The following is a 115,343-nucleotide window of genomic DNA, read 5'->3' as shown; positions in this document are numbered from 1 at the left end:
AAAATTGAAAAAAGCTGTCACTACAGCTAACATTGCTACAGAAATTGAACAATTATCACAAGGATATAATACAGTAATGGGTGAAATGGGCAGAGGACTAAGCGGAGGCCAGAAACAACGGATACTCATTGCCAGAGCCTTATATAAAAATCCTGATTTCTTATTTTTTGACGAAGCGACAAATTCATTAGATACGATCAATGAACAGAAAATCGTAAATGCTTTAGATGATGTTTTCAATGAAAAAACGGTTATTGTAGTGGCACACCGATTAAGTACTATTCGTAAAGCCTTTCAAATTATTGTGGTTAAGGATGGCATGATTGCAGAAATAGGTAATCACGAATCTCTACTTGCAAAAAAGGGACATTACGCTCAACTTGTCCATAGTCAATTTGATAGTGCACCATCTGTGAAAATTGAAACGTCTCCAACCAAATCAGCGGAACGATTTGCTGATCTTTTATAATATGATACTATCACAAGAAAGAAGCGAAACTGAAAGAAGCGAACCCGTTCAGGATATAATCGACCGGATGCCTAATAAATTCGGATATTGGGTCACCGGAATTGTTTTGGTACTAGTCATTTTGCTGCTCTCTTTCGGGATGATTATCCAATACCCGGATACGGTCACGGGTACTATCATAATTAATGCGAAATATGCTCCGGTTAAATTAGTGGCAAATACATCAGGGAAATTAGTTGAATTAAACTATCAACTTAAGGAATTTGTAAAAGAAGGCGATTATATTGCTGTAATACAGAATCCGTCTAATACTCGGGATATGATTAAGGTAAGAGATTTAGTTGAAAGTTTTAATATTAAAGGATCATATCAACATGCATTCTCCAAGTTTCCCGGCAACCTTTCTTTAGGGGATGTAAATGTTAAATATTATGCTTTTCTAAATGCCTTGCATAAAATTTATGATTATAATGTGGGCAATGTATATCTCAAGCAACAAGAGGGACTTCAACAGCAAATTCAACAATCTACTTACCTCCTGGAAACGTACGGGAAATTGAAGGCGACCAGAGAGCGCAATATGATGCTTAGCAAAAAAATTGCTAATAGGGATTCTATCCTTTTTTCTCAAAAAGCAGCAACTGAGGAAGATTTTGATCGAAGCAATATTAGCTTTTTAAGCAGTAAAGAAAATTATCAGAGTATCGTTACAGATATAAATAGTACCGAAGAAACTATCTCAACTGATCAAAATAAACTTCAACAACTTTCAATTCAAAAAGATGATGAAGAAAGCCAAATGAACTTGGATGTATTAACCTCTTATGGTGATCTTAAAGACGCAATCAAGGCCTGGGAACAAAAATTTGTTTTTAAATCTCCTATGTCTGGAATACTTGAATTCTCTAAATTTTGGACTAAGAACCAATTTGTACAATCAGGAGAGGATGTCTTTACTGTCGTACCTGACAAAAATCATATTATCGGGCAAGTTGATCTACCTGCTAATGGTGCTGGTAAAGTTAAGATTGGCCAAAAAGTAATCATTAAACTTGACAATTATCCTTTTGAAGAATACGGTTCGGTATCGGGCTTGGTATCATCTATATCTTTAACAAAAAGCAAAATGAAAGTGAATCAAGATGATGTCGACATATACCTTGTTGAAGTAACGTTGCCGAACGGGCTTACTACTAACTATAAATCTAATTTAGAGTTTAAGTATGAAATTAAAGGGACTGCAGATATTGTTAGCAATGAAAGAAGCTTACTCTCACGATTCTTCGATAATTTAAAATACGTTACAAATAAAAATTAGCAATAGACAGTCCACTTACCATGTCTAAGCATTTAATAATCCATTGATCGACCTTGATAGAAGTCGATTATTTCAGATTTTAACAAGAGATCATATTTTGCATGAATTAAATCAAATTGAGCACTGTTCATTTCATTTTGCGCCTGGTTTACATCTATTGGATTGGAGAGACCGGTTAGATACCGTTTGTACATAGTGTTATACGTATCTAACGTTGCATTGTACTCTTCTTTACTGTATTCGTATGTCTTTTTCGCGGCGGTAAGATCTTCATTGGCTTGATTCACGACTTTGTAAATCTCATTTTTAGTTGTTTCCTCATCTAATCTTGCACTTTCAAGATCTAATTTGGCTTTTTTAACATTTATTCTCGTACTAAAATTATTAAATATTGGTATACTCAACGATACCTGGACGTATTCAGTTAAATTGATTTTAAACTGAGTTAAAAAGCGGCTTTGTGGAGTAAAGAACATGGAGTCCATCCCCAAAATATGTGAATAGTTACTTGCAATACCACTTGATAACACAATACTCGGATAATAGGCTCCCTTTTGGATCATCACTTGCTTTTCAGCATAAAGCCTGGCATACAATGCTTTATTAGTTTCCGGTAAAACATGCAGAGCTTTATTGTAGATATCTAAAGTAGCTTTTTCCTGAAATTGAACTTCATCGTTTTTAGGTTCACTTAAATTTATTTTAGTTTCTGGTGATAAATTTAAAAGCTGTTTAAAATTAACAACAGAGTTATTCAACTGATTTTGTATGGTGGTGATATTTAACTCAGCTTTAGCAACCTGAGATTTTGCTACTGAAACATCAGAAGCCATTTTTTTACCTGCATTGAAGATCTTTGTAGACACGTCTAATTGCTGTTTAGCTAAGTCTAATTGTTGTTGTGCCGCAGTAAGTTGATCTTGGCTACTCAAAATTGTTATATAATTATTGATTACTTCAAGCATCAAATCATTTTTAACTTTTTGTGTCGCACTTTTATCGGATTGAAATAATAATCTGTTAGCCGCGATCTGGTTTATCTTTTGAAGTCCCTGAAAAAGAGTAACACTTGTAGTAATAGACTCATTTGCCAGATTAGTTTTTTGGGTTACATAGGAATAAGTGGTATAATCTAAACTCCTACCAAAGTTTAAACTTTCATTAATATTAGCATTAAGGGTAGGTAAAATATTGAATTTCGATTGACGGAAATTTTGGTTTGCAATACTTTCTGTAACTTGAGATTGTTTAACCTGTAAATTGTCAGTTAATGCAATATTTATAGCTTGTTTTAAGGAAAGTTTAACTTGAGAGAAGGCAGACAAATTTTCTATTAATAATAAATAAATTGTTATAGAAAACAGCTTTATACAATAACTCATATGGTCAAATAGTAAGTCTTTGATAGAAAAATTATGCGACATTAATATCGTAGTATTTTTTCATATTGGCAAATACATCTTGCTAAAATTCTTTAATTTCAGGATATAAATAAGTACAATTGCCAGTTTGTTAAAAGGATGGAACGGCAAGGAAGGAAATTGACGACGAGGAACTAAGGCGGGCCATGAAAGATACCGGCTTAGACCTACACCCTCTACCTACACCCGCGAGTATCATTGAGCCCCTGATTAAACGGGACTATATCAGCAAGAGGGCAAATGTCCCTGCTTTTAAAGCAGAGATCAACGCTAATGCCCGGAGTATCACAGTGAATTGTTGAAAGATGGTAATCGCTGTTAACCATGACCCTGAAAGTGGTGGTGTATGCCCGGCCAGCCAAAATGGAATGTGCGTTTCACAGGTAAGGCGACAGGGTAAGCGTGCATTTGGCCTTTTCAATTTTTATGCAGGTTTGTTGCTGCCATATCCTTCATTGTTGGATTTAAGTAGGACAGATATCATTATGATCAATAAAGCCCAGACCTTTAATTAAATGATTATTGTGAATGTAGTCTAACTGGTGTGCCAAGCGTCTGAGCTTTATGTAGATGATTTATTTTAGGGATTGTTAATAACCCTGATCACTTTACCGGTTCTAAAAGAAGAATGACGATAGGATTGAATATAAATAATGTGTTAGGTTGTTTCTCCTGTTGTGCATGTAAATAGGCAAAAACGCTTGAAGTTGCCATTGCTGATGTAATGTGCTTTGGCGGCACGTCACAAGGATGTTCATCGTTTTCAATGGTAAGATAAAAAACCACAGGTCTTTTATGTATGGGGATATTCCTGTTAAATTGATATCCCTTCAAATGGGCAAGGCTATTAAAAAAATCCTTTGATACCTCATTAAGGGTAGTGTAGTTGGTAACCCTGTTATTGTCATCTACAGTAAGTTTAACTATCGCGTATTGCCAATCGCAGTTATTTCTAACTGAAGCCGGAACGTTATACTTTTCCTGTACAAAGCTGTGAAAATCATCAAAACCGGTTCTTTTCTGTTGGCCAAATGATACGAGAAACGATAGGAGAAACGTAAGTGAAATAAGTAATGTTTTCATATTAGAGGTTGCATGGTGTTCCGCTTGCCGCAGTTTTATAATTGTTGTTAACTATACCATAGGCTGACGTCATAGCTTGCTCTTCCGAGCTGAAGAATGCTACTGAATCCATAAGTCCGCCATAGGCTAATGCTTTAGCATCCGGTTCTGTTATATTGGGATACAAGCCTTGTAAGGCCGTTACAAACCAAGGTATATATGAGGTAACCATGACATCATGCTGAAAACTGGTATAACCAAGTGTTCTAAAATAAGCGTGTAATGCTTCGTGCAAGATTGTAACGGAAATATACTCTTTTGAGGCCCCCGGCAGCGTGTATGAATTTAATGCTATTGTTATGTCTATTCCGTCTATACGCAAACGAGAACCTCCATCTATTGCTGAGGTAGATGTTCGCGTAACAGTTGTTATACCGTCTGTATGAGGTTCTAACAAAGTGTCAATAAAACTTAAGTTGAATTTGGTACTATTTGCGAAAATACCGTTCATCGACTTTTTTAATTCATATTGGATGTTGTTTTTCAAGGCCTCCGAGACCATCTTTTTTAAGCAAGGGTTCTTGACATGATTGATGGTATCAAGAGCAGCATCATCCGGCGGCGTTGAATCATCATCCGTCAGGCTAACCCACCCCCCGTCAGCTGTAGTAGAACCATTACAATTGGATCGTGTGCTATAATTAAAATAACTTAAACCAATAGACCACATTTGAGGAGCGTACTCCTGTTGAACTTGTTGCATTGCATATTGAAGAGCATCTTGGATAAAATAACCTAATTGCCCATTCGTATCATCCATATTATAAATAAATAACGCATTGGTATTCCAAGTGCTTTGATCGGTTAAGTAAGGAATATAATTGGACATTAGATACTCGAAAAAGTATTTACTGAGCTCAAATTGAATTGTGGCTGGCTCCATTCCTTCAGGCAATTTTGAATATGTATCATAGGAATTTGAACTATTAACTTCAATCTGGTAGCTAATATAAAAATCAAAAATCAATTGAGTTTGGCAATAGCTGATGGGAGCCGGGTTATTAATATTGTTGTTTTGTTTCCCAACGGAAGGAGCCTTCAATACATTTTTTTTATTCAGGGTATATAACTGGGCTCTCTGATGCTCTGCTTCGATAATTGAATTACTCACACGTACCCCTCTTTGAGAAAAATGATACAAAATATGTTCAGTACGTTCTTGTTCTGTTATCATTTGTTTGTTCGAAGATGAGGTACTTAATACCGCCGTTTCTAATTTGCGGATTGCTGCCTTTACAAATTTTTTGTCTTTGGAAAAACCAAATTCGATGACCTGGTTACAAGGCTGATCGCCTTTGATAATAGGCAATATAAAATTAACAGGCATTTCACTACTGGAAGTGTGTCTGACGATGACATTATTCCAGTCTATTTTTCCTAATTGATTAATCGAATCAATGAAAGATTTATCATATGTTTTAAGATTTTCAGCTAAAGAGGCAATAAACGGGTCTTTTATCGAAGCAGATGATAATTGCGGTAGATCGTGATCCTTTTTACAGGCGCTGTAACAGATGAGGATTAAACTTACTAAAAGCAAAAGTGACCTGCTTTTAAATGGGGCTAAATTCGAAAGGAATTTATTTTTCATACGTATGATAGATAGAGGAATAGGATGTTGAGCGTAAATTTAGTGATGTTTTTTAATTGCTCAATGGTTAACTAAACTTTTTTTAAGGTTAAGTTCAGTCAGTGATACTGACGGATTTATTAAGTACCAATGATTGGATGTGGCGTTAATGATCCCTAAAGTGCTATCGACGCCGTACACCAAGAATGCGGATAGGATGCAAATTTCCTTTAGGTTTTAATATGCCCATCAGCTATGTGGCTTTCTCTATTCCATATTGTCCGAAGATTTTTACCTCTGCCAATACTCTTAATTTCCGCAGTTGTAAATTATTTTTTTTAACTTCGTTAGGGTTGCTAATATTTTTAGCACATCTTTTAAAGATTCCAAATTGCTGGTGTATGAAAAATGATTTGCGGATTGTACATGGCGAAAATCGCATTTTGTGCGCCCACCATGCGCCTTAATAAATATTGCCTGGGCAAGAGTAGAAATTTTTCAAAACCAACAGCGTATTTTTTGATTTTTTTAATAGGCAAGGACTATCAAAGCCGAATCACCTTTCAAGGGTCAAGCGAAACTACCTTGCCCAAATTTTGAAATCTGCTTTGCACGTTCCGGATAGTTTATCGATAATGTCCTAACGGCATCACGAAAGTTAGAAAAAAAGCTAAAATGCCGATGGTGATCAGGATATTACCGACAAGCCAGCCAAGATTTTCCAATAGGACTGTCAATCTCATTTTCTCATACGATTTAAATCCTTCTATCCCTGCTGCATTACGCCTGTAGAATTTTCTGCGGTTCATCCAATATTTTATCCCCTATCCCAGGATAATCAGGACTACTGACAAAATCTGTATGAGTGTTTTACCGGAAATGATTGAGGCAAGTACCATATCGAGTTTATTTTAGTCACCACTCAGCGGAGAACAAATCCGAAATTCTTTTAAAATAGTATATCCCGCATTTGCCGTGAATATTAATCTGCTAAATTAAGTCAATAACTAAGCCTCTCAAATGGCCTCCGGCAAGGATTCCGGCCTTTCTGTCCCGAAAATTCCAGGCACTGTTTGTTTATGACCTGAGAAAATGTTGGGCACCATCGGCAAAGGGTGAAGTATTTTGATGAACCGACGGGCCACTTTGTCACGAAATTTACCACTATATAATGATCAGAAATACCTGATTTGATTATTTACCGGCAATAGGCCTGCTTTTACTTTTGCTACTCCCTAATGTTCTGATAACGAGCTATCTCAAAAATTACCAATAGCTCATTTTTACGGGCTTTGGGGATTAAAGGGCTGCGGTCGCAGGCAGCCATCCCCTAAAGCCAATAAGTAAATATTTATAACCAAGGGCCGGTAATCCCTTTTAATGGTAATGTATATGAAAAAACAATTAGTAAAACTACCTTATCCGTTTGCCTGGCTGGATGAAGCCATCGAGCAGACCCTTAACCCGGTTAGAGGTAGCGTAACGCTGTTAGCAGCGGACGAAATCGAGCAGTTAAAGTTTAAATTCGGAGCCGAAATCCATCAGGTATTGGGTAGTCTGAAAGCACAGACCTTTTGGATTTTCTCACCCAGGAAAAAGAAAGCGGTACTGGAGGAATACGATCAGGCCATCCGGATGTTAAAAAAACAGGCGGTGTTTAATCAGGATAACTACCCCCAAGACAGCCTTTTAGGAATTGCGGGTGATGCGATCATAGCCTATTTAGATGAACTGTCTCATGCCATCGAAAAAAGGTATCCGGCCTATCTTCCCGTGAAACGTGCCGCAGATGAAATCGCACCACAACCGGCACCCGGTATCTTTAAGATCATTTGTGACCTCAGTATCGACCAGATGGGAATCATACTGAAAGCTGCGGACGATATCAAGCTGATCGTTTCCCGCTCTTTAAGTCAGGTCTTCAGATCCATCGTGCCTTATTTATCTACGACGAACAAGGCGGAGCTATCGTGGGACAGTATGCGGAGCAATTCGTACCATCCCGAAGAAAGGGACAAAGAGGTCGCGATAGCCGCGCTGGAAAAGCTGATTCGTAAGATCAGGGATTTGTAATGAACAGATTAACCTTCAGGCTCGTCCGGCAATAAGTTTTCAGCCCATTCCTGAAACATCGTGGGTAGCTTTTTGCCGTAGGTTTTTCTGAGAATATTGATCTTGGATTTGGGCAGGCGAAAATTAAGGATGCCCGTTTCTTCTTTTTTGGGTTGGCCCGAGCCGGGACGTTTACCGCCGTGTGTAGATTTCGTGGGTTCGCTCATTAAAGTATTTGCCTGATCAGTTGATAAATTTAAAGATAATCTATTCAACTGATCAGGCAAATTTTTTAATTTAAGACAAGCTTCGCGATAATCCTGCTTACCTATCCGCAACATTTTCAAACCACTCTGTTTTTTTGACCACCCCTTTGCAGGCCGGACAGAACTAAACGAGGTAAGGGACTTTTAAAACCTTGTCGGTGCATTGGCAGATCAGCGGATTGTGCACATAAAAGGCAAACGGCTGATAAGTCGTTTCGCCCAGGCTTTCTATGCAGATCATCGGTGAAATTTGGGCTTGCAGGCTTTTGGCGGTACGATGCCAGTGCCCGAACAGCTCAATCCCTCTATGGCGCGCATCGGGGTCGTTATTATTTTTAACGTCGAAAACAGCGGCAATGAATTTCCTTTGATTTTTAGTCATGACCTTAAAGGCTAAAAATGAATGATTAAAATCCTTTTGTCGGTTTGCCTGTCTGAAACCCATACATGGTTACCGCCTTTTCCGGTAATGAAACGGTCGGCATGAGGCTGTACAAAAGCGCGGCAATCCGCAGCAATGCAACGGAGAATAAAATCCTGGTAACTTTCCTGTCCCTCTTTGTTCATGTTAAAATTTTTAACGCCTTCCTGATTCCAAAACTGCAAACAGTGTACGATCTCGTTTAATTCGGCAGGTAAATGTTCCGCTTCTATTATGCCGATCAAAACCTGTCCATATTCGGCCTTGCCTACGCGGCCACGCAGATAATAAACCTGCGCGGCTTTAAAACCAGCGTTATAATTCAGTCCGTGTTTATCGCATAATCTTACGGCTTTGGAAATCGTTAAGCCGATCAGGTCATCTTCACTAACGAATACCCGCAGGCCGTTATAGGGAAACGAAGGATATTTTTTTGCCGGGTCTTTCGATATAAAATTCATAGCTTCAAATATTAGTTAGCAATCTTCTTCAACATCCTTAACAGGTGGATCATTTGCCAGTGACCGATTTCCTCATCCGACATAAAGCCGGACAGGTATTTCTCTTTCACATCATTGAATGAGGTATCAAATACCGGCTCATGGCGCTTGTCCAAACGTAATGTATCCACATAGTCTTTTACTTCCTCAATGAAGGGCATAAATTCCAGTTCCTTCATGTCCACCGTCCGGCCAATGCGTTTTAATTCATCTGCTATGCTTTTGGTTATACCTACTTCAAAACCGATCAGCATCATTCTAAATTCCTGCAAGTCATCAAGGGCGGTACTTGCTTGCGGTTCTTTCGGGCTTTCATCCCCAAGGATGGCCGCGGCCATGCGCAGCGCCTGCTGCCGTTCGTTTATGTCAAATTCCATGTAAGAAATAAAATCGTTCAGGCTCTCCGCATGAATCGCTATTTCCTTGGTTTCTTTCAACCCCTCGTTGCCAAGCCATTCAATGAACTGTCTCAATTGATCTTCCATCATCTATTATTTAAATGTTATCTATTTGAAAAGGGGTAAGCGGCTTTACTGCTTACCCCCTTCGTTGTTCATCACGCTATGTCCTTAAAATTTCTGACGATGCTCTCTGCGCTGTAAAGCGCATTAGGGCTGATATGCCGTTGCCATGCTCCCTCAGATGGCGACCAGTGAAAACCGCTTGACTTTAATTGCTTACGTATATCTTCGTACGGCTTGCCCTTAAAAATCAATTGCAGGCGGTTAGCGTCCTTATTTTCATAAATCCGCACCCCGTTGACCGTTTTGTCTACCGCCTGTTTCTTTTCCAGCTTCTTTAATCCGGCTATCCGGTCAGCAATACGCCTGATATTGGCGTTGTTATTGGTCAGCTTATAGGAAGGGAAGCCGGTGCGGTTTGCATAGTCGGGGGTTGTCAGTTTTTCCCACAGGGGTTCCGTGGCGCGGTTCAGCTTTAAGAAAGCCGTTTTATCATTCTTTTTAATGCACTTGTTGGCGGCTTTCATGAACTCCTGCAATTCCTGCAAGGTCTTTAGTTTTTCGGTCAGCTTTTCCAGGGCATCAGGATCGTCTGAAAAGATGGCATTGTTATGCTCAATACTTTCCGCTTTTTCGCCGTAATAAGCAGCTTTATCACGTTGCGCCACCGACTGGCCGAATACGTTACGCATTCTTTCGCGGTATCTGCGATCCCGCTTTTCCGAATGATGGCCGATCAAAATGGGTTGGCCGAGTGGGATAAAACTTGCCATATCGTTGGACACGTTGTAAAGGCGGTCTGCCTCTGCTTCACTTTTTGCCGCTCTCTGATGCGCATAGTTGATACGGTTGTTCCTGCGTTCTTCAAAATTGTGTTTCATCACTTTCTTGCGCCTTTTGCCCGGTTGCGCCTCCGTTTTAATTCCTTTTTCTGAATACTTAACGCTCACATTTTCATGGCCTACCTGCCATCAATTGCTACATAAATATACAAAAAATCTTGATACTTGTAAAATATTTATCAAGATTTTTATAGTTTTTTGCCCTTAAAAAACGAACACCCACAACCTTATGGATTATCAAACTATCGCCCATAAAGTACCGCCCTGCCCACGCCGGGTTGTTTTTCTTTTTCACCCGCTTAGCGACATTTCCATCCAATCCTTAACATGCCAAATCTGCTGTTGCTCACTTCGTAATATTCCAAAGTTGAAATTTTAGTCTCTGATTATCAGACGGATACAAGGATACAAAACGGATACAACCGCAAGTTGGACTTGTACGGCCTCACCATTCCCGGTTCCTTTGTATCAGCAAACCCGCTCTTATGGCGGTAATGAAGTTAGATCTGTGAGTAGAAAATTTTAAAAAAGAAATGTCATGTTAAATCACCTGTCCTGGGCCAGCTATTGGGAAGCCGTTATTGCGGTGCTGGTCATTTATTATGCCTTCGTAGGCATCCGGTTTTATTCACCGGATATTAAAAAATTAATCAGCCGCCCGGCATTGCAAAACAATTCCGGTAATGAACTCCCCGAACAACTGGTTTACCAGGAGCAGGCTGTTGCTGATCATGGCTTACCGGAGGAAGTAAGTTATGCCGACGACCATTATCCAGATGACGACATCCTCGAAGCGGATGAGCTGACTATTTCGGTAAAAGCTTTGGTTTCGGGGGCATCCGGCAAATCCTACGCGCCGGATCAGCTGATTCCGCTGATACGCGCGGAATTTCAAAAACATCAGGTATTAACAAACTCACCCTATCGCCCGGCCATCAATGAATTGGTCGTGAGCGAATGCGAAAGAACTGGCGTTGCCGAACTGACCGAAGATGAGGTAGATGAGTGGTGGAATAGTTAGCAGGCGCGCCGCAACCGGCCCCGGTCAGCATTCCGGCTGACCGGGATTACCGGAAGCTTTTAAAAACAAGCATCAATTTATTGCTGTACGCCCGATCCCGGTACTTAACAAGACGATGAGCTGAGTAAGTGGGGAACCCGGTGACAGCACCTTTCCTGCCCCTTTCGCACACCGGTGCGAAGAGGGTTAAGGAAAGCTATTGCCCGAATTTTTTAACAAAAAGATAAGTGAAGATGAAAAAGTGGAGTGGAAAATTCAAGGGGAAGACCCTGAAAGCAAGTGCCTTAGCTGCACTATTGTTAATCGCAAATCGGGCTGCGGAAGCCCAAAGTGGTAATTCCGGCATACAGGAAGCCAACACACAGGTCAGGAGTTATTTTACTGACGGTACTAACCTCATGTATGCTATCGGGGCGATTCTCGGCCTGATAAGTGCCATTAAAGTTTATTCCAAATGGAACGCTGGCGATCAGGATACTTCAAAGGTCGCTGCTGCCTGGTTTGGCTCGTGTATCTTCTTAGTTGTGGTAGCGACTATCATTAAATCCTTTTTTGGTGTTTAGCCTGCCCACAAGCAAAGAAAGCATTAAAACTATACGGTCATGAAAGAACAATTGATCAAAAAACTGCACGGTTATCTGGTTCAGAACCATTTAGACCTGCTCATATCGCTACAGGAAGAACACCGGCTTACCCATTACCTCGAACACAAGGTCGATTCGGTGAAAGATCTGTATGAAGGACTGGAAGTTGAAAAACGCCCTGTGTACGTGATAGAGGCGCTGTGCATGGAAGAACTGACCAGGGATTTACGGCCTTCGCGATTTGAATACGTGCGTACGCTGCTGGAAGATGAATTTGAGGAAGATGCGCTGCGCATGTCAGGCAGTGGTATCCTCACCTACGAGGTGATTAACCTGATCGGAGCCTGCGAACCCATTTTTGAGGTATTCGCCTTTGGGGAGGAAAACGAAGAAAGTAAAGAATTGAAATATGCGATCATGGGCATGATCGCGGAATACCTTGAAAATCAGGCGACCGCCTATTGAGAAGGATAAGTGCAAGGAGATGGCTTACAATCAGTTTCAAAAGTTAAGGGACAACATCGCAGCGATACGCATAGCGCTTGAATACCGGGAAGGTATGACCATAAGTGAAGCTGATGCGACCATCCTGCGAAAGTATTCGGGGTTTGGCGGCATTAAGGCGGTCTTGTTTCCGGCGGGTGAAAAATCGACATGGGAAGAACGGAATGCATCAGAAAACGATCTGCGGTTATATCCTTCAGTGATGGAACTGCATGAACTGTTGCGCCAGCACCTGGACGAGCCAACCTATAAAGCAGCGATCAATTCCATCCTGGAAAGTATTCTGACAGCTTACTATACACCGGCAATCGTCCCGCAGGTGCTTTACCAAACACTCAAAGATAGTGGTGTTAACCCGTCCCGCATCTACGAGCCGAGCAGTGGCGCTGGCATATTTATTACAGAAGCGGTTAAATCCTTCCCTGAAATCAAACAAGTCACGGCGGTCGAAAAAGACCTGCTGACCGGCAAGGTGCTGACTGCCTTAGCAAGTACGTTAGGCGTTCCCGCGCAGGTACAGATCATGGGCTTTGAGGAAACCGCCGCTACTGAAAAAGGCCAATACGACTTGATCGTCAGCAATATACCATTCGGCAATTTCCAGGTGTATGACCGTGATTTCACCGACAAAGCCATATCCGGCAAAATTCATAATTACTTTTTCGCTAAAGGACTGAGCAAGCTGGCTGACGGCGGTATTATGGCCTTTATTACTACCGATGCATTTTTAAATAATCCATCCAACCGCAAGGCACGGGAATACCTCTTTACCCACGCCAACTTTGTTAGTCTCTCGGTAATGCCGGATAACCTGATGAAAGATACAGGCAATACTGAAGCACCTAATCATTTGCTGGTCGTTCAAAAGAATGATAGCAAGCCAGGGCTCGAACTGAGCAAAGACGAAAAACTATTGCTGGAAACCGACTGGCGGGAAAATGAATTTGGGCGCTACGAAGTTAACCGGTACATACTCGCGCAGGCTGGCGGTATTGTTATGGCAGATACCATCCGCCCCGGAAAAACCCAATACGGACAGGCCACGATGGAGTTTTGGCAGCAAGGTGACATGGCTGCTATTGCCGACAAGTTAAAGGCAAACGTTAGCGAAGGAATTAAGACGCGCTTCGGCTTAGAGGCGTTTATTAAAGCCTGGAACCTGGTTAACCCCGACCCGGCCCAGAGCCGCGAACTTTTGCCTTTGCTTACTTACACGCCGATGCCGGAAAGCGGTGCTACGGGCGCTACGGTGCAACTCGGCTTGTTTGATAGCCAACCAGCTGAAAACAGTAACCGGGCAATGGATTACCTGCAAGAATATGACAACAGGGTCGTCCATAAGGAAACCGCAAGGGTTATAGGCATTGTTAAGACACAGGATAACCCGCAACATGAAAGCGTAGTGCTGGTTACAGCCAAACAGAGGGACAGCAAGCAATACCTTTATAAATTCTACTCCAATGCTAAAGAACTGATTTTTTCTGTCAACTGGATGAACGGCGGCCAATTGGCCCAGGAGTTAAACGGACTTTCGGCCAATCTGAAACATTATGGCCACGAATATTTTTTTGAGGGTGATAAAAGCCTTGAACAATCTTTTAACCTTTCAGCGCCTGCGGAACAATTTTTTACCGGCTTGTTACCGCATCATCAGGAAGGCAGTTTGGTTATTTTCAACGGTCATGCAGGAAAGATAACTAAACTCGATGCCGAACGTAACCGTGCAGTGTTTGAGCCGATAGCTGATCAGCAAAATAACAGTTTCTACCAGCGCTATACATTAATCAGGGATCAGTACTATCAGCTTTTTGAAAAAGAAGCAGCCAACCAGATAGCTTATCCGGTACTGCGGAAGCAATTACAAAATTCCTATGAGGCATTCGTACAGCAGTATGGTGAACTGAACCGTCCCCTGAACCGCAAACTTATCCTCGCTGATGAGAAAGATGGATTTAAGGTATTGTCCTCGGTGGAACGAAAGGACGGAACCAACTTTCAACCGGCAGATATACTGTCCGGGCCGGTTTTTCAGCAAAAGGAAGCTTTTAAAACTGATGATCCTGTATCCGCCCTGGCGCGGTGCCTGAATGAAAAGGGCCGCGTTGATATTTCTTTTATAAGTGGAGCAACAGGGCTGAATGCTGATGAAGTTACCATAAGCCTGCAACGCCACATTTGCCTTAACCCCAACAACTATGGTTGGGAGACGATAGACCAGTACTTGTCCGGTAATGTGGTTGAAAAGCTGGCCATCGCGCAAAATCAGGCTGGGCTTCACCCGAACGATCCGCAACTACAGCGAAGTTTACAGGAAATCACCCGTGTACAGCCGGAAAAGATACCATTCGACTGGCTGGACTTTAACCTCGGTGAACGCTGGTTCCCGCTGGATTATTATAACCGCTTTGCCACAGCGCTTTTTGAACAGGAAACCACTGTTACCTACATGCATGGCGGCGATAAATATAAAGTCAGCACAAAAGGTAAGAGCCTGAAAGTAACGCAAGAATATGCGGTAAGTTCAAAGGGTAACCGGACGGCTTACGGAAATATGCTGCTGGAACATGCGCTGGTAAATACCACGCCTTTTTTTACCTACGAGGTTAAGATCGGCGACCAGACCAGGAAAGTGCCGGATAACGAAGCGATTCAGTTAGCACACCAAAAGATTGAAAATATCCGTTCCGGCTTTGTGAACTGGCTGCAGGAGCTTCCTGATAGCGATAAGCGGTACATTGAAAAACTTTATAACGACACCTTTAACTGTTACGTCCTGCGGGAATATGACGGTAGTCACCTGACATTTCCGGGGTTGGACAAACAAGCGTTGGGCATTGACGATCTGTACAGCTCGCAGAAAAATGCGGCCTGGCGCATCATGCAAAACCGGGGTGCGCTGATTGATCACGAGGTTGGTTTGGGCAAGACGCTCACCATGATCGTCGCCGCACAGGAAATGAAACGTCTTGGAATTGTTCACAAGCCGATGATACTGGCGCTGAAAGCAAATGTAAAGCAGATTGCGGAAACCTATCGCAAAGCCTATCCTGCTGCGCGCATTCTGGCACCGGAAGAAGACGATTTTGTACCGGCTAAAAGACTGCGGCTGTTTCATGAGATCAAGAATAATAATTGGGATTGTATCATTTTGACCCACGACCAGTTCGGAAAGATACCGCAATCGCCTGAAATGCAGCAGGCTATATTCCAGGCGGAACTGGACAATACAGAACGTGACCTGGATACGATGAAAGCCGAGGGCGGCGATATTTCGCGCAGGATGCTTAAAGGGCTGGAGATCAAGAAAAAGAACCTGACAGCCAAGCTTAAAACATTGAAATATGAAATTGAGCATAAACAGGATAAAGGTATCAATTTCAAGGAAATGGATGTTGACCACCTGTTTGTGGACGAATCGCATAAATTCAAGAACCTGACATTTACAACCCGCCATGACCGGGTTGCCGGATTAGGCAATATGGAAGGCAGCCAAAAAGCTCTCAATATGCTGTTTGCCGTCCGCACCTTACAGGAACGCTTTGACAGCGATCTATGCGTTACGTTTCTCTCCGGTACGCCGATCTCCAACAGCCTTACGGAAATGTACCTCATCTTTAAATACCTGCGTCCCCGCGAAATGGAGCGCCAAAAGATTGAAAACTTCGACGGCTGGGCCGCGGTATTCGCCAAGAAAACAACCGATTTTGAGTTTTCCATCACCAACGAGATTGTTGCCAAAGAGCGCTTCCGCTATTTTATTAAGGTGCCGGAACTGGCCCTGTTTTACAATGAAATTACCGATTATAAAACGGCCAAGCATATCAACCTGGATAAACCTGAACTGGATGAACGGTTAATCAATATCCCGTTGACACCCGATCAGCAGGACTTTACTCAAAAACTCATTGAGTTTGCCCGTATTGGAGATGCCCGGCTGATCGGCAGGCCAAAACTCACCCCCGAAGAAGACAAGGGAAGAATGCTGATCGCCACCAATTATGCTAAAAAGATGGCTGCCGATATGCGGCTGATCAATAGCTATCAGTTCGAAGATCACCCCGGCAATAAGGTGAGCATTTGTGCCCAGCACGTGGCTGAAGAATATCATGCCAGCAGCGCCTTTAGGGGAACCCAAATCATTTTCAGCGACATTGGCACACCCAAACCGGGAACCTTCAACATTTATGATGCGATAAAAGAAAAACTGGTGCGCGATTTTAATATCCCTGCGCATGAGATCACCTTTATCCATGACTGGACAGATAAGCAAAAGCCAACGCTGTTCAAAAAAATGAACCGGGGTGAAATCCGGATACTGTTAGGCAGTACTGAAAAAGCGGGTACGGGTTTAAATGTACAGGAACTGATTGTTGCACTCCATGATTTTGATATTCCCTGGACGCCCAAAGATCTTGATCAGCGTGGCGGGCGTGGTGCCAGGCAGGGCAATAAGGCCGCCAAAAAGTACCGCGATAATAAGGTAAAACGGTATATCTACGGCAATGAAAAGTCACTGGATAATTATAAACTCAATTTGCTGAAAAACAAGCAACTCTTTATCAGCCAGATGAAGAATTGCGAACTGAGCAAGCGCACGATTGATGAGGGCGCGATGGATGATAAAAGCGGCATGAACCTATCGGAATACATAGCCATATTATCCGGCGATACCTCACTACTGGAAAAGTCCCGGCTGGAAAAAAAGATAGCGGTTATGGAAAGCATGAAAGCAGCGCATTTCCGTGGACTGACCCGTGCACGTTACTCACTGGAAAATCAGCAAACCGAAAGGGGAAAGATCACACAACTGATCGACCGGGTGGAAAGCGATGCGTTGATTTATAAAAACAACCTGAAGCTGGATAAGGATGGCACAAAGATCAACGCAATCAGCCTGGACAGCCTGCCGTCCGTAAAGCCCGATGAGATCGGCAAATACCTGATCAGGCTACAAAAGAACTGGAAGCCCGAAAAGGAGACGGACAGAGGTACAAAGATAGGCAGCCTGTATGGTTTTGACCTGATGATACGGCGGCAAATGGATTGGGTGGAAGATAAGAGCAGGCAGGTCCTTAAAGGTTTTAATACGCTGTATGCAACCCGCCCTGAAACCGGCATTCATTATACCTACACATCAGGTATACCAAACCCCGATAATCCAAAGTTGGCCGCCCGCTATTTCCTGAACGCCATCGATAAAGTAGAGGGATTGGTGGAAAAGTACAATAAGGAACTGACGGAGCTGAACGACAACATCCCTAAGCTGGAAGCCCTGCTGAACAAACCTTTTGAGCAAGACCGTGAAATTCAGCAACTCAAAAATGAACTAAGCAGTCTTGAACGACAGATTGCGGTAACGATACAGGAAAAGCAACTTAAACAGGTGACAGGGCAAAACGGCGCTGATCCTGAAAATACCACCGGACAATTGGTAGACCAGAAAGAGGCGGCGATCATTCCGCTGAAACCGACGGCAACGGAACAGCAACCAAGACTGGCCAGAGCAAACGGTGCTCCGGTAACGGCTGACGATCAGGCAACCGGAAAACGGATCAGGCAAAAACAAGGATTAAGGATTTAACCAAGGTTATGGGAAACAGCATTTATCATATCAACAAAGGCATTAACAAAAGTATAGAGTTTCAGGGCCTTCGCGCACAGTATATCTGGTACTTCGGCGGGATGGTCATCATCCTGATGATCGTATTTGCTGTGCTGTACATCGCCGGGGCCGGAACGGTTATCTGCATCTCGGTTATCGGCGCTGCCGGAACCTATATGAGCATTAAGATCTTCGCCATGAGTAAAAAGTATGGTGAACATGGGCTGATGAAAGCGATGGCGAAAAAGCAGGTACCCAAAGTGCTGAAATCGTACAGCCGGAAATTTTTTCAGGCGATGAATAAATGAAAACAATCTGGAAGATAAGGAGGAAAAGATGAAAAAGCTAAGGCCGCTGCCAACATTTACGATTGAAGGAACCACATTCCTGGTGGATATTCATAAACAGGTGTTACGACAGGCAAATGACCCTGACAATGAAATATCCTTTATCAATAACATGCAGGATAATGGCACTTTTTATGGCTTATTATATGACCTGGACGAAAAACGAGCAGCTGAAGATCTGTTTGACCAGAACCGGGTTAAGGGGATCGATGTGCCCACCCTGATCGAGCTTGACCCGCAAGGTATGTCCGCAAAATATGGTATTCCTGAAACAGAGCTAAAGGGCAAAACAGATTTTGAAGTTATCGTTGATCAGGATTGGCTGGCGGAAAGAAAAAAAGGTGTTCTGCCGCGCGTTAACATTGCCGGTGAAGAATTTATCATCGATCTGCCCTTACAGGAACTACGTCATGCCAAGTATTTTTTTCCTGTCATCAGCCTGAAAAGTTTTGATTTAACAAACGATGGGGAATATTACGAGGCCTTTTACCATCCGGTTATGAAGCAGGTGGTCAATATTGATCCCAAACTGACAGAGTTCCCTGATAACGTAGTTAAGATCAGATTACCCAATGAACTCGGCCTTGACCCTGTGTCGACCGCACGCCGCTACGGGATTGATGAAAACGAATTGCTGCGCCGCTTCCCGCCAAAAAAAGACCTTAAAGCAGTGATTATTCCATTGGCTGATACAGGGATACCAGCATTGATACGACAGAACCGGGAACAGTTGCAGAAAGAACACGCAGAAATCGCACGGCGCATTAAACCGCGTCACCGCCCGCGATTTTAAACGGGAACGGAGGTAATTCAATTAAATAACAAGAGAAAATACGGTGCAGATGGAAAAGGAGTTGAAGGATATTTTACCCATTATGGGTGTTGAGCATGATTGCATCCTGTCTAAGCAGGGCGATGTTACTATTGTATTTAAAGCAGAACTACCCGAAGTGTTTACCCTCTCGGATGAAGATTATGAGAACTTACATCAGGCCTGGGTTAAGGCTATCAGGGTATTGCCTAAAGATAGCGTATTGCATAAACAGGACTTGTTCACCCAACAGTATTACGGAACGGGCAAAAAGAAAAGCCAGGGTAGTTTTTTAAACGAAAGCAGTGAGCGTTATTTTTCAGGCAGGCCTTATATGCAGCATGATTGTTATATCATGCTCACGCAAAAAGGAAACGGCAGAAAACTTAGTAGCTCTATGTTTTCTAACCTGCTGCGTCCGACCCTGGTACCGGAAGAAACACTAAACCCCCAGGCCTTACGGGAATTTCTGGACATGGCCAGTCAGTTCAAACGTTTACTGGAGGACAGCCGACTGATCAGGCTTACCCGCCAGCCTGCGAATGCGCTGTTAAGCCAGCCAAATAAAAACGGTCTGATCGAGCGATACTGCTACCTCACAGAAAGAGAAGATCATTTTTTATATAAAGATATTGCCTTAGAGGATGGCATACAGATCGGCGATCAGCACGTGGCCTTGTATACCCTTGGCGATGTAGAAAACCTGCCGGGCATGTGCGGATCGCGAATTACTTATGACACCTATTCTACGGATAAGACGAAGTTCCCGGTCAGTTTTGCGGCTTCACTCGGCCTGCTGCTGCCCTGCAATCATGTTTACAATCAGTTTATTTTGGTTGGCGATGCGCAGGACACGCTTAAACAATTGGAAAAAAAGCGCCTTCGGTTACAATCACTATCGGCTTATTCCCGTGAAAATGCGATCTCCCTGGATGCGACGAACGATTTTTTGAATGAGGCGATCAGCCAGCAACGCCTGCCGGTAAAAGCACATTTCAATGTAATGATCTGGTCTGATAATCCTGAGCAACTAAAGGATATGAAAAATCAGGTTGCTTCGGCGCTGGCAGGAATGGATGCCGCTGCAAAACCCGAAACTACCGGTGCCGCTCAAATATGGTGGGCAGGCATTCCCGGCAATGCCGCCGACTTTCCCGTTAATGATACTTTCGATACGTTCGCGGAACAGGCCTGCTGCTTCCTTAATCTCGAAAGCAATTATAAAAGCGCTCCGCCGGAGCAAGGTATCCGCTTTTGCGACCGTTCCGGCAGGCCGGTTTTTGTTGATCTTTTCGACGCGCCACGCAAGGAAGGTATAGCCTCCAATATGGGTATGCTGGTCTGTGGAACATCAGGCGGGGGTAAATCCATGACCGTCAATCATATTTTACGTTCGCTTTTCGACCAGGGCGCGCATTGTGTTACCGTTGATATTGGCGGCAGCTACTTAGGTCTGTGTGAACTGGTAGGTGGTTATTATTTTACTTATACAGAAGAAAATCCTATCCGCTTTAATCCTTTCTACATCAAACAAGGCGAAATACTGGATACCGAAAAAAAGGAAAGCCTTAAAGCGTTGCTGATCGCTCTTTGGAAACAGGAAAACGAAAGTTTTAACCGTTCCGAATATGTGGCCTTATCCAATGCCATTCAGGGTTATTACCTGCACCTGGCAAATGATAAAAGCCTTTTCCCGTGCTTCAATACGTTTTACGAATACCTCGAAACACACTATGTTGAAGTACTGAAAGGACACCGGGTCAAAGATCGTGATTTTGATATTGATAATTTCCTGTACGTACTCAGGCCATATTATGAGGGGGGTGAATTTGATTATCTGCTCAATGGCCGGGAAAACCTTGACCTGCTCGATCAGCCCTTCATTGTTGTAGAGCTGGACAATATCAAAGATCATCCCATTCTTTTTGGGGTCGTTACGCTTATCCTGATGGAATTATTTATCAGCAAGATGCGCAAGCTGAAAGGCGTGCGTAAGGTGCTTACGATTGACGAGGCATGGAAAGCCATCGCCAAATCGGGCATGGCCGAGTTTCTGAAATACGCCTTTAAGACGATCAGGAAATTCAATGGTATACCAATCGTCATTACCCAGGAATTGGACGACCTCATCAGTTCCCCGATCATTAAAGACGCGATCATCAATAATGCCGACATCAAGGTATTGATGGATATGCGCAAGTTTCAGGGCAAGATCGAAAAATTACAGGACGTATTGGGCATGTCGGAAAAAGGCAAAACCATCCTGCTTTCTGTCAATAAAGATAACCGTGAGATCTATGTCGATATCGGCGGTCAGGTAATGAAAGTGTACAAAAATGAGCTATGCCCCGAGGAATATTATGCCTACACGACGGAAGGTACAGAAAGGGTCATAGTGCATGATTATGCCCAAAAATATGGCGATATGATGAAAGGTATTGCAGCATTAGTGAAAGATATAAGCAATAAAAAGAATTAATATGAACTGGACAAAATTACTCGAATCGCTATGCACGTACAGCAAAACGACGACTATCGGATTGACACCTGAAAAAATAAAAACGGCGCTATTGACTGGCCGGTATTGCAGGGAGGTAACAGAACATGGGTATCTGGTCCGCGAATCACTGACAGTCTTTCCTGGAGAGCCCAACTCGGATACTTATAAGATAATTAGGACGATCTGTCTTTTAAATCCCGACAATCAATCTCCGGTAAATTTCCGGGAAGAGGAATGGAAAACGGTCTACGACCCTTACACACAGGAATTAAGAGGCGTTGGTTATCCAAAGTTGTACTTCTTTTTGCCGGAAGAAGATTTACTAATTGCAGGCACCTGCCTTTATAAAAAGATTCCGGGCACACTTCCCGAGGATGAATTTGTGGAACGAATTAAAAGTTATCTGGCATGAAAAAACTGATATGTATGGCTGCGTTGCTGCTGGGCAGCATGGCAGCCAATGCACAGATCCCTATTGTAGGGTTAGTTTCCTCAGCAATAAAAAAAGTGATTACCGCGCTGGATATCAAAGTGCAGCAGCTTCAAAATCAGACCATCGCCCTTCAAAATGCAGAACAGTCCTTGGAAAACAATCTGCATCTCAACAGCCTGAACGATATATCGGGCTGGCTGAACAAGGAAAGGAATTTATACCAACAGTATTACCAGGAGCTGGCGCAGGTTAAAGCGATTATCTCGGATTATGATGAGGTTAAAAATATCATCAACCAGCAAAAACAATTACTTGGTGAATACCAAAACGCCAACGCGCTATTTCATAAAGATAAGCATTTTTCAGCGGAAGAGATCAGCTATATGGGCAACATCTATGATGGTATTTTACAGGAAAGCCTTCGTAATTTGAATGAAGTGCTGCTGGCCGTTAACTCTTTTAGTACACAAATGGATGATGCGGAACGAATGCAAAGGATACATAAAGCATCTGCCGGGATGCAAACCAACCTGGATCACTTGCGGCAATTTAATCAGCAAAATGTAACGCTGAGCCTTGCCAGGACAAAGGATGAACAGGACAGGCAGGCGGTGAAACAACTTTACGGACTTCAATAAATACGAACAGGAGAAAGATCAGGATGAAGAAGGCAATTTTATTTTTTGTTTTTACCGGTCTTGCACTATCGCAATGCAAGGCTCAATTCTTAGGTGGATTTTTCAATCAGCAATCGACCAAAAGAAAGATCATGGCTGAACAGATCGCTGACCTGGAAATTTACCAGCAGGCGCTAAAGAAAGGTTATCACATCGCGGAGAGCGGCCTGAATACCGCCCACGACCTAAAAAACGGCACTTTCGGTTTGCATACGGCATACTTTAACTCTTTAGAACAGGTAAATCGCGTGGTGGCGAACGACCCTAAAGGTAAGGCAATTCTTGATCTCCAAACAGAGCTGATCAGCTTGTTTGACAAGGAAATTGCCTGGCAGCAAAAGGAAAAGCTGTTACAGGTAAGTGAACTGGATTACATACAAGACGTATATAATAATCTTTTAAATGAGTGCAAAAAAAACATAGACGAACTAAACCTGGTGCTGACGCCCGGAAAAATGCAGCTAACCGATCAGCAAAGACTGGAAAGGTTGGATCACCTGTATAACAGCATGAAAGATAAATACACGTTCGCAGGCGACTTTATAGCGAAGTGCCGAAAAATAGCGCTCAACCGTCAACAAGCCATAAAGGAAAAAGAACAGTTAAAAGAACTATATGGCATTCAATAAATATGGAAAAGGAAAGGTAAAAGGATGAAAAAAGTAGTAAAAAGCGTGGTGGTAATGCTCGCACTTTGCATGCTCATTCCGGTGGGAAGCAGGGCGCAATCCGTTGCGGATTGCATAGAACAGTTAACGTTGGATTATAAAAAACTGGCGGGCTTGAAAAGTATCTTACAACAGATGTACCAGGGTTATGAGGTTTTAAGTAAGGGGTATAAATCCGTAAAAGAGGTATCGCAAGGAAATTTTAGCTTGCACGAGGCATTTCTCGACGGCTTGCTGGTTGTCAGCCCGACCGTTAGGAAATACCCGAGGGCTGCGGATATCATCAGCGACCAGGCATCTTTGGTCAGTGAATATAGGTCTGCATCTTCCACTTTCCGGCAGGACAAGCACTTTAACCCGGATGAGATCGGTTATATGATGGATGTCTATAATCATCTGATCGCCGCCAGCCTGAAAAATCTCGACGACCTTGCAATGGTAATGACCGACAATCAAATGCGAATGAGCGATGCCGAGCGGCTGGCCGCAATTGATCGCATCTACACGGACAGCCATAGCCAACTAAGTTTTTTGAGGCGCTTTAACGATCAGGCTTACCGGACAGCTTTGCAACGATCTAAAGAAACCAACGACCGGCAGACACTTAAAAATTTGTACGGCATAAACTGATTTAACTATGAAAAAGAACATTTCAAAGGCTGCGATTCTCGCAGTATTAGCCACGCTTTTGCCTTTATTTTCCCATGCACAGGACACGGGCATTGCTGACGACCTGCATAGCTTGCAGGGTATTTTGGAAAATCTGTATACCCAAATGATGCCGCTTTGCAGCGGGATGATCGGGGTAGCCAGGGGCATAGCCGGGTTCGCCGCATTGTGGTATATCGGTGCAAGAATATGGAAACATATTGCCGCGGCGGAGCCGGTCGATGTTTACCCGTTACTACGACCATTTGCAATCGGTTTCTGTATTGCATTCTTCCCGCTGGTGCTTGGATTGATCAACGGCATTTTACAGCCTGTGGTTACAGCCACCCAGGGAATGGTGACTAATTCTAATCAGGCCATTGCGCGCATGCTGGAAGACAAACCGCAGACTGCTACCGAAGGACAGGAGCCATCATCTACCAACTCTGACCCTGACAAATGGTATCAGTATAGTCATCCTGACAATTCGGGGGCGAATGCAACGAATACCAATCCCATATCGGATGCCTTTTCAGGCTGGAGCATTAAGAACTGGGCGCGGAAATTTATTGCGGAAGTCCTGAATGTGTTGTTTCAGGCGGCAGCTCTATGCCTGGATACTATACGAACATTTAAACTGATCGTGTTAGCCATTCTCGGCCCGTTGTGCTTTGGACTGAGCATCTTCGACGGATTTCAACACACGCTGAAGCAATGGCTGGCACGCTATGTCAATGTATTTATGTGGCTGCCCATCGCCAATATATTCGGGGCCATAATCGCCAAAATACAAGAGAACATGATCGCTGCAGCACAAAGCGGCAACTTACCAGGAAACGAGTTTGGGAACAGTAATACCGCTTACCTGATCTTTTTGCTGATTGGCATTGTCGGATATTTCACCGTGCCAAGCATCGCTAACTACATCATGAATGTGGGTGGCCATGCACTTTTCAGTAAAACAAGCGCCCTGGCTTCAATGGCTATGTCTTACGCCAGTGGTACCATCACGCAAAGCTTTTTCAGAGGCAATACCCAAAACCAGTCTTCACAGCAAAGTACTAACAGCAGCAACAACAGCGGTGGAAATACCGCCAATCAGGGAAAGCTATCGGGCACACCGCCCAAGTCCTGACGCGCAGTGAAGGTCATTAAATGAATAACAAATAATAGTGTTCCGCATAAGTGGAAGGGAAAAGGAGGGAATTATGTTTAAAAAGATGCGAAATATTGAAACCGCTTTTCAGCACGTGCGTGGTTTGGTCATCGTGCTGACGGTAGGTTATTTTATAGCGATATGTTATATAGAATATCAAAATAAGGCTTTAATAGCCACTATCCAAAGCAGGCTTTATGTGCTTTATAATGGCAAAGTGCTGGAGGCTTATGCAGCCGACCGAAAAGACAATGTTGCGGTGGAGGCAAGAGATCATGTTAAAACCTTTCATCAGCTTTTCTTCACGCTCGCACCGGATGATAAGTTCATCCAGGCGAATGTTACCAAAGCGCTTTACCTCGCAGACGGTTCGGCAAAGCGGGAATATGATAACCTGTCCGAAAATGGCTACTACAACAATATTATAGCCGGTAACATCAGTCAGCAGATCGAGGTGGACAGCGTTTCCGTTGATCTGCGGAGTTATCCTTACCATTTCCGCTGTTATGCCACGCAGAACATTGTACGAACAACCAGCACTGTCACCCGAAGTCTTGTCACAGAAGGTGACCTGCGAAATGTACCACGCAGTGATAACAATCCACATGGTTTTCTCATAGAACGCTGGAACACCCTTGAAAATAAAGATTTAAAAACAGTCAATCATTAAAATAATAATTATGGAAAAGCAAACATTATCTCCAAAAATGCTTCGCCAGCGCAAAGTGCTGCTGGTATTGCCCCTTATGGTGTTGCCCTTTTTAACGATGTTCTTTTGGGCATTAGGCGGTGGTAAGGCCAGTTCCGCTGAAATCAAAGCCAATACAACAAAGGGATTTAATATGAACCTACCGGATGCGGTTCTAAAAGGCAACAAAGACCTTAATAAACTAAGTTATTATGATAAAGCGGCTGCTGATTCGGTGAAACTAAAGGAACAAATGAAAAGTGATCCTTACTACCGTCAGGCGGCAGACAGCGCGGCAGCGATCACTATTCCCGGTAATGCACAACCAGCATGGCGCACTAATATTCAGCCATCGAAGCTGGCCGGGGGAAATAATCAAACTGCTAACGAAGCTCAGGTTTATCAAAAACTGGCGCAATTACAAACGGCTATTAACAAGCCGGTAACGCCTGTTAAGACCGCTTCAACTCCACCAATTAATGATAATAGTTTGAATAGCAATTTGCAGCAAGATTCCCAACAAAAAAGTGAAGACCCTGAACTCAAGCAAATGAATGGCCTGCTTGAAAAAATCATGGACATTCAACACCCCGACAGAGTAAAGGAAAAAGCAGATCCGCAGGCTAAAGAATTGGAAAGTAGGCGATTTAAAGCGATACCCGCTGTGATAGATGGGAAACAAAAAATCACCCAGGGTACAGTTGTAAGATTAAAATTGCTCGATACCGTAACGATCAGCGGGCAGTTGATTCCCAAAGGACAGCTTATCTATGGCAGCGGCCAATTGTACAATCAAAGGCTGACCATGAACATCAAGATCATCCGCATGGGCACCATGATCCTGCCGGTTGACCTGACCGTTTTTGACATGACGGATGGATTGGAAGGTATTAGCGTGCCGGAGGCCGTTACCGGCGATGCCGTTAAAGACGGCGCGGTCAATAGTGTAGAGGGAATGGAATTTATGAGCCTTGACCCCTCAATGGGAGCGCAACTCGCCGGAGCCGGGGTGAATGTTGCAAAGGGGCTTTTCTCCAAAAAGGTAAAACGCATCAAAGCAAAGTTAAAAGACGGGCATCCGCTTTTGCTGCGTGATAACAAAAAATTAAGGGAAAGTAAGTGATAAAACGCCACCGATCAGATGGAAGTCAAGGAAACAAATCTTCGGGAAGTGGGTAGCTTTCTGCGCAATGCCGAATTATCCGGGTGGAACTGGGTTGCTTTCAGTTCTTTGCCAAACGATATTCCGCCTGTCTTCGAAGGGTTTATATCGGCGGCTGAGGCACAAGCCTTTTGCTATGCCAATGATGTGTCCCGATCTTATCCTTATGAGGATGATCCCTATGCTGTCAGGGAAAAATACCTGGATTACCGCTTTATGCCGGTAGAAACCTTGCGGCAATCTTATCAAGGGAATGGAAGGACTATTGCGACTGCTATTTCTCAAAACACTTTCAGGGAGGCTATGGAAAGCCAATCTGTGCAGTTATTGCCCGGTCAGCCTATAGAGCAGGTGTTGGCCTTAGTACAAGATGGAAGGACGTTTCCGGTGCAATGGAATAACAATATTGATCCGGCAAAGGAAATTGACCGTTTTCACGTGTTTGCACACCGACATGCCGGACATCAGGTTTACGAGATCGGTCATAGCCTCCGCATGATTGGTTCTTTTCCTTCCCTTGACGAAGCTGAAAGATGTTTCAAAGAGCAATTAAAATCAGACCCGGAAATTAATGAAAAAAGCGATTACCTGCTGATCGGTCAGTATAAAGGGCGTCAGCTAATTCAGGATATGGAGGGCAGGCCGGAAGATTACAGCGGCCTTACGATTAAAACAGCTTTTTATCAATTTGATGCTGACCACCGGGCCAAAGTCTGGAACGAACTGGAAATTAATTCGCTGTATGAGCCGAAAAGCATCCGGCATTTTCTATATGCACGATTCGATCATGAAAATCAAATATTAAAGCTTTATGACGACCGACTGCAAGAGGTCAACCCTGATAACCTGAAAGTATCAACCTATCCCGATCACTTCAATTACGAAATATTAACCATTAAAAATTCAATTGCTATGGAAATTAACATGAAAAATTATGATTACCTGAAAAACCAGGCCATGTTCCTGGGTTTCGGGGAAGAACCCGCTAAGGCGATTCAGGAAAAAATGGCAACCGGCGCGAATGATTTTACAGTACCGCATCAGACCAAATTCGGTCAGGATGAGGTGAAAAGCACGCTGCACTTCGGTAAATCCAACGGCGGTGACCTTTATTTCTTTAAAAAGTTCGATCTGGAATTAAAGCAACCAGGCGCTGATGAACCCTTAAAGCAAACCTACTTCATTGGTAAAGAGAACAATTATACCCTGAAGGAAAGGTATAACATGCTGGACTCCCGTGCGGTATATAAAGAACTGAATAAACTGGTTCCGGTAGGTGAAGGTGAGAATAGGAAATTTAAGGCGACAGACGAGACTTATAAAGCCTGGCGCGCTCTTGATTTCAAGCAAACCGATGATCGCGGCAATTTCCTGCCTAAAATGATGTTTTGGGATCATGAAAAGGCTATTAAAAATTACCCGATCAAGGAGCTGGCTGAAGGCTATGACCGCAGCCGTTTATTGGCTTCGCTGGAAAAGGGAAACCCAACCAAAGTTACGATTATCAAAGATGGCCAGGAAATTAAGGGGACGATGGCTGCAAATCCGCGTCAGGCAGGCTTCGATTTTTATGACAGCAACAACCAGCGTATGGAGGTTAAACAGGTCGAAGTACAAAAGGCAGTTAAACAGGAACAAGGGATAAACAGTGATACCAACCTCGGGAAAACAAACGATGGTGCCAAAGTTGTTCCCCTTCAAAATAATCAGACCAATGATCAGCCAGGTCAATCAGCTGGAAAAAAAGCAGATCAAAAAGAATCGGAAAATACCGCGAAAAACAATAGGCAGTCAAGACGCCAGCGTATGCATGTGTCCTGAATGGGATAATTTTTAATGCTATTCGGGAATGAAACCACTAACGGATTTTTTCACGGCGATTGAAAAGGATGCGCGCATAGGAACCACTCATATCGGTATCTATGCCGCATTACTTCAATACTGGCAGGAGCATGAATGTGCAAATCCTTTGTGTGCCTTTAGTTACGAGATTATGCGCATCGCAAAAATATCTGCGCAGGCCACGTATCACAGATGCATCAAGGATTTGCACTCTTTCGGCTATATCCGTTATGAGCCATCCTTTAAACGCAACAGCCGGAGCAAGGTGTACTTGCTGATTTAGCAATTACTTTTTTTAATATTAAGTGCAGAGAGATGAGTGTAGAGGTGATAACAAAAGAAGACTTGCAGGCATTCCGCAATGATTTGCTGAATGATATCAAATCCCTGTTAGGAAAGAAAATAGAAGCGCCTAAAGAATGGTTAAAAGCCGCTGAGGTCAGAAAACTGCTCAAAATTTCAGCCGGTACCTTACTGACCTTAAGGGCAACAGGCAGGCTGCAATATTCCAAGATCGGCGGTACTTACTATTACCGCTACCAAGATATTCAAAGCATGTTGGTTAACGGGAATAACGGCCATGAATAATGATGTTGTTTTTAGCAGCCTTTTTGGGGTCATGGCTTCTGATCAGCGTATCAATGTGTGGCACTTCAGTATCTATATGAGCCTTTTCCATAGATGGCTGGCGAATGGCCGGGTAAATCCTGTGTCAATCTCCCGGAGCGAAATTATGCGGCAAACACATATCAGAAGTATCGTAACCTATCATAAGTGTATTCGTCAGCTGCGGGATTTTGGTTATATTGTTTATGAACCGTCTTATAACCCCTTTATTGGGAGTTATATAAGATTATTGGTGCCTGATAGGACATAATTTAAGGCTTAAACAGTTCTATAAACAAACACAAAAATGGAGGTCGCATTTTGCGATCTCCATTTTTATTCATCATCAGGCTTATAGCCGATCCTTTTTCGTGGCCCCGGTTCGGGTATTAACGGTAATAGAACAAAACCAATGCTTCCTTGCGGGCATGGTTAAAGTTTAGTTATTAGAAACCATCAAGTTTTGACAACTAATCGCTTTCGTTTTTCTATCCGCTTTAGGTTTTCAAAAAACAATGGTATACATGCATTAACAGCGTTTAGAAAATGGATGCCATAATTTCAGTAATCATAATTGTATTTTAATTTTTTTAATAACTATTAGACTACGGTCTTTTGTCATGTTATCTTTTCCAAGTTACCACGATAATTTTCGCCTACCGGAATAATCTCGGCATTTACCCGAATACTATTTCTTTCCACTTGGTCGATTGCTTCGCGTTTGACCAAATAAGAACGGTGTACCCGCAGAAAAGGCGGTGACGGTAACAGTTCGGCAAGATATTTCATCGTCATGTGCGTTAGGTGATTGCCGCTTTTTGTACAGATCAAAATATAATCCTTTACTGATTGTGCATAAAGCAGATCAGCATGAAAGATCTTGATCAACCGCCCTGACACCCTGAAATAAGTATAATCTTTAACGTCCGCCGGTTCAGGCGGGCGCATCTTCAGCAGTTTGCGAATGCTCTTCTCAAACCTTTCGAAAGTGATCGGTTTGAGAAGGTAGTCAATAGCTTCCAGTTCAAAACCCCTTACCGCATGTTCGGCAAAAGCAGTAGTGAAGATAATGGATGGTGGATTTTTTAATGAACTCACAAAATCAAGGCCGCTAATGCCGGGCATTTTGATATCGAGGAACATCAGGTCAACCTGCTGATCGTGCAGTACCTTAAAAGCATCAACCGCATTGCAGCAATTGGCAACTAATTCCAATTGGGGTGTACGGCTGATGAAATGCTCCAGTACCTCCAGCGCTAAAGGTTCGTCATCGACAATGATACACCGGATCATGGATTAGTCAGAATTAAATTCACTTCATATAATTTTGGTGTCTCGTTAATATCCAGCTGATACTTGTCAGGGTATAAAATATCGAGCCTTTTACGCACATTCTGAATACCGATCCCGGATACACCTGTTTTTTTTACGGGCTGCGGAACACTGTTACTCACCTGTAAGGTGAGATCCTGATCGGTCTGACAGATCACGATATGGACAAACCCGTTTTTTGTTTCTTCTTCCAATCCGTGTTTGAAAGCGTTTTCGATAAAAGGCAGCAACAACAGCGGCTCCATGCGGTAATCCGACCGGATGCCCTGAACGTCGAATTGGATATCAATGTGTGCCTGGTGACGTATTTTTTCAACTGCAATATAATCGGATAAAAAAGTAAGTTCCCGGGATAAAGGAACGGTTGGCTGGTCGGCTTCATAAAGGATGTAACGCATCATTTCGCCAAGTCGCGCTATCATAGGTGCAGTTTGTACGGATTGCTTGAGCGCCAGCGCATAAATATTATTGATCGTGTTGAAAAAGAAATGTGGGTGGAGTTGTGCTTTCAGGTAATTGAGTTCAGAAACCAGCTGTTGTTCTTTCAGTTCCTTCATTTCCCGTTCCTGGGTGAGCGACCTGATCAGAAAAGCCAAGCCAATTAACGGAATTATAGAACGGATAACTCTGTAATTGAACATAAAAATAATATGTGGCCTTAAAAGGTCTACAACCGCCCGCTTTTTCAAACTGTTTGAAACCAAGTCAGTATGAATAATCACCCAGTTAGTCGGGAACTTATATATTAACTGATCTATAATCACAAAGCCAACGCTGCAAAGGATAATACCGACAACCTTGCGTCCAAACACATAACGCTTAAGGAATGCAAGGTAATATATGGCATAGGTGAGGAGTGAAAAGCTGCCCGTGATCAGCCGATAGCCGATATCCTCTGCAAACCGGGTAATGTCGTGCTGTTCATAGGTGCTGTACTCCAGGTCGCTGATGAGCGAAACACCGAAGGACAGAAAAAGCAGGAAACTCAGTTCTACCCAAAAGTATTTCCGGTCTATTTTAAAATGAGTGGCCTTCATGATGCAAAATAGGGATTAATAACCGGGCCGGAGATGGACATTGCGGCTTTTTCGACTAAGCCCCGTATTTTTTCGACTAAATTGTGAGGTGCATGCCTCGTCGAAAATATCAGCTGCCCGGTCTAATTCTCCAAAATACTATCATTCTGCAATGTAGTTTTGGAATAAATAATTCAACTGCATCATGAAATATCTATTCCTTCTTTTAGCTGCCTGTATCTTATCTGCCTTTACGTTTATCCCAACTTCCCCGGGTTACCGGATCAACGGTACCGTGACCGGGCTACCGGATAGCACTTGGCTTTACCTGCGGACAGCCCATCCTGATAACGAGATTGATTCCTGCCGTATAATCGGCGGCAAATTCGGCATGAGCGGGCATATTACTGAAAAAGCGGTTCCCGTATACCTGCATACCGCAAAATACACCAACTACGTACCCTTCTGGCTGGAAAATACCAACATCAGCATAACTCTTAAAGCTGGTGAATTTAAAAAAGGCTTGATCAGCGGTTCGGCTACACAAGACGAGGACAGACGGCTGGATCAGTTGCGCAAACCGTATAGTGTAGAAGCTGACAGCCTGGGAAAGATTTTAGATAAGACAAAAGACAGTGCTGAACGTAAAAGCCTAATATCACGGATCAGGTCGGCTAACGACAAGGGAAAAGAAGTGGAAAAAGATTGGGTTAAAAAATATCCGAATTCCCTGGTATCTGCCAATATCCTGGATATTTATGCAATCGTGTGGGGAAAGGAAACAACGCAGGCGCTTTATGAGCGGTTAACCACGGAAATGAAGGCCACACAGTTTGGCCGCAATATTAGGGATTACCTGGCATTGAACAAAAATCCGAAAGTGGGTGATCATTATATCGACTTTGAACAAATGAATGCCGAAGGAAAAGCGGTTAGGTTATCACAGATCAAAGGCAAATACGTTTTGCTTGATTTTTGGGCTTCCTGGTGCGGGCCCTGCCTGGAGGAAAACCCTAATCTTGTGCGGACTTACGCCCGCTTCAAAGACAAGGGCTTCGCCATTTTGGGTGTGTCTATGGATGAAAATAAAAGCCCGTGGCTACAGGCCATAAAAAAATACCAATTGGTATGGGAAAATGTAAGCGACTTGCGCGGCGATAAAAACAAAGCCACCTTGATGTACGGCGTTTCGGCTATCCCCGCTAACTTTTTGATAGATGAAAATGGGATAATTATTGACAAAAACCTACGCGGAAACGCGTTGGATGCACGGTTAGAGAAGTTGCTACCTTAGTTACAAATCCTAATTTCTGCATCAAAAAGCAAAGCCTTTGCGATGTAGAGGACTATATATTGAATTGAATACATAGGCGTATTTTATCCAATTTAAATATCATCCGGCTTGTAACCAATCCGCTTTCGCTCCTTCGGCCGTTCGTTCTTGTCAATCAGTTCATCAAGATAACGAAATACGATCTCCAAATTTTTATCTTGGTTATCCAGTTTCTTTTTGATCATTTCTATTTCTAAACGTAGCTCCGTGTTATCCATAAACATTTTACGGATGCGGGTAAATATCCGCATCACCTGTATATTGACCTTTATCGCCTGCTTACTATTTAATACGCTCGAAAGCATCAACACCCCATGCTCGGTAAATACATAAGGCAATTTTCGCCTGCCGCCTCGTTTTGATGTCGCAATTTGCGACATCAAACTATCAAACTCAAATTCGTTCAATCTGAACATGAAATCATCCGGGAACCTATCAGCGTTCCTTGTAACCTGTTCATTCAATCTTCGTGTTTCAACTCCGTAAAGCTCGGCAAGATCACTATCAAGCATCACTTTCTGACCTCTGATAAAGTATATCTTGCTCATTAGGGTTTCGTCCGGTATCAGTGCGTTTTCCATAATGTCTATTCAAAAATTTAAGGCTTAAATGCCGCTTAAAATTTACGAGGCAACCAGTACGTAATTAAACTTAGGCACCGTAGGTACCTGTTTAACTGGTTCCAATATACCTTTGCCACATTCCTTTTCAGGTTTAGGGTTAACGGCCAGTTTCTGACGTAATGAAGCCATATCCGCACCGATCTTGCTATGCAATGTTTTCGCGTAATGCAGGGTCTGCTTCAGGTTGGTGTGCCCCAACATTTTAGATACGGTTTCCATCGGAACACCATTGCTAAGGCAGATTGTTGTAGCAAAAGTGTGCCGGGCCAGGTGAAACGTAAGCACTTTGTTGATGCCGCAAAGATCTGCGATCTCTTTCAGGTACGCGTTCATTTTTTGGTTGGTTAATACCGGCAATACCCTGTCCTGATTTATGCATTTAGGATAATGTGCATATTTTTCCAGTAATTGCAGTGCAACTGGTAACAACGGAATAGGACACGGTGTATCAGTTTTTTGGCGTGGCGTAAATATCCATTGCTCACCATCAACACCCATGTTGATCTCACTTCGTTTAAGCTTCTTTACATCCGCATAGGCAAGGCCGGTATAACAACTGAATACGAATATGTCACGCACATTGTTCAGGCGGTCGTTTTCAAAATCCTTGTTGATCATTGCTTGCAGTTCCCATTCTGAAAGAGGTTCACGCATAACCTCTCTTTTAGACATCTTGAAATTGGTGAACGGGTCGCCTTGTAACCATTTATTTTTAACACAGATCAGAACGATCTTTTTAAAGTTTGACAGATACTTCATCGTCGTATTATGATTGCAGTTCCGAACGGTTTTTAACCAAAATGCATACTGTTCAATAAAGAAATGATCAAGCTTGCGGATATAAAGATCATTAACCTGATACTGCCATTGAATAAACGCTTTGGTGTGCTCTAAAGATGTTTCATAACGTTCCAATGTACCATCTGCGTAATCTTTTCCTACCAAAGCTTCCATCTGCTTGTTGTGGTCGGCGAACACTTCAAGTATCATTTTACGGGTATCCTTGCCGGTAACCAAATCACGGATAGCTTCTGCAGTAATCCGTTCATCGTCCTCAATAAGTTTTTGACGAGCCTGAAATACTTTATTTTCCAGCGTGCTAAGGAAAAAATTCAATTCCTGTACATCGTGTTTGGTGCCACTTGCGCGCCCAATGTTTTGATCCCAGCGATTTTCCCACCATTGTTTTTTTGTGGAGACTTCTACCGGATGGCCATCGACAGTAATACGTAAATAGATGTACTTTTTACTCCCCTCATTTTTTGATTGCTTTAAAAAATAAAGCAATGCAAAGCTTTTCTCTAACATAACGACAAAATTTAAAAAGTGAATAAATGTCGACATGCAATTACAAGAAATCAAGATGTTCATCTCGTGTACAACTTGTTAATCAATGAGTTAGTCTCTAAATCGTGGCAATTTTTTTTAATTAATTTTTGCCATGATTTTGCCACGCAATTTTGTGTTTTTTTGTGTTTTTTTGTGCATTTGATAAAACGAAAAAAGCCCGTAAAATATTGATTTACAGGCTTTTGTTTGTTTTTGATGGTATTGGGTGCGGGGATGAAGTGAATCCTTTAAAACACTTAAAGGGTATTTTTAATATTATTCGTGATATTTATAAAATTAAATGATCTAAATAACGGAATTTCAACAATGACATTGCTCTTTTAAATAGGCTAGTTTTAATCATTTGCCTTAATATCAATAACAAGTTTATCTAACGTTATAAATTTTTCCATGTATTTCGGTATCATGTGAATGGCTTGATCACCAATAATTCATAATATGGTTTAAGGAAATCAGATAGTAACCTACCGATTGAAACTCAATATAATTCATAAAAAATTTCTCTTCTCGAGCAATTGTGCCGTTTCAACTTTTGGCGTTTCCTGTGGTTTCGGCTGTTCGCTTGTTGCAGGGGTTTCCGCTTTCTTCGCTTCGGCTTCGCCGTTTGGCTTGTCGTCAAACTCTTTGCTTATTGGCAGACCGTTTGTTTTAGGCGCACCGTTGTTTTCTGCCTTAGCGTTTACTGCGGTATTGTTCACTTTATTACCTGTTTTTCCCGATTCGATTACTGTAGTTTTCATGATTTTGATTTTAAATTTTTACTGATAATGATTTGATTTTGCCCTGTGGGCGTTTGTTCTTGCTGTTTTGTTTTTACCTCCTGCGGTTGGTGGGCTTCTGCCGTTTGCTGTTTTTGTGTTCATGGTGCTATCTCTTTTTTAATATGTCAGTCGGCAGTGGCCTCCTGTCTTTTTGATAAGCACCCTCACCTAAACCAATCCCTTTGTAAGGCAAGACTTTTCAGAAAAAAAAACCTCGTGAGCGCAGCGAGCAGGGAAGATTTTTTTCTGAAAACCCGTAGGGCACCGGTCTTGACGTCAAAGGGATTGTTGAGAAATTTGCTCTCAAAAAGATGGGTGGAATTATTAACCAGCGGTAAAAGACACTTATAAGAGATTATAAAGTGGCAGACAGCATGGGTGGCGAAGGAACGGAGCCACTTATGCCCAATGCAGTGAAGCTGCCGAATGGAGGGACGCAATGAGGCTGCTGGAACTGCTGAATTTGAGGCGGTTATTTAATATTAGCTTAACAACTTTTTAGTATTTTTATTTAATTATTAATCTGATAACTAACCATCTCAACCCTATCGCCATGCCATTTTACCAGAACATCAAACCAGGGACACCGCAAGGAAAGCGTACCATAACGAAACTTCAGGAATTAAGGGTCCAATTAACCAAAGAAATTCCTGCTAAGCAGATGGAAAGTAACCTGTTGCTGGCTACCTGGAACATCCGGGAATTTGGCGGAACAAAGTATGGTGGAAGGTTAGATGAATCTTATTATTATATTGCAGAGATCATTTCAAAATTTGATCTCATTGCCATACAGGAAGTGCGCGATAACCTGGCGGCCTTAGATAAGGTGATGGAAATATTGGGCAGCTATTGGTCTTATATGTTCACCGATGTGACGGAGGGGAGGGAGGGAAATTCGGAGCGCACCGCCTTTCTGTTTGACACCCGTAAAGTCAGGTTTGGCGGACTGGCTGGCCAGTTGGTGCTCCCCCCGCTTGAAGAAAAAGACCCGGAGAGTGGACAAACGATCTATAAACCCGTTAAGCAGCTTGCACGCACACCTTTTCTTTGTGGATTTAAAGCAGGTTGGACGAACTTCACGTTAACCACAGTTCATATCCTTTATGGTGATTCCGTAGGCAACAATCCTGCACGGATCAAAGAAATAGAAGATTTGGCGCAGATGATCGCCAATAAAGCTGCCGAAAAAACAGCGTGGTCGCACAACATGATCCTTTTAGGCGATTTTAACATCTTTAAACGCGAGGATCACACCTATGAAGCCATCACCAAGGCTGGTTTTACAACACCTGAGGAATTACAGAAGCTTCCCTCTAATGCGTTGAAAAACAAATTTTATGATCAGATCGCTTTCAAGGTAAGGCCGGGGCGGTTTGAAACGACAGACAAGGCCGGAGTCTTTGATTACTTTGAATCGATCTTCAAAGATGACCTGCAAGATGAAACCGAGTATGCAGAAGCAATGGGCAAGGCGTACCTGCAAAATTCAGAAGGTATAGCCCGCGATGAAAAAGGGAAAAAGGCATACTATAAAACCTATTGGAGGACTTTTCAAATGTCCGATCACCTGCCCATGTGGGTTGAGGTCGCTATTGACCATACTGACAATTATTTAAAGGAAAAACTATTGCCGCCACAGAACGAGGATGGCGCTACAGGCACGCCTGTCGTCCCGGCTGAAGAGGACGGCGCGAAAAAACCGGATAAAAACGAAGCTGATCTGTAACTACAAAAAAGCATTATTATTCTCTCATAGATATTCTTAAAGATCAGGAAATAGCCGCAGATCATATCTATGCTACTATAAGTTGAAAGCATTTATGCTCTATACAGAAATGACTATTGAGGATGACTGACGAGAATGATTAAATTTTAAGAATAAAAAATCACTGGTAATCAGATAGCTAAGGGATTTAACAGTAAGCTAACTTGCTATCGCTATCTTTGAGAGGTCACCTAACTCTTTTGTTATGAAGAACGCCGCTTACCTGATCCTGTTACTGCTGACTTCCTGCGCAAGTAATGACAGGTCTATTAAAGTAAAGGGTTCTGATACCGAGGTCAACCTGGCGGTCACCCTGGCAGAAAATTTCTATAAGGTAAACCACGAGTTCAGCCTGGCCATATCCGGCGGTGGCTCCGGGCTGGGGATTGCTTCACTGCTGAATGGACAAACCGATATTGCCAACTCATCCAGGCCGCTGAACGCCGAAGAAGACAGCCTGTTCAAAGTAAGAGGGATCAAGTTACGTACGGTAATATTTGCCGAGGATGCTACAGCATTTATCGTACAAAAAACATTTCCGCTTGATTCTATCGATGTCGGCACCTTGAAAAAAATACTAAACGGACAATATAAAACCTGGAAAGCGGTAACCGGCCGGGATATACAGATCAATATTTACGGCAGGCAAAGCAACTCCGGGACACATTCCTTTATCCGCAAAAAATTAAAAATTGAATTCAGCCGGGACGCCAAGGAAATGAATGGTAACGCACAGATCCTGGAAGGTATTAAAACAGATGCTTCCGGCATAGGCTATGTAGGGGTTGGTTACATTCTACACAGCGGCGCCAGCCAGCCGATCAAAGTGCTGAAGATAACCGAAAAGATCGGCCAAGTCGCCGTTTCACCTTTGGACAAGCAGGCCATCATGGCACGCCGCTATTATTTCCAAAGGCCATTATACCAGTTCATCCCGGAAACATCCTGGAAAAAAGTAGCTGCCTTTATCGCTTATGAAAAGGGCACGGCAGGAAAAAAGATCATTCAGTCATCAGGCTATTATATCATCGCTCAAAATCAATAAGGCCTATGAAACTCATTAAAAGAGAAAGAATCGACTATACGGCCAGATTAGTTTTCAGAACTACCGGCTTACTGGTGATCGCGATTTTGGGCGGCATATTTTTTATGCTTGTATGGAACACCGTAGCTTTCTTTTTAAAGGTAAAACCACTTGATTTTATTACCGGTACGCAGTGGAACCCTTCCGGCAACCATGCCAGTTATGGTATTTTACCCTTATTGGTCAGTACCTGCCTGGTTACTTTGGGTGCAATGGTCATTGCGATTCCGTTAGGTATTTTTACGGCTGCTTTTTTGTCAGAATATGCGGATAAAAAGGTGAAGAACATACTGAAACCGATGATAGAAATGCTGGCGGCGGTACCCTCCGTGGCCATTGGGTTTTTAGGTATTGTCATACTGGGGCCGTTCATAGCCCACCTAACCAGCCAGTCCAACGGTTTAAATGCGTTGAACGGGGCTATATTGTTATCAGTGATGGCGCTGCCTACCATCATCACGGTTACCGAAGATGCCCTACAAGGCGTACCCAGATCCTATAAAGAGGCCAGTTATGGCGTTGGTGCGAATAAATGGCAAACCTTAATTAAGGTTACAATTCCTGCTGCCGCACCGGGTATATTGGCTGCCATTATGCTGGGTGTTGGCCGGGCAATAGGCGAAACCATGACCGTCCTCATGGCCACCGGCAACGTGTCTGCTTTTCCAAAAGGCTTCTTCCATTCGGTACGTACCATTACCGCGACCATTGCCATTGAAATGGGAGAAGTACCGTATCAAACCACCCATTACTATGCGCTGTTTGCCATTGCTACCGTACTTTTTCTAATTACACTCCTGGTTAACCTGGCCGGAGAATATTTTGTAAACAAGTTTAGAAAGTACCAGGCCGCATGATTAAAAAACTGACATCTATACTTGAATGGGGGACTTTGTTACTGAGCACCGGCATCGTTTGTTTCTTTTTGGTGGTCATCCTGTGGGATTTGTTTAGCAAAGGCGCGCCTTCTTTATCCTGGGAATTCATCAGCAGCCTGCCCCAACAAAGCATGACCAAGGGCGGGATATTGCCCGCTATAACCGGAACGGTATTACTAACCCTGATTACTGCGCTTGTTGCCGCCCCCTTTGGCATTTGCTGCGCTATATACCTGAACGAATATGCCGCCAATACCTGGCTGACGAGGCTGATCCGCGCTTCGATACGCAACCTGGCCGGTGTTCCATCCATTATTTATGGGCTTTTCGGGCTGGCTTTATTTGTACAGGGCCTGAGCATGGGCACTTCACTATTACCAGCCGGGCTTACGCTTGGGCTGCTTTCCCTGCCTTACATCATCATCACTACAGAAGAAGCGTTGCGCCGTATTCCGGGCAGTATGCGCGAAGCCGCACTGGCTTTAGGTGCTACCAAATTTGAATCGATTCGTGACGTGGTGTTACCATCCGCATTGCCGGGAATGCTGACCGGGCTGGTGCTCACCCTTTCCAGGGCAGCAGGTGAAACCGCGCCGATCCTGTTCACCGGTGTGGCATTTTACATTAATAAACCCGCCGGATATTTGAACCAGGAATTCATGGCCCTTCCTTATCATTTGTATATGCTGGCCACGCAACACCAGGATATTGAACAGGTACGGCCCCTTGCCTATGGTACGGCCCTGGTTTTAATTATCGTTGTTTTTTTATTGAACCTTTCCGCATTTTACATCCGGTATAAACACAGCAAGCATGAATGAAGAACAAATGAAACTTTCTGCCAGTGCTGTAAACCTCTGGTTTGGCAGCAAGCAGGTTTTAAAGAATGTAAAGGTTGCTTTTCCTGAAAAGAAAATAACCGCGTTGATCGGCCCGTCAGGCTGTGGTAAAAGCACATTGCTACGCTGCTTTAACCGGATGCATGAGCTTTCAGCAGATGCCAAAATTGAGGGGCAGTTTTTACTCGGCAAGGAGGATCTGTATGCGAAAAGCATTTCTGCGACTGAGGTACGCAGGCGTATCGGCATGGTGTTCCAACAGGCTAACCCCTTTCCCAAAAGCATTTATGAAAATATCAATTATGGCTTAGCGATCAATGATGTGCCACAGGCCGAACGTGCCGGAATTATTGAGAACGCGCTAAAGGAAAGTTATATCTGGGACGAAGTAAGAGATGATCTTCAAAAACCCGCCACGCGGCTATCCGGTGGTCAGCAACAACGCCTGTGCATTGCCCGTGCCGTAGCGCTGCGGCCTGAAGTGATCCTGATGGATGAACCCTGTTCTGCGCTTGACCCGTTGAGCACCTCGAAGATCGAGGAGCTTATCGTCAAATTGAAAAAGGACTATACCATCGTTATCGTGACCCACAACATGCAGCAGGCCCAGCGTATAGCCGATAAAACAGTGTTTATGTATTTAGGAGAGATTATCGAGGAGGGCGATACAGCTGATATTTTTGGCAAACCGGAAAAGGATCTGACCCGTAATTATGTGAATGGGCACTTCGGCTAAAGAATACCGGCATTACTTTAAAATCTAAGCAGTAAGGATGCTCGGCTTAGATTAAATACCCGCCTCTTTATCCTCATCGTGCTTTTCCGGTTTAAGTTCCGATTGGATGGTATCCTGCTCAAATGATTTTTCATCCTTCCTGTTCTTCCAGATCAGAAAGCCCACTAAGCAAACAGCTAATATGACGATTATGCCAATGATCCAATAGTTAATTTCCATGATTATTTACAATTAAGTAGTTGCAGAGGAAGGGCTCGAACCTTCGTAGCTGCCTGATCCAGCGCTCTGCGATGAAGTAACAGCTTTACTTCGGGACAAAGGTAAACTACCTATAACGGCTTCCGGCTTTTAAGCCATCATTTAACAGGATAGTAATATAGCCTTGTTGTTATTTGACCAAATCTGCTTAAACAGGACAGCCCTGCCAAAATTGACAGGGCTGTTTGCCGGAGCAAAGCTTCTTTAATCCGCGTTCTTTTTGGCCGTTACCTCATTCCTAATTTCCTGGGCAAGCTGTTTGGTTTGCTGTAAGGCTATCCGCAGTCGGGTTCCGGCCGTTCTATTGCCCTTTTCATAAAATTTAACGGCATCCTGTTCTGCTGATTCGATCAGCTCTTTCAACTTTTTGAAATTTTCCATGATTTTAATTTGTTTTAAATGATTTATTGAATTGTTGTTTATTTGATTGCTGGCACGTTATATCTTAAACTTTAACCCCACGGCTTTGCGAAAGGTCTTTTTGCGTGTTCTTGCCTTTCTCCAAAAGCAAATCATTTTTAACGGTAACCTGGAACTGTTCCCTTTTCTCCGGCTTGCCGTTCTCCTGGAACATATTGACCTGACCATAACGCGGAACTGCCTCAATGCGCAGCTTTACCTCCTGCCCATCCTTAACGGTGGTAATCAAAGGGCGGTTACCGTTCTTCAACGATTCCTCCAGCTTTTCGCGTTGCTTGGGATCGGCCAGCTCTTTGATGTTGTACCTGTCCAGTACCGCTTTCAGATCAAAGCCATAGGATGGATCATGAAACTGCTTGGTTTTAAAGTTATCAAAGCGGTCTTTGGCCTGGTCAAAGTCCAGCTTGATCCATGCCTTGTACTGCTGACCGCCCAAATTAAGCAGGTCATCACGGTAGACGGAACGGCCCTGGATCAGGTTGGCCGATTGCTCGGCAGAGAAACCCTTACCTTTCTCTACATACACGTTCTGTGTTACCGCAGGGCTGTAAAACGTCTTTTGAAAATCCTTGGCGACAAAGTTCACCTTGTCCTTTTCCATCGTAGCCAAAGTAGTCTTATGGCCCACATCTTTACCTACGGCCAGTTCGCTATCTCCTTTCTGTTCTTTAAAATAGCTGATCGCCTCGTGCGGGCTATCGAACTTGCGGAATACCGGCTTGTTCTGTTCACCGGGCGAGATGACCAGGTATTTCTGCTCCTCTTCCAGCGGCTTGGCATTGTTCAGGGTAACCGAATATTTATTGAAGTAATAATAGTCGGACTGGCCGGACTGCTTAAAGTGCAGCTGCAAATCTACCTGCCCCTTATCGGCAGGCATGTTATGGCGGAGCTGGAACTCTGGAACATTCTTCTGCATGTTCTTCTCCATTTCCTCGGCCAGTTTTTTGGGAAAGCCAAGCTCTTTGAGCTCTTCTTTCAGGTTGTCCAAATTGTTTAAGTTCATCGCTTTATTTGTTTTTAATGATAAATTGGGATATGTTCCCTTTTCTGTTTGTAACAGTGTTCTTTCTACCACTTTAAAGTCGTAGATCAGGCTGCTGATCGGCACCGCCTCATGCCAATTGAAAATCTGCTGGTACTCCCTGGCATGATCTACGGCCTCGTGCTCATCTAAAAAGCAGGTCAGGTCATACCTGGTATTGATTGGGTTATCGGTGTCGTACACCACCCACTCATATCCTTTGTTCTCCTGCTGTTCCAAATGTTCACGCAGTTCACCTGCTTTGGCCGGATCGTTTAACTGTGCCATATACTTTGCTTTTACCTGATTTTCTGCTGGTTGTTGCGCAGCAATACCGGCTGACCTGATTCGAGTTTGACCTTGATCTTTTTGATCTTCTTGCTGAATAGGGATTTGGCAGCATCAATGCCAGCACCCGCTACCTGCGTGGCAATAGAATTGTCCATGCCATACATGCCGATGCTGCGCACCGCATCATCCGCGCCGTTACCTGCTGCATCGGCCAGTTCCGCTTCGGGCGCATACAGTCCCGGCATACCGTCGAGCGAATAAACCGAAAGGTCAACCGGAATAATCGAAGTGCCCAGGCGGATGTTCTTAATGTCGAGTAGCAAACGCTGGTTGGTGATGCGGCAGGGGCCGAAGATCTCGTGCCCTTTGGGAATCAGGTAACCATATAGGGTTACCGTATCCTGCAAGCGCAGCTTGATGGTTGCACCCTGTACCGCTTTTTGTTTGTCTACGATCTGTGCAGGTATCGCCTTGAACTTCGTATCGCCTTCGGTCCCGGCTGGTTTTACCGTTTTTGTAGCTACGCTTTCCGGGTTCTGAATGGCAATGATCTTATCCATCATTTCGCTAAGCTGCTTCATTTCCGGGTCTTCGGTTTTACCTTCCTGCATGGTGCGCATTAGCTTTTCCAGCCGATCTACATCACCAGTCATGTTGTTATTATTTGCAGGCTGGGTATACCTGGTGCCATAATCGACAGGCGGAACAGGACGATTTACCTCCGTATTGATCTGCGCCAGCTTTTCATTGATGCGCTGCTCGTTGGGATCAGGCAGATTTGCAGTACCAAATCCCCGTTTGGTAACCGAAGCAGGCAGGCTATCGGGTTTTTGTTCCCGACCGGCCAGTTCGTAAAGGCTTAGCTTGCTCTGCGGGTCTTCTTTTTTAAAAGCCGCATCCGGCAAGCTCGTGTTGATGCCGGGCTTTGCAGTCAGCGCTTCACCCGAACTGTCACCTTTACCACCGCCCAGGGCATAAAAGCCAAGCGATAGGAACGGCAGTACCAATAACGGTAAGGCCAATAGCAGTTTCCTTGTGTTTTTTTCTTGGTTGTTTTCCATTTGATTATTTTTTTATGATGATTAAATCGAGTGAATAAGCAGGTAGAGGTTGATCGCCGTAAACACTACGCAGAACAGGATCAGCATAAACAGTCTTGCCTTTCCTGACAGGTGAGATGCTTTTTCGTTTAGGTAATCCGCTGCCTTTGTCTGCAAACCAATGATTGTACCTGCAATACCTGCGGCCAGCTCCTCCTGTTTCGGACTAACCGCTGTCTGTCTTTTTCTAAGTAGTTTCATGGCTTGATCGCTTTAGGGTCTTCGTCCCGGTTTTCTAATATCTCCCAGCCCTGAATGAGGAAACCGTGCGGGTTATTGTCTGTCTGGGTCTTGATGTCCCTAATGGTTCCCTGTGATACCAACCTGCGTTTTACCGTACTGCTGGAACGCACCAGTTTTTGGGTAGCATAACAGGTAAAGGCGTAGGGATAGGCATTCACATCCAGTTTGATGCTATCTACCTCGATGTCCTGGGAGATGTTGGCGGAGATAAGATTGTTGTAATAACCGCTTTCTTTCAGGTTATCATATTGCTTTTTGGCAGATTCATCGGCGAGATAAAGCGCTTTGGAAATGTTCGCCTGTATGGCTTTATCATCAGGTGCCAGGTTAAAGAACAACTGGTGAAATGTCCTGATGTGGTCGCGCAGCTCTACGGGCAGGTTGCTTTTCCTGTCCGAGGCGATAGCTTCCAGCACTTTGCCATTGTACAGGATATGTACACGGTTCTGCGCCTGGTTCACCATGTCATAGCTTTTGTAGATGCAGAAGCCTATCGTGAGTACATTAGCCAGGATCAGGAAGATGCTGAACGTCTTGATATGCTTAAAGGCGGTGTCTATGTTTTTGAATTGTGTAAACATGATTTTTAGTATTGAGTAGTTAGTATCAAGTATTAAGACTTTCCAGAGAGCTTGTCCCGCTGGTGCTGTGAACCGCCGGATTTATCGGGGAAGTAATCGCTGTTGCCTGAACCGGAAAAGCCCTGCTTGATGTTTCGGTAGGCATCGCCCAAAGCGTCCGCTGTCATACCGCCACCTGCAATGGCAGCACCGCTTGCCGTAGAACTGGTGTTGCTGACAATGGTATTCACCCTTTGCAGGATGGTATTACCGCCACCGGCATGTACCACGTAGTTTGCCACGTTCGGCACTGAGAAATAACCTACAATTCCGATCACGAGAAATATTAAATACGCCGTATCTGTGGAACTAAAGAAAGTATCGCCCTGCTGGCCGATCTGCGACAGGTCGAGTTTGAGCATGTTTTCCTGTATTTTTCCCAGGATGCTGCCGAAGATATTGGCAATGGGCAACCATAAGAAAATGTTCACGTAACGTGCAAGCCACACCGTAAGCGTATGCTGAAAACCGTCGAACACGGCAAAGCCAAATACCAACGGGCCGAGTATAGCCAGCACTATCAGAAAGAAAGTGCGGATGGTATTGATACAAAGTGCCGCCGAGGCGTAGAGCATTTCCAGCACCTGGCTTAGCCATTGCTTGATTGAGTTTCGGAAATTGTAAGACTGCTTTTCCGCCCAGAACTTCATGTCATTGCCGATGCCGTCAAAGAAACCTTCTTCTTCGCCGCCGGGATCTTTGGGATGAGTGTACTTATACCAGGCTGACCTGTCGCCACTTCCATCCTCACCAACATACATCTGCCACTGCTTAGATTTTTTTACGGCCTCTTCTTTTTGTTTGAGCAAAGCTGCAATCGCCTTATTACTATCAGCCACCATTGCACCTGTCGCTGAAACGGTGGGCTGCAATATGCCATTCATCAGGGCAATGACCGCCGGAAAGGCAATAATGGCCAGCCCTAATGCAAAGGGGCGCAACAATGGGTAAAAGTCGATGGGGTCTGCTGCTGCGATCTGCCGCCATACCCGTGAGGCAATATACCAGAGTGCGCCAAACCCGGCTATGCCGCGGGCAACGCCGATCAGCTTGGAGCAAAGCGGGAGCATCTGGCTATACACCTTGTCCAGTTCGCCCTGCATACTGCCGATCTCGTGCGCTATGCCCTGGGCGTGGGATAGGCCGGGCAAAAGCAATAGCAGGCACAAGCCCCCCAGCCCCCTGAAGGGGGAGCTTTTGAAAAGTTTGATTAATTTATGTTTGAATTTCATGGCTGATAGATTTTTTGAAGGTTTTGTATATCGTTCTTTTCCTTTTGCCTTTGTAGGTTGAGCAGGCTGGCCTGCTTGTTGAAATCCCGCAGAAAGGAAAGCTTGTCCTGGGTGTCTGCGAAGATCCGGTCAATGGCCTGCAAGCGTTCATCATCGCTCATGCGCAGTTTGGAGGAGGTAACTACGTTCATCAGGGCATCCAGGTTATTCACACTCTGATCGAACAACTGCCCGTAAACTTTACTGAGGTAGCTGATCTCCTGTTCGCTGAAGGTGCCTGAAGATTTGAAGCGGTTGAATGCCGTTTTGTATTCGCTGACAATGTCCTTTTGATAGGTAATGATATCAGCCACCTTGTGATATTTCCGCACCTCCGGGTTAACCAGCATCAGGCCGTCAATAAATACCTCATGCAGACTGAAATTCCCCTGGGAAACATTCTTTACCGCGTTATAGCCGGTATTCAGGATTTGATAACCTTTCTTCATATCGGAAAGAATGTTCTTGAACTGGCTCAGCTTTTCCACGTTCAACAATAGTTGCTGTATCTCGGTGGATTGTGCCCTCGAATAGTTTGTAGCCCCCAATATTAAAAGCACTGACAGCAGTATTCTAATTGATTTCATAAAGCCTCCTGTTTTGGTTAATGGATCGTTGTTCGCTTTCTTTCTGGCTGATGAATAAGCTGACCTCACCGGTAAAGCTTTGGGTAAATGCTGATTTGTCTTTCATCCCGGCATAGACCTGATCCAGCCGCTTGATGCGCTCATCGTCGGTCATTTCGATTTTGCCGGAAGTAATTACCAGTAGCAGTTCTTCCAGATCGGTCAGGCATTCATCCAGTACCTTTTCCCTAACTGAACCGATATAGTCCCGGTCACCATCCGATAGCAGATCATTGCTTTTAATACCATTAAAACTTTTACTGATGCTTAGCTGCATTTCAATGATCTCCGCTACCTTGCTGTTGTTGCGGATAAAAGGGCTAACCGCTTTAAGCGAACTGAAAAAAGCACTGTGCAAACCGAACTCACCGTTTTTGATGTCACGCACGGTGTGAATGCCACTGCTAGCAATATCATAGCCTTTTTTGGCAAAGCCGATATAGACCTGCAAACCTGCGATCTGTTTTAACAAGTATTCCTTTTGCTTTTTCTTCTGGCTAAACCATTCGGCGAAGGTCTGCGCTTTGGCTGGTTGAAAGCTGAAAGCGCAAAGCAGAAAGCATATACTAAGCACGCTTAACAAACCTTTTACCTTTGGCTTTTCCGCTTGTACCTTACTCATTGATTCCATAGATTTGTTTTAAGGTGGCCACTTCACCCAAAGACTTTGCCCGTTGGATGCTTAAAGCGATGTTCTGCGAATTGAACTTTTTAAGGTCGCTGTAGTTAATGTCCATCTGATCCGCAGCAGCATTGATGATCTCCAGCCTTTTGGCATCGCTCATCTGCGTTTTAAAGCTGTTCACCACAAGCAGGATCTGGTCAAGATTCTTGATACTGGCATCCAGTATACCGGAATACACCGTTTCCATATAGGTGAGTTCTTCCGGCGTAAAATGCTTGTCCTTTCCAAACAGCCCCCAGGCCCATTTATATTCGTCTACGATGGCCACTTGTTTTTCGGTCAGGTCTTTGATCCGTTTATAGTAGGCTATCGCCGACTTGATCTGCCAAAGCTCATTGTAATACTGGCTATACAATTCCTTTTGCTTTTCTGTCCAGTCAGCGATCTCGGTCAGCTTCAGTTTGGACAGCTGATTTTCCAACACCTTCTGCGCGTTTTGCAGCCAGATCGTTTCGTTTTGCAGGCGCTGAACCTTCAGATCAACCGCCTTGATGACTTTTTTTATGCCTGCCTTGATTACTTCCACGATAGCGATCTGCGCATTCGCCTCGGAAGGCAGGGCAACAAACAGCGTCATGGCGCTCATCGGCAGCACGACCATGTACTTTTTCATATGTTTTATGAGTTTCATGATTAATATTTTTTGATTGCATTGATTACAAACTGATTTCACCGATGGCTTACTTAAGCTTTGTATATTCCCGCTTACCAACCCTTAAGGTGCCTGCCTTCGGGTAAAAAGTGATAGTCTTGCCTTTACGAATTTCGGTTAGCACCTTGGTACCCTCATCGTAGATGGCGTTCCATTGCTCGGTTTCATACTGGCGCTTTCCTTTTTTGCCCTCGGTGGTGACATTAAAGCCGGTCTTGCGCTGAATAGAAAAGTTATTGCTTTCCGCAGGTTCAATGACCAGCGTATCATTGGCTACACTGAATTCGCCACCGGCGCTATTGACATAGGTGCCGGGAATAAAATCTCTTGTTTTGTCGCTGGTGCAGGCGGTAATAAATAGTACTACGGCTACACATAGATAAAATAGTGTTTTCATGTTTATAGATTTTAGGATTAAGAATTCTGGTTACGCAGTTCGCTGGCCAGTACAGCTATGCCTTTCTGTATGCTGCCATACTTTTCGCTGTATTGCTGCACTTTCATCTTTTCACTTTCCTCGGTGGTGTATGCGAGATATTCTTCCAGGCTAACTTCTGTACGATAGACCTTGCTGTACTGCCCGCCCAGGGAAATGAATACCTCTTTGTACTTGCGTTTAGGATCATTGGCCTTGTTCATGGATAGCACCTGCGCTTTTTCCTTGTCGGTTAATCCCAATAGTTCCTGAATCGCATCGAACTTGTTCTGGTACTTTGATTGGTCTAAAAGGATCTTGCAGTCGGAATTATTGACGATGGCCTGCTTGACGATTGGCGAAGAAATAATATCCTCGATCTCCTGGGTCACAACGATGGCCTCGCCAAAGAATTTTCTTACCGTTTTAAAGAGATATTTCAGGTATTCCGCCATTCCTTCCTTGGCAATGGCTTTCCAGGCTTCTTCTAATAATATCATCTTGCGGATGCCCTTTAGCTTACGCATCTTGCTGATAAACACCTCCATGATGATGATCGTTACCACCGGGAATAGTATCGGGTGATCCTTCACGGCATCCAGCTCAAACACGATAAAGCGCTCATTCAGCAGGTCAAGGTTCTCGGTAGCATTCAGCAAATAATCATATTCACCGCCTTTGTAGTAAGGGTTCAGCACGTACAAAAAGTTGCCGATGTCAAAATCCTTTTCCTTCACCTTGCCATTTTCCAGTACCTGCATATAGTGCTCCATCAGGTAATCATAGAAAGAATTGAAGCAGGGGAATATTTCTGAATGAGCATCGAGGTGCTGGTAGTAAAGGGTCAAGGCGTTGGAAAGCGCCACGTACTCCGAACGGGTAAAAGGCTCATCGTCCTTTTTCCAAAGAGCCAGTAGCAGCGTTTTGATGCTTTCCTTTTTCTCGGTGTCCAGTACATCACCATCGGTCAGGTAGAACGGGTTGAACTTGATCGGGTCTTTTTCGGAATAGGTAAAATAGTAGCCACCCACCAGATCGCATAAGCCTTTGTAGCTATGGCCAACATCTACCAACACCACATGCGTTCCCTGTTCGTAGTAGCTACGCACCATGTGGTTGGTAAAGAAAGATTTGCCGGAACCGCTGGGGCCAATAATGAACTTGTTACGATTGGTGGTATAACCGAGTTTGATCGGCTCATCCGATATGTCGGTATGTACCGGCCTGCCGCTAAGCCTGTCTCCGAAGCGAATTCCAAAGGGGCTGATCGAAGAACGGTAATTGGTTTCCAGGTTTAAAAAACAGCTAGCCTGCTCCAAAAACGTATCAAAGGTGTCGTTCATCGGGAAGTCTGCCTGGTTTCCCGGCAGCCCTGACCACCAGATCTGCGGCGCACCGTCGGTTTCCTCTTTAGGTGTGGCATCCATCTGGGCCAATGCCGATGACACTTTGTTCTTCAGGTCTTTAATCTCCGCTTCATCCTCTGACCAGGCTAAAACATTAAAGTGCGCTTTAACCGGCAACCGCTGCTGCCCGATGGCCTCGTTCAAAAAGTCGTTGGTCGCATCACGGGAGATGGCATTTTCACGGCTATAAGATGATAATGATTGCAGGCGAAGTTTCTTGGCTTCTAAACGCTTCAGCGTTTTGGGCGCATCTTCTATGAACACATATTGATTGTAGACATGGTTGCAAGGCAACAGCTGGCCCAATGGCGAAGCAAAGCCGATACTGAACTTAGTGCGGTCGGTGCTGTACTTGTCGTAATTGATACGACTACCGCATAAGGCGGGCAGATCTTCGGCATCGGATAAGGTGAACAATTTGCAGTGCGCTTCGCCTATGCGCAGCTCATCTTTGATATGCACGTCCCGTATGGTTTTCTCGCCCTCTTTTTGCAGGAAGCAGTACTTTTCGATGATGCCGGGGCGGTTGCCCGTTCCGGCCAATTCTTCATCGGTCAGCCTGCGAAGCGTGATAAACCCGCTGTCTTTCAGGATGCGTTCAAATTGGCCTGCGCTATCCAGGAAATCGTTGAACAACACCGGGTTAACGGTCTGCTGCGGTACGATAGACTTGCGCAGGATATTGGAATAGACCGAACTTGATAGTTTCCTGTCTTTCGGCTTTTTGGTCAGGAAGATATAACAGCGGTGATCTAAATATGGGCGCTCGTTGAAAAAGCGTTCGCTGGAACGTGATAAAAAGCTATTGTCTTCTGTCTCGAAGTTTGCTTTGTAGCTTGTTTCGGTAAACCAGTCCTGCTTATGGAAAATGCTATTAACGGGCAACAATTTGATGGCTTTGATCAGTGTTTGGTGGTAGGCTTCATAGTCCCTGTCAGAAAGGGTAAAGATCTCCGGCAGGCTGGCCTCATAGGCAATGGTAATGTCGCCCTGTGCCGAAACAATGGCGTTATGTTCCACTGTGCTGATCGGCATAATTTTCTCTATTGCGGTCATGATTTTGCCTTTCTAAGTGAGGTGAATACTTTTCGTGAATTGAACTTAAGGTATTTCGGCAATTGCCGTTTGGCGAAGTATTTCATCAGCCCATGCTCACCATATTTATGGCTAAGCCTAAATACGGTGTAGAACAGGCCGCCGCCCAAGCCGAAGATCACCGGCAGGATAATCAACAGGCTTAATCCGCAGATGTATAGGATAGCGAAGCTGATCAGCAGCAATACCAATCCTACAGCCAGGTAGGCGATATATTGCGCCCGCAATCCCTTGAATTCTATTGGTTTATTGATGCCTTTGTTGATCTGATATACGCTTGACATGATAATTGATTTTTTAAAGCCCTGCCTTTAGCTCGGTGCCAAAGGCAGGGCTATAGGTTAAATGCCGAAGAATGATTTGAGCACGGTGGCTACGACCACAAGGAAAATACAGGAGCCGAACCAGGCGGCGGCCACCTTATTGGTATCCGGTTCTCCCGCGTTCCACTTGTTGAAGACCTTGATAGCACCTATGATGCCGACAACTGCGCCGATGGCATACATCAGGTCACAGCCGGTGTCGAAATATCCCTTGACCTTGTTGGTTGCTTCGGAAATGCCGGCATTTCCGTCCTGGGCGAAAAGTGACAGGCTGGTCAGCATATTGTACACGCAAAGGGTGAGGGACAATAACAGGAACTTGGCGAAGGCTTGTTTTTTAGGGCTAATGAATTGATTTTTCATGATTTCTTAGTTTGCACTGATTAAAAAGATGATTACATAGATGGAGGTCGGTATGAGAAGCTGCTAATCCCAGAGGTCTTCGAGTTCTTCATCGCTGAGCGAGAAGGGCACATGATCCCGGATATAGCGGTTGATCTCTTCCAGGTTATCGCTGGAACTTATCTTTGGATATTGCTCTTTGAGCACCCCGATCAGCGTAAAGAAATCTGTCTTGCTGCCGTCCTGTTTTTCCAGCCTGTTAAAGATGCCTTTCAGCTCTTCCAAAACGTCGGGCACCAGCCCAAGTTGCTGCTCTTTGTTGTCCGGTTTTTCAGCGAAGCGGATACCGTCCATCGCTACCGTTTCCATGCCTTCCGGTTCAACGGGCCTTCCCATCAGGCCCCCGTTTCCAGGTTCCTTCATTTCAGGCTCGTCTTCCAGTTCTTCTTCCCATTCCCTGATCAGCTTTTCGGGCGGTTTCTCCTTGGTCTTTGGCGTAAAAATGGCCTTTGCCTTGTCCCGGTAATACAGCAGAAAAATGGCCAGGTACCAGACCAGCGAGAGTACGAATGCGGCAACCAAAAACTGTTGCCAGGTGAATTGTTCCAACATAATGTTTTGCTTTTGCCCTGCCGCTCCATTGCGGCAGGAATTACAAAAGCAAAGGTTGAAAGCCCGTCCATTTTCGTTTCGCAAGCACTTCGCAACTTGCGAACGATTTAATCTCAACCAATTGATTATTAAGCTAATTTTTTTGATTTCTTCAGGGAAAGTGCATCGTCTATGTGCGCCAGGATCGCTTCCCGCATCTGTTCCAAAAACCGTGTAATGGCGGTTGTCTTGCGGTTGCGAATGTCCATAAAGTCCCGGTAAGTGCGGGAGAGATCCACCTGGAAGTGTTCCTCCATGAAACGAATGATCAGGGCAATATCGGCGTTGCCGTTGTTGAACTGGCCGGTAAAGAAAAGACCGTAAATGATCTCTACCAGGTTCACTTTATCGCCCGTCCATACCAGTTTCTCACTTGGTTGTCTTTTGGTTGGAACTTCCGGCGGGATGGAAGCCGGGTCGAGTTCCCTGATCCTGGTCAATACAAATTCCTGCAACTGTTCAAAGGCCCTGATCTTGGAAAAAAGGTAATCGCAACTGGTGGCAAACTCGGGGTCAAGTTCCGGCACTTCCGGGATCAGCACGCTTTGCACCTCTACGCCACGCACAAATAAAAGGCTGTCCAGTTCAGTTGCCCCGAGGCCGTAGTACTGGTAATAAAAGGCAATCAGCCTAAAGAAACGCTGGATCACCTTCAGTTCCTCGTTATAGGCGGCTTTCAGCACTTCTTTGTCCCCGGCAGGGATGCTGGTTACGATACCATACCATTCCAGGTAATAGATGCGCAGGGCAAAGAATTTGGGTTTGATGTGTTTAAAGAAATGGATCTGGGCCGCTTCATCCTCAAAGGGATTTTTAAGCACATGATCCTTTAACTTTTTAAGTGCCTCCCTGACACACTTCAGCACCGCAGACAGAATTTTAAAAGGCTCTGTTTCCCTGGCGACAATTTTCTCAATGTCGCCGGTAAGCTGTCCGTACAGCTTTTCACTCATCTTTTCTAACATAGTAAACAGGTTAAATGATTCCTGCTGCCTGCCGGATTTTCCGACGATTAGCCTCACAGGAGATGCGTATCCGTTCTTTGCATAGTGCTTCTTTTTTAAGATGAAGCGACAAATTTGAGGGAGATTTTGACCTTTTAAGTGAGCAATTGATGCGTAATTTGCTACGCATTGTTTGCGTAATTTAGATTACGCTAAGGTTAAGCAATCGAAATAAAGCCGATTTTAACACTAACTTAAAAACTATTCATCTTACGGACCAGTTCAGAACGGGTGGTAACCTCCACTTTGTTAAATATGTTCTGGACGTGTTTGTTGACCGTTCTTTCGGAGATAAATAGTTTTTCCGCGATCTCCTTGTAGCGAAGCCGCTGGCAGATCATGTTAACCACATCATTTTCCCGGGGCGAAAGGGCAAAACGCTTGCAGTTCGCGTCAATTGCAACCTGATCAATGGGGATAACTTCCAATTCTGCATACATTTCCCTTTCCTGCTTGGCACGTCTGGCCGCATTAAAAATAAACATGCCTGTAATGAACAGGAACCCCAGATTTGTAAACAGCACTTCTATGACCTGACTGAAATGAAAATAAGTGATCGGCACCATTGCCACCCAAGGCACAACAGCGCAATAGACCGCTATCTCCTCGATATAAAAACGCCGATTCCGGTTCTCCTTATAATGCACCCTGATCGCAATGAGTATGGCGCGAAGCACGATAAAGGAATAAAAAAAAGGGATAATGATCCCGTACTTGACCGCAAAATCAATATTGTCGTTCAGGGAATAGGAAATGATAAAGAATACAACATAAGGCAACAGCAGGAACAAGGGAACACCGTAAATGGCGTGGAAGCGTAACCGTTTTAGCTCGAAAGCCATGTAAAAATAAAACGGAAAATAAGAGGCCATGAGAAAACCACTGCCGTATGCAATGATGTTCTGCGCCCGGATGGATATAAAAGTAATTTTGCTATCAGGGAAAAATCCCCCTGAAACGTTATAGACGATCAGCAGCCCCAGTAACAACAGGTACCAGAAACGGGGCTTGTCCTCCGGCTGGTTCAGATAATAGCCAAACTGCACCCCAAACATCACCAGTTCCAGTGTGACAAAAAATAAAGTAACCACATGCATCTCTGTTCCAAACACCAGCATAGCCCGATTTATTTAGGTTCATATTTCAGAAAATGCAATATGTAACCCAGATCAAGGGTATCGTAAACAGCAAAACAATGTTTCTCGTACCAGGGCAAGTTTCGTTCTGTCGAGGTTTCAAGGTATACCGGAAGGCCAGTCGCATGGCCGAGCACTTCTTTTAGTAACCTGCCGCCTGTGCCCTGGTGCTGGTAAAGTGGGCTGACCCCAATAAACCAAAGGTAACTCATCGGCTCATTAGGTTGTTTGGCCTTGATCTTTGCTTTCCGGTTGAGCACCTTTTTAATGCCGCTGATCCCTACAGCTTTTAAGGTCAGCTTTATATCCAGCCATACAGAAGCAAAAGTGATTCTTTTTTGATGAGGGAACAGTACCAGGGCGCAGGCTTTTCGGTCTTCCGACAGCCATACCTCACCAAAACGGTAACATACTTCAAAGGAATAGTCCATCAGCGCACGGATGCGCTCTTCGCGTTTATCGTCCTGTCTGACGATATAATTTACACTTAAATTGTCATTAAAGGCGGCCGTTAACAGCTCCGTTACCAGCCCCTTGTCGTTTCTTTTCGCATTGATCATAATCTTCTCACTGTCGGTGTTCCAGTTTAGGTTAAATGCGAAAGGGCGGGAATGACCCGAACTGTCTGAGAGGTACGACTAAATACCCAAAAAACAGAACAAGCCAGCCCGCACTTTCGCAGGCGTAAACTTGCTCCTGTTTTTTATTCAAAAAATTAGTCGTTTTCTCAGACAGGAAGCGTGTAGACGCAGAATGTATATATGTTGTTATAGTTTAAATTGTAAAATTACATCATAGGCATTTAATTAATTAATTGCTGTGTTTTTAATCGTGCTATTCTTTTTTCCAATTATCCCAAAATCGTTTTTCCCTCCGGGTGTCATTGATAATGGCGATAATGACACCGATCAAAAAAACGATCAACATTCCAAAACCGATCATCGTTGCAGTTTCCATAGTTTAGCTTTATTGTAATGGCATTAATTGCGTTTATCTATTTATGCCCTAAACATACCCAGGCAAAGCCGATCAGGGTATAGATCAATAAGCCGCCACCTGCGGCAACTATACCTAATGGTACCAGGTTAGGGTTGTCAACCGGCTCTTTCTTTTGTTTCATTACCGTCTCCAAGAATGGCAGATAATACCGCCTGTCAAACCAGCGGGCCAGAAGTAAAACCGCGATGTCCAGAACCAATAAAATCGAAACAGCGATATAAGTGCTACGCATCATCAAAGTTTTTAAAAAGGGCAGGCATTGCTGCACTGCCCTTGATTACAATCAATATATTAAGAGGATCGGCTAAGTACCGTAAGCTATCCTAATGTTTTGTACCAGCACCGGGAAACCCGGCATCTCCACCGAAATTTCTTTTTTCAGTTCTTTCAGCTTTTTACCCAGGAACTGAATTTTTACCTGATCGTACAATACACTGTAATCCGTGATCACCTTTTCTAGATCATCCAGCAAACGCTCATAATTCCGGTGCATCGTTTCCAGTTCCACCCGGTATTCACCTGTCTGTTGCAAACATTCGCATTCCTTACCTAAAAGCTGTTCCAACTGAAGCAGGGCATCCATCAAATGCACATGCCTCGATTTTGAGATGCCCTGCATAATTCTAAAAGCCTAATTCAACTTTATCAATTAAAATAGGGCGTTGCTTTAGCTTATAATCTGTCCCTGAAGGATTTCCTATTGAGCGATTTACAATAGAGAAAGCAGGTTTTTCCATAAAATCAGATAGAGCGGTACCCCCAGGTATTTGTGGGTTGGCTGCTTGTAATGCAGCAGCGGTTGTTGGAAAGTTAAAAGTTACCGTAAAGAATTTCCCTGTTTCTTTATATTCACCTGATTCGGCTAAAAAATACCAGGTACCACTGACGATTGCATAAATTCCAATTTTTAATTTATCAGTATTAGCATCAAATGCTTGAAAATTATAAGGACTTGTCGTGTTCTTTCCATTAAGTAATGGAGAAAGTACTCCGGTAAATTGCCCCTTACCAACAACATTACTGCCTGCAAACGTTACTTTAATAGATTTAAGCCCTTTAAAATCCAGAGCAGGATCGACTGCAAGAAATGAACCCTGACTTCCCGGACCTACATATTCGTCACAAACAGGTAAATACGGATAGGTCTTGTCTGTAACCGTAAAATTTGCGTCTGCTGCAATTCCTTTATATTTCAATGCACCGAGGTTCGAATAAATAGCATACCATGCTTCTTTAGATGTCGTAACTACGTTTGTACCTGGGGTTGCATCCGTCCAGGTTGTAAAATCATCACTAATAATCTTTGATATATCACCCGGAGTAACATCAGCTTGAGAGCGAATATCCAATCGAGCGTCCGTGCCATTCAAACGTACTATGCCTGTAATTTTGCTAACGCTTACGGGTAAAGCAGTACCTGTAAATGCTGCTGTGGTCAATACAGCGGATGTTAGTGTTCCCGAAGCATCTTTAATCGTTAAGTTACCTTCGTATTTGCTATTAGCAGAAGTTAAGTCAGTTGCATTTACACTTACAAGTGTGCCATTCCATGCTATTTTATTGGTATTAATATCTACGATAGTCGTCGCCTTAGCTGTTACAGTTCCTGTGCCGGTCTTTTTAGCGTTGGCGGCAGGAATATTCTGCAATACTACTTCACCGTTTACTTGGGCCAGCGTTTGATTGGAAATATTTACTTCTAACTGATCTCCCGGAGCAAAGGTTTGCGCCGCATCAAAATTGATGATAATACCGGTCTGGCTGGCGGCATCCTGTAAAATCACCGTTTTGGTGTCAGTGTTCTTCCCGGCGACATCAGAAATAACGATGCCGCTGATCTTTTTACCATCAGGCACTTTTACCGACGCACCGGCGCTCAGCGTTTTGAGATCAGTAAGCGAGATCACTTTTACCTCAACTGGAGGTGTCACCGGATCGGCCTTTTTATCCTTCTTGCAGGATACAATACTAAGCGCTATTACTAGCGCGGTCAATGTTTGTTTAATTGTCGTTTTTGTTTTCATTTCCTTGATTTTGATTTTTTTATCGATCTTTTTTTAATAATTTGAATTTTTAAGTTTCTGATTTTATAGGCAACAACAAGCGGGCTATACCCGGAGGGAAGCCATAAGTTTGCTTTTATAAAAAGGTTTTAGTTAGTAGAGTCTCCTGAGTTTGATCCTGAAGTTTGGTTTAATTGATATGGTTGCGTAATCCGTATTGCTGGATTTGATCCGTCTGTTCGCCTGGCGAATAAATCCCTGTACCTGCACGATAAACGAACTTTCAGAAACTGCGGGCACGGCCACCGTGAGCAATACCTGGTTGCTCCCGCTTGGGGAAACATTCAGGTAAAGCCTACCGTTTGTAGCGGATGCTCCGGTGGTATCGGCATGACTGGTATAATATTCGCCAAAGGCAAGTGCCCCCGGCAGATCAGTCGTGATTCTTTTTCCGTTTTCACCGGCCCGCCAAACGTCGATCTTACCTACATCAGGTGAGAGGTTTACCACCTGTAGTGTTGTTTTGCCTTTTTCCTGTTCTTCTTTAACAGGTGTTGTAACGATACGATAGGCCATATCTGATTCCGGCCCCTCTACTAAATACTGCGCTGCAAAGGTTTTGGGCTCAAGACTCACCGTGGTATCTTTAAGGTAAACTTTATTGCCCGAAGTAAATATAAATTTATACCGGCCAGACAGGATTGGCAGCCAATATACTAAGCTATAATTGGCATCTGATGGCACGGTGATCTCATCGGAGATCTGAAACGAGTTCGATCCGTTGGCATTTAAAGGAAATTCCCTGTCACTGTAAGCGGTGCTAAAAACGGGATATTGAAAAAATGGAGATCTGGATATAGAATCGTTGATATACACCCTGTTCTCCTGGGTTAAAAACGTGGTTCCATTGCCGGATTGTATCAATGCTTCAGAAGCATTGTAGAAATTGATATAGCTTCCCCTGCCGTCTCCCGGCACCGTAGCTTGAAAATCTTTTTTACAGGACAACAGGCAATAACATAGCATTATTGTCATAAAAGGGTATTTGAGTGCAGATCTTATAGTTGTTGTTTTCATTGGAAGGCGGTTTTAGCGATTGTTTTCTGGGAATTGGCAGTCATGTACAACATACCGTCCTCATCATAATTAAGCAATACATCATTAAGCATCATGCTGTAGGTTCCGCGGACAAGTTTGCCCGGTGCATAGCGCTGTCCCTGTTTTTTCTTAAAATCAAGCATTTCCCATGCAGGCGACTGGTCTCTCCATTTCGGATTGGTCTCAGCTTCCTGATATAGCAGCAGTACCAATTTTTGATCCGGTAGCGGCATATAGCCAAATGCAGGTGAGATGGTACCAGTCGGATTTTCCTCGGGACCGGTAAGCACCCCAAACGAACCGGACAAATACATTTTTTGATTGCTAAAACTGCTGAATATCCAGCTGGTAGGCATAGCATAAAGTTCGACCTGGTTTATCAGGCTATACTGCTTTAACTGGTAACCAAAGGGGTGGTTGGCGGCGTAAAGCAGGCCAGCTCCAGGATCTATCCCCACTTTATAAGCGGATGAGATCTTTAATCCTGGAAGCAATTGATGGATTTGCTGTAAAGTACTGATATTACCAAAATCCGGGTGGATGATCGCCGGGATGAATGGTGCTGGGTCGTTATAATTTTTTAGATTAAAAACATATTTGTATCCGCCATCCTTACTTAGTTTAGTAATAAAATGCGAATTCAGGTCGAGGTACACATTCCCCTGGCTATCGGGATGGATACCGGTCACCTGGAAAATTTTCACCTGAGCAATATTACCCTCAAAAGGCTGTGCTGCTGCGAAAGTATGGGCGTTGACGGCTTTAGCATACAAACTGCGATTTAACGTGGTCAGTTGTTTGGTTGCTACATCATATTTACACAACCGGTAGATCGTATTTGCAGTGTTATCGCTGCTGCCGTCAGCGGTAACTACAGAAAAATAGATGGTCGCTTCCTGCGGATCAACGCCACCGCCGTTAAAGGCAGTTACGGTAAAGCTGCCAAAACTATCTTTGAAAACGGTATTATCAAATACCTGGCTGGTTGAACCATCCTTTTTTATCAGCGTGACACTTCCATCCGTATTCCATAAATAAATGCTTCCCTTTCCATTTTGACAGAATAACGGCCTGGCGCCAGCCTGCTGCTGATATTGTGATACCAGCTTCAATGGTTTAGGAAGGTAACCCACCACGCTGTTTTGAACAATTTCTATGGCCGGTACCTGTATGGTATTGCCCGCTGAAGTAATGCTGATCGCGCGGTTTTGCCCTACGCCCATCTCTGTTGTGATCATCAACTTTACAACATCCAGGGAATCACTATAGCCCAGTTTTAACTTTGCGATATTTCCACTTAGGGAGTCCACTGTTCTAATGGTTGAAATCACTCTGGCATCTGCATCGCCTATATGAACTACGAGGTTGTTTTTAGGGTTTAGCCGACCAATGATGGTCAGGGTATCACCAATGCCGTACACTTTGTTATAGTAGGAAAATATTTCAGGCTGATCATATAGCTTCTGATAATAATTATCAGCCTTTTTACAACTGCCCAGCGAAGTGATCAAGAGCAACGCCCACAGACCTGTATGATTGGCAAAACAGGTTTGTAAATTTTTTATTAGTTTGTGTATATCCATTTTACAGGGAATAAGAAAATGTAAAGGTGAAATAACGCCCGGGTTTATATGACGAGGTAATATTGTCGCCTTCAATAGATTTTGCAGGCGGTTGACCGGCGATATGTTTAAGCGGTTCGTACTTGTTGGTGAAATTGATATCCTCGGCCATCTTTACCGATTGATCCAGTAAGTTTTGAACACCTATTTTTAGCTGCAACGACTTGAGCAGACGTTGGGTAACAGAAATATCTATCAGATGCCGGGGTAGTTCTATCAGGCTCCCCCGGTACCGCGGGCCGTCTAACAAATTGCTATATGCGTAACCCCTGCTTGCAGCATAAATGTTAGGGCCAGATACATTATAGATCAGGGAAACCTTGGTACCCAGGCCGGCATTTTCATAATACAACCCCGCATTAATCACATAAGGTGACTGGCCCTGTAAAGGCCGCCGCCCGCCGGTATCGGCTACAGCAAGCGATGCACTTACCAGCGTATCGTTTACGGTTTCACTTTTAATTAAAGCGGCATTGGCTATTATGGAAAAGTTCCTGAAAGCATTCAGTGGAATAAAATCAAGCGACTTTCTGAACTCAAATTCAAACCCTTTAATCGTCCCGGATGCTGCATTCTGGTAAGAAATGGTTGGAATAATTTCAGGAGTCGTTCTGTCGGAGGTATTGATCCGCTCTATAGGGTTTTGTATCTTTTTATAGAATGCCCCAACGCTGAAAGATTCGCCCTTGTTGTTTTTTGGATAAAACTCTATACGTGTGTCGTAATTCTCCACCTTAGCTGATTTAAGTTTGGGGTTACCGTTCAGGATGGTATTGTTTTCATAATCCTGTTCCTCAAAAGGTGATACTTCTCTGAATTCTGTACGATTGACGGTTTTACCGTAAGCAGCCCTAACCACCCACTTTTCATCAGGTCTCAAAGAGATATTCAATGATGGCAACCATGATCTGGTGGGATTATCGACAAGGATTGGTACATTGATCTGAAGATTGTTTTCTTTTGGAATTGCCGCTCCGATTTTCTGACGGTTATATTCGTAACGAACGCCCCCATAAATATCCAGCATATTCCCAAATGGCTTGATACTAAGCGCAGCATAACCACTGTTGTTTTGCTCTGTCCCGATATAGCTGTCGCTTCCGGAAGTGTTGTCATTTACGCGCAACCCACTGTAATCATCACGTAAATAAGCAGGGCTCCATACATTGCCCAGGTCCTGTTCGTGAAAACGTACCAGGGTGGGATTAACATAATGATCGGTTCCGGGAACATAAGTGTACCATTTATCAGTCGTCACATCTCCTTCATGAACCGTATAAACACGACGGTATAGCTGCCGCATTTTCCATTGCTGGTAGGCACCCAGCTTAAGGGACAACCATGGCTTTAGCTGATTGGTATAATCTATAGAAGCATTATATACACCTTCGCTGCTGCGGGTCCATGTTCTGGAAATGATTCCCAGTTTCAAAGCAACGGGATTTCCGTTGTCGTCGCCAAAGCTTAAACCTCGGGCCCGCCACGATAAGCTCGAATCACCAACAGATGATACCGAGGTATTGCCGGTAAGGCGCACCACGCGCTGGTCGGGTGATTCCTGCTTGCTATAAGTATATCCCAGGTTCCATTGCAGGTGTTGTTTCCCTTTTTCGTAAAAATGCGAGCCGCCCAGATTTCCCGCGTACAGCAATCGCTGGTTGTATGACAGAATAATGTCCTTATCCTTTGATTGTGTGAGGCTACCCTGCGCAGCAGAAGAACTGACGCGATCTATCGTATTGGTTTGCCCTTGCTGAAGAATGAAATTTTTAAAGGAAATACTGCTGCTGTCACGTAGGGATAATGTGAAATTTTGCAGCAGGTTAAGCTGTATAAGCGCAATGTTACGGCTTTCATTACTGTTCTTATCGCCAGAGGCATAACGTCCCTGGTATAATTGTGAACGCGTAAGATCAGTGATTTGCGCCTCATTCTTATAGCTCAAAGAACTTAACGTAGATAATGATTTGCCAAAAACTTTAAAGGAATTATAGTAGTTGGCAGTTAATTGAAGATTAGGCAAGGCTGTTTTCTTTCCGTAGTTAAGTATAGGAGAAAACGTTTTTGCATATTGGGAGGGCGTCAGGCTGGCTAAAGCCAAGCTATTATATCCCGGCACGGACGCAGGCAGTTTACGTGTGCCGTCATCAAATCCCCAAAAATCTGTTTTACCACCCTGGTAGGTCAGAAAGTTACTATTGAAAGATGTATTTGTCCGTATGCCTGTTTGCCATTCAATATCAAAGTGTTTAACCTTTTTGGCATCTTTTGTATAAATCTTGACTACACCACCGGTAGCATCTCCCTGATTCTCGGGTTGGGGCGATTTATAGATAAGAATCTTGTCAATGATACGGCTCGGGATCAGGTCCAGTGCAAAAGCCCGGCTGTTCACTTCTGTACTCGGTGCGACGTTGTCATTCAAGTAAGTAAGGTTATAGCGTTGATTCAACCCGCGAACCACAATGAATTTATCATCTACAGTTGTGATACCTGAAATCCTGCGAACAACTTCCGCAGCATTCCGGTCAACTGTTTTGCTGATTTGTTCAGACGAAATGCCGGAGACTACTGACTGCGCGTATTTGATTTCTGTTAAGATCTGCCTTTCGGTGCTATGCGCAACCGGAGCACGGCTTTTCCTGATTGAATTTACAACCACCTCTTGCAGAGAATTAGAACCCTGCATTTTTACGTCGTAATTTTCCTCTTTACCAGTTTTTACTTCAACCTGTATAGTTTCGGTTTTATAACTGATGTAGGTAACCTTCAAAGTGTATTTTCCTTCAGGGGTGTTGTTAAACCTATAATAGCCTTCATTATTAGATACCATCCCTTTTTGAAGCTCAACAATGTAAACGGATGCACCGGGAAGTGGCTGCGATGTTTCAAATTCAACAATACGGCCTTTAAGGGTGCCGGGGCCGCCGCCGGCTGATGCGTTTGGGCTTTTCGGAGCAGGCTGGCTTAAAGTGACATACTCATTGTCTATCTCGTAATCCAGTCCACACGTTGTTTTAATTAATTCAAGTGCAGTCTTAACGGTAATCTGACTGCCTTCTGTTTTTACAGTAACAGCCAGTTTCGTGTCAAGTGCTTCGGCATAATTGAAGCGTAATCCAGTTTGGGTCTTAATGGCCGTTACGATCTTAAGACCGGTTACCGGTGCATTAGGTAAGGTTATCTTTTTGTCCTGAACCTGAGCAAATGCAGGCTGGGTAATAAAAATTGTAAGCAGAAAACATACTAAATATGTTATATTTTGTTTCATATTTGCATTAAATAATAGATATGGGTCAAGAACCCGCTTGTTTATTTGTATTGACTGACGCTATCAGTTGATATTCAAACCGTCCTGTTTGCAGCAGGGCGGTTTTCCTTTAAGTATTAGTTTGTTCCCATGTTCCTTTCCTTTAAAATGACTTGTTTACCTTTTATTTCGTAGCTGAAATCAGCTGATTTTGATAGCAGGGACAACACACGGCTAAGCGATTGATCTTTAAAGCTGAAAATCACTTTCTGGTTCAGTAAAGCAGGTTGTTCTACCTGAATTTTTACCCCGTACCATTTTTCTATATCGCTGATGATAATACTAAGTGGTACACGTTCATAATCCAGTTCACCCTGTAGCCAGTTCAGCGTATGGGCGGCATCTACGACAGCTACATCATATTTCCCAGTAGCCTGCTCGTATTTGATCTGTTGGTTCGGGATTAACCTTGCGATCTCTTTATCGGCGCGGATAACACTTACTTTTCCGGTATGAAGCGTGATGATATTTTCAGTTCCCGAGCTGTTCACTTCAAACGAAGTCCCCAGTACCTTAGTGGTCAATTCTCTTGCACTCACATAAAATGGTTTTTCCTTATTGTGGGCGATCTTGAAAAACGCGCGACCATTTAATTTGACCTGTCTGTCTGTTTTATTGAAGTTGGATGGAATATCAATAGCAGAGCCTGGAAATAGGGTCACCATACTGCTGTCATCAAGGGTTACTGTTTTAGGATGTCCAATTAATCCTTCGACGTGTTGCCATGCTGTTTTTTCCTGGGAGTGGTTTAGCCTGCCATTTAATAAAAAAATAGTGCCCGCACTGAACATAACAAGAACAACGGCGGCAGCGTAGCGATACCATAGCTTGCGTGGCTTCAACCTGATAACCGGAGCTTCCTGTTGCTTGGCGATAAGATTACTCCAAACCCGGTTACGTTGCTCGTGATTGGCCGTAGGATCTTGTCCATCTTCCTGCATGTAAAACGCCTCACGCAGACAAGCCTCTATATAGTCCTGGTCAATTTTCAAGGCGAGGTACGCATTGACAACCTTTTCTTCATCAGGAGAGCATTGCCCTAAAAAATATCTGATTAGTGTTTGTTCACCTGGTCTTTTCATTTATGCCTACTTTTCTATTGTTATATTTTAGGACGAGCATTACAACAGGCCCTCTATAAGGATAGACGTAAGTTTTAGTACGGTATAACTATGTCAAAGTGAAATTTAATACTTAGGTGTATTTCACTTAACAATTAATTAACACAAAAACTGGAGTTTTTTGTGGAATTAGCCGCATAAATTACTTGTAAACTGATATTTAAGTGAGTAACTATATGATCTTAGGAAAAAATCAAAGAATTTTTTGCAGGCTCGCAAATATCAGGAAATGGAGTAGGCGGTAACGAGTAATATCAGAGGTAAAGCCTCTGAGTATTCTCCCATATCATTGCGAATAATTTTCATCGCCGAGGTGATGTGGTTATTAACCGTACTGGGAGAAATGTTTTTTTTCTCGGCGATCTGTTTCTGGCTTAACCCTTGTTCCCGGCTCATCAAAAATACTTCCCGTTGTTTCTCCGGCAGTCTGTTCAATGCCAGGTGATAGACTTGTTCCAGTTCTTTAAAGGTCAGTTCAGGATGATCGGCACTGCCCAATTGTTCCAGTGGCAGGGTGTCTATATCCTGGGTCTGTAAAATATTCTTACGCTGGAAATCGGCAATTTGATTTCTTGTTGAGCGGAACAGGTATTTTTCAAAATCATCGATATGTGCAAGTTCAGCCCGGTGCTGCCAGATGTTCAGAAAAACATTCATGACCATTTCCTCGCTGTCCTCACGGGCTTTGGTAGCTTTATAACAGGTCTGGTATAGTTTATTGTAAAAATAATCGAAAACACGACGGTAGGCGGCATCATCGCCGCTAAGCCAACTTGTAATATCCTGCTGCACAGTATTCACCGTCATTGTGGTTTGCCATGTTATTTATAATACAAAAGTATTCATAATAGTATTAACTTAATGTTACCATCACATTGAGAGCGAGCTTTGTATAATTTGGAGCATGTGTTTTATAGCTAAAATTGTAAAATTCCGCCTCTGAATAAACGTTGAGGATTTTATTGCCAGGTGTAATTTTTTTATCACACCTATTTATTCCGCTACAAATATTTGTTGATTTATGCTCTATAACTGTATATTGACATCGCCCGATCTGGTGCCTATCGTCTCTATCTCGATACCGGCCGTTCTTTTAAACTCTGTTGATTAATATCGCTTTTCTTGCGTTGGGTCAACATTCTTTTTACTTTCCTGGATTGCCGTTTTCCAGGGCTTTTACTGCCTGTTTTTATAATTTCTTTCGACGCAACAGCAGAGGGCGTAACCTCCGCTTCGGCGTGCTCCTTGACTTCTTGCTTTGCCGCATCCAGCGCTTCTTTTCTTGCAGTCAGTATGCCAATTTCTCTTTCTATCAGGTCAGCAATATCTGCTTTGATCGTCTTGTAATTCTCTTCCACATCCAATGTGCTTACGTTTGCAACAGCCGGAATGGGTTGGTAATTATCTTCCTCAGCCTTGATAGCCGCATGGTCATTCTGTATCTCGCTGTGAAATATCTTCAGCTCGATCTTTTCGTCCGGGTTATCTGCCACCATGCCTACAAATGAACCTGAAGACAGGCCGGAGATCTTTGAAGCAGGTACGGCAAACTCCAGTTGCGTTGATTTACTGACTGATGTATCGGAACTATTGATGCTCACACTATTGCGCTCCTGCATGATCTTGCCCAGCCGCTCGGAAAGCTGCTTGGCAGTATCGCCGGTCACCTGCCCGCTGATGATATTGCCGACAATGTTCATGATCACCTCAGCCTGTTCTCGCCCGTAATCTTTTTTGAGCTGGCTATAATCCTGGATGCCTAAAGTGGTAGATACCTTATTTGAACGGGCTGTAGCAATCAGGCTGTCTATGTTATTAAAATAGATGGTAGGGAACTCATCAAAGATCAGGCTGCTTTTGAGTTGGTTCTTCCTGTTCGCCAGTTTGATCACCCTGGATATGTAGAGCGATAGCACCGCGCCGTAGGTTTGCAGCTTCTGCGGATTATTGCCCATGCAAACGATCTTGGGTGATTTCGGGTTGTTGATGTCCAGCGTGAAATCATTGCCGGATAACACGTAATACAGTTGCGGTGAAGATAACCGGGCCAGACTGATCTTAGCACTGGCTACCTGTCCCTCCAACTGATCGGTCGCTTTGTTCTGGTAGGCTGAGATAAACGGATTGATCAGCACCTTAATTTCTTCCTCTTCCTTTAATAATGGAAACAGCTCTTCATAGTCGGCCTGCATGAGTTCGATCACATGTGGCAGCGTACAATACCTGCCGTCACGGTATCTGCGCAAATACCATATAATAGCCGTTAAAAAGTTAATGGGGCTTTCTACAAAGAACTCGCCCTGCTTTTTGATCCAGTCCCTGTTCAGGCCCAAAAGGATCGTCCTTGACGCTTCGGTTGCATCGGTAATGTCTTCCATGCTTTGCGGGTCAAGTGGGTTACTCCGATGGGTACGGGAAAGATCATCGAAGTTGATCAGGTAGAATTGCGGCTTAACCTTAAAATTTCCCTTGTATTTGATCAGCTTGTTGTAGGCGATCTTCGTCAGGTCATCGAACTTGAAATCATAGATGAACATGGAAAACCCTTTTTTTAGGTGCTGGTCGATCACATGGCGGATAACAAAATAAGATTTACCGGCACCGGGCGTACCAACAACAAGCAAGCCCCGGAATGGGTTGATAAAATTGATCCAGGAGTTGCGGATCTTCTTTCTAAGGGCATAGCGTGCCGGTAGGTTAACAGAGTATTCATTTTCCAATAGCCGTTCTTCCTGCGGGAAGGTTTCGTTTTCGGTATTAAAAATGTCTTTGGTTAGTCCCAGGCTAATCAGGCGGGATAGCCTTACACCACCGGTAAGGATTAGCAAATAACCAATAGCAGTTAGCCCGATATAGCTGATGGTAATAATTATCGCCGAAGCATTTAGATAGAAACATAAGCTGCTGATAAAATATAACAGCAAGCCCGCCCCGAGATAAATGGCAATCGTATCCTTTCTGATTTTTTCTTCCTTTTTACCTTTGGCACCGATCAGGGAAATGAGCAGAAATACGAGTGCTGCCAGCTTTGGTTTGAGCATGCCCATAAAAAGCCCGGTCTTTCCGATATTGAGCACAATGCGGGTAGTGATCTCCGCTGTGAGGTGCCAGGCCTGAAAGGCGGCATAACAGCTGATGTAAAAATGGATACTAAGTATGAACAGGCTGATGAGCCTTGTAAAGTCGATGATCTTTCTTAGTCCCTGGGTGTCTTCTCCGGTTTGCATAGCTGTATTTATTTAATGGTTAATGGATGATCAGAAGCGCATACCCTTGCGTTTCTTTCTTTTTTTCCTTGGCATAAGCGGGCTGCCGTCTTCTCTGTTCGGGTTTTTCAGCAGGGACTGCAATAATTTATCGGGTTCCCTGTGCAAAAGGTTCGGCAGGTCTTTCTGTTCCTTTTCCAGCAGGTTAACTGATGGCCTGTTTTTGGTAAGCAATGATGTTTGTTGCGGTTTAACTTTTAATTTATCCGTAGTGGTGAACTGCTCTATTAATGCTTTTGCACTGTACGCCTTGCCCAGGTCGCTGCCATTAAAGACTGATTTATTACCGTGATTTATATAAGTGATGCCATAGGTGCGGCCTTGTTCATTACTGCGGAAAGCCACCTGGATGTTGTAGTTTTTGAGCTCTGCCACAAAGGTCGACTTGCTGATGGCGGTATATTTTCGAAGCGTTTGATCAATGGCGTTCTTTAACGGCTCTTTGTAGACCTTGCGCTTTTCAATGTTTTTCTCAAACTTCTTTTCCAGGTTCCTTAGCGTTGGTTTGCTATAAAAGGAGCTGGCTTTGATCGGAACTCCCAGCGCTTTACCGTTTTTATCTATCAAAGAGAACATCAGGCCCTTTTTTTCAAACATGGCGGTATGCTCGGCACCACGCAGGGCCACTACATTAAAGCTTTTAAGTACCGCATTGAGTTCGGCAAGGCTGGTGTATTTATAATCCCTTGTTACCGCTGTCACCACATTGCTGATCGCCCGTTTGGTGGGTAACTGTCCATATTGTGCTTTGGTCAAGTCCGCTGGCTTAATGCCGGGTTCCTGCTTGAACTTCCTGCTTTCGGCTCTTACAAGCTTAAACTCCTGCTCGGTGGACTTCCGGGCGGGTTCAGATAGGAGTTTACCGATGTTGTGCAGGTCGATGCGTTCGCCTGCAGCTGTAATGTTAGTCGTGGCAATATGGATGTGCTGGTGCGCGGCATCGTCATGGCGGTAGACCAGGAAAGGCTGGTCACCAAAACCTATCCTTTCCATATAGGCGATGGCGATGTCCTGTAATTTGGCATTGCTCAAATTTTCACTGGCATCAAAGTTCAGCGAAATGTGCAGGGCATTGGTTTTGACATTGGGCTTAAGTTCGGTGAGGTGGTTGAAGCGTTGCAGCTTCTGATTGAAATTCATTTTTTCTATCTCTCCCGCAAACCCGCTGGCCAGGATCAGGCTGGCTTCTCCGGCTGTTACCTTGTTCTCATTGTAGTGCAACATCCCCCTGATACTTTTGCCGGTACTTATTTTTGCAACCATTTTTCTGCGAGTTTGGAAATGATCTTTAGCAGGCGGTCTACCTTTATATCCACCTGTTTATAGAGTTCTGCTACTTTGGTAACATGGTAGGCCCGGCTGGTTCCGGTTCTGTCCTGGTTAAAGCTGCGGGTGATCTGGTTGATGTTTACGCCAATCGCTTTCAGTTCCTTTCGGATAAGGGCCAGTTCTTCCATGATTGGGTTTAGCGAAACATCATGGTGGTAAAGGTTGATTTTTTGGCCGGACAGGATCTTTCGGGCCACCGCTGCTATAGAAAGATTATTGCTGTCTTCCCTTAATTTTTCGAGCCGGTTATAGGTGCTTTCAGTAACCCGGATAATCAGGTTTCGGCTGAGCAGGTCTTCGGGTTCGTTCACTTTCTTTCGTGTCATAAACTACACTTTTAGAAAGTTCAGGGTTTGCGAGTTCCGAGCAAATCCCCTGGCCTCAAGGCCAGCAAAGATTTTTTTGCGCATGCAAAAATACATCTTTGCTTAGACCACAGGGGCTACAGGAAAGCTCCTTCGGGAAGGTATCCTGAACTTTGGTGATGTGATGAATGAATGTTATGGGTTAGCTTTATAAAGTGTTGCCGGAATTGGCAGATTTGCTAACTGCTTTTTCAGTGGGTTGGAACTTTTCCAGTGGCACGAAAGTTCTTAATAGCTGCCGGATTTTCTGGCGCGGTTCCTGGCGGATGCGTTTGATTTTCGGCAACAATGTGCCATTGAATTTTCGGCGTTTCAGGTCGGTTATTGTCTTTGGGTTTCTCATGACTATCTGAATTGATAATCAAAGGTGACGAGGTTGGATGGAGGGTGTTCGCAAGTGGGACGGTAGTTGCGAACGATTTAGATGTCTTGTTATAAGCAAACATTAAACCTAAACCAGCTGTTATTATCTCAAATTATATTACATAAAATCTGATGGTTATGAAATTCAAAACATATTTAAGTGGCCTGGCTATCGCCTTTATGATCTCATTTTTATTAGATGCGAATGCTGCGGTTAATAATAAGCCAATAAACTCAGTAAGTTCTAAATCGGTGGCACCTGCTGTAGAAGGTTGGTATTTCAGGGCAATAAGCGGCTATCCCGCTGCCATTACTTTCGAGCCGGTCGTACTCTTTAAAAATGGTGATTACTGGGAAGCAGGCGGTGAAACACTGGAAACCTTGAATATCGCTACCGATAAAAGTAAGCACCCTAAAGCCTGGGGCACCTGGAAGAAACAAGGCCAGAAGTTTGTACTGACCAACAGCAAAGGGGAGGCAAATGATTATAAACTTGGTGAGGGCAACTGGTTCCCGGCCTACGCCTATACCGGTGCTGTTAAACTAAAGCCAGCTTACGAAAAAGTAAGCGGCGGGGATTATGGTAACGGCCTGAGTGCTTTATCAATTAAAAAGATTACGTTTTTGGACGCCACCCATTTTAACGAAGGACTAAACGCGGGTATGTCAACCGGAAACGCTGCGGCCTGGAAGAAATCGGCAACAGGCGGTACGTACCGGATATCCGGCCATACGATTGAATTCACCTATAACAATGGTACAGTGGTTAAAACGTCATTTGCATTGGGTGCAAAAGGTGGCCCTATAAGGCCGGACAATGCACTGATCTTTATTGGGGGTTATGCTTATACAGATACCGAATAACTAACAAGGCACTATGCAAATTCTATAATATCTGCCTCCGCCAAGTCTAAACCTTTACTGCTTTTTTAGCTTTTGCGGTTGGTGTTGCTGCGGGTTTTCTTGTTGTCGGCTTATTTTTAGCAATTTCCGGAGCTGTAGCACTTGGCGTGGCTTTATCCGTTTTTGATGTTTCGTCTGCCGCTTTTTTCTGCTCACTGGCTGAAACTAAGGCTGCTTCATCAATTACCAGTTCACGGGAAATCTTTTTGGCCAACTGCTTTGCATCCTTTTTAATTGCCTTTTCTATTTTCTTGGAGGCAGGGACTAATTTTTCAGCTACTGCTGTCAGTTCGGTAATTAAATTCAGGCTGATGTTTTTTCTTGCTGCTTTTCTGGCAGTTTTAACCAGTGATTTACGTTTCTGTTTTTTCATAAAAAAGTTGTATAAATACAAATATAGGTTAAATAATAGTATATATAATGTTATGGTTATGTTAACTACTTTGTAATCAATAATACAAGCGGCACAATAAATCACTAATAGCATATAATCCATAGCAAGTTGCGAACAGCTTGCGAATTAGGTAACCGGATCATCACCAGCTTTGCTGAAAACAAAAGAAAAGGTGAGTAGTATGGATAAAGAAATAGCTATATATCAACCTGTTGATATAGAAAAAAAGTATGAAGATGTGGAAAAAAACGGCACTGAAAATGCTGAAAATAGCGATCAATTAGCTAACTTAATAGCTGAAATCATCGTTGAGAACCTGGTCAGAAAGTACCGGGGCAAGTACAATCAGGTATCTTTTAAAGACGCTTCAGAGGTTCCGGACAGACTTAAACAGAAATAGGAGCCGTTTATTTAATTATGCTTTAGAAATAAGATTATGGATGCAATAGGATATATCAGGATAAGTAAGAAAGACCAGTCCACCCATTCACTGGACTACCAGGAAAAAAGCATCAGGGATTATTGTGACCGCAATCAACTGGCACTGGGTTCGCTATTCATTGATGACGGGGAAAGCAGCTATACATTTGACCGTCCTGACTTCGTTGCCCTTGAAACTTTTATCAAGGAGCACAAGAAAAAGGTCAAATACCTGATCGTATTTGACCATGACCGTTTTAGCCGTAACCTGCCGGAAGCATTGCAAAAAATCGAATCGCTGGAAACGAAACACGGGCTGAAGGTGATCGCTACTACGGAACCACTGGATATTGATACCTCTGACCCCTCGGTGTTCCTGTTAAGGGCATTCAAGTACCTTATCGCTAATCAGGAACTGCTGACTATTCGCCGGAGGGCGAAAGTAAGTGCAAGGCATGCCCAGGAATCCGGCAGATATATCAACGCCGCCCCTTATGCTTACCTGAACAGCAGGGATGCAGGTGGCAAGAACCTACTGATTATCGATCCCGATGAAAACAAAGTATTCATTGTGCGCAAGATCTACCGTGACTTCCTTGCCGGTACGCCAAAAAACATCATCCATAAAGAAGTTAGACAGCTTGGCTTTCCGCATAGTGCCAGTAGTGCGGTGTTCCGTGTCCTGAACAACCCGCTTTACGCAGGACTTGTCCGGGTTTGTGCCAGCGGGAAATACCCGGAGAAAATCATTAAGGCCATTCATGAGCCTATCGTTTCCGAATCTCAGTACTACCGGGCGCAGGAATTGCTGGATGTGAACAAGAGAATGATGAAAACCAAGCCCAAAGATGAATTCCCTTTAAAGGGTGTTCTTAAAAGCCCATGTTGCGGTACCAATATGACCGCCGGTTGGAGCAAAGGGAAAAACAAATATTACCTGTATTATCGCTGTATCACGCATACAACGGTCAACATACCTGGTGCGATGCTGCATGAGAAGTTTGAGGAACTGCTCAAACACCTAAGCCTTAAACAAAGCACCATTGATATTATTGTTGACAAGGTAACCCCACTGGTTAGAAATACATTTAAGGCGAGTGATGCGCAATACAAAAGTATTAAGGCACAGCTGATAGCCGTAGACACTAAAAAGGATGGCGTAGACCAGAAATTGTTCGACGGCGTAATTAATGATGATACCTATAAGAAATGGGTACTTAAACTGAATGGGGAAAGGGCGAAGCTGAACGAAGACCTGGAATACTTAGAGCGTATGAACGATGAGATAGAGCAGGATTTGTTGGTACTGCCTTATATGCTCAATTTACCAAAGATTTATGCAGATTCTCCGCTGTCGCAACAGCATGCTATTACGCGTGAGGTGTTCAAAGGTGGATTGACGTTTTCTGGTGGTATGTTTAGAACACCTGCTATCAATGAAGGGCTTGATTGTAACTTGTTGACACTCAAAAAGAAAGGGTTGCTCGAAATCGAGCAACCCTCTGGAAATCGTTTAAAAATTCCCTACTGCGGAGAGGGAGGGATTCGAACCCTCGATACACTTTTGGCGTATACACACTTTCCAGGCGTGCTCTTTCGACCACTCAGACACCTCTCCGTTTTTAAAGGACTGCAAAAGTAAGATAATCCTTTGTTATATCCCATAAAAATTAAGGTAAATTGATAGTTTAATGGTTGTCACTTTTATTTAACACATAATAGTGCAATATCCGCTCGCGGCTTTATACTGTTATTGATTTTTAACTTATGTTTGTCGCTGTTTTAAGCCTTTGGGCAAATGTTAAATATTACTAAAGCTTGTTTAGTTTAAATGCTGAGCATCGACGAGATAAAAAGACCCATAGCTGCAGAGATTGATGTTTTTGAGGAAAAGTTTAAAACCTCAATGCAGAGTTCCGTTCCGTTGCTCGACAGGATAACCCATTACATTGTAAAACGTAAAGGGAAGCAAATACGCCCTATGTTTTTGTTTTTGTCGGCAAGCTTATGTGGCGGCATCAATGAGTCTACCCATCGCGGGGCGGCTTTGGTTGAATTGCTGCACACGGCCACACTGGTTCATGATGATGTGGTTGATAACTCGTACCAGCGCCGGGGCTTCTTTTCTATCAACGCTTTATGGAAAAACAAGATAGCCGTTTTGGTGGGCGATTTCCTGCTCTCAAAAGGTTTATTGTTGTCTATCGAGAATAATGATTTTCACCTGCTTAAAATTGTATCAGAAGCCGTGAGGCAGATGAGCGAAGGCGAGTTGTTGCAGATAGAAAAGGTAAGGCGGATGGATATTGATGAGCCGGTTTACTACGATGTGATCCGCCAGAAAACGGCGTCGCTCATAGCTTCATGCTGCGCTTGTGGCGCGGCGTCTTCCGGAGCCGATGATGCCACAGTAGAGAAAATGCGCCTGTTTGGCGAAAAAATAGGCATCGCTTTCCAGATTAAAGACGATATGTTCGACTTTGGTACCGATGATGTTGGCAAGCCCTTAGGCATCGACATTAAAGAGAAAAAAATAACCCTGCCGCTAATCTACGCCCTGAACCATACAACGCCTACCGAAAAGAAACGGGTGATTAACCTGGTGAAAAATCATAACGACGATGCCCAAAAAATTGCCGAGATCATCAACTTTGTAAAGCAAACCGGCGGACTGGAATATGCTGAGAGCCAGATGAAGCTATACCAGGATGAGGCTTTCGAGATATTGCACGCCTTTCCGGATAGCGAATCAAGGCGCTCGTTAGAGCAACTGGTGCGTTTTACTACCGAAAGGAATAAGTAGAAGAGAAGCAAGAAGCCAGAGACAAGAAGCCAGAGTTTGGAGTAGGCAAACAAAATCAACAATTTTCAACTTCTCAACCAATCCTCAGTAACCATTATCTACCGCTGACTATATTCCACTTATTTAATATCAATTGGTTATAAAAAAATGGTAGTGAGCCTGTTGCTTTTCGAATCATTGGATATTAGGTTATCACGCAAAAATCGTGTCAAACTCAATAACAAACTTTCTAACCACTCCCAAATAACCCAGTAACCAATAACTCAATAACCACTAACCAAACACCAATAACAAAATAACAATCCTCAAACCTCCCAACCAATAAGTAAAGTTGCTAACTTCGTTCAATGCAACTGCACGATCTCACTTCATTCAATTTTACCTTTTTTGATGTGCTTGATATCTTGATCGTAGCCATCATTATATACCAGCTTTACAATTTAATCAGGGGAACCATAGCGGCTAATATTTTTATTGGTTTGGCGGTTATCTGCGTGATGTACTTTGTGGTACATGCCCTGCAAATGCGCTTGCTTACCAAAATATTAGAAAACTTTATGAACGTGGGCATTATTGCGCTCATTGTGGTTTTTCAGCAGGAGATCAGGAGGTTTTTGCTGCTGGTAGGTAAAAACGCGTCCCTACAGCGTAATAAGGCCTGGTGGCGTTATTTTTTTGGTAAAAACCAGGATGAGAAAAATAACCTGGCCCGTATTAAACCTATTTTGGATGCCTGCAAAAGTTTAAAGCAAACCCATACCGGCGCGCTTATTGTTTTTGCCAAATATTACGATGAGCAATTTTATCAAAACAGTTGCGAAATTGTGGATGCCAAAATATCAAAACGTTTACTGGAAAGCATCTTTCAAAAAACCAGCCCTCTGCATGACGGCGCTGTGGTAATAGCCGAGAATAAGATTAAAGCCGCCAGTTGTATTTTACCGCTCACAGATAATACTGACCTGCCGCCGCAATTTGGCTTGCGCCACAGGGCTGGTATTGGTGTATCTGAAGCCAACGATGCCACTGCTATCATCATCTCCGAAGAAACCGGCGAACTATCGTACGCCAAACACGGCCGGGTGAAAATGAATATCGGCTTTGCCGAGTTGGAGAAACTGTTAAATAAAGATTTTTAAATTGGACTGTGGTTTGGTGGACGTAGGCAAACTGCTGATTGCTGAACATTTTGACAGTACGATAGATTAACACAAGTTTCCTTGGCTCTTTTACCGCTTTTTCAATTCCTTTGAGGGGAGGGGGTGGTGATGTACGGCTGTAAGGGGGTAATCACGCGACAAAAATGTCGACCTCACAAATGTATCCGGAGCAAGCTCCATCAAGAGTGAATTTGTTGTTCCCTCTTGATGTTGATAATGTACTGGCGGTCTCCGCCAGTACATTATCAACAGAGCTCAGTCTAAAGCTTTTTGATTTCGTTAATCACCGTAGAAATATAATCTGTCTGAATAATTAACTGTTCTTTTACGGGCGAGGCAGTGTCTTTCGCTAAGGTGCTTTTATCTTTTTTTACATCCTCAAGCATCTGTATCAGGTAGGGGTTTACATTGTAGGTTTTGTATCTTATCGCCATCGCTTTCAGGTCGGCCACAGACTCTTTTACCGTTTCGGTATCATTGATGCGGCCCAGCATTTTTACGTAATCGCGCAACATATTAAACTTAAGCTGCACGCCTGCCTTTTTAAAGGTTTGGCTGATAAACGGAAATTCAGCATTGCCTCCGTTATGGATATAGAGGGCTACAATGGCTTCGGCCAGGGCATCGTTATTATCTTTTTCAAAGTCTTTGGCTATTTTGAGTGCGTCGGCAGGATCCAGCGTGCCTATTCCGGTTAAAGCTGCCGCCTGTATGGCGTAAGATTGGCTGCCGATAGCCGCTTTAAACAAGGGCAGGTTATCAAAATTATGCAATGGAACCAATGCATCAATAGCAGCCGCCTTAACCAAAGTTTTTTCGTCGTTTTTTATCAGATCGGTTAGGATGGGCAGGGCAGCGTTACGTACCGTTGGATTAGATAAATTGATGGCGCTGATAGCCTTAATACGTAGGCCCGCATATTTATCCTTTAAGGCGGCAAGCAGTATTTTCTGTGCTGCCGGGTTGCCCAGTTCCTGTTGCCTGTCGGCAGAGTCGATGGCCTCAAATCGATCGCCATACAGCGGAGCGTTAAAATACTGAAACGCCAGTTGGTCGAGTGTTTTGCTATCGGTTTTTTTGGCCAGGATAACCCTGTCCGCGTCAATATTAACCAAATCGGGCCGCAAGGCTGTTTTGAAGGTTAGGGTGTCTGATTTGCTCTTCATCCAAACTTTATACCGCTCCTTTTTGCCTCCGGCATAAATATCAATAGCCATGGGCAATACAAAAGCGTCGCCGTCCTGGCTTTGTTTTAAATAAACGGTTTGAGTTTTAGCCGCCTCATCCCATCCATAGCTCACGTTTAGCAAAGGGTGGCCTGGCCGGTAATACCACTGGTTAAAAAACCAGCTCAGATCGAGTCCGCTTGCTTCCTCCAGTGCCAGGCGCAACTGTTGCGCTTCGCCGGTTTTAAAAGCGTTTTGGCTGAGGTAGATGTGCAGCCCCTTAAAAAAAATATCTTCGCCCAAATAATTGCGTAACATGTTGAGTATACGGCCGCCCTTTTGGTAAGTAACTACATCAAAAACATCTTCCTTATCCTCATAATGGAATCTCACCAGTGGCTTGTTTGCTGCATCAAGGTTGCTCAGGTATTGCTGCATGGCCTGGTAGTTGTGGTCGTCGCCGGCATCCTGGCCATGTTTATGCTCGGCCCATAAGGTTTCGCTAAAATCGGCAAATGATTCGTTCACCGTTAAATTGCTCCAGCTTTCGGTGGTTACGTAATCGCCAAACCACTGGTGAAAAAGCTCATGTACAATATCGGTTTCGCTTTCGGGCTTGCCGTCAATCAATTCGCGGGCGGTAGCTTGCACCTGCTCGCCGTGCAGGGTAGCGGTGGTATTTTCCATGGCCCCGCTTACGTAATCGCGTACCACGATCTGGGCGTATTTGTTCCAGGGGTAATCAATACCCAGTTTTTGCGAATAAAACTCCATTACCTCGGGCGTAAAGCCGAAAATCTCCTTGGCATAAGGCGCGTATTTCGGCTCCAGGTAATAACTTACCTCTTTGTCTCGCCATTTATCTTTATATATTTTAAAATCACCAACGGCCATCATAAATAAATAGGGGGCATGAGGTAATTCCATCTTCCAGGTATCGGTACGCGTGCCGTCGGTATTTGCTTTTTGCGATGCCAGCCTGCCGTTAGATAAGGTTACATACTTAGCCGGAACGGTCATGGTGATCTCGTCGGTGGTTTTTTGGTTGGGCTTATCGATAGTAGGGAACCAGGCCGATGAGCTTTCGCTTTCGCCCTGTGTCCAGATCTGGATAGGTTTGGATGGATCGGCCCCGTCGGAATTAATAAAATAAAGGCCCTTGGCATCATTAATGGCAGCACTGCCCTTGGCTTTTAAACCATCGGGCTTAGCGGTGTAAGCAATGTAAACCTGGTAAGTTTCGCTGTTGTTATATTTTTTATCAAGTGTAATGGCCAGTGTAAGGCTATCATATTTAAACTTTAACGGGCTAAGCACGCCGTTTTTTACGATGGATATATTTTTAATATCCATGCCTTTGGCATCAAGCCGTAACGAATCGGTAGGGTAGGCATGGGGCTTTATGGTAACCCATTCCTTACCGTACAGGTAATGCTTTTGGTAGTCAAAATGCACATCGAGTTTGGTGTGTACCAGGTCGTTAATTTTGGGCGGCGTTTCCCTGTATATTTTTAACAAAGGGTCTGGAAGTTGGTTATTTTGCGCTAACAGCTTTGCCGGAACGCACATAGCGCCGGCAAAAAACAGGATACAGAGCCTGGTTTTATTCATTTGTGGTCAGTATAAGAATATAAGCTGGCTAATTTATTAATGTTTGGCAAATAACAAAAAAATGATTGCCATTAAATAAACAGCCATAAATGTTTAAATTTGTTTAAAACACCCGGGTAATGAAAACAGCTGAAATAAGGCAAAAGCTTCACGACTATATTAATACAGCCGAAGAGAAGAAGCTGAAAGCAATTTACACTATTCTGGAAAGTGATATTGAAGCGGACTGTAACTGGTGGGAAGATAGGAACTACTTGCCGAACTGGATAGGAGGGAAGCGGAATTGCTATCAGGCGCAGTGCAAGGAGTGAGTTGGGAAGATGTAAAAAAACGAGCGCTAAAGTCAATAGAAAAAGTCAAAATCAAGGCCTGAGTACCAACTAAGATTTCATCCTGAGGCTGATGATGAATTTTTAGAATCGTTTAATTGGTATGAGGAGCAAAAAAGGGATTAGGTACTCAGTTTATGGGTGAAATTGAAAGGGCGATAAGAAAAATTGAAGCTAATCCATTGCATTATAAAATTGCACGGCATAATTTCATGAAATATTGGTTGATGTATTCCCGTTCTTAATTGTTTATACAGTTGACCAAAAAGAGAAGGTTGTTTATATCGCGGCCATATTCCACACCAGTCGCCACCCCAAACAAAAATTCCCCAGAAAATTTAAGGCATAAAAAAATCCGGAACCAAAATGATCCCGGATTTTTTATGCAAGCTATTAATCAGGCTTAGCAATATTGTTCAAATGCACCTATCAGGTTATCGGCTATCATTTGTGCCGGACGGCCTTCAATTTGATGACGCTCAATAATGTGTACCAGTTTGCCATCCTTAAATAAGGCCATTGACGGCGACGACGGAGGATAAGGCAACATGTAGTTGCGGGCGGCATCAACAGCCTCTTTTTCCATGCCTGCAAACACAGTAACAAACTTATCGGGGTGTTTGTCGCTTTGGCTGGCAATTTTGGCCGCAGGGCGGGCATTGGCAGCAGCGCATCCGCATACGGAGTTAACCATCACAAATACGGTACCTTCTGCTTCAATAGCTTGTTTCACTGCATCAGCATCTTTTAACTCTTCAAAACCAACTTTGGTTAAATCTTCCCGCATAGGGGCTACTAAATATTCCGGATACATAATTTCTTTGTCTTAACTATTACAAAAATACTAAATCATTATTGGTTTAAATTTATCAATTTGAATAATAACATTTTGCTGACGATAAAGGCCGGCGCAGACACGCTTGTAAAAGGTAGCTGGTTTACTTTTACATGCATGGGGGTTTCGTTTGGGGTAAAAAAATTAATGCAGACCGCTGGTTGCATAGTATATAAGCAAGATGTTTTTTTAATCATAAATAATTGTTTAACTGCATGTTAAACAATTATTTATGTTATTGATTTTGTAATTCATTCCATATATTGCAATCCCTTAACCAATATATTGCATTGGATGAATATAAAACACACTGATATTACAACCATTATTGTTTTAAACAAAAATAAGCAGCATACCAAATCTCTTCAAATTAAAACAAAGCATTTAAACCGGCTTTGGCATTATGGTTTCGGTATTTTAGCTGTTGTGGTTTGCCTTATAGGCGGTATTTTATACCTGAAACATCAAAATGAAAACAAGGAAGCAGAGAAAAAGCTGCTGATGGCCCAGCTTATTAAGTTAAAGGGGGCTGTTGCCGCACCAAAGGCAGATAAGGGTGTTTCGGCCCAAACCTATATCCAATCTATCCAGCTTAAATTGCAGCAAATTAACGAATATCTGCGCAAGCGGGGCTTAAAAGGCTTTTCAACCAAAGGGGTTGGCAGCAGCGGGGCCGCTGATGGTGCAAAGCTATCCGATAAGGATGTATACCTTAATTACGACGAGTATTTGGGCCGTTTGGTGTCTGCGGTAGGTTATACACCGATGGGCTACCCGCGTATTAGCTCGTTTACCTCGTTTTTTGGCTACCGGAGCGATCCCTTTAATACGGGCAGTGCCGAGTTTCATCCTGGTATTGATTTTAAGGGCCAAAAGGGCGACGAAGTTAAATGTACTGCAAATGGCAGTGTTGTTTTTGCGGGATGGTACGGCGGTTACGGTAATTGTGTTAGGGTGGCGCATGGTAATAATTTAGAAACCCTGTACGGCCATCTTTCACGTATTATTGTAAAAGTAGGCCAGCAGGTAGCCGTTGGCGAAAAAGTTGGCGAGGTAGGCTCAACAGGGCATTCAACCGGAACGCACCTACATTACGAAGTACGCAAAAATGGCAGGCCAGTTAATCCCGTTAATTTTTTGACGCTGAATAAATGAGATTTATTTTACTGCAATAAGGCTTTATCCTCCTGTTAATTACACCTGTCGGTCCAACAAATTTAACCCCACCTGAACATGTCAATTTTTAAAAAACGAAACAAAATAGCGCTCGATCTGCAAGCCATATCCACGTTAATTAGCGAGGGTTGTGTTTTAGATGGCAATTTAAAAGCCCCGGCCTTTGCACGTGTTGATGGAAAGGTTGTTGGCGATGTGAGTGTGGACGAAGGATTGATTTTAGGCGAAAAAGGTATGATAACAGGCCATGTTACAACTAAGGAAATGATTGTTTATGGAACAGTTAGCGGTAATATTTCCGTTCAATCACTTGAGATCAAAAGTACAGGCCACATCAATGGTGAAATAATAACGCAGAAGTTACTGGTAGAAGCTGGCGCGGTTTATAATGGCAACCTTTCTATGGCGCAAGGCGACCATAAGGCTTAGGGTGGCTTTAAGGCCAAAGGTTACTGTTTTTAAATCTTTTATGACATCACGTCAACCGAAGCCATGTCTCAGGCAATTCTGTTTAAATTATTTATTTACTATTTTTGTGGCATAAATTATAAAACATGTCATCAGTAGAAACAGAATTTGTTAAATACAAAGTAAAAGATATTTCGTTAGCGGAATGGGGCCGTAAGGAAATAGGGCTTGCCGAAGCCGAAATGCCTGGTTTAATGGCTCTTCGCCAGGAGTTTGGCGCATCAAAGCCCTTAAAAGGCGCGCGTATAGCGGGATGCCTGCACATGACTATCCAAACAGCCGTTTTAATTGAAACTCTGATTGAATTAGGTGCCGAAGTTACCTGGTCATCATGTAATATCTTCTCTACTCAAGATCATGCCGCTGCCGCCATAGCTGCCGCTGGTATTTCTGTATATGCCTGGAAAGGGATGAATGCTGCAGAATTTGATTGGTGCATTGAGCAAACTTTATATTTTGGCGAAGACCGTAAACCATTGAACATGATTTTGGATGATGGCGGCGATTTAACCAATATGGTTTTAGATAAGTACCCTGAACTGGTTGCCGAAATTAAAGGTTTATCAGAAGAAACTACTACAGGCGTTCACCGTTTATACGAGCGTGTTAAAAACGGCACTTTACTGATGCCTGCCATTAACGTGAACGACTCGGTAACCAAATCGAAATTTGATAACAAATACGGCTGCCGCGAATCGTTGGTTGATGCCATCCGCCGCGCTACCGATGTAATGATGGCCGGTAAAATAGCCGTTGTTTGCGGTTATGGCGATGTGGGTAAAGGTTCGGCCGATTCGTTACGCAACGCCGGTGTTCGTGTTATCGTGACCGAGATTGATCCGATCTGTGCACTACAGGCCGCCATGGAAGGTTTTGAAGTAAAGAAACTGGATACCGCAGTTAAAGAGGCCGATATCCTGGTAACTGCTACCGGTAATTGCAATATCGTTCGCGAAAGACACTTCCGCGCCTTAAAGGATAAAGCGATTGTTTGTAACATCGGCCACTTTGATAACGAGATCGATATGGCCTGGTTAAATAGCGCTTATGGCGATACTAAAATTGAAATTAAACCGCAGGTTGATAAATATACCATTGAAGGTAAGGATGTAATTGTATTAGCCGAAGGCCGTTTGGTTAACTTAGGCTGCGCAACAGGTCACCCTTCTTTCGTGATGTCAAACTCTTTCACCAACCAAACCCTGGCCCAGTTAGAGCTTTGGACAAACGGAAGTGCCTACGAAAACCAGGTATATACGCTGCCCAAACACCTCGACGAAAAAGTAGCCCGCCTGCACTTAGCCAAAATTGGTGTAGAGCTGGAAGTACTTGATCAGGAACAAGCTGATTATATCGGTGTACCGGTTAGCGGTCCGTTTAAATCGGATGCTTACAGGTATTAAGGTTTAGATTTGAGATATCAGATCTGAGTATTGAGATATTGAGGGATGTGGTTTTTGCCATGTCCCTTTTTTGTGTTTGGGATGGAACAGTGGACTTTATATAAAGTCTAATATATTTTTACAATTAAATAAAAAAGTGTATCTTGCTACGATGAGCAAGATAGCATTAACAGTAAAAAATTACACATCGGAGGAATTAAGGTCTTTATTGAGAAAAGATGAAAAGTTTCAACAAGCGGTAAGATTATATGCCTGCTACCAGGTTTCTTTGGGAAAGCGTCCGCAGGAACTGGAATCGATCTATGAGACTTCATTTAAATCGATCTGTAATTGGGTAAACCGATTAAATGAAGGCGGAATAGAGGCCTTGATTGATAAAGTAAAACCAGGCAGAAATAACCGGCTTGATTCCAATGAATTACAGGCGATAAGAATGATTTTACTAACTAAAAAACCCGAGGATTATGGTTATAACAGCGCCACCTGGACAGGGCCTTTATTGATCGATCTGATTAGAAAAGAATATCAGGTCGACTATAAAAAAGCGCAGATCTATAACATATTGAAAAAATTAGGATTAACCTTTCAAAAAGGAAAAGGCATTTACCCTGAAGCACAAGACCGGGAAGAAAAGGTAACCGCTTTAAAAAAAACTTCGGGAATCAAGGGAGGCTAATGCCGTCATTGTGTTTCAAGATGAAGCCAGTTTATCAAATACAGCTACGGTTTCGTATATGTGGTCAGAAAAGGGAAAGCAGCCGAGAATCAATCAAAAGCAACGAAAAAGAGAAAGAAAGACTTTATTCGGCTGTATAGAACCCGAAACAGGCATTGTTATTACGGGCAAAGCAGACAAAGGGAATAACAGTTAGTTTTTTTACCTTCTTGTTACTGGTAGCCAAACAGTATCACGACCGAAAGGTTGTTATGGTTTTGGACAATGTGCCTTATCATCACGCCAACAGACTAAAGCCAATATTGGAAAGATATAAACATCGCTTAGAACTCGTCTATCTCCCGCCGTACTCTCCGGATCTCAATCCGATTGAAAGAGTTTGGTGGTATATGAGAAAGAAAATTACGCATAACCGATATGTTCAAAATCTGGAAGATAGAATCAAAAACTTTGACGCGTTTATGCAGGACTTTAAAGTCGAAAATGAAATCGGTAAGAACTTAGCTAAGTTAATTGTAAATATTTAGTGGACTTTATATAAATTAAAATATAGGTGTCGCTGTTCTGAATTTTATTATAAGATGATATTAGGGAAAAGTATAAACGTTTTGTCATCTCGACCGGAGGGAGAGACCTTCTGCGCGTGCCAGATGGGCTGTAATGATTACGCGGAGTGCCTGGCAATGAGAGTTTTGACGACTTTTAAAAAGTTGTCAAAGCTGGTTGGAGAAGGATGAATGTGGCGCATACTTATCGCTCGTAAAAGTTCCCTCGTACCTCGGGATGACAGGGTGGTGGGTAGGATCGATCAATCAATTGGTTGGGTGATCAGAAAAATCAATTATTCAAAAACGCTTTCCCGTTTCTCAAATTTTGTCATCTCGATTACGGAGGAGAGAACTTTTTCCTATGAAAATTCTCCAATGTGTTTTGAAAGTGAGGGGCTTTTGCTTGCGATTAAAAAGGGAAAGCGGCAATTATCTGTTTTCCATGCTGTGATGTCATCCTGGCGTCTACAAAACATAACTTTAAAGTCATAAATTAAAAAGGAAGGACGAACGTTTTGCCTTTTTTTGTTGCTTTGCCTTGCTATGGGCAAAAAAATAATATTGCTGTTGATATGGGTACTGGTGCATAGCACTGCGGTATACGGGCAGGAAGCCTGGAAACTGGCCGTATTAAAGGAAGGCATTAAGGTTTATACCCGGCCTGTTGTTAATTCAAAGTTTAAGGCCATCAAGGTAGAGTGCAGTTTGCCGGTGCATCCGTCGCAACTGGTTGCCGCCATTATGGATATTGATAACAGCTACCAATGGGTTTATCATAGCAAGGTGAACCGTATTATAAAAAGGGTTTCGCCGTCGGAGTTATATTATTACTCGGAAGTGAGCGTGCCCTGGCCGGCTGAAAACCGCGATTATATTTCGCACATTATGGTAAGCCAGAACCCCAAAACCAAAGTGACCACTATTGATGCGCCTTGCATAGCAGGGATGGTGCCCGAAAAAAATAATGTAGTACGCATTACCCATTCCATCGGTAAGTGGACTATCTGGCCTTATGTAAATAATGGCATTAAGGTGGAGTATGAGCTGGAGGTTGACCCCTCCGGATCAGTACCGGCCTGGCTGATCAATTTGTTTATAACCCAAGGCCCGCTCGAAACTTTTCAGAAACTGGAAGCCTATCTGCAAAAAAAAGATTATAAGGAAGCGAAGCTGGGGTTTATTGCGGATTAGAAGAAATTACTTTTTCCCCGGTGTCGGTGTCCTCACCGACAATTTACGTAATCGTGCTCAGAGCAGGACTTAAAATTGTTTTAAAGCAGCGCTCCAGGCAGTTAACTTAATTTGATAAGCAACGGTATTAGCCGGGCTGGTAGAAGGCATTACCCCGTAAAGCATATCGCTGGTAAGCGCCATTTGTTTTTTGAAGGATTTGTAACTGGTGCTTCCGTTAAATAAAATCAACCTGATTTGGGGATGCGTTTTAAACAGCGTTTCAAAATCGTTGACCATGCCATTCCTGATATTGACATCTAAACTCCCTTCGCGCTCACAACTTGCAAAAACATCCCATAAGCCTATATCATTCCGTCGAAGCAAATTAGTTTTGTCCTGATAATCAGTCAGGTGCTTGCCTGCATTAAACACATCGAACATAATTTGCCAGAAGGCGTTTCTTTTATTGGCGTAATATTGCTGTTCCGTAAGCGATTGTTCGCCCGGCATCGATCCTAAAATAAGTATCCGGGCGCTGCTATCAATAATGGGTTTAAATGCTTTTTTGGTCATCGTTACTGGCTTTCTATCATTCAAATTCATCTTCCACACTTTCGCGCAAATCGTACAGCAGCCATTGTTTATCGGTAATGGCTTTGGTTTTACTTTGCAACAGTTTAATAAAGTCGGTTACGCCTATAGGTTCGTTTCCATTGCCGTGGATAAGCACAATGCTGCCTGCCTGGGGCTGCTGCCCTTTAGCTAACCAGGCATCGGTGCCAATGGGGATGAGCCCAAAGCCGGTAATACTGTAAATCAATTGCTGGTCTGACACCAATCCCGGGAAACGAAAAAACACCGAGGGTAGCAGTCCGCTCCGTAACATCGCCTTCTCGGTTTCCAGTACTTCGTAACTGATGTTAGTACCAGGTTCCAATAAAAAGTTCTCTTTGAGGGGCAGGGTTTTGCTCACGCGATGATTGTAGGAGTGATTGATCCAGGTGATGTAAATCTCATTTTTCAGCTGCATTTCTTTGAGCCAGGCCAGATCATCCTGGTGCTGCTTCATCCAGATGCCGGTTACCGACAGGGCGATGGGCACAGGCCGTTCCACTTTTTGAAACTGCTGAAAAATGTCGGTGAATATCCTCCGGTCCAAAGGCCGGTGCGATGGGCATAGGTCGGCCGTTAAAGTAATACCGGTTTCTTTAGGCATACCGCTCTGAATGCCTGCATCTTGTATGGATTTGGATTGTTTTTCGGCCTTACTGATCGCTTTTTCGTACGATGTGTTGGCAAAATACCGGCGTGCGCCGGGCATGTCCATCGGCGTAATCGTATATAAACCTTCTTCGTCAATCTTGGTATCCAGGCGGCGGGGTTCTACCAGCAGCAGGTAAGTTTTTCCGTTGCTTTCAAATTTACGGATGCAGAGCCAATCCTGCGTATTGCGTTTAGCCGAGGCATAATAAACGGTGTAGTTTTTGATATTGTGGTAGATGGCCTGTGCTGAGACCTTGTAGAATAGGCCAAGAAATATGAAGTATAGAAATGCGATTTTTTTGATCATCGATGGTAATAGTTTGGGCTGAAATTAGGCATTGTATTTGAATTAATGATTTAAAACCATTAACGCGGTAATTGGTTTATCAAACGTAATTAATTTATCTTTGCCCTATCATGACACGCCTATCCGTTAACATCAACAAAATAGCCACCCTGCGTAACTCACGCGGCGGTAATAATCCAGATCTGATCAAGGTAGCTTTAGATTGCGAGCGTTTTGGCGCCGAAGGTATAACAGTACACCCCCGGCCCGATGAGCGCCATATCCGTTACCAGGATGTTGACGATTTAAAAAAAACAATTAAAACGGAATTTAACATTGAGGGGAACCCGGTTGAAGATTCGTTTATGAAACTGGTACTCAACAATCGCCCTGCCCAGGTAACGCTGGTGCCCGATGCTTTGGGTCAGATTACTTCTAACCACGGCTGGGATACCATTGCCAATCAAAGCTATTTAAAAGAGGTGATCTCGGAGTTTCAACTGGCCGGCATCCGGGTATCTATTTTTGTTGATCCTGTTGCCGAAATGATTGAAGCCACCGCTACCACCGGCACCAACCGAATTGAACTATACACCGAGGCCTACGCCAGCGGCTACCATGCCGACCGTGAAAAAGCCATTGCGCCCTACGTTGAAGCCGCGCAGATTGCGCAGAAACTGGGCCTGGGTTTAAACGCCGGCCACGATCTGGATTTAGTTAACCTACAGTACTTTGCCCAAAATATTCCGGGTTTGCTGGAGGTAAGCATAGGGCACGCCTTAGTTTGCGATGCTTTGTATTATGGTTTGGAAAATACAATTCAGATGTATTTGAGGCAGTTAGCGGTTTAGAGAATGAATGGCTTATAATCTATAGAAAATGTAGTTTTTTTCGCTTCATTTCTAAATACTTAGCTTAGGTAAAATCATTGTCAGTATTTGGTATAGGGTTGTTAAGCAATAGGTAATTTTGTACCTTTGCGGAAAATATCTGACCCCCACCATTTCATGAAATTAAATATCGATTACCAGGAAAAATTTCAGCAACGTCATATCGCTCCTAACGAAGCCGACACCGCCGAAATGCTGCAAACTGTTGGTGTAAATACCATTGATGAATTGATTAGCCAAACGGTTCCTCAAAAAATCCGTCTTAAAGCTCCGCTAAACCTGCCGGTTGCCAAAAGTGAGTTTGACTACCTGAACGATTTAAAACAAACCGCGTCAAAAAATAAAGTATTTAAAAACTACATCGGCCAGGGCTACTATGATGTAATTGTACCCGGTGTAATACAACGGAATATTTTAGAGAACCCCGGCTGGTACACCCAATATACCCCTTACCAGGCCGAAATTGCGCAGGGCCGTTTACAGGCTTTGTTAAACTTCCAAACCATGGTACTGGATCTTACCGGGATGGAGATTGCCAATGCCTCGTTATTAGACGAAGGTACAGCCGCTGCCGAAGCCATGTTTATGCAATACAGCTTGCGTAAAAACCAACAGGCTAAGGTTTTCTTCGTTTCCGAAGAGTTGTTTCCGCAAACTATCGATATTTTAAAAACCCGTGCCCAGCCTTATGGCATCGAACTGCAAATAGGCGATCACCGCGAGGTTGAATTGAACAACCAGATGTTTGGCGCCATTGTACAATACCCGGCCGGTAGTGGTGCGGTTTACAATTACAGCGGTTTTGCTGCCGATGCGCATACCAAAGGTATCAAGTTAACTGTGGTTGCAGATATCATGAGTTTGGTACTGCTAACGCCTCCGGGCGAGTGGGGCGCCGATATTGTAGTTGGCTCAACGCAGCGCTTTGGTATCCCGATGGGTTTTGGTGGCCCACATGCCGCTTTTTTTGCTACTAAAGACGAATACAAACGCTCTATGCCTGGCCGCATTATTGGTGTAACCATTGATAGCGCAGGTAATTATGCCTTACGCATGGCTTTGCAAACCCGCGAGCAGCACATCCGCAGAGATAAAGCTACCTCTAACATCTGTACCGCCCAGGCTTTGCTGGCTATTATGGCCGGTATGTACGCGGCCTATCATGGCCCTCAAGGTCTGAAGCTGATTGCCGAACGGATCCACGGTTTAACCATTCTGTTATCAAAAGCATTAACTGCTTTGGGTTATGAGCAGCAGAACGATGTTTATTTTGATACCTTAAAATTTGAGCTGGGCGATTTGGCTGCGCCGATACACGGCCAGGCCATCAATAACGAAATGAATCTGCATTATACAGGCTCATCAGTAACTATCAGTTTAGACGAAACTACTTCGGTTGAAGATGTAAAAACCATCATTAGGTTTTTTGCCAAAGTAAAAGCCAAAAGCCTGAACGATATTGCTTTTGATGATCTGAAAGAGGATATTGAAACTGTGATTCCTGCCGGATTGCAACGTCAATCTGCCTATTTAACACACCAGGTATTTAACGCGCACCACTCGGAGCACGAAATGCTGCGCTATATCAAGTCGCTTGAGGCTAAGGATCTTTCCCTTTGCCACTCCATGATCGCCCTGGGTTCATGCACCATGAAGCTGAACGCTACTACCGAAATGGTACCCGTAACCTGGGCCGAGTTCAGTAAGATGCACCCCTTCGCGCCGGTTGATCAAGTTGGCGGTTATATGGAAATATTTGACGAACTGAATAAATGGCTAAGTGAGATTACAGGTTTCGCAGCCATGAGTTTGCAGCCTAACGCTGGCGCACAAGGTGAATATGCCGGTTTAATGGTAATTCGCGCTTATCATCAGGATAGGGGAGACCGTCACCGCAATATCGCGCTTATTCCATCATCCGCGCATGGTACCAACCCTGCTTCGGCAGCTATGGCCGGGATGAAGATTGTAGTGGTGAAATGCGATGACAACGGAAACATAGATGTTGCCGATTTAAAGGCTAAAGCTGAACAATATCAAAACGACCTCTCGTGCTTAATGGTAACTTACCCATCAACGCATGGTGTGTTCGAAGAATCGATCATCGAGATCTGCCAGATCATTCACCAGAACGGCGGCCAGGTGTATATGGATGGTGCCAACATGAACGCGCAGGTTGGCTTAACCAGCCCCGCAAACATCGGTGCCGACGTTTGCCATTTAAACCTGCATAAAACATTCTGTATTCCGCACGGTGGTGGTGGCCCAGGTATGGGCCCTATCGGCGTAGCCAAACACCTGGTACCTTACCTTCCGGGCCATGCAGTTGTTGATATCGATCAGGGTAAATCTATTTCGGCGGTATCTTCTGCTCCGTGGGGTTCTGCATCGATATTGTTAATATCGCATGCTTATATCGCTATGATGGGGCCTGATGGTTTAACCAACGCCACCAAATATGCTATCCTGAACGCCAACTATATCAAAGCCCGTTTAGAGAAGCATTTCCCGGTACTGTATGCAGGCGCTAATGGCCGTTGCGCTCACGAAATGATTTTGGATTGCCGCTCGTTTAAAAGCGCCGGGATCGAAGTAACCGACATTGCCAAACGTTTAATGGATTATGGTTTCCACGCGCCAACGGTATCTTTCCCGGTAGCTGGTACAGTAATGGTTGAACCGACGGAGTCGGAACCGAAGCATGAGCTTGATCGTTTTTGCAACGCCATGATCGCCATCCGCCACGAAATTGAAGATGTAGCCAATGGCACGATGGATAAATTAGATAATCCTTTAAAAAACTCACCGCACACAGCAGCCGTAATTACAGGAAACGATTGGGCGCATCCCTATACCCGCCAAAAAGCGGCTTTCCCACTGGCTTACGTAGCAGCCCACAAATTCTGGCCGTCGGTAGGCCGCGTAAACGATACTTATGGCGATAGAACGCTCATTTGTACCTGCCCGCCTATGGAGGAATACGAGTTTGAGGAAAGTGTTTTAGAGTAATTTCTGAACGGAAAGCAGGAAGCTTGAAGCAACGAGATAGTGAATAAAAGCAGAAAGCAGAAGATATATTCGTCTGCTTTCTGCTTTTATTGTTTTTTGAAACTCAATTTGGTTCCTGCTTCAAGCTTCTTGCTTCCCGCGGTTCCATAAGTTTTAACAACACGCCGTTTGTCCAACCGAAACCATCTTGTAAAGGGTATTCGCCGCCTCCGGCTTTTACAGCCGTATCTGTCACATTGTACTTCTCCATCAACTTGCCGGTTTGTTTAAATACCGAGGTGTTGATGCCAACCCATCTACGGGCAATACTTTGGGCAAGTGCGGTCTGTCTGTAATTGTTCAGGCCCTCAATTGTCATATATTGTAAAGGTGCCCAGGCATTTGGCCAGTCCCACTGCTGTCCGGTTTTGTTGAGTGTGGTAACCAGGCCACCAGGCTTTAAAAATTGTGATCTTATCGTTTGGCCAACTTTTGCTGCTTGATCCGCAGATGCAATATTAAAAAATAAAGGGACGGTACCCGCCAGCGATTTTACTGAGGTCTGCTTTTTTTGCAGCCAGTTATAATCCATAAACCAGCCTTGCTTTTGGTTCCAGCAGTATTTAATAATGGCTCGTTCTCTTAAAGCGGCTTTGGTTTGGTAGATGGTTGCCGAATCTTGAATACCTTTAAGCTGATAATTGTGGGCAATAACAAGTTCCATGTGGTACATCAGCGCGTTCAGGTCAACCGGGATGATGTCCGTTGTTTTAATTTGGCTAAGATGCTGTCCGTCGGCAAACCAGCGGCTGCTAAAATCCCAGCCGGATTCGGCAGCCGCACGGATGTTCCGGTAAAAATCGCCCGGCTTTTGTTGGGTTTCTTTAGCTGATGATACGTCTTCTACGTACGATTCCTCTCGTGGCTGGTCGCTGCTGTCCCAATATCGGTTCAATACTGTGCCGTCGGCTAATTTTACCGAATGGTTAACTGCCGTTCCTGTCTTTAACTTGTCGGCGCCTTTCATCCAAAAACGGTATTCTGCCAATATAGCTGGTTGATATTTGATCATGACTGAATTACCTTGGTCATGCGCCAGCAGTTCAACCATCATGGAAAAAAACGGCGGTTGCGAACGGGTTAAGTAATAGGTGCGGTTTCCGTTGGGAATAAAGCCGAATTGATGAATCAGGTAGGCAAAGTTATCCACTATGTTGGTCATGGTGCCGGTTTGCTTATCCACTTGCAAGCCCAGCATAGTAAAATACGAGTCCCAGTAGTAAACCTCCCTGAATCTGCCGCCCGGAACAATATAGGGATGTGGCAAAGGGATGAGCGACGATAGGTTATCAGTATCAGCATCGCGGCTCAATACCTGCCACAAGGTATCGATATGTTTGCGCACACCGGCCGAAATATTGCTGTTATAACCCGGGGTGCCTGATGTATATAGCGTAAAATGTTGTTCAATAAATAATTTTAAATTAAAAGCCTTATCGTCCTTATGTTTTAAGTACTGTTGCTCAATTGTTTCGGGCTTTTGTTTAGGTATAGCGTCTACAAAAGTTTTACTATCGCTAAATATTTTGGATATTTGAACCTGTTCAAACAAGCCAGGATACAACATCCTTGGTGATTGATATTGGGCGTAACTATTAACTGTTGTTAATAACAACACTGAATAAATAATTTTTTTGATCATGCCCCGTAAGTTGGTAAATGTATATAATAAACTTGCAGGGGTTTAATTTGTTTCCGATTCGCTGTTTTTCAAGAAATGCAACAATCCTTATTAGCTCACACACCCGAACCCCCTTATTACGCTGTGATATTTTCATCAGTGAAAAATCATGTTGCTGATGGTTACGATGAGATGGCCGCTGAAATGGATAAACTGGTTAGGCAGCAAGATGGTTTTTTGGGTGTAGAGTCTGCCCGGAATGATGTTGGCATCACGGTGTCCTATTGGTCGTCTTTAGATGCGATAAGAAACTGGAAGGCTAATACACAACATTTGCTTGCTCAAAAACTGGGTAGGGAAGAGTGGTACATTAATTACAAAGTAAGAATTTGCCGGATTGAACGCGATTACGAATTCTGACTTCGACTACTTTTAATGTATGGTTGAGCATGAAATTTAATGAAAAATAGTAACTTAGGTAAAACCTTTTAAATAAGGATGACGTATACCACACCATGACGATAAATACTAAAGCTGTAAGTATCCTGCTCGTTGACGATGATGAGATTAATAACTTCATATCAGTTAAGTTGATTAAGAAAACTTTGCTTAACACGGAGATCAGCACTTGTCTGAATGGAAAGTTCGCCATTGACCAGTTGGTAGAGATACAACAAAGAAATCCGGACGAATTGCCGGATTACATTTTACTGGATATTAATATGCCCATTATGAACGGCTGGGAGTTTTTGGACGAATATCAACGGCTTAATATTGACCCCATGGGTAAGAGCAAGATATTTATCATATCATCATCCGTGTTTAATAATGATATTAACAAAGCAAAATCATATTCGCTGGTTAAGGATTTTATATCAAAACCCTTGAGTGTAGATAAAATAAAAGAGGTGCTTAGCCTAACCAATGTTGGTTAAGCCGGTATAATGCTGAAACTTTCATTCTCATATTTAACCTGGGCAACCGTGTTAGTTTTGGAGTGGTAAAACAGGCATGTCCAACCTTCGTCTGCTGCTTTTTTGCCATATTCTTCACGCAGGTTCATCGCCTTGCGTCCATCGTAATCATATTTAGCAACAAATTTCCGGAGTAGTTGCTCGGGTTCGGGCAATTCATCACCACCAAAAAATATCTTCTCGTTATTTTCTGACAATAAAAATACCTGGTGAAACTGGCAATGCCCCCCCGATAGTTGGTACGTAATTCCCTGTTTAAATTCGCCGTCGCCTTCCAGCAAAGTAAAATTGGCCGAACGTTGTAAGGTTTCAAAAATCGGTAAGCGGTACGAAGATGATTTTCCAGAGAAAGCGGTTTCCCACTCGCCCCTTTGTACTATATGTTCCGCGTCTGGAAAAGAGGGCTCCAGTTTACCATTACGTTCAATAACCAATCCGCCGGTATGGTCATAATGCAGGTGCGACATCAGTACCAGGCTTACTTCCTCAGGCTCAAAACCGGCATTGCGAATGTTTTGGTGCAGTATCAATTCGTCCTGGTTATTTTTAAACCCTAAACCGGCATCAAATAAAATTAAATCGCTCTCCGTTTTAACCAAAAAAGGTTGTACATGGATAAACAAAGAGCCTGGCCGCTCGGACGATTTGTGAAAGTTGGGATCAAATGGAATGAACTTTTTGGAAGCATCAACGGAGTAGGAACCTTCTTGTAATGGAAAAATTTGCATTGTATAACAACGGATTGTGAGTAATTAATAAACGAAACGTATTCAATTAATAACTCAATAACTATCTTTACTGTTTCAACAGCTAAGATATGCAAAAAAGGTGGTCGATAAAGAGGAAGCCGGGTGAAGCCGAAATAATAAAATTATCCGCCGAGTTAAATATCGATCCTGTTTTAAGCACCTTGTTATTGCATCGCCAGATCAGCAACCTGGAACAGGCCCGGTATTTTTTTCGCCCTGATATCAACCATCTGCACGATCCCTTCCTGATGAAGGATATGGAAAAGGCTATTTTACGGATAGAACAGGCTTTTGCAGCTGGCGAAAAAATAATGATCTATGGCGATTATGATGTGGATGGAACAACATCGGTTGCTTTGGTTTATAGTTTTTTTAAAAATTACTACCCTAACCTGGACTATTATATTCCCGACCGTTACAAGGAGGGATACGGTATATCAACCCAGGGGATAGATTTTGCGCACCAACATGGGATCAGCTTAATTATAGCACTGGATTGCGGTATTAAATCTGTGGATAAAATTGCTTACGCTAACACTTTGGGTATCGATTTTATTATTTGCGATCACCATACGCCAGGAGAAATTATACCTGATGCTACCGCCGTTCTTGATCCTAAACGCCTTGATTGTGAATATCCTTACAAAGAACTTTCCGGTTGCGGTATAGGCTTTAAGCTGATACAGGCGTATGCCCAAAAGAATAATATTCCGTTTGAGCAACTGATGAGCTACCTGGAGCTGGTTGCCATCAGCATAGCCTGCGATATTGTACATATTACCGGCGAGAACAGGGTATTGGCTCATTACGGTTTAATCAAAATCAATTCGAACCCGTGCATCGGCGTTAAAACCCTGATGCTGGCCGCCGGTAGAACAGAAAACTACACCGTATCGGATATTGTGTTTACCATTGGCCCTCGTATTAACGCGGCCGGGCGCATAGATGATGCCAAACACGCGGTTGAGCTACTGATAGCTTGTACCGATGAAGTGGCAACGGCGAAAGGATCGATTATCAACCTCAAAAATATTGAGCGCAAGGAGCACGATCTCTCCATTACAGATGCCGCCCTGAGCATGATAGACAGCGACCCGGTGATGGTTGCCCGTAAATCAACAGTGGTTTTCAACGCCGATTGGCACAAGGGGGTTATCGGTATTGTAGCATCCCGTTTAACAGAAAAATATTATCGCCCAACCATCGTTTTAACCAAGTCGAACGGACACGTGGCCGGTTCGGCGCGTTCGGTGTATGGGTTTGATTTATACGAGGCTTTATGTGGCTGCAGCGATTTGCTGATCCAGTTCGGCGGCCATAAATATGCAGCAGGCCTCACCATGGCGCCCGAAAATGTGGAAGCTTTTAGCCAGCGGTTTGAAGAGGTAGTTAATGCCACCATTACCGACGAAATGCTGGTGCAGGAAATAAGGATAGATGCCGAACTGAAGTTTAAACAGATTGATGCCAAATTCTTCAGGATATTGAGTCAGTTTGGGCCCTTCGGGCCCGAAAATATGTCGCCGGTTTTCCTCACAAAAAATGTGTATGTTAGCGGCAATGCCACTCTGGTAGGAGCCAACCATATTAAAATGACCGTTATCCAAAATGATTCTGCATCGTTTGATTGCATTGCCTTTAATATGGGCGAATACCTGCCAAAAATAAGCAAGGGGATACCTTTTGATATTTGTTATACCATTGAAGAGAATGTATGGCGCGAGCGCCGCTCTATTCAATTAAATATCAAAGGCATCAAAACTTATGAGGCCATGATTGTTGATTAAATAATAAAACGAGGATTACAACTGTAATGATTTTACGCGCTGATAATTTAGTTAAGAAATATAAACAACGGATTGTTGTTAACGATGTTTCGTTTAGTGTTGCCCAGGGAGAAATAGTTGGATTGCTTGGCCCTAACGGCGCTGGTAAAACAACCTCGTTTTACATGATTGTAGGTTTAATTAAGCCCAACGAAGGTAAAATATTTTTAGAAGATGAGGAGATTACGGGCGATGCCATGTACCGCCGGGCGCAAAAAGGTATAGGCTACCTGGCTCAGGAAGCCTCTGTCTTCCGTAAGTTATCCGTTGAAGATAATATTAAGGCCGTGTTAGAAATGGGTAAGCTTAGCCCGGCCAAACAAAAGGATAAGCTGGAAGAATTGATAGACGAGTTTAGCCTGCATAAGGTACGTAAAAACCGTGGCGACCTGCTATCCGGTGGTGAGCGCCGCCGTACCGAAATTGCGCGTGCCCTGGCTGCCGAACCTAAGTTTATTTTGCTGGATGAGCCTTTTGCCGGGGTTGACCCGATAGCTGTGGAAGAGATACAAGCTATGGTTGCTAAACTACGCCACCGTAATATTGGTATCTTGATAACCGACCACAACGTGCAGGAAACACTATCCATTACCGATAGGGCTTATCTGCTTTTTGAGGGTAAGATACTGGAATCGGGCGTGCCCGAAGTTTTGGCAGCCAACGAGATGGTAAGGAAAGTTTACCTGGGTGCCAACTTTGTATTGAAAAGAAAAACCTTTGCCTGACCAAGCTAAACGGCCATGACGATAATCAATTCGGTATTTACCTGGTTCATGAAAAAGCGCATCCACCAGATAGAACTTTTTCAAAAATTCCCTAACGAAGTACAGGCAGAATGGTTTGAACAGTTGATAGCCAGTGCCGAAAATACCGAATGGGGCAAACAGTACCATTACCGTAATATTGAAAATGTAAGTCAGTTTAAGCAGCGCGTACCTATTCAAACCTATGATACGCTGAAGCCTTATATTGAGCGCATGATTAAGGGCGAACAGAATATCTTGTGGCCATCAGAAATAAGGTGGTTTGCCAAATCATCTGGCACCACAAACGACAGGAGTAAGTTTATCCCGGTAAGCGAGGAATCGTTAGAGGAATGCCATTTTAAGGGCGGCAAGGATATGCTTACCCTGTATTTTAATAACCGCCCCGATGCTAAGATATTTACGGGGAAGGCGCTTACTTTAGGTGGCAGCCACCAGATCAGCAATTTAAGCAGCGCAACATCCTACGGTGATTTATCGGCTGTGCTGATCAATAATTTACCCTTATGGGCCGAGTTTTACCGCACGCCCGACATATCAATAGCCCTGCTGGAAAACTTTGAAGAAAAAATTGAGAAAATTGCCTGGGCAACCAAAGGCGAAAATGTAACCTGTATTAGCGGTGTACCCACCTGGAACATTGTTTTATTTAAACGCGTACTCGAGATTACCGGCAAAAGCAACCTGTTGGAGGTATGGCCCAACCTGGAACTTTATTTTCACGGCGCGGTTAACTTTGGGCCTTATCGCGAGCAGTTTAAAAAGTTGATTCCCAACGATACCATGTATTACCTGGAAACCTACAACGCTTCCGAAGGTTTCTTCGGTTTGCAGGATTTGGAAGAGCCCGGAGACATGCTGCTGATGCTTGATTATGGCATATATTATGAGTTTTTGCCCTTAGAAAATCTATACGACGATCAGCCTGAAACCCTGACTTTAGATCAGGTAGAACTGGGTAAAAATTATGCGCTCATCATTAGTACCAACGCGGGTTTGTGGAGGTACCAGATAGGCGACACCATCCGCTTTACCAATTTATCGCCCTACCGCATCCAGGTTACCGGGCGTACCAAACATTTTATCAATGCTTTTGGCGAGGAGGTGATCATCGATAATGCCGAAAAGGCACTCAGCGAAGCCTGCCGACAAACCGGCGCCATTATTCGCGAATATACCGCCGCACCGATCTATTTTTCGGATGATAAGGCAGGCGGGCATGAGTGGATTATCGAGTTTGAAAAAAAACCCGCGGAATTTGACCGCTTTGTTGACCTGCTGGACGAAACCCTGCGCCAGGTAAACTCCGACTACGATGCCAAGCGATTTAAGGATCTGGCCCTTCGCCGCCCCCTGGTACATAGCGCCCCCGCCGATACCTTTTTTAACTGGATGAAAGCCAGGGGCAAATTGGGCGGCCAAAATAAAGTACCCCGACTGGCTAACAACCGGGAATACGTTGACTCGTTATTGAAAATGATGGTTAACGTGCAAGACTATAGCTATTGAGGTTGATTGTGCCTATGGGTTAAGCTTTTACAACTTTCAAAGGAGTTGTCAATGCCTTAAATATTACAATTTCTCAATTACCTCAATAGAAAGCTTGGTGAATTTGGCTATTTGTGAAACGGGGATGGCTTCTTTCTTCATTTCAATGGCAACATCGTATTTGCCTTTTTCAGTGCCTTTTTCAATGCCTTTTTCCATCCCTTCTTCACGGCCTTTTTCTATACCTCTCTCTTCTGCAAAAGATATCGAGTTTTCATAGTCCCATTTGGCTTTTAAATTGGAATCGTACATCGCTTTTTCCTCTTCAGTCAGATTACTTAATTCGGCTATCTTGAATACCTGCTGGAAAACCCGTTTGTTTAATACTGCGGGATCTTCATTTGGCAAGCATAAGCCTTGCAGGCTAAGCCTTAAATATTATAATTTTTCAATCACCTCAATAGGAAGCTTGGTGAATTTGGCTATCTGTGAATTTGTGATGCCTTCTTTCTTCATTTCAATAGCAACATCGTATTTGCCTTTTTCAATGCCTTTTTCAATGCCTTTTTCCATCCCTTTTTCCATTCCTTCTTCACGGCCTTTTTCTATACCTCTCTCTTCTGCAAAAGCTATCGAGTTTTCATAGTCCCATTTGGCTTTTAAACTTGAATCGTACATCGCTTTTTCCTCCTTCGTCAGATTACTTAATTCGGCTATCTTGAATACCTGCTGAAAAATACGCTTATTTAATACGGCGGGAATCTTTTCCAGTTGGCTCATATTCTTTAACAGGTAAAACCAACGGTCAAGGTCGGTTTCCAGTTCTTCTTCTGTTTTAACAAAATTAGGTAATTCTAAAAACTTATAACCCAATTTATTGTAAAATATTTCGTGTGTATCGGTGTTAGTCAAGGCTATATTATGTAAATACCGGTCAGGGCTGCCATTCTTGAATTTAAACTCCAGTACGGCTATCAGGTATAGCTCGTCCAGTTTGATATTCCAGTGGCTCTCGCCTTTGGGCAATTGTTCGTTAATGAGGCGCGAGGTATAAAATACGGCCCTGTCTTTAAAATTCCGCTGCTCGGCCTTTTGCATTTCGATGATGAATTTTTCGCCGTTTTTGCCCGTGCAATGTAAATCGAAAAAAACTTTCTTGATTTTATCGGTATCGCCAGCGTATTCGGTGGGGCTATAAGTTAAATCGGCAATTTCCTTTTGGCCCAGGAACAATTGGTTTAAAAAATCAATCAGTATATCTTTCTGCGGCTCGCTCCCAAATAACCTTTTAAACCCAAAATCGCTCAAGGGATCAATAAAGCGGCCAATTTTTTGTTCCATGGATGTTAGTGAGTTAATAATTGATGAGGCATAGCTGATGGTTTATGACCATGGCTAAAAATAAAAATTTCGGAGGAATTGATCGCGAATAGCAAAAATTAAAATTTAAGAATCCCGCTAATTCCGGATTCATCAGCAAAGGATGCGTTTGGGCAAACCTGGCAAAATGGCGAAGCTTATTATTCCGCCCCTGTATCCCCAAAAAGGGAGGGAGTGTTTTTTTGAACGCTATAGGCTTGTATAAACTGCATGGGTTGTCCGTTTGATACAAAGCCGTTAACAACACATTTTCCAGATATTCAGGGCCTCTACGGCTTCTTTAACATCATGCACGCGCAAAATATTCGCTCCTTTGGTTAGCGCTATTGTGTTTAATACCGTGGTGCCGTTCAGGGCGTCGGCGGCTGAGCCGCCGGTAAGGTGATATACCATCCTCTTTCTGGATATGCCAACTAAAACAGGTAGTTCAAGCCGCTCAAACTCCTGCAAGCGTGCCATTAACGCGTAGTTGTGCTCCTGTGTTTTGGCAAAGCCGAAGCCGGGGTCAATAATAACATCGTGTACACCCAGGGTTTTCAATTGGTGATACCGGTTAACAAAAAAGTCAAACACTTCGCCAAATACATCGGCATATTCAGCTTGTTTAATCATGTTTTGCGGAGTTCCTTTGATATGCATCAAAATGTACGGTACCTGCAGATCGGCCACGGTTTTAAACATGTCCTCATCCAATGTGCCGCCAGAAATATCGTTAATTAGATGTGCCCCCGCTTTAATAGCCGTTTTGGCAACAGTCGAGCGGAAGGTATCTATAGATAAAATAGTTTCCGGATGTTCTTTTACGATAACCTCAATAAAAGGTAAAAGGCGATCGGTCTCTTCCTGCACAGAAATATCAGCAGCACCGGGGCGCGACGAATAAGCGCCAATATCCAGGAAATCGGCACCGTCCGACAGCATTTTTTCAGCCTGTAGTAAGGCAGAATCCAGGCTCATCTTCCGGCTTTCGGCATAAAATGAGTCGGGCGTGATGTTGATAATACCCATGATCTTTGGCGAATTCAGATCAATCAGTTTACCACCTGCATTCAGGGTCATCTTTTTCCGAAAAAACGTATCTTTAGCCATTGGAATTTTGAGGGGTTGGAAAGTTGTTGTGAAGTTTGAAAGTTTTAAGGTTGTAAAGTTTAAATGTTGAAAAAGTGATCAGATAGATATTTCAAAGTTAAAACACTTAATTATAAATAGGGTTAAATGTTTTAAAGTTGCATGGCGGTTTATATGGCTACTTGCTAATGAGCTTAAAATAATGGCAGCAGTGGTTAGCCCTAAAATAGTCACACCTTCCAACTTTACAATTGCTCTCCCCTCCCTCCAATAAAGAAATATGGCAAACACAGCAGAAGAATACAAAGCAGTAATTAAAGTATGCCGCGATCTTTTCTTAAAAAAGACTCGCGATTATGGTACGGCATGGCGCATATTGCGCCCGGAATCGGTAACCGACCAGATTTTTATTAAGGCGCAGCGCATCCGCACGCTCGAAGAAAAAAAGGTGTCGATGGTTGATGATGATGTAGTAGGAGAATACATCGGTATTATCAATTATTGCGTAATCGCGATGATGCAGATCGAGTTGAAGGCCGGAACACCGATGGAACTTCCCGTAGATGATGTAAGTCAGCTTTTTGATTTAAAGATTAACGAGACTGAAGAGTTGATGTTTGCCAAAAATCATGACTATGGCGAGGCCTGGCGGGATATGCGTATCAGTTCGTTAACAGATCTGATCCTGATGAAACTGCTGCGTGTAAAGCAGATAGAAGATAACAAGGGCTTAACCTTGGCATCCGAGGGTGTAAAAGCCAATTACCAGGATATGTTGAACTATGCAGTTTTCGCTTTAATTAAAATACAATCCAACCATACCATTCAAACTTCCTGAACCGGGTTTTAAATTACTACATCAACCATGTCATCTACCATCACCAACAATACACACACACGCAATAGCTGGGCACTATGGTTTTGCCGCATCTTTGTGGGGGTACTGTTCATCTTTTCGGGCCTGATCAAGGCTAACGATCCGCTGGGTTTTTCCTATAAGCTGGAAGAATATTTTGAGGTTTTTCACACAACCTTTCTGAACGGATTGGCTGTTGAACTTGCCATTTTTTTATGCGCGCTCGAAATGTTTTTTGGCTTTGCGCTTCTCATAGGCGCTTATAGCAAAAAAATTGCCTGGGGGCTGTTATTGCTGATTGTTTTTTTTAGCTTTCTTACCTTTTATTCAGCAGCATTCAAAGTAGTGCAAACCTGCGGTTGCTTTGGCGATGCCATTGTGCTTACTCCATGGCAGTCGTTCAGTAAGGATCTGGTATTGTTTGTGCTCATTATCGTCATTTTTATTAACCGGGATAAAATACACCCCTTGTTTAAAAACGAGAGTGCCGAAAAAGGGATCATTATTGTTGCCACCATACTATCCTTTGGTGTGGGCATCTATACCTATAACTTTTTACCGGTAATTGATTTTTTGCCTTATAAAATTGGAGCCAATATCCCGGATGAAATGAAAACGCCGCCCGGAGCCAAAGCGGATGAGTACGAGTTAACCTATCATCTGAAAAATAAAAAGACCGGCGAAACTAAGGTGATGACTAATGCCGAATACTTGAAAACCGCCATCTGGAAAGATAGTAACTGGCAAATTATGGGCGAGCCGGAAAGCCGCCTGTTAAAAAAAGGTTTTTCGCCTAAAATAGTCGACCTGGCTATTAGCGATGCTCAAGGCAATGATTATACTAAAGAGCTACTGTCAAATCCGTTTTATAACGTGATCATCGTGGCCTATAACCTGGATAAAACCAATGCCGAGGCCATTAACAAATTAAACGCGATAACCCTCGATCTGGCAAAAAATTATAATATCCGCACCGTATTACTCACCTCCAACTCCGCGCAGGATGCAGACGCCTTCAGCAAGGCACATCACCTGTTCAGCGAAGTTTTTTATGCCGATGCCGTTCCACTTAAAAGTATGGTAAGGGCGAGCCCGGGAGTTTTATTATTAAAAAACGGAACCATTATCAACAAGTGGCATTATCATTCGGTGCCTACTTATGATAACATTGTAAAACAGTATTTGAATCAGGAGTAAAGTCATGATCAACTATACCCTTCGCAAAATTGGTTACGGATTGGCGGTAATGCTGGGCGTAGTTGGCGTAGTTTTCTTCTTGTTTAATATACTTCCGGTTGATCCGGCCCGGATGACTCAGGGGCAGCGGGCTGATGTGCAATCGTTGCAGGCGGTTCGTAAAGAGTTTGGACTGGATAAATCAATTCCGGTACAGTTTGCCTATTACCTCAATGATCTGTCGCCCATCGGTATCCATGCCGATAACGCCGAGGAGAAAGACCGTTACCACTATGTCCGCTTATTTACCTTTAACCATAATGTAGTGGCCCTTAAATGGCCTTATTTGCGCCGGTCGTACCAAACCCGTAAAGATGTAGCCGCTACCTTGTTGGATGTAATACCCAATACCTTAATATTAGCTGCCACGGCTATGATATTTGCCACCTTTATCGGTATCTTTTTGGGCGTAGTAAGCGCGGTTAATAAAAACTCATGGATTGATAAGCTCTCGGTAGGCTTCTCCATCATCGGCATCTCGGCCCCATCTTTTTTTGCCGGTATATTAATTGCCTGGGTATTTGGTTTTGTGCTCAGTAAATATACCGGCCTCAATATGTCGGGCAGTTTATATAGTTATGATCCCTTTAGGGGGGAGGTACTTACTTTGCGAAACCTGATTTTGCCCATGATAACCCTGGGTTTACGCCCATTGGCCGTTATAGTGCAATTAACCCGAAGCGCCATGCTGGATGTGCTTGATCAGAATTATATCCGCACTGCTAAAGCCAAAGGCTTGGATAACCGTACCATCATTTATAAACATGCGTTAAAAAATGCGCTTAACCCCGTTGTAACCGCTATAGCATCGTGGTTTGCATCCTTGCTGGCGGGCTCGTTTTTTGTGGAATACATATTCGGTTATAACGGGCTGGGCAAGGCAACGGTTAATGCGCTCGAAATGTCGGACTTTCCGGTGGTAATGGGTTCCATACTCTTTATCGCCTTTATTTTTGTGGTGATCAATATCCTGGTAGACCTGCTTTACGCCTGGATTGATCCCCGCGTGAAATTGATTTGATGCCGCTTTTTGCATACACAAATTATAGTTTAATTTTGGCGCATGCTTGCAGAAACTAACTCACCAGCTCATCCGGAGCAACAAACCGGCGTTATATTCCTCATCGGGTTTATGGGTTGCGGTAAAACAACGCTGGGCCGCAAACTGGCCAACAGGCTGGGCTATCAATTTTTTGACCTGGATGATGAATTGGAAAAGCGGGCCGCAATGAGCATCCCCGATTATTTTCGCGATTACGGCGAGGCTAAGTTCAGGGAGCTGGAGTCCCTTGTGTTAAAACAAACTAATTATCCGGCTAATGCCATCGTATCAACCGGCGGGGGCTTGCCCTGCTTTTTTGATCATATAGATTGGATGAACAGCCGCGGCAAAACCCTGTACGTTAAGCTTTCGCCCCGCACGCTGGCCGACAGGCTGGAAAATGGCAAAGCCGACAGGCCTTTGCTACGCGAAAAGCATGGAGATGCGCTGATTGCTTTTATTGAAGAAAAGTTAGCAGAGCGCGAGGTGTTTTATAACCGGGCTACTTTTGTGGTGGATGGTTTGAATTTGAATGCCGAAAAAGCGGAGCAGATTATTAAAAACTGAGAAATTGAGATGTTATTTAAAATAACGCTCGATGAAGAATGGTGTGGATAAAATAGTTTCAGTTTGTCCGCTGGGATGCCAAGCCGTAATTTGTAATAGAATAGTATGTTTTGCTCCGATAAACAGTATTCTTAATTTAGAACATCAGCCCGGTAGAGTAGAGCGGGAAAGTAAAGCACTTTCCCGACTCCCTCGTCAATCCGTACGTGCGGTTTTCCCGCATACGGCTTTCCTAAAAACTTCGTCATCAGCATTCACAGTTGAACCGTCAGAAAGCGTATTTTGTTGGGTCTATTAGTCCTTTCTTTTGAACCAAGGCCTCAAAAGCTCTTTGTCTGTAAAGCTTACACTTTCTTTGGCTCTTGCGGTTGTAGTAGCGATTGAGCTTTTCGTGAAGATAATTTCGTAACCGACGTTTGCTCACCTGTACGTAGCTGACTCCTTTTATGATATAGTAGTTCAGCCATCCCCGGATACGACTATTAAGCTCTTCTACTATTTCACTTGCCGGACTATGACCGTGCTTTTTCAGATATTCACTTAACCCACTCCGCAATCGCTGCTCTGATTTTTTGCTCGGAGATATATTCCAGTAGCGTCCATTTCTGGACACCAGGCTCTTGTCGTACCGGATCGTGTGCCCCAGGAAGCTGAAAGGCGCCTGTTCCGATTGGATTTGTTTGCTCTTGAGTTCATTCAAGGTCAATCCCATCTTCCCCAGTATCATTTTCAGTCTGTCAAGTACTTCCTTAGGTATGACCTTCCCCATCAGTACGAAATCGTCCGCGTATCTGACTATCGATACGCCCATCCTGCTAAATATACTTTCCGGTTTTGTTACTATCCGGTCCAGTAGATGTAGATAGATATTAGACAGCAACGGTGATATCACGCCGCCTTGTGGGGTGCCAAAACTCATTTTTCTTCCCGCCCTTAAACTGTCCGTCCTCAAATACAGGCACTTTCAGCCACATGCTGATCAGTCTTAGTATCCTTGGATCGCTGATCCTCTCTTTGAGCGTTTTTAGCAGTTTATCATGCGGGATCGTGTCGAAATACTTGCTTAAGTCTGCATCAAATACTTCCGTCTTCCCTGCCTGCAAATGCCCCTTGATCGCTGTCATCGCATCCTTTGAACTCCGCCCAGGCCTGAACCCGTGCGAAACTTCTTTAAAGTCTGCTTCGAATATCGGCTCAAGGATCATTTTACATACCGTCTGGGCTATCCTGTCTTTTACCGTGGGTATGCCTAAGGGCCGTTCCCCGCCATTGGCCTTCGGGATCATCACCCGTTTTACTGCTTCCGGACGGTAGGTTTGCTTTCGTAATTCTTCTCCCAGTGTGTGCAGGTAGGTTTCTACGCCTCCCCGTTCTACATCTGATATCCGGATTCCGTCTATTCCGGCTACGCCGTCATTGGCTTTAACCTGTTTCCACGCTGCCCTTAGCATATACGGTATGAACAGCTTATCATACAGCACATAAAACTTGTACTTCCGCTCCTGCTTGGCTTTCTGATATAGTTTCCCCCGGAGTGTTTCTACTCTTTCCGCATCCGGGATCTCACGCCGCCGTCTTTTAAACAGCTCGCCCTGCTTCCCTTCTGCTTCGACCTTCTTATGATTTGTTACCATCAATTTTGTCCGTTTTTGTTCTCTTGGAAACCTTATTCATAGTAATGCCCCTTCGCTACTCCCGCTTTTACCTTTTCGGGACTCAAACACTACTATGGACATATCCGACTCCCTCGGCAATATGCCGACATGCATATCCCGTTAGGGTCTCCCACGTTCATGCGCTACCTTCGTCCTGCACGCAACACCATTCTACTCCGGGTATCTGACAGTGTTCTTATTGCCGTTATTCCCACTGTCATGGCAGGTTTAAGCAAATGAGGGTGCTTGACCGATATCCTTTGGCGTAACGAAGCCTTACTGGTGCAGCTTACAGAACCATCTCGCCTGAGCTTCACATTGTTCATTTCTTCCCAATGTGCCAGGCTTACTTCAACCCTAACGGCAAATTTGGTTGTAAGGCTCTTTCATCCTTTAGGTATTTAATTATTACTAATACGCACGCCTCGTGGCGCACCTCAATCGCCGCGGGAAGGGCTTGTTACTTTTTGTCTTGATACAAAAAGTAACCAAAAAAATCAAGACTGCCCGATTCTTCAGCCCACAGGCCAACTCCCGGCCCGGCGTGCAGTCAGGCTATTGCGCACATTTCCTACTCTGCGCTTAGTAACCTATAAGATTCAAACGTTATCCCAATTTTTTCTGGTTTGCGAGGCTCGTTCCTTATAATGTTTTTTTATTAAATTGTTGATTGTCAATAATAAATCTCTACTCCATGTCATTCGAGCGAGTACGAGGGAGAAATCTTTTGCACGTGTTGAGTATTCGGCATTAAACAGGTGTTCGTGTGCCTTTTATCGTAAATCAGGCAAGCGCAAAAGGTTTCTCCCGTTGGTCGAAATGACAAAGGGATTAGGAAGGATGCCAAATGTAAATTCGATAATTCACTCGTGCCTCTATCACTTCCATTTACCTGTCGCGTCTTCTATTATCAAACTATCGTAAATAAACGGCGTCTTCTTCGTCGGGTTGATTGAGCACTACGTCCACGTGTTCTTTCAGTACTGTAGATAAGGCTATCCCTGTAAAATCGGTTGCTATGGGGAAGCTTTTGTGGTTGCGGTCTATCAGTACCAGCGTGCGCATTTTTTTTAGCGGAACATCCAAAAATACGCCCAAACCATAAGCTAAGGTTTTTCCACTGCTCAATACATCGTCAACCAAAATAATAACCTTATTGGCACATTCCTGTACATCAATGTCCAATTTTGCCTTTAAGCTCGAACTGTCTTTATCCAGATCCAGATTGATGAGCCTGCTTTTAAAGGGCGCAATGTTATCCAAAACAGTTTTTAAACGTTCGGCTACAAAATTTCCGCGGGGCAGTATCCCGGCTATAATAACTTCTTCCTCGTCCAGGTTATCCTCTAAAACCTGGTAAGCCATACGGTCAATTTTTTGCTGTATTTGCTGTTTGTTTAAAACAAGTATCTTTTTGTCGGGCATCTGGATAGCAATTGTATAATACGCTAAAGGTAATAACCTTCCGTTAATTTTAGAAGATAATTATCAACGCTTGGGATAAGGGTAATACACAAAATTGGCGCCCTCGGGCACAACCACAAACACACACATAAAGTCTTCAGGCTTTTTATAAGTTTTTAAAAAGCGGTCCTTCAGTTCCTTTTTTACAACACCGGCTTCAATAAATTCTTCCAAAGTTGAGGCATTAATGGTCCAATCGGTGTTCAGGTCGTGCCGGTCGAGTATAACCTCACCGAGCTTCACCTCATGTTGATGAGCAATGAAGATAGGATGGGAGGAGATGCCCTCTACCATAATCTCGATAGCTACTTCCTTAATCGACTCGTTATATATTTTCAAGTCTCTTTCCAGACTTTTAAGCGGACTTTCTTTTTGTGGTTCGCCCGCTTTTTCGTTTAGCAGTTCTTCCGGATCCATGTTTTTTTATTAGTTTGATTTTTTAGTCTTGATTTCTGAGTCTGGAGCCTTGAGTTCTGAGTCTGGAGCCCAGAGTCACGAGTCCGGAGTCAGGGGTTTTCAGTCGATAGTCTTGAGTTTAAAGTCCTGCACGGATTGGTTTATATCTGCTCCCGGCCGCTGCGCAAGACTCTTGGCTTAAGACTCCGGACTCAAGACTTGCGGCTCAGAATTCCCGACTCAAAACCCCTTCAGCACCAGCAGAACTACGTTTTCCACGTGTTGTGTATGCGGAAACATATCTACCGGCTGTATCTTCATTACATCATATTTTTCTTTAAGTACCAGCAAATCGCGGGCTTGTGTAGCCGCGTTACAGCTTACATATACAATCTTTTCAGCCTCAATTTCCATCAGGCGGTTTACAACATCGGGGTGCATACCGGCACGTGGCGGGTCGGTAATAATTACATCGGGTTTACCGTGCTCGGCTACAAAATCGGCCACCAGTACATCCTTCATATCGCCGGCAAAAAATTTGGTATTGGTGATACCGTTAATACCCGAATTGATTTTGGCATCCTCAATGGCTTGCGGCACATACTCCACGCCAACTACCTCTTTTACGTGGGCCGCTATAAAGTTGGCAATGGTGCCCGCGCCGGTGTATAAATCATAAACCAGTTCGTGGCCCTTAAAGCCTGCAAAATCGCGGGTTATTTCGTACAGGCGCAAGGCTTGGATAGAGTTGGTTTGGTAAAAAGATTTCGCCCCGATACGGAATCGGATCATTTTACCGCCCGAGGGCATTTCCTCGTGGATATATTCAGGGCCACGGTAAGCTATTACCTCCTGATCAAATATGGTATCGTTCTTTTTTTGATTGATAATATAGAGCAGAGAACTGATCTGCGGAAACTCCGCAGCTACAAAAGCCATCAAATGGTCTATTTGTTCCTGATCCGCGTAAGCGAAAACAACAATCACCATGAGTTCGCCGGTGGTTGCCGATGTGCGGATAACGAGGTTACGTAAAGCGCCTTCGTGGGCCCGTAAATCGTAAAAGCTAAGCTGGTGTTCGCGGGCGTAATCGCCAATCCGGTTCCTGATCTGGTTTGAAGGATCGGCTTGTAAATAGCAATGGTTAACCTCCAGGATCTTATCAAAACGACCAGGTACATGGAAACCCAGGGCATTCATGTCCACATTGTCGTCCCGGTTTTCGCCATCATAAAGCCAGCGTTTGTTAGAAAAAGTATATTCGAGCTTATTACGATAGTAAACTGTTTGGCTTGATGGTAAAATAGGGATCAGGCCGGTAAGCTCAACTTTAGCCAGGCGCTGTAACGAATCGATCACAGATTTTTGTTTGTAAACCAGTTGCGCATCGTAAATCATGTGCTGCCATTTACAGCCGCCGCAAACACCAAAATGCTCGCAAAAGGCATCGGTACGGTACTCGGATGGGTTGATCAGCTTTGCTATTTTGCCTTCGGCGAAGTTTTTTTTCTTTTTATAGATCTCTACCTCAACCACATCGCCTGGTATGGCTTTTTCAACAAAAACCACCAGCTCGTCGGTTTTGCCCACGCCCTTGCCTTCGTCGGCGATATCGATGATGGTAACGTTCTCTATAATTTTTTTTGTAAATGCAGTTCTATTAGCCATGAACTGCAAAGTTAACTCGAAAAATTGAATATGCTAAGTTAAGGCGCAAAATACCACAGGCCCTGTTACAGAGCTCAAAAAATGGATTGATGTGCTACCTCAGATAAAAAAAATCAAGATCAGATCCCAAAAGCTTTCTTCGTTATTAATCTCTATCGGTTCAAAGTGTTCATCAATCATTACAGAAAATTCAGTCAGCTCGCGGCTCATCGTATTTAGTGTTGATTATTATGCTAACATAGTATTTTTTATACTTAAAACCAAATTGGTTTTGATAATTAATATGGATTTAACAGAGCCCGGAAGCAGGTTGAACGCTTCCGGGCGTTTAATTAATGCTTTTCCCAGTTAATTTTTCTGGAGAAATACATCAATAAAGAAATAACGATAAATAGCAGTATACTGCCTATCATGAGTGATAGTTGTTCCAGTTGGATCAAAATAAATATAAACCCGTAAAGTGTACTGAGGATGAAGCCAAATAAAAGCGCAACCTGTTTGTTTTTGAGCAATGATGACGTGAAAGCGGCTATCAGCGTAATAGTTGCCACCGAGGCTATCAAATAGGCCAGATTATAGCCTAATTGCTCTGAAAAGGAGAGTAGCAAAGTATAATAAATAACCATTGCGGCGCCGATGAGGATATAATTGAAAACATGGATGCGTTGTTTCCTGATCAGTTCTGTGAAAAATAGCGACACAAAGGTGAGTAGGATAACCAGGGTTGAATATTTGGTGGTGCGCATGGTTTTTTGATACTGATCAACCGGTAAGCGCAGTTTTACGCCGAAAATGGCATCGTCGATTTTTTTACCTGTTAGCATATTCATATCGTTAACCCATTGCTGAGGGAACGGGCGATTATAGTAAAGCATCCGCCATTTGGCACTAAACCCGCTTTTGTTAATGATCCGGGTATCGGGTAGATAGCGACCATCAAATTTAGGACTTAGCCAGCTGCTGCTCACTTCAACATTAGTGGTTTTGCCCGTGTGTAAAAAAGATAATTCATCGCTCCCTTTTAAGTCCAGATCAAAATTAAAGTTAAGCTCATCATCCTTTGGTAAACTGAAACTCACCTGTAAGCCTTTGTCCAAAGGGCTTTGGGCACCAAAATCGGGTTCGGCGGTAAACTTTTGCCCGTTGAGTTGCAGTACCGGGTTGCTTTTTAAACCTTTTAAATCGGATATGCTAAAAACAAGGCGCACCTTGTCGTATTGTACCCATGACGGATCAATACCCTGCTTAACCAATTCCAGCTTACCGAAATTACCATTAATCAATACTTTGGAGTTAAATACCACGGCGTCAAATATACCGCGATGCAAAACATCGGTAATTACATTGGCTTTGATATTCAGGTTTTGCGGCAGCACATACAAAGTTTCGTTTATCAGCCTGATTACTTCTTTTTTATTGCTATCAAGCTCCTTAATTTCTCTTTTATAGGGTACAATGAGTATAGGGCCCTGTATGAGCTGGCTGCCCGACCAATTATTCGATATGTCATCCAATACCTGCTGATGGGTACCTTCCCGCTCAGTAATCAGGTTTTGGATCCAGGCGGATGGGATCAGCAGTAAAAGAATGAGCGCTGCAATAATTGACAGCTTGACTATCACCGACTCTTTAAACCAGCTAACGCGTTTTTGATTTTCGATCTCTTGTATCATAGTTGTATGGATAATGTTTTTAAAAGTACTTTGTATTTCAAAGTTTATGGATAAAAAAAATTAATTTGTTTTTTGTTGTTTAATCAGCTTTTCCAAAGCGTCAAGGTGCGCCCTAAAGGCTGTCCGTCCTTTTTCTGTAACCTGATAGGTGGTATTAGGCTTTCGGCCAAGAAATGCCTTATTAACGTTGATATATTCTTCCTTCTCGAGGCCCTTCAAATGCGAGGCCAGGTTGCCGTCGGTAACGTCAAACAGTTCTTTGAGCGAATTGAAATCATACCGCTCGTTGGCCATTAACACACTCATGATCTGTAATCGAAGTCTGTTTTCAAAAGCCTTATCTAATTTATCAAACGGAATTTTCACCTGTCGTATTTAAAGTATACAATGCTGCCATAAATAATGTGCAGCACACCAAAACCCAATGCCCAAAATATTAACCCATAACCCGGGTAAAGCGCGGCTATTAAGCCTAATATGATTTGGAGCAAGCCAAGGTATTTAACATCAGTAAAGGTATAATGACTACCCGAAATTACCGCAATGCCATAAAAAATAAGCGAAGCCGGTGCAACTATCCCATAATAACCGCGGCCAAGTAATATAAGCATGAACAATCCCCCGGTAACCAACGGTATAGCCGCATGGAAAAGTAGCGAGCGTGTGGTATTGTTCCAGATAGAGTGCCCGTTTTTGCGGGCCTTTTTAAAGCTTAAAAAGATACCCGTACCTACCGATGCTACTAAAACCGCTGCGGCTATAGCAAGCAGCTCTATCAATATATTAAAGTGAGTATCCAGATCGGCTACATGATAATCGCGCGAACTAAATGCCGCCGCCGAACTGTTATAAACAATATGATAGGCAAGTGTTGAACCTATCAAAGCGTAAACACCTGCCATGATGCCCGATAAGCCACTAAGTGAAATAAACTTAGACGACCGTTCCATTAAACTCCGGATAGAGCTTAGCTCATCTTCAATATTTTGATTTTTCATCCAAAAAGTACTTTGATTGACAAAGTAAGGATTAATTATTGAATTTTACAATAGCTAATATTAAATACCGTTTGATGTTTTTGTATCAATTAACGCTTAATGGTGCCGACTTCCATTGCCCTCAACTCTTCTTTGGTATTATTAAACCAGGCGCGGTTGCTTTTACGTTCCATTGAGCTCAGGTGGGGGAGCTCGTCTAATATGTCGGTAAAAATGCGGCGGGCGTCATCATCGCGGCCTACCCTCAATAAAAATTTGCCGTACTGGTAACGTTGCTCAAAGCAAGAGTAACGCCCTTTCATCGCTTTAAACTCAGTTTCGGCAGCTTCTGGTTGGCCCACGTTTTCAAGCGACAAGGCATAGAACATGTGCGCTTTTGACTTGGGGAATTTTTGCGAGCGGCTTATTTTACGGGCACTGGTAATCACATCTTCGTAACGTTGCTTGTTAAAATAGGCAAGCATCAATTGTGATATGGCGTGTTCGTTATCGGCAAAGGTTCCGGTAAGGCTGCTTTCGTAAAGTTCAATAGCCTGACCAGTATAACCTGCTGCCAGGTAAGCATCGGCTAATTTTATTTTGTTAGCAAACGTATCGGTAAACCTCAGGTTTTCTTCCAGTTTTTTGATCTTGCCGCCGGGGTTTATGATTGCGCCCACATCTAATTTAGGGCCTCGCATATTTCTTCCGGACAGCATCTCCGTATAAATATAGGCGATACTTCCAACCACAGGCAAAAACACAATCAGCCAGATCCATTTGTTCTGGTTGCCTCGTTGGATGCAGTGAATAGCGCAAATAACCTGCAAGCCTATAGAAATGTAGTAGAAATAACTGTTTTCAAAAAACATACCAGTGATTTTTTATTCAAAAATAAAAAAATATGGCATTTTGTGAGTGGCTTTTTGGTCAATAAGTGAATAAATAATTGGAAATGGTAGATTGGCTGAATGATGTTGGGCTGTTTATTGGGCTTGTTTTATCGGAGTATTTTTGCCTGCTTAAGGTTTGGAATGACATGGCGGGGTAATGTAACTTGATGCGAATGTTCTGTTTAACAAAAAAAGTATCATCTAAATAAATACATAGGTTAACTGTGTAGCCCCATGTAGAGAAGGATAACGTAATGGTGATTAACTGTTTTGCCTGTAACTTACTAAAGAATATTATGTTACAGCTATTTTAACACTCGGTGACATACTTTACCGAAAGACTATGTTGCGCCTGCTTTTAATATGCAGGATATGAAGTGAGGGGTTATTAAATAAAAAGCGCAATAAGTTTAAAACTCATTGCGCTTATAAGCCTTATTAATTTGCTTTAATGGCCCTGGTATACAAAGTTGGTACCATCATATACAAATGTTTTAGTTCTTGGAACTACACTCGGGCTTACATATACATAATAGGTTACAGTATAAGGAACGCCGACAACCGGCTTAGCAATTTTTTCTACCAAACCTGCCGCAAGAGCCGCAGTTAAGTCAGTATCATTCCAAACTGTGGTACCTGATCCGGAAATCGAAAAGTCACCAAAGCTGATTACGTTAGCTCTTGCGTCGGCAGTACCAATGTTAGCATTAGCAGGGTTATTTAAATAGGCGTAAGTAACATTTTTTACAACCGGAAAAGTAATATATACGGTTGGGTCAGGTGCCCATACGCCTGCTATTTTAAGGAATTGTAAAGTTTGTTTAAGCACCCAATTGCTTCCATCATAAGTTAAAGTCATTATTTTTTGGTAAGTAGCCGTAAATTTATAGCTAACATACTTAACGTCACCTGTTTTAGCCGGCCCCATTACGGCTGCATCGCCACGCAAAAAAGCATTAAAAAAGCCCGACAGCGCAGCGTAGTCGGTAGCCGAAAAATAGCCGTTTGCACCACGACCGGCAGCGGTATATTGAGCCGGAGTTATAGTGTAGGCTTTGATCCATCCCGAAGCAAAGTATAGAAATGAGTCGGTTACAGTTGAACCCGAGCTCGGCGTATTGCCAGCTTCGTAATAAGTATAAGTTAATACCACTAACTGGTTTGCAGCAGGGGTAGGATATTTATAGTTAAGATAATTGATAACGCCATCCGAAGTAAGATATGCCGTACTATTGCCCGGAACTGCTGTTCCGTTTGGCAGTGTACTTGCCGGGAAACTGTAATCAGCCGTAGCAAGAGTAACTGACACACGCGATAGCGTACTATCAGGCACGGCCACATTGGATGAGGACGGAGCTAACGAAAAAGTAACAAGTGCGCTTGAACCATCAGACGCGCTTGGGTATTTTGAAAGCAAACTGGCAGGAATGCTTGTATTAGCATCCGTTGCTGATTTATAGGTTCCTAAAGTGGTGGTGTAAGTTGCTGCTGCAGTAGTTTTTGGGGTTGCATCCAATGCTTTATAAGTTTGGCTCAGGGGATCACACGAAGCGAATGTCACAGCTATTAATGCGAACAAATAATATAATTTTTTCATAAATTATGAATTTAATATTTTGTTAGAATTTAATTTTAACACCAGTAGTAAACGTCCTGTAAATACCGTAATAAACCGTTGTTGGAGATCCTACGCTGCCGGTCAGCGTACTGTCAAACGCGTCCGATAGGTAAACGGTATTAAATAAATTGGTAACCGTACCTATTAATGATCCATCGAGCCCGGCAAATTTGAAGCGGAAAACGGCATTCATCCCAACCAGTGAGTAGCTTGGTACTTTGTACGGATGCAAATCTGGTTTGGTGGCATTGGTAAACAGGAAGGTTGAAGTATAGTTGCCGTTGTAGTTATAAGTAGCACCTATTTTAAGTTCTGGTACAACATCAACCTGTAAGTTTACTGATGCGGTGGTTTGCGATGCATCACCAACCTTTAAACCCTTAATCTGAACTTCGGCGAGCGAACTAACCGCTTGTTGCTGATCGTTATA

At 43.6% G+C, this 115,343-nt stretch carries 113 protein-coding genes, 1 tRNA gene and 2 pseudogenes (2 of these 116 cut by a window edge); 50 read left to right on the top strand and 66 right to left on the bottom strand.

Translation table 11 applies throughout. The annotated features are described in order from the left end of the window. Together MUCPA_RS06870 and MUCPA_RS06865 are read left to right on the top strand one after the other, a co-directional pair. Positions 1-469, top strand: partial view of a peptidase domain-containing ABC transporter gene (locus tag MUCPA_RS06870; RefSeq protein WP_008505306.1) — the 3' end only. The gene continues 1,775 nt to the left of window position 1, outside the view; 469 of the gene's 2,244 nt are visible here — the last part of the coding sequence; its start codon lies beyond the left edge, outside the window; its stop codon occupies positions 467-469. Position 470: 1 nt separating this feature from the next. Further along, a complete protein-coding gene (locus MUCPA_RS06865) occupies positions 471-1,787 on the top strand; it encodes an HlyD family efflux transporter periplasmic adaptor subunit (protein WP_040625764.1) in 1,317 nt (438 codons plus the stop codon). A 32-nt stretch (positions 1,788-1,819) separates the two neighbouring features. On the opposite strand, the gene MUCPA_RS06860 is transcribed toward MUCPA_RS06865, so the two are convergent. The 3 genes from MUCPA_RS06860 to MUCPA_RS06845 all read right to left on the bottom strand — a co-directional run bounded on the left by MUCPA_RS06860 (position 1,820) and on the right by MUCPA_RS06845 (position 5,921). After that, complete coding sequence (locus MUCPA_RS06860; protein ID WP_008505304.1) at positions 1,820-3,211, bottom strand: TolC family protein; 1,392 nt, start codon at positions 3,209-3,211, stop codon at positions 1,820-1,822. Positions 3,212-3,811: 600 nt separating this feature from the next. Continuing rightward, the gene (locus MUCPA_RS06850) at positions 3,812-4,291 is read right to left on the bottom strand and encodes a hypothetical protein (protein ID WP_008505303.1); all 480 of its coding nucleotides are present in this window, start codon (positions 4,289-4,291) and stop codon (positions 3,812-3,814) included. 1 nt (position 4,292) lies between these two features. Continuing rightward, positions 4,293-5,921: a hypothetical protein gene (locus MUCPA_RS06845; protein WP_008505302.1), complete on the bottom strand. Its 1,629-nt coding sequence runs from the start codon at positions 5,919-5,921 to the stop codon at positions 4,293-4,295. A 1,371-nt stretch (positions 5,922-7,292) separates the two neighbouring features. Between MUCPA_RS06845 and MUCPA_RS06830 the strand changes: the two genes are divergently transcribed. After that, complete coding sequence (locus MUCPA_RS06830; RefSeq protein ID WP_008505301.1) at positions 7,293-7,973, top strand: hypothetical protein; 681 nt, start codon at positions 7,293-7,295, stop codon at positions 7,971-7,973. Between the two features lie 8 nt (positions 7,974-7,981). Here MUCPA_RS06830 and MUCPA_RS37590 read toward each other — a convergent pair whose 3' ends face one another. The 5 genes from MUCPA_RS37590 to MUCPA_RS06805 form a co-directional block, all read right to left on the bottom strand. Continuing rightward, positions 7,982-8,179, bottom strand: a complete 198-nt coding sequence (locus MUCPA_RS37590; RefSeq protein ID WP_008505300.1) for a hypothetical protein — start codon at positions 8,177-8,179, stop codon at positions 7,982-7,984. Positions 8,180-8,342: 163 nt separating this feature from the next. Beyond that, entirely contained in the window at positions 8,343-8,600 is a 258-nt protein-coding gene (locus MUCPA_RS06820; RefSeq protein ID WP_008505299.1) for a hypothetical protein, read from the bottom strand. 11 nt (positions 8,601-8,611) lie between these two features. Next, complete coding sequence (locus MUCPA_RS06815) at positions 8,612-9,100, bottom strand: hypothetical protein (RefSeq protein ID WP_008505298.1); 489 nt, start codon at positions 9,098-9,100, stop codon at positions 8,612-8,614. 11 nt (positions 9,101-9,111) lie between these two features. Continuing rightward, the gene (locus MUCPA_RS06810) at positions 9,112-9,627 is read right to left on the bottom strand and encodes a hypothetical protein (RefSeq protein WP_008505297.1); all 516 of its coding nucleotides are present in this window, start codon (positions 9,625-9,627) and stop codon (positions 9,112-9,114) included. Positions 9,628-9,695: 68 nt separating this feature from the next. Next, positions 9,696-10,481 carry a DUF3560 domain-containing protein gene (locus MUCPA_RS06805; protein WP_008505295.1) on the bottom strand — a complete coding sequence of 262 codons (786 nt, stop codon included), beginning with the start codon at positions 10,479-10,481 and terminating at the stop codon, positions 9,696-9,698. Positions 10,482-10,980: 499 nt separating this feature from the next. On the opposite strand from MUCPA_RS06805, the gene MUCPA_RS06795 reads away from it, so the two are divergent. From MUCPA_RS06795 to MUCPA_RS06715, 17 genes are all read left to right on the top strand, one after another. Next, positions 10,981-11,463 carry a hypothetical protein gene (locus MUCPA_RS06795; protein ID WP_008505293.1) on the top strand — a complete coding sequence of 161 codons (483 nt, stop codon included), beginning with the start codon at positions 10,981-10,983 and terminating at the stop codon, positions 11,461-11,463. 233 nt (positions 11,464-11,696) lie between these two features. Further along, positions 11,697-12,026: a DUF4134 domain-containing protein gene (locus MUCPA_RS06790; RefSeq protein WP_008505292.1), complete on the top strand. Its 330-nt coding sequence runs from the start codon at positions 11,697-11,699 to the stop codon at positions 12,024-12,026. 39 nt (positions 12,027-12,065) lie between these two features. Further along, positions 12,066-12,512, top strand: coding sequence for a DUF1896 family protein (locus MUCPA_RS06785; protein ID WP_008505291.1), 447 nt, complete (start codon positions 12,066-12,068; stop codon positions 12,510-12,512). A gap of 19 nt (positions 12,513-12,531) precedes the next feature. Beyond that, positions 12,532-18,132, top strand: a complete 5,601-nt coding sequence (locus tag MUCPA_RS06780; RefSeq protein WP_008505290.1) for an Eco57I restriction-modification methylase domain-containing protein — start codon at positions 12,532-12,534, stop codon at positions 18,130-18,132. Positions 18,133-18,140: 8 nt separating this feature from the next. Then, positions 18,141-18,461, top strand: coding sequence for a DUF4133 domain-containing protein (locus MUCPA_RS06775; protein WP_008505289.1), 321 nt, complete (start codon positions 18,141-18,143; stop codon positions 18,459-18,461). A gap of 28 nt (positions 18,462-18,489) precedes the next feature. Further along, positions 18,490-19,293, top strand: a complete 804-nt coding sequence (locus MUCPA_RS06770; RefSeq protein ID WP_008505288.1) for a hypothetical protein — start codon at positions 18,490-18,492, stop codon at positions 19,291-19,293. Between the two features lie 49 nt (positions 19,294-19,342). After that, positions 19,343-21,790 carry a TraG family conjugative transposon ATPase gene (locus tag MUCPA_RS06765; RefSeq protein WP_008505287.1) on the top strand — a complete coding sequence of 816 codons (2,448 nt, stop codon included), beginning with the start codon at positions 19,343-19,345 and terminating at the stop codon, positions 21,788-21,790. A gap of 1 nt (position 21,791) precedes the next feature. Beyond that, a complete protein-coding gene (locus tag MUCPA_RS06760) occupies positions 21,792-22,223 on the top strand; it encodes a hypothetical protein (protein ID WP_008505286.1) in 432 nt (143 codons plus the stop codon). Continuing rightward, positions 22,220-22,882, top strand: a complete 663-nt coding sequence (locus tag MUCPA_RS06755; protein WP_008505285.1) for a hypothetical protein — start codon at positions 22,220-22,222, stop codon at positions 22,880-22,882. Before MUCPA_RS06760 ends, MUCPA_RS06755 begins: the two co-directional genes overlap by 4 nt. 23 nt (positions 22,883-22,905) lie before the next feature. Beyond that, a complete protein-coding gene (locus tag MUCPA_RS06750; RefSeq protein ID WP_008505284.1) occupies positions 22,906-23,550 on the top strand; it encodes a hypothetical protein in 645 nt (214 codons plus the stop codon). Between the two features lie 24 nt (positions 23,551-23,574). Further along, entirely contained in the window at positions 23,575-24,219 is a 645-nt protein-coding gene (locus MUCPA_RS06745; protein ID WP_008505283.1) for a hypothetical protein, read from the top strand. Between the two features lie 7 nt (positions 24,220-24,226). After that, entirely contained in the window at positions 24,227-25,372 is a 1,146-nt protein-coding gene (gene traJ, locus MUCPA_RS06740; RefSeq protein WP_008505282.1) for a conjugative transposon protein TraJ, read from the top strand. Positions 25,373-25,457: 85 nt separating this feature from the next. Beyond that, complete coding sequence (gene traK, locus MUCPA_RS06735) at positions 25,458-26,063, top strand: conjugative transposon protein TraK (RefSeq protein WP_316928920.1); 606 nt, start codon at positions 25,458-25,460, stop codon at positions 26,061-26,063. A 10-nt stretch (positions 26,064-26,073) separates the two neighbouring features. Further along, positions 26,074-27,204 carry a conjugative transposon protein TraM gene (locus MUCPA_RS06730; RefSeq protein WP_008505280.1) on the top strand — a complete coding sequence of 377 codons (1,131 nt, stop codon included), beginning with the start codon at positions 26,074-26,076 and terminating at the stop codon, positions 27,202-27,204. 18 nt (positions 27,205-27,222) lie between these two features. Further along, positions 27,223-29,064 (top strand): hypothetical protein, encoded by a 1,842-nt coding sequence (locus MUCPA_RS35765; protein WP_008505279.1) that lies wholly within the window; start codon positions 27,223-27,225, stop codon positions 29,062-29,064. A gap of 28 nt (positions 29,065-29,092) precedes the next feature. Next, the gene (locus MUCPA_RS06720) at positions 29,093-29,368 is read left to right on the top strand and encodes a hypothetical protein (RefSeq protein WP_008505278.1); all 276 of its coding nucleotides are present in this window, start codon (positions 29,093-29,095) and stop codon (positions 29,366-29,368) included. Between the two features lie 32 nt (positions 29,369-29,400). Then, positions 29,401-29,673, top strand: coding sequence for a helix-turn-helix domain-containing protein (locus MUCPA_RS06715; protein ID WP_008505277.1), 273 nt, complete (start codon positions 29,401-29,403; stop codon positions 29,671-29,673). Between the two features lie 636 nt (positions 29,674-30,309). Here the strand turns inward: MUCPA_RS06715 and MUCPA_RS06710 are convergent. After that, positions 30,310-30,984 carry a LytR/AlgR family response regulator transcription factor gene (locus MUCPA_RS06710; RefSeq protein ID WP_008505275.1) on the bottom strand — a complete coding sequence of 225 codons (675 nt, stop codon included), beginning with the start codon at positions 30,982-30,984 and terminating at the stop codon, positions 30,310-30,312. After that, positions 30,981-32,060, bottom strand: coding sequence for a sensor histidine kinase (locus MUCPA_RS35760; protein ID WP_008505274.1), 1,080 nt, complete (start codon positions 32,058-32,060; stop codon positions 30,981-30,983). The genes MUCPA_RS06710 and MUCPA_RS35760 overlap by 4 nt, the downstream gene beginning before the upstream one ends. A gap of 184 nt (positions 32,061-32,244) precedes the next feature. On the opposite strand from MUCPA_RS35760, the gene MUCPA_RS35755 reads away from it, so the two are divergent. Beyond that, positions 32,245-33,333, top strand: coding sequence for a TlpA disulfide reductase family protein (locus MUCPA_RS35755; RefSeq protein ID WP_008505273.1), 1,089 nt, complete (start codon positions 32,245-32,247; stop codon positions 33,331-33,333). Positions 33,334-33,425: 92 nt separating this feature from the next. Here the strand turns inward: MUCPA_RS35755 and MUCPA_RS06695 are convergent, their stop codons facing one another. From MUCPA_RS06695 to MUCPA_RS06685, 3 genes are all read right to left on the bottom strand, one after another. After that, on the bottom strand, positions 33,426-33,953 hold the full coding sequence (locus tag MUCPA_RS06695; protein ID WP_008505272.1) for an ORF6N domain-containing protein: 528 nt from the start codon (positions 33,951-33,953) through the stop codon (positions 33,426-33,428). Positions 33,954-33,995: 42 nt separating this feature from the next. Beyond that, entirely contained in the window at positions 33,996-35,303 is a 1,308-nt protein-coding gene (locus tag MUCPA_RS06690) for a site-specific integrase (RefSeq protein ID WP_008505271.1), read from the bottom strand. 530 nt (positions 35,304-35,833) lie between these two features. After that, positions 35,834-36,085, bottom strand: coding sequence for a hypothetical protein (locus MUCPA_RS06685; RefSeq protein WP_008505270.1), 252 nt, complete (start codon positions 36,083-36,085; stop codon positions 35,834-35,836). Between the two features lie 574 nt (positions 36,086-36,659). Here MUCPA_RS06685 and MUCPA_RS06680 point away from each other — a divergent pair. The 5 genes from MUCPA_RS06680 (at position 36,660) to pstB (ending at position 41,408) form a co-directional block, all read left to right on the top strand. Continuing rightward, positions 36,660-37,832 (top strand): endonuclease/exonuclease/phosphatase family protein, encoded by a 1,173-nt coding sequence (locus MUCPA_RS06680; RefSeq protein ID WP_008505269.1) that lies wholly within the window; start codon positions 36,660-36,662, stop codon positions 37,830-37,832. Positions 37,833-38,076: 244 nt separating this feature from the next. Beyond that, a complete protein-coding gene (locus MUCPA_RS06675; RefSeq protein ID WP_008505268.1) occupies positions 38,077-38,916 on the top strand; it encodes a substrate-binding domain-containing protein in 840 nt (279 codons plus the stop codon). A 5-nt stretch (positions 38,917-38,921) separates the two neighbouring features. Continuing rightward, on the top strand, positions 38,922-39,812 hold the full coding sequence (pstC, locus tag MUCPA_RS06670; protein ID WP_008505267.1) for a phosphate ABC transporter permease subunit PstC: 891 nt from the start codon (positions 38,922-38,924) through the stop codon (positions 39,810-39,812). Continuing rightward, positions 39,809-40,654 carry a phosphate ABC transporter permease PstA gene (gene pstA / locus MUCPA_RS06665; protein WP_008505266.1) on the top strand — a complete coding sequence of 282 codons (846 nt, stop codon included), beginning with the start codon at positions 39,809-39,811 and terminating at the stop codon, positions 40,652-40,654. The genes pstC and pstA overlap by 4 nt, the downstream gene beginning before the upstream one ends. Next, positions 40,647-41,408: a phosphate ABC transporter ATP-binding protein PstB gene (gene pstB, locus MUCPA_RS06660; RefSeq protein WP_008505265.1), complete on the top strand. Its 762-nt coding sequence runs from the start codon at positions 40,647-40,649 to the stop codon at positions 41,406-41,408. Before pstA ends, pstB begins: the two co-directional genes overlap by 8 nt. Before the next feature lie 51 nt (positions 41,409-41,459). On the opposite strand, the gene MUCPA_RS38160 is transcribed toward pstB, so the two are convergent. From MUCPA_RS38160 to MUCPA_RS38155, 31 genes are all read right to left on the bottom strand, one after another. Next, positions 41,460-41,627, bottom strand: a complete 168-nt coding sequence (locus MUCPA_RS38160; protein ID WP_008505264.1) for a hypothetical protein — start codon at positions 41,625-41,627, stop codon at positions 41,460-41,462. Positions 41,628-41,870: 243 nt separating this feature from the next. Then, the gene (locus MUCPA_RS06655; RefSeq protein ID WP_008505263.1) at positions 41,871-42,047 is read right to left on the bottom strand and encodes a hypothetical protein; all 177 of its coding nucleotides are present in this window, start codon (positions 42,045-42,047) and stop codon (positions 41,871-41,873) included. Between the two features lie 64 nt (positions 42,048-42,111). After that, entirely contained in the window at positions 42,112-43,398 is a 1,287-nt protein-coding gene (locus MUCPA_RS35750) for a hypothetical protein (protein ID WP_008505262.1), read from the bottom strand. Between the two features lie 11 nt (positions 43,399-43,409). Further along, complete coding sequence (gene traM, locus MUCPA_RS06645) at positions 43,410-44,462, bottom strand: conjugative transposon protein TraM (RefSeq protein ID WP_008505261.1); 1,053 nt, start codon at positions 44,460-44,462, stop codon at positions 43,410-43,412. 21 nt (positions 44,463-44,483) lie between these two features. Beyond that, positions 44,484-44,702, bottom strand: a complete 219-nt coding sequence (locus MUCPA_RS06640; protein ID WP_008505260.1) for a hypothetical protein — start codon at positions 44,700-44,702, stop codon at positions 44,484-44,486. Beyond that, on the bottom strand, positions 44,699-45,325 hold the full coding sequence (traK, locus tag MUCPA_RS06635; RefSeq protein WP_008505259.1) for a conjugative transposon protein TraK: 627 nt from the start codon (positions 45,323-45,325) through the stop codon (positions 44,699-44,701). The genes MUCPA_RS06640 and traK (MUCPA_RS06635) overlap by 4 nt, the downstream gene beginning before the upstream one ends. Before the next feature lie 32 nt (positions 45,326-45,357). Beyond that, a complete protein-coding gene (gene traJ, locus MUCPA_RS06630) occupies positions 45,358-46,596 on the bottom strand; it encodes a conjugative transposon protein TraJ (RefSeq protein WP_008505258.1) in 1,239 nt (412 codons plus the stop codon). Further along, on the bottom strand, positions 46,593-47,222 hold the full coding sequence (locus tag MUCPA_RS06625; protein ID WP_008505257.1) for a hypothetical protein: 630 nt from the start codon (positions 47,220-47,222) through the stop codon (positions 46,593-46,595). The genes traJ (MUCPA_RS06630) and MUCPA_RS06625 overlap by 4 nt, the downstream gene beginning before the upstream one ends. Continuing rightward, positions 47,209-47,892: a hypothetical protein gene (locus tag MUCPA_RS06620; protein ID WP_008505255.1), complete on the bottom strand. Its 684-nt coding sequence runs from the start codon at positions 47,890-47,892 to the stop codon at positions 47,209-47,211. The genes MUCPA_RS06625 and MUCPA_RS06620 overlap by 14 nt, the downstream gene beginning before the upstream one ends. After that, the gene (locus MUCPA_RS06615; RefSeq protein ID WP_008505254.1) at positions 47,876-48,577 is read right to left on the bottom strand and encodes a hypothetical protein; all 702 of its coding nucleotides are present in this window, start codon (positions 48,575-48,577) and stop codon (positions 47,876-47,878) included. Before MUCPA_RS06615 ends, MUCPA_RS06620 begins: the two co-directional genes overlap by 17 nt. A 49-nt stretch (positions 48,578-48,626) precedes the next feature. Continuing rightward, positions 48,627-48,995, bottom strand: coding sequence for a hypothetical protein (locus tag MUCPA_RS06610; protein WP_008505253.1), 369 nt, complete (start codon positions 48,993-48,995; stop codon positions 48,627-48,629). A 17-nt stretch (positions 48,996-49,012) separates the two neighbouring features. Then, complete coding sequence (locus tag MUCPA_RS06605) at positions 49,013-51,475, bottom strand: TraG family conjugative transposon ATPase (protein WP_008505252.1); 2,463 nt, start codon at positions 51,473-51,475, stop codon at positions 49,013-49,015. Further along, a complete protein-coding gene (locus MUCPA_RS06600) occupies positions 51,472-51,798 on the bottom strand; it encodes a DUF4133 domain-containing protein (RefSeq protein WP_008505251.1) in 327 nt (108 codons plus the stop codon). The genes MUCPA_RS06605 and MUCPA_RS06600 overlap by 4 nt, the downstream gene beginning before the upstream one ends. 57 nt (positions 51,799-51,855) lie before the next feature. After that, a complete protein-coding gene (locus tag MUCPA_RS06595; RefSeq protein WP_008505250.1) occupies positions 51,856-52,200 on the bottom strand; it encodes a DUF4134 domain-containing protein in 345 nt (114 codons plus the stop codon). A 63-nt stretch (positions 52,201-52,263) separates the two neighbouring features. Further along, entirely contained in the window at positions 52,264-52,791 is a 528-nt protein-coding gene (locus tag MUCPA_RS06590; protein ID WP_008505249.1) for a hypothetical protein, read from the bottom strand. Positions 52,792-52,919: 128 nt separating this feature from the next. Beyond that, positions 52,920-53,795: an RteC domain-containing protein gene (locus MUCPA_RS06585; RefSeq protein ID WP_040625757.1), complete on the bottom strand. Its 876-nt coding sequence runs from the start codon at positions 53,793-53,795 to the stop codon at positions 52,920-52,922. Positions 53,796-54,028: 233 nt separating this feature from the next. Further along, positions 54,029-54,952, bottom strand: a complete 924-nt coding sequence (locus tag MUCPA_RS06580; protein ID WP_008505247.1) for a helix-turn-helix transcriptional regulator — start codon at positions 54,950-54,952, stop codon at positions 54,029-54,031. 8 nt (positions 54,953-54,960) lie between these two features. After that, a complete protein-coding gene (locus tag MUCPA_RS06575; RefSeq protein ID WP_008505245.1) occupies positions 54,961-55,530 on the bottom strand; it encodes a GNAT family N-acetyltransferase in 570 nt (189 codons plus the stop codon). A gap of 274 nt (positions 55,531-55,804) precedes the next feature. Then, positions 55,805-55,927 carry a putative holin-like toxin gene (locus MUCPA_RS38815; RefSeq protein WP_008505242.1) on the bottom strand — a complete coding sequence of 41 codons (123 nt, stop codon included), beginning with the start codon at positions 55,925-55,927 and terminating at the stop codon, positions 55,805-55,807. A gap of 37 nt (positions 55,928-55,964) precedes the next feature. Then, a complete protein-coding gene (locus MUCPA_RS06570) occupies positions 55,965-56,204 on the bottom strand; it encodes a hypothetical protein (protein ID WP_040625756.1) in 240 nt (79 codons plus the stop codon). Positions 56,205-56,273: 69 nt separating this feature from the next. Then, the gene (locus tag MUCPA_RS06565; protein ID WP_008505238.1) at positions 56,274-56,588 is read right to left on the bottom strand and encodes a hypothetical protein; all 315 of its coding nucleotides are present in this window, start codon (positions 56,586-56,588) and stop codon (positions 56,274-56,276) included. A 4-nt stretch (positions 56,589-56,592) separates the two neighbouring features. Beyond that, entirely contained in the window at positions 56,593-57,993 is a 1,401-nt protein-coding gene (locus MUCPA_RS06560; protein WP_008505236.1) for a DUF5689 domain-containing protein, read from the bottom strand. A 132-nt stretch (positions 57,994-58,125) separates the two neighbouring features. Then, entirely contained in the window at positions 58,126-59,007 is an 882-nt protein-coding gene (locus tag MUCPA_RS06555; protein ID WP_217220428.1) for a DUF4397 domain-containing protein, read from the bottom strand. Between the two features lie 38 nt (positions 59,008-59,045). Beyond that, on the bottom strand, positions 59,046-60,653 hold the full coding sequence (locus tag MUCPA_RS06550; RefSeq protein WP_008505233.1) for a hypothetical protein: 1,608 nt from the start codon (positions 60,651-60,653) through the stop codon (positions 59,046-59,048). Position 60,654: 1 nt separating this feature from the next. Continuing rightward, positions 60,655-63,963: a TonB-dependent receptor gene (locus tag MUCPA_RS06545; RefSeq protein WP_008505231.1), complete on the bottom strand. Its 3,309-nt coding sequence runs from the start codon at positions 63,961-63,963 to the stop codon at positions 60,655-60,657. Between the two features lie 116 nt (positions 63,964-64,079). Further along, entirely contained in the window at positions 64,080-65,084 is a 1,005-nt protein-coding gene (locus tag MUCPA_RS06540) for a FecR family protein (RefSeq protein ID WP_008505230.1), read from the bottom strand. Positions 65,085-65,345: 261 nt separating this feature from the next. Next, positions 65,346-65,930: an RNA polymerase sigma-70 factor gene (locus MUCPA_RS06535; RefSeq protein WP_008505228.1), complete on the bottom strand. Its 585-nt coding sequence runs from the start codon at positions 65,928-65,930 to the stop codon at positions 65,346-65,348. A 263-nt stretch (positions 65,931-66,193) separates the two neighbouring features. Further along, positions 66,194-68,350, bottom strand: coding sequence for a conjugal transfer protein MobC (gene mobC, locus MUCPA_RS06530; RefSeq protein ID WP_008505227.1), 2,157 nt, complete (start codon positions 68,348-68,350; stop codon positions 66,194-66,196). 30 nt (positions 68,351-68,380) lie between these two features. Beyond that, the gene (locus tag MUCPA_RS06525; RefSeq protein ID WP_008505225.1) at positions 68,381-69,652 is read right to left on the bottom strand and encodes a relaxase/mobilization nuclease domain-containing protein; all 1,272 of its coding nucleotides are present in this window, start codon (positions 69,650-69,652) and stop codon (positions 68,381-68,383) included. Continuing rightward, on the bottom strand, positions 69,637-70,044 hold the full coding sequence (mobC, locus tag MUCPA_RS06520; protein WP_008505224.1) for a plasmid mobilization relaxosome protein MobC: 408 nt from the start codon (positions 70,042-70,044) through the stop codon (positions 69,637-69,639). The genes MUCPA_RS06525 and mobC (MUCPA_RS06520) overlap by 16 nt, the downstream gene beginning before the upstream one ends. 187 nt (positions 70,045-70,231) lie before the next feature. Then, a complete protein-coding gene (locus MUCPA_RS38155; RefSeq protein WP_040625753.1) occupies positions 70,232-70,426 on the bottom strand; it encodes a hypothetical protein in 195 nt (64 codons plus the stop codon). A 158-nt stretch (positions 70,427-70,584) separates the two neighbouring features. On the opposite strand from MUCPA_RS38155, the gene MUCPA_RS06510 reads away from it, so the two are divergent. Beyond that, positions 70,585-71,310 (top strand): hypothetical protein, encoded by a 726-nt coding sequence (locus tag MUCPA_RS06510; RefSeq protein ID WP_008505220.1) that lies wholly within the window; start codon positions 70,585-70,587, stop codon positions 71,308-71,310. A gap of 46 nt (positions 71,311-71,356) precedes the next feature. Here the strand turns inward: MUCPA_RS06510 and MUCPA_RS06505 are convergent, their stop codons facing one another. Continuing rightward, positions 71,357-71,722: a hypothetical protein gene (locus MUCPA_RS06505; protein WP_157543828.1), complete on the bottom strand. Its 366-nt coding sequence runs from the start codon at positions 71,720-71,722 to the stop codon at positions 71,357-71,359. A 202-nt stretch (positions 71,723-71,924) separates the two neighbouring features. On the opposite strand from MUCPA_RS06505, the gene MUCPA_RS06500 reads away from it, so the two are divergent. After that, positions 71,925-72,143: a hypothetical protein gene (locus MUCPA_RS06500; protein ID WP_008505215.1), complete on the top strand. Its 219-nt coding sequence runs from the start codon at positions 71,925-71,927 to the stop codon at positions 72,141-72,143. Between the two features lie 36 nt (positions 72,144-72,179). Continuing rightward, positions 72,180-72,965: pseudogene (locus MUCPA_RS39490) on the top strand (recombinase family protein); the annotation flags it as partial. Positions 72,966-73,693: 728 nt separating this feature from the next. On the opposite strand, the gene MUCPA_RS06490 reads toward MUCPA_RS39490, so the two are convergent. Then, positions 73,694-73,781, bottom strand: a tRNA-Ser gene (locus tag MUCPA_RS06490). A 213-nt stretch (positions 73,782-73,994) separates the two neighbouring features. Here MUCPA_RS06490 and MUCPA_RS06485 point away from each other — a divergent pair. Continuing rightward, positions 73,995-74,966, top strand: coding sequence for a polyprenyl synthetase family protein (locus MUCPA_RS06485; protein ID WP_008505211.1), 972 nt, complete (start codon positions 73,995-73,997; stop codon positions 74,964-74,966). 347 nt (positions 74,967-75,313) lie between these two features. After that, complete coding sequence (gene cdaA / locus MUCPA_RS06480; protein ID WP_008505209.1) at positions 75,314-76,105, top strand: diadenylate cyclase CdaA; 792 nt, start codon at positions 75,314-75,316, stop codon at positions 76,103-76,105. A gap of 281 nt (positions 76,106-76,386) precedes the next feature. Here cdaA and MUCPA_RS06475 read toward each other — a convergent pair whose 3' ends face one another. Beyond that, a complete protein-coding gene (locus MUCPA_RS06475) occupies positions 76,387-78,903 on the bottom strand; it encodes a M1 family metallopeptidase (protein WP_008505208.1) in 2,517 nt (838 codons plus the stop codon). A 119-nt stretch (positions 78,904-79,022) separates the two neighbouring features. On the opposite strand from MUCPA_RS06475, the gene MUCPA_RS37585 reads away from it, so the two are divergent. Both MUCPA_RS37585 and MUCPA_RS39485 read left to right on the top strand, forming a co-directional pair. Then, entirely contained in the window at positions 79,023-79,214 is a 192-nt protein-coding gene (locus tag MUCPA_RS37585; RefSeq protein ID WP_008505206.1) for a hypothetical protein, read from the top strand. Continuing rightward, a complete protein-coding gene (locus MUCPA_RS39485; protein ID WP_157543827.1) occupies positions 79,187-79,276 on the top strand; it encodes a hypothetical protein in 90 nt (29 codons plus the stop codon). The genes MUCPA_RS37585 and MUCPA_RS39485 overlap by 28 nt, the downstream gene beginning before the upstream one ends. A gap of 359 nt (positions 79,277-79,635) precedes the next feature. Here MUCPA_RS39485 and MUCPA_RS06465 read toward each other — a convergent pair whose 3' ends face one another. Further along, entirely contained in the window at positions 79,636-80,046 is a 411-nt protein-coding gene (locus tag MUCPA_RS06465) for a BrxA/BrxB family bacilliredoxin (protein WP_008505204.1), read from the bottom strand. Between the two features lie 315 nt (positions 80,047-80,361). On the opposite strand from MUCPA_RS06465, the gene MUCPA_RS35745 reads away from it, so the two are divergent. From MUCPA_RS35745 to MUCPA_RS06425, 6 genes are all read left to right on the top strand, one after another. After that, on the top strand, positions 80,362-81,222 hold the full coding sequence (locus tag MUCPA_RS35745) for a M23 family metallopeptidase (RefSeq protein ID WP_008505200.1): 861 nt from the start codon (positions 80,362-80,364) through the stop codon (positions 81,220-81,222). A gap of 78 nt (positions 81,223-81,300) precedes the next feature. Further along, positions 81,301-81,672 carry a bactofilin family protein gene (locus MUCPA_RS06450; RefSeq protein ID WP_008505198.1) on the top strand — a complete coding sequence of 124 codons (372 nt, stop codon included), beginning with the start codon at positions 81,301-81,303 and terminating at the stop codon, positions 81,670-81,672. A 125-nt stretch (positions 81,673-81,797) separates the two neighbouring features. Next, on the top strand, positions 81,798-83,114 hold the full coding sequence (gene ahcY, locus MUCPA_RS06445) for an adenosylhomocysteinase (RefSeq protein ID WP_008505197.1): 1,317 nt from the start codon (positions 81,798-81,800) through the stop codon (positions 83,112-83,114). 151 nt (positions 83,115-83,265) lie between these two features. Next, positions 83,266-83,790, top strand: a complete 525-nt coding sequence (locus MUCPA_RS06440; RefSeq protein WP_008505196.1) for a helix-turn-helix domain-containing protein — start codon at positions 83,266-83,268, stop codon at positions 83,788-83,790. A gap of 155 nt (positions 83,791-83,945) precedes the next feature. Continuing rightward, positions 83,946-84,317: a transposase gene (locus tag MUCPA_RS39480; RefSeq protein WP_083839311.1), complete on the top strand. Its 372-nt coding sequence runs from the start codon at positions 83,946-83,948 to the stop codon at positions 84,315-84,317. A 564-nt stretch (positions 84,318-84,881) separates the two neighbouring features. Beyond that, positions 84,882-85,529 carry an START domain-containing protein gene (locus MUCPA_RS06425; RefSeq protein ID WP_008505195.1) on the top strand — a complete coding sequence of 216 codons (648 nt, stop codon included), beginning with the start codon at positions 84,882-84,884 and terminating at the stop codon, positions 85,527-85,529. Between the two features lie 69 nt (positions 85,530-85,598). Here the strand turns inward: MUCPA_RS06425 and MUCPA_RS06420 are convergent, their stop codons facing one another. Next, the gene (locus tag MUCPA_RS06420; protein WP_008505192.1) at positions 85,599-86,084 is read right to left on the bottom strand and encodes a DNA-deoxyinosine glycosylase; all 486 of its coding nucleotides are present in this window, start codon (positions 86,082-86,084) and stop codon (positions 85,599-85,601) included. A gap of 16 nt (positions 86,085-86,100) precedes the next feature. After that, positions 86,101-87,081, bottom strand: a complete 981-nt coding sequence (locus tag MUCPA_RS06415) for a polysaccharide deacetylase family protein (RefSeq protein ID WP_008505189.1) — start codon at positions 87,079-87,081, stop codon at positions 86,101-86,103. 110 nt (positions 87,082-87,191) lie between these two features. Here MUCPA_RS06415 and MUCPA_RS06410 point away from each other — a divergent pair, with 110 nt between their 5' ends. Both MUCPA_RS06410 and gcvP read left to right on the top strand, forming a co-directional pair. Continuing rightward, positions 87,192-87,911, top strand: a complete 720-nt coding sequence (locus MUCPA_RS06410) for a pyridoxine 5'-phosphate synthase (RefSeq protein ID WP_008505187.1) — start codon at positions 87,192-87,194, stop codon at positions 87,909-87,911. 156 nt (positions 87,912-88,067) lie between these two features. Further along, complete coding sequence (gene gcvP / locus MUCPA_RS06405) at positions 88,068-90,959, top strand: aminomethyl-transferring glycine dehydrogenase (RefSeq protein ID WP_040625749.1); 2,892 nt, start codon at positions 88,068-88,070, stop codon at positions 90,957-90,959. Positions 90,960-91,062: 103 nt separating this feature from the next. Here the strand turns inward: gcvP and treF are convergent, their stop codons facing one another. After that, positions 91,063-92,640, bottom strand: a complete 1,578-nt coding sequence (gene treF / locus MUCPA_RS06400) for an alpha,alpha-trehalase TreF (RefSeq protein WP_008505183.1) — start codon at positions 92,638-92,640, stop codon at positions 91,063-91,065. Between the two features lie 75 nt (positions 92,641-92,715). Between treF and MUCPA_RS06395 the strand changes: the two genes are divergently transcribed. Together MUCPA_RS06395 and MUCPA_RS06390 are read left to right on the top strand one after the other, a co-directional pair. Then, positions 92,716-93,039 carry an antibiotic biosynthesis monooxygenase family protein gene (locus tag MUCPA_RS06395; protein WP_008505180.1) on the top strand — a complete coding sequence of 108 codons (324 nt, stop codon included), beginning with the start codon at positions 92,716-92,718 and terminating at the stop codon, positions 93,037-93,039. 95 nt (positions 93,040-93,134) lie between these two features. Further along, positions 93,135-93,554 carry a response regulator gene (locus MUCPA_RS06390; protein WP_008505179.1) on the top strand — a complete coding sequence of 140 codons (420 nt, stop codon included), beginning with the start codon at positions 93,135-93,137 and terminating at the stop codon, positions 93,552-93,554. On the opposite strand, the gene MUCPA_RS06385 is transcribed toward MUCPA_RS06390, so the two are convergent. Further along, positions 93,551-94,321, bottom strand: coding sequence for an MBL fold metallo-hydrolase (locus MUCPA_RS06385; protein WP_008505177.1), 771 nt, complete (start codon positions 94,319-94,321; stop codon positions 93,551-93,553). The two genes, MUCPA_RS06390 and MUCPA_RS06385, sit on opposite strands and share 4 nt — an antisense overlap. 89 nt (positions 94,322-94,410) lie before the next feature. Between MUCPA_RS06385 and recJ the strand changes: the two genes are divergently transcribed. The 3 genes from recJ to MUCPA_RS06370 are packed head-to-tail and all read left to right on the top strand — an operon-like array spanning position 94,411 to position 98,441. After that, positions 94,411-96,129 carry a single-stranded-DNA-specific exonuclease RecJ gene (recJ, locus tag MUCPA_RS06380; RefSeq protein WP_008505176.1) on the top strand — a complete coding sequence of 573 codons (1,719 nt, stop codon included), beginning with the start codon at positions 94,411-94,413 and terminating at the stop codon, positions 96,127-96,129. A 26-nt stretch (positions 96,130-96,155) separates the two neighbouring features. Next, a complete protein-coding gene (gene lptB, locus MUCPA_RS06375) occupies positions 96,156-96,893 on the top strand; it encodes an LPS export ABC transporter ATP-binding protein (RefSeq protein ID WP_008505174.1) in 738 nt (245 codons plus the stop codon). A gap of 15 nt (positions 96,894-96,908) precedes the next feature. Continuing rightward, positions 96,909-98,441, top strand: coding sequence for a GH3 auxin-responsive promoter family protein (locus MUCPA_RS06370; RefSeq protein ID WP_008505172.1), 1,533 nt, complete (start codon positions 96,909-96,911; stop codon positions 98,439-98,441). Positions 98,442-98,504: 63 nt separating this feature from the next. Here the strand turns inward: MUCPA_RS06370 and MUCPA_RS06365 are convergent. From MUCPA_RS06365 to folP, 3 genes and pseudogenes are all read right to left on the bottom strand, one after another. Beyond that, a pseudogene (locus MUCPA_RS06365) lies at positions 98,505-98,813 on the bottom strand (Rpn family recombination-promoting nuclease/putative transposase); the annotation flags it as partial. Positions 98,814-98,858: 45 nt separating this feature from the next. Continuing rightward, positions 98,859-99,761: an Rpn family recombination-promoting nuclease/putative transposase gene (locus MUCPA_RS06360; RefSeq protein WP_008505169.1), complete on the bottom strand. Its 903-nt coding sequence runs from the start codon at positions 99,759-99,761 to the stop codon at positions 98,859-98,861. A gap of 276 nt (positions 99,762-100,037) precedes the next feature. Beyond that, positions 100,038-100,889 carry a dihydropteroate synthase gene (gene folP, locus MUCPA_RS06355; protein ID WP_008505167.1) on the bottom strand — a complete coding sequence of 284 codons (852 nt, stop codon included), beginning with the start codon at positions 100,887-100,889 and terminating at the stop codon, positions 100,038-100,040. A gap of 259 nt (positions 100,890-101,148) precedes the next feature. Between folP and MUCPA_RS06350 the strand changes: the two genes are divergently transcribed. The 4 genes from MUCPA_RS06350 to MUCPA_RS06335 are packed head-to-tail and all read left to right on the top strand — an operon-like array spanning position 101,149 to position 104,569. Beyond that, complete coding sequence (locus MUCPA_RS06350) at positions 101,149-101,706, top strand: DUF1599 domain-containing protein (RefSeq protein WP_008505165.1); 558 nt, start codon at positions 101,149-101,151, stop codon at positions 101,704-101,706. 27 nt (positions 101,707-101,733) lie between these two features. Beyond that, entirely contained in the window at positions 101,734-102,921 is a 1,188-nt protein-coding gene (locus tag MUCPA_RS06345) for a BT_3928 family protein (protein WP_008505164.1), read from the top strand. A 4-nt stretch (positions 102,922-102,925) separates the two neighbouring features. After that, the gene (locus MUCPA_RS06340) at positions 102,926-103,981 is read left to right on the top strand and encodes an ABC transporter permease (RefSeq protein ID WP_008505163.1); all 1,056 of its coding nucleotides are present in this window, start codon (positions 102,926-102,928) and stop codon (positions 103,979-103,981) included. Between the two features lie 42 nt (positions 103,982-104,023). After that, a complete protein-coding gene (locus MUCPA_RS06335; protein ID WP_008505162.1) occupies positions 104,024-104,569 on the top strand; it encodes a shikimate kinase in 546 nt (181 codons plus the stop codon). A gap of 268 nt (positions 104,570-104,837) precedes the next feature. Here the strand turns inward: MUCPA_RS06335 and MUCPA_RS38810 are convergent, their stop codons facing one another. The 11 genes from MUCPA_RS38810 to MUCPA_RS06285 form a co-directional block, all read right to left on the bottom strand. Next, entirely contained in the window at positions 104,838-105,461 is a 624-nt protein-coding gene (locus tag MUCPA_RS38810) for a reverse transcriptase domain-containing protein (protein ID WP_233276846.1), read from the bottom strand. Beyond that, positions 105,439-106,203 (bottom strand): reverse transcriptase domain-containing protein, encoded by a 765-nt coding sequence (locus MUCPA_RS38805; protein ID WP_233276845.1) that lies wholly within the window; start codon positions 106,201-106,203, stop codon positions 105,439-105,441. The genes MUCPA_RS38810 and MUCPA_RS38805 overlap by 23 nt, the downstream gene beginning before the upstream one ends. 936 nt (positions 106,204-107,139) lie before the next feature. After that, positions 107,140-107,649: a phosphoribosyltransferase family protein gene (locus MUCPA_RS06325; RefSeq protein ID WP_008505159.1), complete on the bottom strand. Its 510-nt coding sequence runs from the start codon at positions 107,647-107,649 to the stop codon at positions 107,140-107,142. Positions 107,650-107,712: 63 nt separating this feature from the next. After that, positions 107,713-108,105 (bottom strand): hypothetical protein, encoded by a 393-nt coding sequence (locus MUCPA_RS06320; RefSeq protein WP_008505158.1) that lies wholly within the window; start codon positions 108,103-108,105, stop codon positions 107,713-107,715. A gap of 219 nt (positions 108,106-108,324) precedes the next feature. Beyond that, a complete protein-coding gene (gene rlmD / locus MUCPA_RS06315; RefSeq protein ID WP_008505156.1) occupies positions 108,325-109,752 on the bottom strand; it encodes a 23S rRNA (uracil(1939)-C(5))-methyltransferase RlmD in 1,428 nt (475 codons plus the stop codon). Between the two features lie 332 nt (positions 109,753-110,084). Continuing rightward, positions 110,085-111,425: a cell envelope integrity protein CreD gene (creD, locus tag MUCPA_RS06310; protein WP_008505151.1), complete on the bottom strand. Its 1,341-nt coding sequence runs from the start codon at positions 111,423-111,425 to the stop codon at positions 110,085-110,087. Positions 111,426-111,485: 60 nt separating this feature from the next. Continuing rightward, positions 111,486-111,791 (bottom strand): winged helix-turn-helix domain-containing protein, encoded by a 306-nt coding sequence (locus tag MUCPA_RS06305; protein WP_008505150.1) that lies wholly within the window; start codon positions 111,789-111,791, stop codon positions 111,486-111,488. Continuing rightward, positions 111,788-112,423, bottom strand: a complete 636-nt coding sequence (locus MUCPA_RS06300) for a hypothetical protein (RefSeq protein WP_008505147.1) — start codon at positions 112,421-112,423, stop codon at positions 111,788-111,790. Before MUCPA_RS06300 ends, MUCPA_RS06305 begins: the two co-directional genes overlap by 4 nt. A gap of 89 nt (positions 112,424-112,512) precedes the next feature. Continuing rightward, positions 112,513-113,274, bottom strand: coding sequence for a PLDc N-terminal domain-containing protein (locus tag MUCPA_RS06295; RefSeq protein ID WP_008505145.1), 762 nt, complete (start codon positions 113,272-113,274; stop codon positions 112,513-112,515). Between the two features lie 469 nt (positions 113,275-113,743). After that, complete coding sequence (locus tag MUCPA_RS06290; protein WP_008505144.1) at positions 113,744-114,892, bottom strand: hypothetical protein; 1,149 nt, start codon at positions 114,890-114,892, stop codon at positions 113,744-113,746. 22 nt (positions 114,893-114,914) lie between these two features. After that, positions 114,915-115,343, bottom strand: partial view of a TonB-dependent receptor gene (locus tag MUCPA_RS06285; protein WP_008505143.1) — the end only. It continues 2,139 nt past the right edge of the window; 429 of the gene's 2,568 nt are visible here — the last part of the coding sequence; the start codon falls outside the window, past its right edge; it ends in the stop codon at positions 114,915-114,917.

The sequence above is a fragment of the Mucilaginibacter paludis DSM 18603 genome (assembly GCF_000166195.2).
Classification (GTDB): Bacteria; Bacteroidota; Bacteroidia; order Sphingobacteriales; family Sphingobacteriaceae; genus Mucilaginibacter; species Mucilaginibacter paludis.
Note: the sequence above shows the minus strand (reverse complement) of the source record. Positions and strands in the feature narration are given on the sequence as shown.

Excerpts from the sequence above, each read along its gene's own strand:
- MUCPA_RS06785 (WP_008505291.1), top strand. The coding sequence starts at position 12,066 with ATGAAAGAACAATTGATCAAAAAACTGCACGGTTATCTGGTTCAGAAC.
- MUCPA_RS06535 (WP_008505228.1), bottom strand. The coding sequence starts at position 65,930 with ATGACGGTGAATACTGTGCAGCAGGATATTACAAGTTGGCTTAGCGGC.
- treF (WP_008505183.1), bottom strand. The coding sequence starts at position 92,640 with ATGATCAAAAAAATTATTTATTCAGTGTTGTTATTAACAACAGTTAAT.
- MUCPA_RS06345 (WP_008505164.1), top strand. The coding sequence starts at position 101,734 with ATGTCATCTACCATCACCAACAATACACACACACGCAATAGCTGGGCA.
- MUCPA_RS06865 (WP_040625764.1), top strand. The coding sequence starts at position 471 with ATGATACTATCACAAGAAAGAAGCGAAACTGAAAGAAGCGAACCCGTT.
- MUCPA_RS06615 (WP_008505254.1), bottom strand. The coding sequence starts at position 48,577 with ATGAAACTCATAAAACATATGAAAAAGTACATGGTCGTGCTGCCGATG.
- MUCPA_RS06620 (WP_008505255.1), bottom strand. The coding sequence starts at position 47,892 with ATGGAATCAATGAGTAAGGTACAAGCGGAAAAGCCAAAGGTAAAAGGT.
- MUCPA_RS06505 (WP_157543828.1), bottom strand. The coding sequence starts at position 71,722 with ATGAAAAAACAGAAACGTAAATCACTGGTTAAAACTGCCAGAAAAGCA.
- MUCPA_RS06820 (WP_008505299.1), bottom strand. The coding sequence starts at position 8,600 with ATGACTAAAAATCAAAGGAAATTCATTGCCGCTGTTTTCGACGTTAAA.
- MUCPA_RS35760 (WP_008505274.1), bottom strand. The coding sequence starts at position 32,060 with ATGAAGGCCACTCATTTTAAAATAGACCGGAAATACTTTTGGGTAGAA.
- MUCPA_RS06450 (WP_008505198.1), top strand. The coding sequence starts at position 81,301 with ATGTCAATTTTTAAAAAACGAAACAAAATAGCGCTCGATCTGCAAGCC.
- MUCPA_RS37585 (WP_008505206.1), top strand. The coding sequence starts at position 79,023 with ATGAAAACAGCTGAAATAAGGCAAAAGCTTCACGACTATATTAATACA.
- MUCPA_RS06540 (WP_008505230.1), bottom strand. The coding sequence starts at position 65,084 with ATGAAAAGACCAGGTGAACAAACACTAATCAGATATTTTTTAGGGCAA.
- folP (WP_008505167.1), bottom strand. The coding sequence starts at position 100,889 with ATGGCTAAAGATACGTTTTTTCGGAAAAAGATGACCCTGAATGCAGGT.
- MUCPA_RS06845 (WP_008505302.1), bottom strand. The coding sequence starts at position 5,921 with ATGAAAAATAAATTCCTTTCGAATTTAGCCCCATTTAAAAGCAGGTCA.
- MUCPA_RS38805 (WP_233276845.1), bottom strand. The coding sequence starts at position 106,203 with ATGGTAACAAATCATAAGAAGGTCGAAGCAGAAGGGAAGCAGGGCGAG.
- MUCPA_RS06795 (WP_008505293.1), top strand. The coding sequence starts at position 10,981 with ATGTTAAATCACCTGTCCTGGGCCAGCTATTGGGAAGCCGTTATTGCG.
- mobC (WP_008505227.1), bottom strand. The coding sequence starts at position 68,350 with ATGCAAACCGGAGAAGACACCCAGGGACTAAGAAAGATCATCGACTTT.
- MUCPA_RS06745 (WP_008505283.1), top strand. The coding sequence starts at position 23,575 with ATGAAAAAAGTAGTAAAAAGCGTGGTGGTAATGCTCGCACTTTGCATG.
- MUCPA_RS06425 (WP_008505195.1), top strand. The coding sequence starts at position 84,882 with ATGGGCAAAAAAATAATATTGCTGTTGATATGGGTACTGGTGCATAGC.
- lptB (WP_008505174.1), top strand. The coding sequence starts at position 96,156 with ATGATTTTACGCGCTGATAATTTAGTTAAGAAATATAAACAACGGATT.
- MUCPA_RS06695 (WP_008505272.1), bottom strand. The coding sequence starts at position 33,953 with ATGGAAAACGCACTGATACCGGACGAAACCCTAATGAGCAAGATATAC.
- MUCPA_RS06675 (WP_008505268.1), top strand. The coding sequence starts at position 38,077 with ATGAAGAACGCCGCTTACCTGATCCTGTTACTGCTGACTTCCTGCGCA.
- MUCPA_RS06760 (WP_008505286.1), top strand. The coding sequence starts at position 21,792 with ATGAACTGGACAAAATTACTCGAATCGCTATGCACGTACAGCAAAACG.
- MUCPA_RS06730 (WP_008505280.1), top strand. The coding sequence starts at position 26,074 with ATGGAAAAGCAAACATTATCTCCAAAAATGCTTCGCCAGCGCAAAGTG.
- MUCPA_RS06350 (WP_008505165.1), top strand. The coding sequence starts at position 101,149 with ATGGCAAACACAGCAGAAGAATACAAAGCAGTAATTAAAGTATGCCGC.
- MUCPA_RS06640 (WP_008505260.1), bottom strand. The coding sequence starts at position 44,702 with ATGAAACTACTTAGAAAAAGACAGACAGCGGTTAGTCCGAAACAGGAG.
- MUCPA_RS06320 (WP_008505158.1), bottom strand. The coding sequence starts at position 108,105 with ATGGATCCGGAAGAACTGCTAAACGAAAAAGCGGGCGAACCACAAAAA.
- MUCPA_RS06485 (WP_008505211.1), top strand. The coding sequence starts at position 73,995 with ATGCTGAGCATCGACGAGATAAAAAGACCCATAGCTGCAGAGATTGAT.
- MUCPA_RS06440 (WP_008505196.1), top strand. The coding sequence starts at position 83,266 with ATGAGCAAGATAGCATTAACAGTAAAAAATTACACATCGGAGGAATTA.
- rlmD (WP_008505156.1), bottom strand. The coding sequence starts at position 109,752 with ATGGCTAATAGAACTGCATTTACAAAAAAAATTATAGAGAACGTTACC.
- MUCPA_RS06475 (WP_008505208.1), bottom strand. The coding sequence starts at position 78,903 with ATGAATAAAACCAGGCTCTGTATCCTGTTTTTTGCCGGCGCTATGTGC.
- MUCPA_RS06715 (WP_008505277.1), top strand. The coding sequence starts at position 29,401 with ATGAGTGTAGAGGTGATAACAAAAGAAGACTTGCAGGCATTCCGCAAT.
- MUCPA_RS06300 (WP_008505147.1), bottom strand. The coding sequence starts at position 112,423 with ATGAAAAATCAAAATATTGAAGATGAGCTAAGCTCTATCCGGAGTTTA.
- MUCPA_RS06625 (WP_008505257.1), bottom strand. The coding sequence starts at position 47,222 with ATGAAATCAATTAGAATACTGCTGTCAGTGCTTTTAATATTGGGGGCT.
- MUCPA_RS06370 (WP_008505172.1), top strand. The coding sequence starts at position 96,909 with ATGACGATAATCAATTCGGTATTTACCTGGTTCATGAAAAAGCGCATC.
- MUCPA_RS06410 (WP_008505187.1), top strand. The coding sequence starts at position 87,192 with ATGACACGCCTATCCGTTAACATCAACAAAATAGCCACCCTGCGTAAC.
- MUCPA_RS06850 (WP_008505303.1), bottom strand. The coding sequence starts at position 4,291 with ATGAAAACATTACTTATTTCACTTACGTTTCTCCTATCGTTTCTCGTA.
- MUCPA_RS06680 (WP_008505269.1), top strand. The coding sequence starts at position 36,660 with ATGCCATTTTACCAGAACATCAAACCAGGGACACCGCAAGGAAAGCGT.
- MUCPA_RS06775 (WP_008505289.1), top strand. The coding sequence starts at position 18,141 with ATGGGAAACAGCATTTATCATATCAACAAAGGCATTAACAAAAGTATA.
- ahcY (WP_008505197.1), top strand. The coding sequence starts at position 81,798 with ATGTCATCAGTAGAAACAGAATTTGTTAAATACAAAGTAAAAGATATT.
- MUCPA_RS06755 (WP_008505285.1), top strand. The coding sequence starts at position 22,220 with ATGAAAAAACTGATATGTATGGCTGCGTTGCTGCTGGGCAGCATGGCA.
- MUCPA_RS06690 (WP_008505271.1), bottom strand. The coding sequence starts at position 35,303 with ATGTTAGAGAAAAGCTTTGCATTGCTTTATTTTTTAAAGCAATCAAAA.
- MUCPA_RS06415 (WP_008505189.1), bottom strand. The coding sequence starts at position 87,081 with ATGATCAAAAAAATCGCATTTCTATACTTCATATTTCTTGGCCTATTC.
- traK (WP_008505259.1), bottom strand. The coding sequence starts at position 45,325 with ATGTTTACACAATTCAAAAACATAGACACCGCCTTTAAGCATATCAAG.
- MUCPA_RS06340 (WP_008505163.1), top strand. The coding sequence starts at position 102,926 with ATGATCAACTATACCCTTCGCAAAATTGGTTACGGATTGGCGGTAATG.
- MUCPA_RS06290 (WP_008505144.1), bottom strand. The coding sequence starts at position 114,892 with ATGAAAAAATTATATTATTTGTTCGCATTAATAGCTGTGACATTCGCT.
- MUCPA_RS06510 (WP_008505220.1), top strand. The coding sequence starts at position 70,585 with ATGAAATTCAAAACATATTTAAGTGGCCTGGCTATCGCCTTTATGATC.
- MUCPA_RS38815 (WP_008505242.1), bottom strand. The coding sequence starts at position 55,927 with ATGGAAACTGCAACGATGATCGGTTTTGGAATGTTGATCGTTTTTTTG.
- MUCPA_RS06335 (WP_008505162.1), top strand. The coding sequence starts at position 104,024 with ATGCTTGCAGAAACTAACTCACCAGCTCATCCGGAGCAACAAACCGGC.
- MUCPA_RS06610 (WP_008505253.1), bottom strand. The coding sequence starts at position 48,995 with ATGAAAACACTATTTTATCTATGTGTAGCCGTAGTACTATTTATTACC.
- MUCPA_RS06590 (WP_008505249.1), bottom strand. The coding sequence starts at position 52,791 with ATGTTGGAACAATTCACCTGGCAACAGTTTTTGGTTGCCGCATTCGTA.
- MUCPA_RS06595 (WP_008505250.1), bottom strand. The coding sequence starts at position 52,200 with ATGAAAAATCAATTCATTAGCCCTAAAAAACAAGCCTTCGCCAAGTTC.
- MUCPA_RS35745 (WP_008505200.1), top strand. The coding sequence starts at position 80,362 with ATGAATATAAAACACACTGATATTACAACCATTATTGTTTTAAACAAA.
- gcvP (WP_040625749.1), top strand. The coding sequence starts at position 88,068 with ATGAAATTAAATATCGATTACCAGGAAAAATTTCAGCAACGTCATATC.
- MUCPA_RS06750 (WP_008505284.1), top strand. The coding sequence starts at position 22,906 with ATGAAGAAGGCAATTTTATTTTTTGTTTTTACCGGTCTTGCACTATCG.
- MUCPA_RS06805 (WP_008505295.1), bottom strand. The coding sequence starts at position 10,481 with ATGAAACACAATTTTGAAGAACGCAGGAACAACCGTATCAACTATGCG.
- MUCPA_RS06605 (WP_008505252.1), bottom strand. The coding sequence starts at position 51,475 with ATGACCGCAATAGAGAAAATTATGCCGATCAGCACAGTGGAACATAAC.
- MUCPA_RS06395 (WP_008505180.1), top strand. The coding sequence starts at position 92,716 with ATGCAACAATCCTTATTAGCTCACACACCCGAACCCCCTTATTACGCT.
- MUCPA_RS35765 (WP_008505279.1), top strand. The coding sequence starts at position 27,223 with ATGGAAGTCAAGGAAACAAATCTTCGGGAAGTGGGTAGCTTTCTGCGC.
- MUCPA_RS06555 (WP_217220428.1), bottom strand. The coding sequence starts at position 59,007 with ATGACAATAATGCTATGTTATTGCCTGTTGTCCTGTAAAAAAGATTTT.
- MUCPA_RS06295 (WP_008505145.1), bottom strand. The coding sequence starts at position 113,274 with ATGTTTTTTGAAAACAGTTATTTCTACTACATTTCTATAGGCTTGCAG.
- MUCPA_RS06325 (WP_008505159.1), bottom strand. The coding sequence starts at position 107,649 with ATGCCCGACAAAAAGATACTTGTTTTAAACAAACAGCAAATACAGCAA.
- pstB (WP_008505265.1), top strand. The coding sequence starts at position 40,647 with ATGAATGAAGAACAAATGAAACTTTCTGCCAGTGCTGTAAACCTCTGG.
- creD (WP_008505151.1), bottom strand. The coding sequence starts at position 111,425 with ATGATACAAGAGATCGAAAATCAAAAACGCGTTAGCTGGTTTAAAGAG.
- MUCPA_RS06860 (WP_008505304.1), bottom strand. The coding sequence starts at position 3,211 with ATGTCGCATAATTTTTCTATCAAAGACTTACTATTTGACCATATGAGT.
- MUCPA_RS06390 (WP_008505179.1), top strand. The coding sequence starts at position 93,135 with ATGACGATAAATACTAAAGCTGTAAGTATCCTGCTCGTTGACGATGAT.
- MUCPA_RS38155 (WP_040625753.1), bottom strand. The coding sequence starts at position 70,426 with ATGAGAAACCCAAAGACAATAACCGACCTGAAACGCCGAAAATTCAAT.
- traM (WP_008505261.1), bottom strand. The coding sequence starts at position 44,462 with ATGGAAAACAACCAAGAAAAAAACACAAGGAAACTGCTATTGGCCTTA.
- MUCPA_RS06580 (WP_008505247.1), bottom strand. The coding sequence starts at position 54,952 with ATGCTGGTGTTTGGAACAGAGATGCATGTGGTTACTTTATTTTTTGTC.
- MUCPA_RS06720 (WP_008505278.1), top strand. The coding sequence starts at position 29,093 with ATGAAACCACTAACGGATTTTTTCACGGCGATTGAAAAGGATGCGCGC.
- MUCPA_RS37590 (WP_008505300.1), bottom strand. The coding sequence starts at position 8,179 with ATGAGCGAACCCACGAAATCTACACACGGCGGTAAACGTCCCGGCTCG.
- MUCPA_RS06420 (WP_008505192.1), bottom strand. The coding sequence starts at position 86,084 with ATGACCAAAAAAGCATTTAAACCCATTATTGATAGCAGCGCCCGGATA.
- MUCPA_RS06770 (WP_008505288.1), top strand. The coding sequence starts at position 18,490 with ATGAAAAAGCTAAGGCCGCTGCCAACATTTACGATTGAAGGAACCACA.
- traK (WP_316928920.1), top strand. The coding sequence starts at position 25,458 with ATGCGAAATATTGAAACCGCTTTTCAGCACGTGCGTGGTTTGGTCATC.
- MUCPA_RS06565 (WP_008505238.1), bottom strand. The coding sequence starts at position 56,588 with ATGCAGGGCATCTCAAAATCGAGGCATGTGCATTTGATGGATGCCCTG.
- traJ (WP_008505258.1), bottom strand. The coding sequence starts at position 46,596 with ATGAAATTCAAACATAAATTAATCAAACTTTTCAAAAGCTCCCCCTTC.
- MUCPA_RS06815 (WP_008505298.1), bottom strand. The coding sequence starts at position 9,100 with ATGAATTTTATATCGAAAGACCCGGCAAAAAAATATCCTTCGTTTCCC.
- MUCPA_RS06525 (WP_008505225.1), bottom strand. The coding sequence starts at position 69,652 with ATGGTTGCAAAAATAAGTACCGGCAAAAGTATCAGGGGGATGTTGCAC.
- pstA (WP_008505266.1), top strand. The coding sequence starts at position 39,809 with ATGATTAAAAAACTGACATCTATACTTGAATGGGGGACTTTGTTACTG.
- MUCPA_RS06710 (WP_008505275.1), bottom strand. The coding sequence starts at position 30,984 with ATGATCCGGTGTATCATTGTCGATGACGAACCTTTAGCGCTGGAGGTA.
- mobC (WP_008505224.1), bottom strand. The coding sequence starts at position 70,044 with ATGACACGAAAGAAAGTGAACGAACCCGAAGACCTGCTCAGCCGAAAC.
- MUCPA_RS06575 (WP_008505245.1), bottom strand. The coding sequence starts at position 55,530 with ATGATCAATGCGAAAAGAAACGACAAGGGGCTGGTAACGGAGCTGTTA.
- MUCPA_RS06560 (WP_008505236.1), bottom strand. The coding sequence starts at position 57,993 with ATGAAAACAAAAACGACAATTAAACAAACATTGACCGCGCTAGTAATA.
- cdaA (WP_008505209.1), top strand. The coding sequence starts at position 75,314 with ATGCAACTGCACGATCTCACTTCATTCAATTTTACCTTTTTTGATGTG.
- MUCPA_RS06685 (WP_008505270.1), bottom strand. The coding sequence starts at position 36,085 with ATGAAAACTACAGTAATCGAATCGGGAAAAACAGGTAATAAAGTGAAC.
- MUCPA_RS06465 (WP_008505204.1), bottom strand. The coding sequence starts at position 80,046 with ATGTATCCGGAATATTTAGTAGCCCCTATGCGGGAAGATTTAACCAAA.
- MUCPA_RS06780 (WP_008505290.1), top strand. The coding sequence starts at position 12,532 with ATGGCTTACAATCAGTTTCAAAAGTTAAGGGACAACATCGCAGCGATA.
- recJ (WP_008505176.1), top strand. The coding sequence starts at position 94,411 with ATGCAAAAAAGGTGGTCGATAAAGAGGAAGCCGGGTGAAGCCGAAATA.
- MUCPA_RS06600 (WP_008505251.1), bottom strand. The coding sequence starts at position 51,798 with ATGTCAAGCGTATATCAGATCAACAAAGGCATCAATAAACCAATAGAA.
- MUCPA_RS35750 (WP_008505262.1), bottom strand. The coding sequence starts at position 43,398 with ATGGCACAGTTAAACGATCCGGCCAAAGCAGGTGAACTGCGTGAACAT.
- pstC (WP_008505267.1), top strand. The coding sequence starts at position 38,922 with ATGAAACTCATTAAAAGAGAAAGAATCGACTATACGGCCAGATTAGTT.
- MUCPA_RS06790 (WP_008505292.1), top strand. The coding sequence starts at position 11,697 with ATGAAAAAGTGGAGTGGAAAATTCAAGGGGAAGACCCTGAAAGCAAGT.
- MUCPA_RS35755 (WP_008505273.1), top strand. The coding sequence starts at position 32,245 with ATGAAATATCTATTCCTTCTTTTAGCTGCCTGTATCTTATCTGCCTTT.
- MUCPA_RS06360 (WP_008505169.1), bottom strand. The coding sequence starts at position 99,761 with ATGGAACAAAAAATTGGCCGCTTTATTGATCCCTTGAGCGATTTTGGG.
- MUCPA_RS06385 (WP_008505177.1), bottom strand. The coding sequence starts at position 94,321 with ATGCAAATTTTTCCATTACAAGAAGGTTCCTACTCCGTTGATGCTTCC.
- MUCPA_RS06765 (WP_008505287.1), top strand. The coding sequence starts at position 19,343 with ATGGAAAAGGAGTTGAAGGATATTTTACCCATTATGGGTGTTGAGCAT.
- MUCPA_RS06585 (WP_040625757.1), bottom strand. The coding sequence starts at position 53,795 with ATGTTAGAAAAGATGAGTGAAAAGCTGTACGGACAGCTTACCGGCGAC.
- MUCPA_RS06655 (WP_008505263.1), bottom strand. The coding sequence starts at position 42,047 with ATGGAAAATTTCAAAAAGTTGAAAGAGCTGATCGAATCAGCAGAACAG.
- traJ (WP_008505282.1), top strand. The coding sequence starts at position 24,227 with ATGAAAAAGAACATTTCAAAGGCTGCGATTCTCGCAGTATTAGCCACG.
- MUCPA_RS06550 (WP_008505233.1), bottom strand. The coding sequence starts at position 60,653 with ATGGATATACACAAACTAATAAAAAATTTACAAACCTGTTTTGCCAAT.
- MUCPA_RS38160 (WP_008505264.1), bottom strand. The coding sequence starts at position 41,627 with ATGGAAATTAACTATTGGATCATTGGCATAATCGTCATATTAGCTGTT.
- MUCPA_RS06545 (WP_008505231.1), bottom strand. The coding sequence starts at position 63,963 with ATGAAACAAAATATAACATATTTAGTATGTTTTCTGCTTACAATTTTT.
- MUCPA_RS06500 (WP_008505215.1), top strand. The coding sequence starts at position 71,925 with ATGGATAAAGAAATAGCTATATATCAACCTGTTGATATAGAAAAAAAG.
- MUCPA_RS06810 (WP_008505297.1), bottom strand. The coding sequence starts at position 9,627 with ATGATGGAAGATCAATTGAGACAGTTCATTGAATGGCTTGGCAACGAG.
- MUCPA_RS06830 (WP_008505301.1), top strand. The coding sequence starts at position 7,293 with ATGAAAAAACAATTAGTAAAACTACCTTATCCGTTTGCCTGGCTGGAT.
- MUCPA_RS06570 (WP_040625756.1), bottom strand. The coding sequence starts at position 56,204 with ATGATGCGTAGCACTTATATCGCTGTTTCGATTTTATTGGTTCTGGAC.